This window comes from Xylanibacter rarus, assembly GCF_001275135.1.
GTDB lineage: Bacteria > Bacteroidota > Bacteroidia > Bacteroidales > Bacteroidaceae > Prevotella > Prevotella rara.
Genome location: NZ_LFQU01000010.1, coordinates 1 through 112,282, shown reverse-complemented (window position 1 = coordinate 112,282; position 112,282 = coordinate 1). Strand labels below are relative to the sequence as shown.

Genomic DNA, 112,282 nt, shown 5'->3' with positions numbered 1-112,282 from the left:
CTTTTAACCTCTCCAGAATTGCCATGCTCATCACGAAACCGTGGTTTGGTGCGAAAAATTGCACAAAATTGACATTTCCGGTAAAGTGTTGATATATTGCCTTTTAGTAAGATTACGAAGCAAATAGGCAATAGTTAAAAAACATTACTCGGCCACTTTTCACCCGTAAACGATAGGTTTAGCATCACAAAAGCATACGTTTACGACATTAAAAGCAGGCATTTGTGAACGAAAAAAGGGGGATTCTAAGGCTAAAAACGGGCACAAAAGCAAACGCATGTTAAAGAATTGGACAGCAAGCGCCATTATCTTTAACATACGTTACATATTGATTTTCTAGATTGAGAAAAAATTTTGTCCTGACTTTTTACCTTTCCGACATAATGTTTTAACATTTTGGCTATACCGGAATGGTAAGACAAAAAGTACTATAAAAAGGTGACGGGATGTTGTGTTTGGTTCAGACTTTCTTGGCATACAGGCCGTTATCGCTGATATATCGGGCCACGTTGTCGGGCACAAGGTCGCTTATCGGACGACCGGCGGCAATGAGCTGCCTTACCTGTGTGCTGCTGATGTCTATCAGACGGGTGGCTACGAGGCTGACTCCTTCGGGCAGCGACGCTGCGTCTACGGCAGAACCGCCGCGGGGATATATCACAATGCGATAATGGCTGAGGATGTCGCGCCAGGCATACCACTCGCTGAAGCGCTCCCAGTTGTCGGCACCTATGAGCAGGACGAACCGGCGGTCGGGATAGTCGCGGCTCATCGACTGAAGGGTGTGCCACATATACGACGGACGGGGCATGCGAAACTCATAGTCGGAGGCATGCATGCGCGGCTCGCCTTCGAGCGCAAGTTCTACCATCTTTAGCCGCTGTTCGTCGTCAAGCAAATCGGCAGCACGCTTAAACGGGTTCTGCGGCGACACGACAAACCATATTTCATCGAGCCCTGCGCTCGCCAAAAGTTGGCGCGCCAGCTCTACATGTCCGTTGTGTATGGGGTTGAAAGAGCCCCCGAAGATGCCGGTGGAGATCATTTTTATTCTTTAGGAGTTAAAGGAGTTATGAAGTTAAGGAGAAATTCCTTGAGCATAGCGAAAAAAAGTCAAATGCTTTGTGGCTTATTGTCAAACATCAACCTTTAGGTTTTCAAAACTATGGTATGTAACAGCAAGACTAATGTGCCGGCTGATTTTCAATCTGCCGGAATATAGTATCAGGATTTTCAATCCGCTTGCTTCCTATTTTTTTGATTAATAGGTATGAATTTCGGATCACAGATCCTGATACTTAATGCTGTCGGATAGCATATCCGACAGAACAATAGCATTGTTGCTTCTTGTAGCCTATTGTCAAACATCAACCTTTAGGTTTTCAAAACTATGGTATGTAACAGCAAGACTATTGTGCCGGCTGATTTATAATCTGCCGGAATTGAGTATCAGGATTTTCAATCCGATTACTTCCTATTTTTTGATTAAAAGGTATGAGTATCGGATTAAAAATCCTGATATTCAATGCTGTCGGATAGCATATCCGACAGAACATTAGCTTTGCTGTTTCGAAACAAAGATAGGAGTTTGTATCACCACAAGGCATTTGGATTTTTCACTTTTAACTTTTAGTTTTTTACTTTCGTAAGACGTTATTCACTTAACCGAGCAGAAAGTCTTTAACTATCTTCAGCGCCTCGGCCTTGGCTTTGTCCAGATCGTCGTTGATAACCACCTTGTCGAACTTCGGGGCGAAGGTAAGCTCGAACGACGCACGGGCTATGCGGTCTTCTATCACTTCCGGGGCGTCGGTGCCGCGTCCTGTCAGACGGTTGCGCAGCTCCTCTATCGACGGCGGCTGGATGAACACGCTGAGGGCACGGTCGCCATAATAGTTCTTTATGTTGCATCCGCCCTTCACGTCCACGTCAAAGACAACGTTCTCGCCCTTTTCGAGCTGTGCCTCCACCTGCTGCTTCAGCGTGCCGTAGTAGCGGTCTTTATATACTTCCTCATACTCGAGGAACTCATCGTTGTCTATCCGGCGTCTGAACTCTTCGGGCGTAACGAAGAAATATTCAACGCCGTTGCGCTCTGTGCCTCGCGGGGCGCGGCTTGTACATGATATACTGAAGGCCATGCGCAGCTCTTCGTGCGACATCAGCCAGTTGATTATTGTGCTCTTTCCGCTTCCGCTAGGAGCAGAGAAGATAATGAGTTTTCCGGGCATGGTTTTAAAAAGTAGTTAAAGGAGTTAGAGTAGTTAAAGAAGTTAAAGTCATTTGCGTTTCTCATCGGGAGTTAAAAGAGTCAGAAGTAGTTAAAGGAGTTAGAGCCATATGCTTTTATGCTTGCAGGTTAAAGTCATATATTCTTGACTTTATCTATATTTTTAAGCATCATACCCAAAAGCTTTCTTTATGAAAAGAACGTGCAATGGTAATGACTTTAACTACTATAACTACTTCTAACTACTTTAACTCCTAAAATTTAAAGTACATTAAGCACCTGCTCTTTTATCTGTTCCAGTTCGTCCTTCATCTTCACCACGATGTTCTGCATCTCGGCCTGGTTGCTCTTGCTGCCTGTGGTGTTTATTTCGCGTCCCATCTCCTGAGCTATGAAGCCGAGCTTCTTGCCCTGGCCTATGCCGTCGTTCATGGTCTCGCGGAAATATTTAAGATGGTTTGCAAGGCGCTGTTTCTCTTCGTTGATGTCGAGTTTCTCTATGTAATAGATAAGTTCCTGCTCAAGGCGGTTCTTGTCGTATTCTATTTCGGGTATGCTCTTCAGGCCTTCAACGATGCGGCTGCGTATCTTCTCCACACGCGACTTCTCGTATGGCTCAATAGACGCCAGCAGACTGCCGATGTTGTCGAGCTTCTCGCTGAACTTGTTATAAAGGGCGGCACCCTCCTGCTTGCGGAACTCCACAAGCGCCTGCAGAGCCTGCTCGACACCGCCGCGGGCAACAGCCCACTCCTCGTCGGTCAGCACCTCTGCCTCGGTCTTGCTCATAACGTCGGGCATGCGCACAAGTATGCTGAACCAGTCTTGCGGCTCAGGCATGCCGGTCTTGGCGGCAATGTCCTTTATCTGATGATAATAGTTCTCCACCAACGCGCTGTTGATAGGCGTGGCGTCGAGAGACGCGTCTTTCTCTATCCAGATTGAAAAGTCAACCTTTCCTCTTACGAGCGCCTTCGAAATCATCTGGCGCATCTCCATTTCCTTCTCACGGTATAGCGGCGCAATGCGCGTAGACAGGTCTAAGGCCTTACTGTTTAAAGATTTTATTTCTACATTAATCTTCTTCTCATTGAAGGTTACGACCGACTTGCCATAACCCGTCATAGATTGTATCATAACACTTTTGTAGTTAAATTTATGCAAAAGTACATATTTCTTCGGAAAAAAGCGTATTTTTGCACTTTATTTAAGAAGATATTTTTAATTATGTCGTGTATTTTGAATATTGAGACGAGCACCAACGTGTGTTCGGTAGCAGTAAGCCAGGACGGCGCCTGCATATTCAGCAAAGAAGACCACAGCGGCCCGAACCATGCAGTAAGACTTGGAACATTTATTGACGAAGCCATTTCGTTCGCCGACAGCCACGCCATTCCGCTCGATGCCGTAGCCGTTAGCTGCGGCCCCGGCTCATACACCGGCCTGCGCATAGGCGTTTCGATGGCCAAGGGCATATGCTATGGCCGCGACATCAAGCTGATAGCCGTGCCCACGCTCGAGCTGCTCACAGTGCCCGTACTGCTCACACATGAGCCCGAACCCGGAGCGCTGCTCTGCCCTATGCTCGACGCACGCCGCATGGAAGTCTACTCGGGCATATACGACCGCTCGCTCAAAGAGGTGAGAGGCGTGCAGGCCGACGTGGTGGACGCCGACACGTATAAGGAATTCCTCGACAAAGGCAAGGTGTATTTCTTCGGCAACGGCGCATGCAAGTGCATCGAGGCCATCAACCACCCCAACGCCGTGCTGATAAAAGGCATTGAGCCGCTGGCTAAGAACATGTTCCCGCTGGCAGAGAAGCGCATGGCCGAGGAGAAATTTGAAGACGTGGCCTACTTCGTGCCCTTCTATCTGAAAGACTTCGTGGCAAAGACACCGAAAAAACTGCTGTAAGCCACGGCGCGAAAGCGCACACGGGGCAAGGACAACAGAGACACATATCACACTACATTTAAACGGAATTTAAACAAAGAAGAAATGGAAATCGATGGATTAGACTACAATACACAGCGCAAGAAGCTCACGCTGCCCGAATACGGACGCGAGGTGCAGAAGATGGTAGACTACGCCATGACGCTCAGCGACAGAGAAGAGCGTCAGAAATGCGCAGAGACCATAATATGCATCATGGAGCGCATGTTCCCGCAGAACAGGGAGAACATTGACTACAAGCAGAAGCTGTGGGACCATCTGGCCATAATGAGCGACTTCAAGCTCGACATCGACTATCCGGTAGACATCAACGAGGCAAAGAGCATAACCACAAAGCCTCAGCCCATGGAATATCCAAAGCAGAAGAACCCCATAAAGCACTACGGCGGAATGGTGTTCGAGCTGTTTGAACAACTGATGAACATGGAGCCCGGACCCGAGCGCGACGAGCTTACGAGGCTGACGGCCAACCAGATGAAACGCAACCTGATACAATGGAGCCACGGCTCGAGCGACGACGAGAAAATAGCCTCTGACCTGGCACGCTTCACCAACGGGAAGATACAACTCGACCTCGACACATTCAAGTTTAATGTGGGAAGTCTGAAGGAACCCGGAGAAAGGAGAAGGAAAAGAAGATAACGCTAACAGCAACGTTAACCAAATCAAGACCCGAACATGGAATCTTTCATCATAGAAGGCGGACATTCGCTCAGCGGAACCATAACACCGCAAGGCGCCAAGAACGAGGCGCTCGAGGTGATATGCGCATCACTGCTTACGCCCGAAGAAGTAAGAATAAAGAACATACCTGACATTCTTGACGTAAAGAATCTCATTCTGCTGCTCACAGACATAGGCGTGGATGTAACCCGCATAAGCAGGAACGAATATTCGTTCAAGGCAGAGAACATCAACCTCGATTATCTGGAGAGCGACGAATTTATACGCAAATGCGCTTCGCTCAGGGGCAGCGTACTGATGATAGGACCGCTGCTGGCACGCTTCGGCAAGGCCGTAGTGACCAAGCCGGGCGGAGACAAGATAGGACGGCGACGCCTGGACACCCACTTCCTGGGATTCAAATATCTGGGCGCAAAGTTTCTGCACAACGACGAAAGAAACACATTCGAGATAAACGGCAAAGAACTTAAGGGCTGCTACATGCTGCTCGACGAGGCATCTGTAACCGGTACGGCAAACATCATAATGGCAGCCGTGCTGGCAAAAGGAACAACGACCATATACAACGCGGCATGCGAGCCCTACATACAGCAGCTGTGCCACATGCTCAACCAAATGGGCGCACGCATCAGCGGCATTGCATCAAACCTGCTGACGATAGTTGGCGTCGACTCGCTGCACGGAACCGAGCACAAGATACTGCCCGACATGATTGAGGTGGGCTCGTTCATAGGCATGGCAGCCATGGTGGGCGACGGCATACGCATAAAGAACGTGTCGCTGCGCAACCTCGGCATCATACCCGACGCATTCCGCCGCCTCGGCGTAAAGATAGACACCGAGGACGACGACCTCATCATACCGCATATGGACCACTACGAAATCGACTCGTTCATTGACGGCTCGATAATGACTCTGGCCGACGCCCCATGGCCCGGACTCACGCCCGACCTGCTATCGGTGCTGCTTGTTGTGGCCACTCAGGCAAGAGGCAGCGTGCTGTTCCACCAAAAGATGTTCGAGAGCCGCCTGTTCTTTGTAGACAAACTGATAGACATGGGCGCACAGATAATACTCTGCGACCCGCACAGAGCCGTGGTGGTAGGCCACGACCATAACGTAAGGCTGCGTGCCGGACGCATGACAAGCCCCGACATACGAGCCGGAATAGCGCTGCTCATTGCAGCCATGAGCGCCAACGGCACAAGCCGCATAGACAACATTGCGCAGATTGACCGCGGCTACGAGGACATTGAGGCACGACTGAACAACCTCGGAGCCAAGATTGAGCGCATAAGCTAAGCATAAAAGCGAAACAACAACAGCAATGATAAGACAAGAGGAAGTTTTCAAAATCGGCAAGATAGGCAAGCCCCATGGTGTGAAGGGCGAGGTGTCGCTAATGTTTGAGGACGATGTGTTCGACAGAGTTGACGCCGACTATCTCGTGCTGCTCATCGACGGCATACTCGTACCATTCTTTTTCGAGGAATACAGGTTCAAGAGCGGCGAGACAGCCCTTGTGAAGTTTTGCGACATCGACACCAAGGAGCAGGCGCAGGAGCTCACCGGATGCGACGTCTACTTCAGCCGCAAGCTGGCAGAAGAAAGCCAGGACACCATGTCGCTCAACGAGGCCGAAAACTTCAGCCTGCTCGACGCCAACAACGACAACCGCCTGATAGGCACGGTCAAGTCGGTTGACTATTCAACTGTAAACACTCTCTTTAACGTAGAGACACCTGACGGCAAGGAAATAATGATACCGGCATCGGAAGACTTCATCATTGACGTCGACACCGAGAGGCACATCATTGTGGTAGACCTGCCCGAAGGACTTCTCGACCTTGAATAAGCAGACGCCACGGCCCCACGGTCGCAAAGTGCGCCAAAGACGATACGGAACGACGAAAGACAAGAGAAACAAATTTAGAAGTTGGGAGAATTTAAGATTTTATGAAGAAACAGATAGCCATTCTCGGTTCAACAGGCTCGATAGGCACACAGGCACTGCAGGTGATTGACGAGCATCCAGACCTGTTTGAGGCTTACTGCCTCACGGCCAACAACAGAGTGAAAGAACTGGCCGAACAGGCACGCCGCTACAATCCGGCAGCAGTGGTGATTGCCAACGAAGACAAGTATGAAGAACTGAAAAGCCTGCTCGCCGACCTGCCCGACATAAAGGTGTATGCAGGCAAACAGGCCATAGACGAAATAGTGGAGGCCGGCCCGATAGACATGGTGCTCACGGCAATGGTGGGCTTTGCCGGACTTAATCCGACAATTCACGCCATCAAGGCACACAAGGGGATATGCCTTGCCAACAAGGAGACTCTGGTTGTTGCCGGAGAACTGATATGCGAGCTGGCGCAGAAATACCACGCACCGATAATACCCGTTGACAGCGAGCACTCTGCCATATTCCAAAGTCTGGCCGGAGAAGGCGACAACGAGATTGAAAAGATATTGCTCACGGCATCAGGCGGCCCGTTCCGCAACTTCACCAAGGAACAGCTTGCCACCGTAACCAAGGCCGACGCGCTGAAGCATCCCACATGGAGCATGGGCGCAAAGATAACCATAGACAGCGCCACGATGATGAACAAGGGCTTCGAGGTTATCGAGGCTAAATGGCTCTTCGGCGTTCCGGCCGACAAGATTCAGGTGCTTATCCATCCGCAGAGCATCGTGCACAGCGCCGTACAGTTTGCCGACGGAGCCGTGAAGGCACAGCTCGGAGTGCCCGACATGCGCCTGCCCATACAGTATGCACTGACTTACCCTGACCGCATTCACCTCAACGAAGACCGTCTCGACCTGTTCAAGCAGCCGCTGGAGTTCTTCGAGCCCGACTTAGACAAGTTCCGCTGCCTGGCGCTTGCCTTCGAGGCGATAAAGAAGGGCGGCAACATGCCGTGCATTGTCAACGCAGCCAACGAGATTGTCAACCGCGGATTCCTTGAGGACAAGTGCGGATTCACACAGATGAGCGACATCATAGAGAAGACCATGAGCCGCGTAAGCTTCAGCAGCGCGCCCGACTATGACACCTACGTAAGCACCGACGCCGAGGCAAGGCGCGTGGCTACCGAACTGCTCGGGGCACACTGATAAAGAAAGAATAAATAAAACAAGTAACATATTTTTATCCAAAAGCAAAACAATCCGACGGCGGCAACCGGCCGCAGAAAGAAAAATTAAGAAAACAGAGACATGGAAATATTTTTGATAAGACTGCTCCAGTTTATGCTGGCAATCTCTATTCTCGTGCTGCTGCATGAAGGCGGCCACTTCTTCTTTGCAAAACTTTTCGGCGTAAGGGTTGAAAAGTTTTACTTGTTCTTCGACCCATGGTTCCACCTCTTTGAATTTAAGCCCAAGAAAAGCGACACGACATACGGCGTGGGATGGCTTCCGCTCGGCGGCTACTGCAAGATTTCGGGCATGATAGACGAGTCGTTCGACACCGAACAGATGAAGCAGCCGGCGCAGCCGTGGGAGTTCCGCTCCAAGCCGGCATGGCAGCGACTGCTGATAATGGTGGGCGGAGTGCTCGTAAACTTCCTGCTTGCGCTGTTTATCTATTCGATGGTGCTCTACACATGGGGCGACTCTTACTACCGTCTGGACAAGATGACGATGGGTATGAAGTTTAACGATGCTGCCAAGAAGATAGGCTTCAAGGACGGCGACGTGCTGCTGCGAACCAACGAGAACACGCTGACAAAGTTTGACGTCGACATGTACCGCGACATAGCCAACGCGCAGACCGTGACCGTGATGCGCCAGGGCAAGGAGATACAGCTCACCATGCCCGAAGACATGAGCCTGCTGACCATGCTCAAGGAGCAGCCCGTGTTTGTAAAGCCGTTCATCCCGGCCGACATAGACAGCGTGATGCCAAACTCTCCGGCAGCAAAGGCAGGCATGATGAAGGGCGACAAGCTGCTGGCGATAGGCGGCAAGAGCATTGACTCATGGAACGAGTTTGACGACCAGATGGCCGTAATGGGCGACATGCTCAGCGTGGCCAAGACCACAAAAGACAGCATAAAGGTGCGCACAACCACGGTGGTGTTCTGCCATAAGGCCTCGCCCGAGAAGCGCGACACGGTGAAAATGGTGCTCAACCCTGACCTTACGTTAGGCGTAGGCCGCACATATCTGGCTACATACTACAAGCCCGAAACCGTAGAATACGGCTTCTTTGAGAGCTTCCCTGCCGGAATAAAATACGGTATCGGCGTGCTCCGCGGATATGTAGACGACATGAAATATGTATTTACAGCCGACGGTGCCAAGTCGCTGGGCGGCTTCGGATCTATCGGCAGTCTGTTCCCGCCGACATGGGACTGGATGATGTTCTGGCGCATGACTGCATTCCTCAGCATCATCCTTGCGTTTATGAACATCCTGCCTATCCCTGCCCTCGACGGCGGCCACGTGCTCTTCCTGCTTTACGAGATGATTACGCGCCGCAAGCCGAGCGAGAACTTCCTTATAAGGGCTGAATATGTAGGCTTCGGCATACTGATTCTGCTGATGGTTGTGGCCAACCTGAACGACATTCTCAGATGGCTGGGATATATGTAATTATAAATTAGGAGATAAAGGAGTCAGAGGAGTTAAAGGAGTTAAAGCCATATGCCTTGTGGATTATTATAAACCACTTTGCACATATCTTTCCACTCCTGAATATTAATCAGCTGACGCAGAACTTCGCCTGCGCTCTGCACATGATCTTAACTTTATTCTGACGCGAATTAAAATAAAACTCCTTGAATATAACGAAACAAGAAAAAATGCCAAGTGGTTGATAATAAACCGCTTGGCATTTTTCTTTTTTATTTGCATACACACAGACATGCTTAATGAATCTGCCACAGCCGAATGCTTCGGCCCATAACTATATACCATAAATAACGGCAGAATAAAACCAAATCCTTGTTTTTTTATATATTACGCCCATACGGCACGGACACATAAAATGCCGGAAAGGCACAGCCGACAAACGGCATCGGCTTCTGACAGCATGTAAGCTGCCTGCTGCTTTCATGCGGCAATGTGTCATCACAAAAATGTCAGAATTTTCTGCTGAAATAGAAAAAGCAGAAGCGGAAAACCGGTAGCAATGGTAAAGTATATTTACATTTACATGCAAAAGGTATGCTTTTGAAAAATTAACCGACAACTTTTTACTCAAAACCGGGCCACTTTTGCACCTCAAACAATCCTGTTTTTTCATTGAAATAATAGCTTTTTTGTCCCAATCAGGACAAAAATCTTTGCACACATCTACGCATAACGATGTAACACGCTATGCATCTGACACTTGCGCTTGCACACAAAAACGGCACGTTTTTACGGCCAAATGATTTTAATTTTCAAATATCTCCGTATGAGAGCGTCAGGCAAAATCAATGTGAAAGCAAAACCGCCGAAACTGTTACATATAAAAATGGCCGAGAAAAAGAATGTACCCGACCGGGATTAACAAAAAAGACACGATAAACCATCCCGTCAGGCACATTCATATACAAGCATCTTAATAATCAGAAGTCAAGGCCGCCACGGCATAATGCCTCAGCATGGCGGCTGTAAGGCATGCGTGCTTAGCGCTTTCTGCCGGCCTTCCGGCTGTTCATCTCGCTGAAAGTCTTTTTCTGGCTGTCGTCAAGCAGATTGCTTATCTTCGTGTTAAGCTCCTCCATCTTGCTCCTGCGCTCCTCGCGGCTTATGTCCTGACTGAAGAAGTCGGTGTAGAGCGACTTTATGTTCTGCTTCTGCTCGTCGCTTAGCTTCAGCTTGCTGTCGAGCTGTTCCATGCGTTTCTCCACTCTCTGTTCAGGCGTAAGCTTCTGCCCGCCCTTTTTCTGTGCGTCGGCGCTGATGCCGAACATGGCCGTCAGGGCCATCAGTAATAATAGTTTCTTCATGAGTTCTCGTTATTTTTAGATGTTTAATTTAATCTCAAACAGCCCTTTGGCCGTAAGAGTTTTGCCATATTGCGTTATAGGTTTTGCTTCTTATGTCTGCATTTCTCTGCCGCCGTATGTCAGTCTGCCCCGCCCTGCCGCATCATGCTGCGCCTTAGGAAAGGCAGGCCGACAGCCGCCCGGCATTGATTTACAAACAACTAAAACCTAATTTAATGTCTTCTTACGACGGCATACGCTGATGTCATAGCGGACTCAGACGGCCTATCTTATCGTATAGACAAAGCTCACCATGGCATAGGGCTGCAGCACGTTGGCCGTAAGATAGTCGTAGTAGTTGCTGCCTACCGACTGTCTGAACGACTGGCTCTGCCCCAGTATGTCATACACGTCGAGCCTTATCTCGGCTGCATTGTTCTTCAGGAACTTCTTGCCGAGCGACGCGTTCCATAGGAAATAGTCTTCCGTATCGGCGCTCAGGCCGCTGTAGCCCGTATAGGTCAGCGTGCTGCGCAGAGTCAGTCCGGCCCAGAAGGTCCAGCCCACGCGTGCCTGTGCTATGTGCGTAACATAGTTGCTCGTGTTCAGGTCGGCAACAGAACTGAGGGCCTTGTTTATCGAGGCTGAATACGACAGCGTGAAGTCGAGCTTGTCGCTGATGTTGCTGCCTATCACCACCTTGGGCACAAACGTCAGTTCGCGCGTATTGCTCTTCACGCCGTTGAATATCGTCGGCACGCTGGCATAGTTGCCGGCAAGGCTCAGGTTGACGTTGCTACGTATCAGGTCGAGCGGAAATCCGTATGTCAGCATTGCCTGCAGACTGTAGTATCCGTCGAGGTTCACAGGGCGTGTAAGCTGTGCGCCCTTGTCCATCTCTATTCCGCCGGGCAGTGTGATGTCTTCTGTTGCCACGAAGGTGCTGTCTGCCACATATCCGTTGCGCAGCGTGGCGCCGAGCATGGCTATGAAGGTCTGTCCCGACATTGTTGTGAGCGTATATCTCAGGTTGAGCGTATGGTTAATCTGCTGGTCGAGCAGCGGGTTTCCGGTAGAGAGGAACAGCGGATTGGTGTTGTCGACAACCGACTGCAGCTGCTGCAGCGTGGGCGATGTAGAACTGCTGCGGTAGCGCAGCATGAACGAGTTGTTGCGGTTGAGCGAGTAGCGTATCATGGCCGACGGCAGCACAGAGAAATAGTTGTGCGATATGTTGTCGGCAACTGGATACGACTGTTCGCCGTCGAGCGAAGCCCACTGGAAGTCGGCACCGAGCGTGAAGCGCCATCTGTCGAGATTCCATCTCAGGCCCAGTCCGGCAGCATGCGTAAGATAGTCGGTCTGATACACGCTCGACATCTGGTCAATGAGCTGTTCACCCAGGTCGGTCATGCCGTCGCTCTCAAACGTCTTCTTGTCGGCGTCGCTGTTGCTGTAAGAGAACTTATAGTTGGCGCTCAGCTGCACGTTGTCCACTATCGGCTCCGTATACATCAGGTTGGTGCGCAGCGATGTCTGTTTCTCGTCGTTGTCCTTGCGCTGCGAATATTCCGTGGCCGTTGTCGTGCCGTCCTCGGTCTTGCTTTCCTTATAGTCGGTGTAGGTGTCGCTGCGCTTGTCGGTTATCTGTCCGTTCACCGACAGCGACAGCGTGCGTCCCTGCTTGTTGAAGCGGTGGCGGTAGGTGGCGTTAAGTCCGGCGCTGTACGATTTCACGTCGCTCTCCGAGCTGCTGCCTATGCTGCTCTGCTGCTCGCCATACAGGAGGTTTTCGCCCAGATAGCTGCTCAGCGTGTTGCTGCTCTGATAGCTGAACTTAGGGCGCAGCTGCAGGGTGTTGTCGGCGTCTATCTTATATTCGAGGTTCATGTTCACGCGGTGGTTCCAGTTGGTCATGTCCGACTCGCTGTCCTGCATGTACGACATGCCCGGCAGTGCCGACTCGAAATACTCGCGCTGCAGTTTCTCCTGATAGTCGTTAGACGACTGGTTGAAGAAGTAGCTCGACGTAAGCTTCAGCTTGTCGTTCCATTCGTTCACATAGTTCAGGCCTATGCCGTTGGTCTTGGTCACACCGCCGAGCGAGCCCACCATGAAGTTGTCCGTGCTGCCGCGTCGGCCTCCGCCGCGCCTGCCCCCGCGCTTTGAGCTTTGCGCCGACATAACTCCCGACAGGTCTTCCTGCGAGAAGTTCTGCTGGTTGACGTTGTTGCTCATTCCGAGTATTGACAGCCTCTGCGACTCGTCAAATATGTTGATGTTTCCGCCGGCGTTATAGCGGTTGTCCGTGCCGTATCCGCCGTACACCTTGCCGAACACTCCTTCCTTGTAGCCGCTCTTTGTAACGATGTTTATCGTCTTTATCTCCTCTCCGTCGTCAAATCCGGTAAACTCGGCCTGGTCGCTCTTCTTGTCGAACACCTCTATGCTGGCTATTATGTCGGCCGGAAGATTCTTCAGCGCAAGGTTTACGTCGCCGTCGAAAAACTCCTTGCCGTCCACCATCACCTTGCTTACGCTCTCGCCCTGGGCCTGCACCTCGCCGCCTTCAACCACAATGCCGGGCATCTTTGCCAGCAGCTCTTCGGCGGTGCTTCCGTCTAACACTTTAAATGCCGACGCGTTATACGACAGCGTGTCGCCTGCCTGCTGCGCACGTGTTGCCCTTCCCTCTACCGAAAGGTTTTCGAGCATGGTGGCGTCCTCGGTCAGACTTATGTTCATCACCTTGTTGTCATTGCTGCCCAAGCTGACGCTCTTCTCATATGTCTTGTAGCCCATGTAGCTCACCTTTATGCGGTATTGTCCTGCCGCAAGATTGTCTATTCTGTATTTTCCGTCCATGTCCGACACGCCAAGACGGGTTTTGCCGTCGTTGGGCGTTATCGACACCGTTGCTCCAGGCAGCGGGTCGGACGTCGACTTGTCAGTAATCTTTCCGCTGACAACGGTCTGTGCCATTGCACCGGCCGCCGCCGAGCAGCATATCATCAGAAGCATCAGCAGTCTGACTATAAATCCAGGGTTTCTTTTCTCGTTCATTTTCATATCATTTTAGCGGTTTATGTTGCAAAGATATTGTTAAAAACGGGGTTTTCTGCAACACAAATTCGCCGTGTAAGGGTAAACGACATATAAGTGAGGGTAAACGGCATGGCTCATTTTTCACGTTACAGAATATTTACACTATCTTTGCAACGGGAAAGATTTAGTAACGCAATAACGATAATTTATGCTAAGAAAGATACCTCTGATAACCGACCTTCTCTTTGCCTGCGTGCTGTTGCCGGCATTGTGCTTCCTGCTTCCCATAGAGCGATGGATAGCCAACAACCTGACGTTTGTCTGCATACTGGCGTGCTGGCTCTATGCCGTTTATTTCTTCAACCGCTATATCACGGTGCCCATGTTCTTCCAGACGCGCCGCAAGGTGATTATAGCCCTTATCCTGATTCTTGCCACAATATTGATTACATGGCTCATATCGCAGTATCAGATGGACTTTCCGCACAGGCCGGTGCGTCCACGCCGCGTAAGGACTGTGGCCAGGGCAAGGCTTCATCAGCAGGCAGTGTGGTTCCTGTATGTCGCAACCATCACCTTCAGCACGGCCGTGGGCCTGCTCACCGAACTTATCAGGCAGATTGTGCGCAGCCACGACCTCGAGACGGAGAAGAAGAAAGCGGAACTTGCCTTATACAAGGCACAGATCAATCCTCACTTTCTTTTCAACACGCTCAACACTCTCTACGGCATGATTGTGATGAAGTCGCAGCAGGTGGAGACAGCCTTCATGCAGTTTATCTGCCTGATGAAATACATGTACACCAACCCTACGAAGGAGGCCATACCCGTTGAAGAGGAGATCGACTACATACGACAGTATATCGAGATACAGAAATACCGCACCGAAAACAAGGACAGCATACAGCTGTCTTACTATAACGACAACAAGCGGCAGGGACTGCAGATTGTGCCCATGCTGCTTATAACCTTCGTAGAGAACGCCATAAAATACGGTCTGTCGTCTACCGACGACCGCCAGGTGTATATCGTCATAAGGATTGAAGACGGCACGCTGTTCTTCTCTACGCAGAACCAGAAGCCGACAGACCGGCGCGGCCACTCTGCCGGCATAGGCATAAGCAACTGCCGCAAGCGGCTCGAACTGGCCTATCCCAAGCGCCACAAGCTCGAGATAAACGACGCTGACGGACTCTACACCGTGCTGCTGAGCATAACCTTAATAAACTAACCACATACAACGACGACAGGAACAATGAGATGTATTGCCATTGACGACGAGCCGATAGCTCTCAACATAATCAGCGAGTTTGCCCGGAGAATGGGCAACATAAGCGTTGAAACATTCACCAATCCCCTCAAGGCGCTCGAAGAGATAAGGCGCAGCAAGCCCGACATAGTGTTCATTGACATAGAGATGAAGGGCATGAACGGACTCGAACTTGCACGTATCATTTCGTCGGACGTGATGTTCATATTCACCACGGCATACGCCCAGTTTGCCCTCGACGGCTTTGAACTCAACGCCATCGACTTTCTTCACAAGCCGTTCTCGTTCAACAGATTCGAGGTTGCGGTGTCAAAGGCCATAAGGCAAAAGGACCTGCAGGAAAGGGCGCGCCATGCAGAGGAAGACTTCTTCATAGTGAAGTCTGAATATAAGAACATCAAGATAAGCTATGCCGACATCTCGTTCATCGAGGCGCTGAACAACTACATCAAGATTCATCTTAACCACGAGCGCCCCGTAATGACGCAGATGAGCATGAAAAACATTGAGGAGATTCTGCCTGAAAGCACCTTCATAAGAGTTCATAAGTCGTTTATAGTAAACAAGACGGCAATAATAAGCTTCACCAAAAACGACATAACGCTGGCCGGCAACCACACCATTCCTATCGGGAGGGCATACTCTGCCAACTTCGCCTGCTGCATGAACAACACAGGCAACGCAGATAAACAACAGCCGAATGAAAACAATTAGGTTCCGACTTGCCAAAAGCCGGAACCCAAACTAAAAACAGATTGATTTTCAGATACATGCGTCTGCGGCTGTAACAGCCGCCTTATATTTCAGTGTCTTTTATATTTAATTCTGCCTAATCGCCGTTTTCATTCTGCAGCACCTATTTCAAGCCTTACCGACTGCGGCTCGCTTTCGGTTACAAAGACTTTCTTAACCGGCGTAACGGCATCATAAGAGCCGACTCCACCCTTCATGCAGCCGATGTAAATCATGTTTGAGTCGTTGAGCGCACACGGCACCCTGAACGTCTGTTCCCTGTCTGACGTCATCGTTATGGGATAGTCCATCAGCACACGGCCGTCGCGATAATAGGAGTTGAAGGGCAGCTCGTCGCCGCCGTAGTTTATCAGATTAGACACGACAAACTTGTCATTGGCGTTTATCTTGCCGTCGCTGACAACGGTTACATCTATCCAGCGCTTTAGCGGAACGTAAAGGTTATGGCTGTAGAACTTGCCTCTCTCGAAGTGGAGATTATCATAATAGAAGCGCAACTTCTGATCTTTGTTGTCGGCCTTTATGTCTTTCGGCATGATGTATTTTTCTTCTGAGAGCGAAGAAAGGTCGAAAATTAGGTAGAAGTTGCGCGACGCCGACGCATCGTTGCCGTTGTCCTGCAACTCGTCGTCACGCAACTCAAAATACAGCCGATAGTTGCCGTCCTTGTCGGTAATGCCTTCTGCCTTGTGGCGTGTCGTCTGCTGACCGAGCCACACCGACTCATTATAATCCACACTCACCTTAACTCCGGCAAGTGGCGTCCCGTCGGCAGTGCGTGCCACACCGCTTATCATAGTGCTGCTCGCGGTAGGTCCTGAGATAAAGTCGTTCTCCTCATCGCACGACACGAGGCAAAGCACACATGCCATCAGCCAAAAGAAATTAATAAAGCTGCAAGTTTTCATATCCGCAACATTTAAGATTTTGTCTACATATTAAACGTTTTTATTTACAAAACCTTGCATCAGCGAATAAAAAAACTTGCAGCTTTGACTATACTTTCACATTATGCCGCATACTGAACGGCGTCGACGGCACGCAGGCCCACTACTGTCCAGACACACGGGCAAAGGCTTTCAGCATGTCGCAGCGCGTGGTATAACCGTCGACATACTGCGGATGCTGCCTTGCAAAGCTATACAGCGCGCTCATGGCCTTATACTGACTTGAGGCAGGACGCGGGATGTAAACAGGGTTATAGTCGCGGTCGTACTTGACATCAAACCACGGATCCTTGTCGACAAAGGCCAGCGCATAGAGCGCCTTGTAGCGCATGTTGAGGTCGGAAGACACAACACACTTGTTGAGATACTCAACGGTCTTGCGCGCAAAGTCGAATTCGCCGTTGCGGGTGCTGTCGTAAATGCTGTGCCCGTAATGCGTAAGGAACCAGCAGTCGCCGTAGCACGAAGCCTGATAATGCATCACGGCAAGCTCATAGGCACGCATATCCTTCTGCTTTCCCTCGCGTGCAAGGTCGTAATTGGCCTGCAGCTGCAGCATGTCCTTGCAATATCTTAACTTCATATTCTCTTTAGGCTCACCCTTTCCGGGGCCGTCGGTGTCGGGCATGTTAGGCAACTGACGGTTGAACCAGCGCGGAAGACTGTATTTTCGGTTGGCCATATACCAGCTGATGTTCTGCTGCGACAGGAAGCCGAGCGACACTTTCTCGAGATAAGGCAGGGCGTCGGCAAAGCGGCCTTCGGCCATATACCTTGTGCCGATGAGGTCGTTGTAATAGTTTTTGTTGGGATATACTTGCGAAACGACATACTGCTCAAACGGGTCTGACTGCTCCATGCTGATATACTTGAGGTAACCGGCCAGGACGTCGGCACTGATTGTGTCCATGACAGCAAAATACTCGTTCCACGGCGAATAGTCAGAGTTCCACGCATAATCGCCCTCAATCACATAATCAGGCTGCGAGTGGCGTCCCTTCGTATAGAAATCCTGCTCATTCTCTTCCATCATTCCGAGCAGAGCCAGAGCCATGTTCACGCGGCCTGTGGCCATACATTTGGGCACAAGTGCATTGTAGACCACGCGCTCCTTTACGTCGGTGTAATGGTTCGGATATATGTCCGACGTGCCGCGCTCATCCCTGATAAGCTCGTCGAGCCGCTGCATCTCCTTCAGCAGATATGCCGAATAAGACGGACTGAACATGTTGCAGCCCGTTGAAGCCAGCAGGCGTATGCAGCGTGCGTTGTCCTTCATGCGGGGCGTGCCGTCCATAGCCATGGCCTCGTCGAGCTCGGCAACGGCCTCTTCCGACATTCCGAAGAGATAATATATCATGCCTATGGCCGACTTCCACAGGCAGGGATACTCGTTCTTGCCGCTTCTCACCACGTTGTTGGCAAAGTCTACGAAGCGCATTGCGTCTGCCTTATACACCACGCGGGCGTCGATTGTCTTAATCCAGTCTTCGTCCGTGCCGGTGCCTGTGGCCTGGTCGAGCGTCTCCTGCACGTTGTTTACAAAGTCCTGAACAAGATATATCAGCGTGGGCGAGTTTGGGTCGTCGAGATATATCTTCTGTATTCCTGCCAGGTTGCGGTAGTTGCGCATGCTCCACTTGATGCTCTGCATGTCGCCCTGCTCGGCGTATATGTTGCATGCCTCGATGCGCTTGCCCGTGTTGAGCAGCGCGCGGGCATATATGTTGCGTGCAACCTCGCGCCATACTCCCTTCGGCAGGTTCTGTGCCGTTGAGTTCCAGAAGGATATGTTGGCCTGGTCGTAGCCCAGCATCATGTTTGCTCGCATCACCATCAGCGCGTTAAGCTCACGCAGTCCGGTCTTCATGGCCATCGTGGCGCTGTTGCGTATCGAGTTCAAGGTAGACTTTCGCTTTGTCAGCTGCTCCTTGGTGGGATAGTCCCACGAGTCGTAGCTAACCTCGTCGCACACCTGCAGATAGCTGTCGAGCAGCTTCATGTAGCGCTGCATCAGCACATCGCCGCGGCTGCGTGCCGCCGCATCAATCTTGTCGCGGTTCCACCTGTAATAGTCCGTACTTGTATCAGACATGTCGCCGGCATATCTTTTCCAGTAGGCATTGATGTCTTCGCGGAACGGCGAGTCCATACTCTCGCGCCTGAACACGCTGAACATGTAATTGTTGTGCGTGGGAGCCTCACTTATGCAGGCCCATGCGTCGGCACACAACGCGAGGGCAAAGAGGCTAACGAAGATAAATTTTTTCATAATCTTCCGGTTTAAATCGGGTTATATTCTGGTTACTCATGTCGAAAAGCAGTATCTCGCCGTTGGCGTCGGCGCGCTTGCGGCTCACGGCGTCCTTGGCTCTCATTATGTCGCCAAGCTCAACGCGGCGCTCTACTATGCTGTCGCCGGCCAGCACGGGCAGGTCGTCGTCGGCATGCATTATGCCAACGTAGCGGCTGCCGCGGAACAGTATGCGCCAGCTGAACAGCGGATAAGCCGACGCGAGCGGCAGATTGTATGAGGCAAGACTCGACATATAGGGCGCAGCATCGTCCATGTCGAGTATGGGCTTGCTACACTCAAGGTCGGTAAAGTCGCCCGTGTTATACATCATCAGCACGCCGCGGTCAACGGGCGGAGCCGGCTGCGAGAGCTGGTGAAGGCGTATTGTGGCCGACAGCCGTATGCCGTCCTTGCCGGCCATGTCGCGCAGCTGCTTCAGAAATCTGTAATAAGCCGTGCGCGTGCGCATGGTCCAGTCGCAGTCTATCTGTATCTCCTTCACGCCGGCCACGTCGTTGGTCTCGTTCATCTGGCGCACGCGCCTGTATATCTTCTCTGCCAGACCGCTTATGTCGCGGCGCATGCAGCTGTTCACGATATATACCACGGGCACCACTTCGATGCCTTTAGGCACAGCCGTAACAAAGCGCAGCGTGGCGTTGGGTACGGGGCGGCCGCTCTCGTCCTCAACGACATCGAAGTATCTGATGTACATGCGACTGACGTTATGCTCGCGCATAAACTGCTCCTTAACGCTGTCCATGCGCAGAGTGGTGCTCCAGTAGTAGACCGAGCGCACCGCATCGCCGCCACGCCTGCCGCCGCACGACAGCAGGGCCACGGCCACAAGGGCCATTGCCATTATTTTGATTATTGTTCCTTTCATTGCGGCAAATATACAGAAAAATAAATAATACGTATATATTAAGCGCAAATTTATATAAAAAAAGGCCGGAAATTATTATCCTGCCGGCACCGGGCGCACCGCCTTACGGCATATTTCGGCAGCAAGGAGAACGGCGGGCAGCCCAAGGGCGGAGCAGCACTGAAAAGACGCACGGAATGCATGCGGAAAGCAGGGCAAGACAGGCGGCCGTGCAAAAGGCCACGTTTCGCATTGCAAAAGGTGCCCTTTTACAGCCTAAAAGACGGCCTTTTGCAAGCTAAAAGGGCATCTTTTGGAGGAGTGTTGTTAAACAATTGATTATCAAGACGTTACAAAATACGCAAAAGTCGGCACAAACATGGCGCCCGACAGCATAAAAAAGCGAGGGCCGGAGCAACATCTGCCCCGACCCTTCACAGAAAAAAGGAATGTAAAAAATGTTAGTGGAAAAATTTATCTACTTTCTCGGCAGCGTCGCGTCCGCTTGCCATCGCCCTTACAACGAGCGACGGACCGCTGACGACGTCACCCGCAACAAACACATTTGGAGCAAGCTCGGGCAGCTCGGGCTTCAGGAATCCCATCGCCAGCAGCACCATGTCGGCCTTAATAACCTCCGGACTGCCCACGGCCTCCATTATCGGGCGGCCGCCTTCGGGATTGGGTTTCCATGTTATTTCCTGCACCTCAACGCCCGTCAGTTTGCCGTCCTTACCGATAAACTTCAGCGAATTGATGTTCCATCGCCTTGTGCAGCCTTCCTCGTGCGAGGTGGTTGTCTTCAGCGTGCGCGGCCAGTTGGGCCATGGGTTGGCAGGGTCGTCGGGACCTTCCGCGGGCTTCGGCATAATCTCTATCTGCGTTACGCTCTTGCATCCCTGGCGGTGGGCCGTGCCTATGCAGTCGCTTCCCGTGTCGCCGCCGCCTATCACGAGCACGTCTTTGCCCTTGGCGCTTACCAGTTGGTCTTTAGTATATTCGCATCCGGCGAGCACACGGTTCTGCTGTGCAAGCATGTCGAGCGCAAAATACACGCCTTTAAGCTCTCGGCCCGGTATGGCAAGGTCGCGTGCCGTGGGCGTTCCCGTGGCTATCACGTAGGCGTCGAAGCCTTCGGGCAGCTTGCTAACGTCGATGTTCTGATTATATTTAAAGGTTATTCCCTCCTGCATCAGCACGTCTATGCGGCGGTCTATCACGGCCTTGTTGAGCTTAAAGTTAGGTATGCCGTAGCGCAACAGTCCGCCGGCATCCTCGTTCTTGTCGAACACCGTAACCATATAGCCCTTCAGGTTAAGGCGGTTGGCAGCCACGAGTCCGGCAGGTCCGGCTCCTATCACAGCCACCTTCTTGCCGTTGCGCTCAGGATGATGTATGCGCACATAGTTCTCCTCAAAGGCGTGTTCGGTTATGGCAGCCTCATTCTCGCGGTTGGTTGTAGGCTCATGCTCCACAAGATTGAGCACGCAAGCCTTCTCGCAGAGAGCCGGACAGATGCGCCCCGTGAATTCAGGAAAGTCGTTGGTAGAGTTGAGCAGCCTGTAAGCCAGCTCCCAGTCGCCTTTATACAGAGCGTCGTTCCACTCCGGCGGCTTGTTGCCTAGCGGACAAGCCCAGTGGCAGAAGGGCACTCCGCAGTCCATGCATCGCGACGCCTGCATGCGGCGGTCGTTAGAGTTGAGCGTCTGCTCCACCTCGCCAAAGTCATGTATACGGTCGTGCACCGGCCTGTGTCCCGCTTCCTTGCGGTGTATAGTCAAAAATGCTTTTGGATTTCCCATGTCTGTTATGTTATAAATTCTTTTGAAATTATTTTGTAGGAGGCAAGAAGTTAAGGAGAAATATCCTTGGGCGCAGCGAAAAAGACAAATGCATTATTCTTTAGTAGTTAAAGGAGTTAGAGTAGTTAAAGGAGTTAAAGTCAATACCCTTGCTGCTTCTTATCACCACTCTGCATTTGGATTTTTCACTCTCGTTCTTCACTCTTCACTTAATCAACATTTGGATTTTTCACTTTTCATTTTTAATTTTTCATTGCGCCCTGCGCCTGTTCTTCACTTAGAATTAATAGTCCCTCTGCATGTCGGCAATCTTCTGCTGGAGCTTTCTTACCTGCTCTTCCTGCAGCACGCGCTTGTATTCTATTGGCACCACCTGCACGAAGTCTTCAACATAGCGGTTCCAGTCGTCGAGCATGGTGCGTGCCAGCTTAGAGCCGGTGTAGAGATAATGCTGTCGTATCAGTTCGTGCAGTTCCTTGCGGTAGTTGCTTTCGTCAACAAGGTTGATTTCCACCATGTCCATATTACAGAAGTAGTCGAAGTTGTGGTGCTTGTCCCACACATATGCCACTCCACCGCTCATACCGGCAGCAAAGTTGCGTCCGGTCTCGCCCAACACTACCACGCGACCGCCCGTCATATACTCACAGCAGTGGTCGCCGGCGCCTTCGATAACGGCTATTGCACCCGAGTTTCTCACTGCGAAGCGCTCTCCTACCTTTCCGTTTATATATAATTCGCCGCTTGTTGCACCGTATAAGCCCGTATTGCCGGCAATGATGTTGTCCTCAGCCTCAAAGTTGCTGCGCACAGGCGGCAGTATGGCTATGCGCCCGCCGCTGAGTCCCTTGGCAAAATAGTCATTGGTCTCGCCCTCGAGCTTGAAGCTTACGCCGCTTACGAGGAATGCTCCGAAACTTTGTCCGGCACTGCCCTTAAACTTTATGTTGATGGTTGAGTCGGGCAGTCCGTCGTATCCGTACTTCCCGGCAATCATTCCGCTGAGCATCGTTCCAACGGCGCGGTCGGTGTTCTTTATTGCGTAATCGAGGTTTACCTCCTCTTTTTCCTCTATGGCTTTCTGCGCCGAGCGTATTATCTGACGGTCGAGTATGTTGCCGAGGTCGTGAATCTGTGCCGTGGTGTGATACAGCGAGCAGTTGCCGCTCTCACGGTTGAGCAGACGTGTGAAGTCGAGCATAGACGGCTTGCTGCCCTTCTCGGTTTCTTTCCTGACAATCAGTTCGGTGTGTCCGACGATGTCGTCGAGCCTTGTGTATCCCATTTCGGCCAGATACTCGCGCACCTCGCGGGCGAGGAAGGTGAAATAGTTTACAAGATATTCATATTTTCCGATGAAGTTCTTGCGCAGTTCGGGGTTCTGTGTGGTTACGCCGAGCGGACACGTGTTGAGGTTGCACTTGCGCATCATGACGCATCCGAGCACGATGAGTGCCAGCGTTCCGAAGCCGAACTCCTCGGCACCGAGCAGCGCCATGAGCACAACGTCGCGTCCGGTCTTAAGCTGTCCGTCCACCTGCAGGCGCACCTGACCGCGCAGTCCGTTTTTTACGAGCGTCTGCTGTGTCTCGCTTATGCCTATCTCGGGCGATATTCCGGCAAAGCGCATGCTCGATGCAGGCGATGCTCCTGTGCCTCCCTCGGCACCGGAGATGACTATCAGGTCGGCCTTTGCCTTGGCTACGCCGGCTGCAATGGTGCCAACGCCGCTCTCGGCAACGAGCTTCACGCTTATGGCTGCCTTGGGGTTGACGTTCTTCAGGTCGAATATCAGTTGGGCAAGGTCCTCAATAGAATAGATGTCGTGGTGAGGCGGAGGCGAGATAAGCGATATGCCGGGTATGGAGTGGCGTGTTTTGGCTATTATCTCGTTCACCTTAAATCCGGGCAACTGTCCGCCTTCGCCGGGCTTTGCGCCTTGTGCCACCTTAATCTGAAGTTCTTCTGCGTTGACAAGATATTCGGTTGTTACGCCGAAACGGCCTGAGGCTATCTGCTTGGTCTTGCTCGACAGCGAAATCCCGTCGTATTTTGAGTGGAAGCGCTCGTTGTCCTCGCCGCCCTCGCCCGTATTAGAACGTGCGCCGAGCTTGTTCATTGCAAGAGCTATTGCCTCGTGTGCCTCGCGGCTCAACGCACCGAAGCTCATTGCGCCTACGACAAAATGCTTGACGATGCTCTCTACAGGCTCCACCTTGTCTATGTCTATCGGATTGCGTTTGAAGTCGAGGAAGTCGCGTATGAATATAGGTGCATCTTTCTCATCTACAAGACGCGTAAACTCTTTATATTTCTTATAGCTGCCCATGCGCGTGGCAAGCTGAAGGGTTGATATGGTCTCAGGGTTCCACGCATGCTTTATTCCGTCCTTGCGGTAGTGGAAGAGTCCGTGGTTGGGCAGGAAGTCGGTGCATACCGTCTTTGCGAATCCGGCGTCGTGCATGGCTATGGCGTCGCGCGCGATAGTCTCAAGTCCGATGCCGCCTATGGTTGATGTCTCCGTGCCGAAATATGTCTTCAGCAGACTCTCCGACAGTCCGATGCTCTCAAATATCTTTGCTCCGCGGTATGAACGGATGGTTGATATGCCCATCTTAGCCATTATCTTTAGCAGTGCTTTCTTCACGGCCTTGATATAGTTTGCCTCAGCCGTCTCATAGTTTTCCTGCACCTTGCCGCGCTTAACGAGATCGTCGAGTATGGCGAATGTCATGTACGGGCACAGAGCAGAGGCTCCGTAACCGAGCAGCAGGGCTGCGTGCATGGTCTCGCGTATCTCTCCGCTCTCAACAATAAGTGCCGTCTGAACGCGCTTGCCCACTGATATCAGATAGTGGTGAACGGCACTCACGGCCAGCAGCGACGGTATGGCAGCATGAGTCTCGTCGATGTCGCGGTCGGTAAGTATGATGTAGTTGTAGCCGTCGTCAACACTGCGCTCTGCCTGCTTGCACAGGCTGTCGAGAGCCTCGCGCAGTCCGTCTTCTCCCTTTGCGCACTCGAAGAGTATCGGCAGCTTCACGGTGTTGAAGCCTTTGTAGCGTATGTTGCACAGAATGTCGAGCTGGGTGTTGTTAAGTATCGGGTGAGGCAGGCGCACCATCTTGCAGTTTGTCTCGTCAGGAATAAGTATTCCGGTGCCCACACGGCCGATATACTCTGTCAGCGACATCACGAGATTCTCGCGTATGGAGTCGATGGCGGGGTTGGTAACCTGTGCAAACTGCTGGCGGAAGTAGTCGAAGAACACCTGCGGACGGTCGCTCAGCACCGCAAGAGGCGTGTCGTTGCCCATTGACGCGGTGGGCTCCTGACCGTTGACACACATTGGTATTATGGTGTTTTCGATGTCTTCCTCGCCGAAACCGAACATAAGTTCGCGGCGCACAAGATTGTCAACGGCGTTGCTCACCTTACGTCCGCTCTTCAGCTTTTCGAGCTGTATGCGGTTGGTCGACAGCCACTGGCGGTACGGATGTTCTGCTGCCAGACGCTCCTTTATTTCTCCGTCATAATATATTTTGCCTTCCTGTGTGTCAATGAGCAGTATCTTGCCCGGCTGCAGGCGGCCTTTCTCGGCTATCTCAGACGGTTCGAAGTCCATGACGCCTACCTCTGACGCCACAACCATCATGTCGTTGCGGGTTATGGTGTAGCGTGCCGGACGCAGGCCGTTGCGGTCGAGCATTCCGCCGGCATAGCGGCCGTCGCTGAAGAGCAGCGCCGCCGGACCGTCCCACGGCTCCATCAGTATTGAGTGATACTCGTAGAAGGCTTTCAGGTCTTCTGATATCGGGTTCTTGTCGTTAAAACTCTCGGGCACCATAAGCGCCATGGCATGAGGCAACGACAGACCGCTCATGACAAAAAACTCGAACACGTTGTCGAGACTTGCCGAGTCGCTCATGCCCGGCTGTATTATCGGTGATATGTCTTTTATGCTTCCCAGTGCCTCAGAGCTAAGCACACTCTCGCGCGCCTGCATCCATCCGCGGTTTCCGCGTATGGTGTTTATCTCGCCGTTGTGGCACAACAGGCGGAACGGCTGCGCCAGGCCCCATGTTGGAAATGTGTTAGTAGAAAAGCGGGAGTGGACAAGTGCCAGTCCGCTGGTAAAGTAGTTGTTTGTCAGGTCGGGAAAATACTGGCGCAGCTGGAGGCTCGACAGCATACCCTTATATATAATGTTCTTGCTCGACAGCGAGCAGATGTAGAAGTCTTTGTTCTTAACACGACGCTCTATGCGCTTGCGGATAAGATACAGCGTGCGCTCGAAATAAGGCACACGGTTGTCCGTAACGCCGGTAACAAACAGCTGCTTAATGTCAGGCTCGCTAGCCAGTGCCGTCTCGCCGAGGCAGTCGGGATTTGTCGGAACGTTGCGCAGGTGCATAAGCGACAGCCCCTCGCGCTCTATCTCCTCAATCATTATGCTCAGTATGTCCTGCTGCTGAGCCTCATCCTTAGGCAGGAAGACGAGTCCCGTTCCGTATTTTCCCTTTTCCGGAACCGGTATTCCCTGCAAAAGAATAAACTCATGAGGTATCTGCAACATTATTCCGGCTCCGTCGCCTGTCTTGTTGTCGGCACCCTCGGCACCGCGGTGTCGCATGTTCTCGAGCACTTTCAGGGCGTTGTCAACAAGTTCATGGCTCTTGTTTCCATGTATGTTGACAACCATGCCCACGCCGCATGCGTCATGCTCGTATTCCGCATTATACAATCCTTTTCCCATAATTAATTGCCTTTAAGTTAATCTAAAAAAACTAAATACTTAGCAAAGTGTTTGCAAAAATACAAAAATACTTTCTTTCTGAGAACATTTATCCAAAATAAATTCGACATTTTTTCATCAATAAATTTACAACACTTACAATTAGACGAAATAATATCTGCAAATCAAACATTCGTTAAGCAAAATTCAGAATATTCATTACAAGTTGGAATAAAACCTCAAAAAGTACATTTATGCAAAATGCTTTCAATAAAGAAAGCACGGCAACCTGATGATAAATGAAAAATAAAATTGATGCTGCTATAAGCAATTTGTAATAAAAATAAGGAAACAAAATTGGTTCATTTTGGTTCAAATCATTCTTTGCATCAATTTTTTTATAAAAAAATTAATATTTTTGCAGACACTAAACGTCAATAAGACAAACTAAATGGATACAAAATATACCGAAATAGAGTGCCTTAAACTTGAAATTGAAAAGAGGATGGGTAAGCCGTTGAAATCGCCGACCGACTTCAATCAACTTTCGCTGAGACTACAAAAGGAACTGAAAGAAGAGATTAGCATCTCTACAATAAAGCGAATATGGGGATACGTAGAGGCAAAGCACAACACACGATACACCACCTTATCAATACTCAGCCGCTTTATAGGATACATCGACTGGTATGACTTCTGTTTGTCGCTAAGACGTAGAAACATCATGGAACGCGATGCCATGCCGGAAAAACAGATCCGCACAGCAAGCCTTAAGACGGGCGACAAGATAGAACTGGGATGGGCTCCCGACTGCACTTGCGAGATAGAATACATAGGCGACAGCTGCTTCCGCGTGGAGGAATCGTCAAACAACAAACTCTGCAAAGGCGACACTTTCAAGACACTTATATTCAATCTGAACAAACCGCTGTACGTGTCTGAACTAGAACACGGCGACAGCAAGCAGTGTACTTACATAACAGGAAAGGACAACGGACTGACAACTCTGCAACTTACAATCGGACAGTCAGACGCCAAGGCAAAATAACAACCTGTAAGTCAAAACCGCGCAAAAGCAGCGACTGCATAACACGGACATACAAACGATTAATACGTTCTGAACCGTTATGAACCAAACTGCATGCGCATTATCTTTATATTTATTTATATTTTTGCAGAACAAGAGACGAATAAATGTCAAATACAGAACAAAAAACAACACATGAACGTAAAAAAGATATAGAGGTTAATAAATTTAGGAAATGTTTTTTAATAGTTTAGTAAGACTTGTTTTAACCGATGTTCTTTAGACCGTGAGGCCTGAGGAACATCTTTTTTTATGAACCTACGCAACGGCCAGACAACAACGGCGCACATAATAACCAGAATTTTGCCTATCGTCTTTTAACATTATTATATAATAATAGGTGCAGCTGCAGCGCACAAAGGCAAGCCTGAGTAAACATAAAGCAGGAAAAAGCCCTCTTGAAGCCAACCAAATTGGTTCTTCCGCAATTTAGTTGAAGCCTAGTTCACTAAACACCATCTTATAACATTTACAACATAACGCAAAGAGACTACTTCAACGAAATTACGGAAGAACCACCAAATTCAGGAAAGGTCAACGACAAAACAACGCAAAAAGATTTTCGAAAGAAACTCGTCACTCGTCACACAGGCGCATAACATTCTGACGGACAAGCCGTTACGGTGTGACGAGTTGAAACTGCAACTCGTCACACCAACGGCAGAGAAACCCGAATGTGACGAGTCCGGCAGGCAACTCATCACACCATAACGCATTGATAATCAGCGCAATAGACAGGAATGTGACGAGTGATGAGTTTTTGCCGAAACATTTTCGGCATTCTTCACCTGCTTATCCGTGTGCATTTCGACCTGACACAAACTACAGACGACAATAGCTGTACAGATGACCGGAAAGCATAATACGGATGAGAGCAGCTATGCTTATACGGAATCAAGACAGCATATACGGCACAACGGGCAATTTTACGTCAAGCGGTTAATTTATAAAAGCTGTCCTTTCGCACGACAAAAGGACACGTTGCGGCATGCAAAAGCTGGCATATTGAAACATGAAAGGACACATACCGCAATGCGGCATACATAGCTCACTGCAAATAAAAACTGATAAACGGGGACTAAAAAGGCACGGAACAAAACGCATCAGCAGACGTAAGGGCATAAAAAAAGGACTCCGCTGAGTCCCTGTCTTTTGTTAACCTTAAATCTAATACTATGAAAAACACAGTGCAAAGATATGAAAGTTTTAACCAAATTGATATCTAAATATGATAAAATATTTACAAATAGGCAGTTTTATTGACATAAATCAACGAAACTGCCTATTAAAATCAATTATTTCTTATAGTTTTTCAAACCAGTGTTGAGGAAGTCGGTGTAATGGCCGATATTCTCGTCATAGCTGTAAGAACCTGCAACAGGCATACCCTTGTTGTCGAGAATAACATAGAACGGCTGTGCATTTGCACCGAACTTGCTGCGCTGCAGATAGCTCCACTTGTCGCCTACGGTGCGGAGCTTGCGCTTACGTCCGTTCTCAACCACCTCGATAGGCTTGTCAAGCGGCTGCTTGTCGTCTACATAAAGTGAGATGAGGATGAAGTCGTTGTTGAGCTTGTCGGCTACCTGAGGATCGGTCCATACGGCAGCCTCCATCTTACGGCAGTTGACACATCCGAATCCTGTGAAGTCAACAACAACAGGCTTGCCCTCAGCTGCAGCTGCTGCCATGCCCTGCTCGTAGTCCTTATACTTAGGCTCAACTTCGTTGTGATAGAGGTTGAAGTCCTGAGTGTTGATAGGAGGAGCAAATGCGCTGACTGCCTTACAGGGAGCACCCCAGAGGCCCGGGATAAGATATACTGTGAACGCAAGCGAAATCATACCGAGCACGATGCACGGAACAGGCATTGCGTCTGTGTTGCCCTGGTCGCTCGGGAACTTGAGCTTGCCGATAAGGTAGAGGCCGAGCATGCCGAAGATGATGATCCAGAGAGCGAGGAACACTTCGCGGTCGAGCAGTCCCCAACCGTAAGCGAGGTCGGCTACAGAGAAGAACTTGAGGGCGAAAGCCAGCTCGATGAATCCGAGCACGATCTTGATGGTGTTCATCCAGCTGCCTGACTTAGGAGCCTGCTTGAGCCATGTGGGGAACAGGGCGAAGAGTGTGAACGGCAGAGCCAGTGCGATGGCGAAGCCGAGCATACCGATGGCAGGACCTGCGATGCTACCAGATGTGCTGACCTCAACGAGCAGGAAGCCGATGATAGGACCTGTACATGAGAACGAAACGAGTGTAAGCGTGAACGCCATGAGGAAGATGCTCAGCATACCGCTCGTTGACGATGCCTTGTTGTCAACCTTGTTTGTCCATGATGAAGGCAGAGTGAGCTCGAACCAGCCGAAGAACGACAGGGCAAACACTACCAGCAACAGGCAGAAGAATATGTTGAACACGGCGTTGGTGGCCAGCGCGTTGAGCGAGCTTGCACCGAAGATGGCCGTGATGGCAAGTCCGAGGGCAAGGTAGATAACGATGATAGAGATACCATAGGTTATGGCGTCGCGTATACCCTTCTTCTTATCCTTTGTACGCTTCAGGAAGAAGCTTACGGTCATAGGTATGATAGGCCATACGCAAGGAGTGAACAGAGCCACGAAACCTCCGACAAGTCCCATCAGGAAGATATATATCCAAGAGCGGCTTGAACCTGTGTCGCCGCCGTTGAAGTTCTGCAGTTCGTCGATAACAGGCTTCCAGAGGTCGCCCTGTGCGTTTACAGCGGCTGTGTCAGTCTGCAGCGAGTCGGCTCCTGCCATTGCTGCTGCGGCTGTTGTGTCTGTAGCCTCAGCCTCGGTAGTTTCCTCTGCTTCAGGAGCGTCGGCAGGTCCTTCGCCGTTGAATGCGAACTCAACCTGTGTGGGCGGGATACAGTTTTCGTCGTTGCATGCACCATACTCAAGATATCCGCTTACTTTGTATGTCTTGCCGACAATCTTGAATTTCTGCACGAAAGTAACGCTGTTTTCGAAGTAGCGCAGGTTCATGCCGAACATTTTGTCAAACTGGCTTATCTCCTTTCCTCTGTGTGAGAGTTTGCCGGCAGCCTTAACGCCTTCGGCCTTCTCTGTGTGCAGAGTGGCAGAAATAGGACCGTCAGCAGGCAGTCCGGTTGAATACACGTGCCATCCTTTGTCTATCCGCCCTGTAAAAATAACTTCAAGCTCTGTGGGCGACACTTTTTTCTGGCTCACCTTAAAGTGAACCGGGTCTTGCATCTGTGCTGCAACGGCCAGTGTGAACATGGCGAGCAGCGCTGTCAGGAATGTTGTTTTTAAAAGTTTCATTATTTTTTCTGGGTTTTATGTGTCATTATATCAAGCACGAAGCGGTCTGTCTCGTCCATGCCTCTCTTGCCTATTTCTGTAAGGTTGCGTATGCTCTGGTCTACGTCGTCGTCGATGATGCCCTCTACCGAGGTTACATGCTTGTTCTGTATGGCGAGCATGGCGCTCATCACTGCCGTGCTCACGCCTGTAGTAAGCTTTAGCGCGCAGCTTGGCTTAGCGCCGTCGCATATCATGCCCGTGAGGTTGGCTATCATGTTCTTCACGGCATACGACAGCTGCTCATAGCTGCCTCCCATAAGGTAAGTTATACCGCAGCTGCTGCCCGTGCTGGCAACCACGCATCCGCAGAGGGCTGAAAGTGAGCCCAGATGCTGCTTGATGTATATGGCAGTAAGGTTGCTTATGATGAGGGCGCGTATTGTTTCTTCTTCAGTGTTATGGTTTTCGGCTGCAAACACTACCACCGGCATGGTGGTGCAGATGCCCTGGTTGCCGCTGCCGCTGTTGCTCATCACGGGCACCATGGCGCCGGCCATACGTGCGTCGCAGGCGCAGCTTGTGGCCGAAAGTATCTTTGAGAATATGCTGTCGCCCATTATGCCCTTGCCCAGCGGGCTGCACATGGTCTTGCCCAGCGTGTGGCCGTAGTTCTCGCGCAGGCCTGCTGCTGCGGCAGTCTCGTCCATGCGCTTGGCGTCGAGGATAAACTTCAGCTCCTCGATGTCGGTCTCGGTGGCAAACTCGTAGACCTTGCGCAGAGTGAGCTCCACTTCAACCTGCTTTGCCTCTTCTTCTCTCGGGGCCATATTGTCGAGCATCACGTCGGCATCCTTGCGCAGATAAACGAAGTTGGTGTGCATGTGCATGATTCTTGCCTCGGCCTCATGACCGCCGGCGCTGCACTTCACGGCTATATAAAGCTTGTCGGGCGCATCCTCCTTCAGGCTTATGTGTATTCTGTCTTCGGCGATATACGCCTTGCCGCGCTCAACGGCCTCCTTGTTGCTGTCCTGCAGCACTTCGAGCTCAAGCTCCGGACGGCCTACTATGGCACCAAGAGCCACGGCTATGGGCAGGCCGATCATGCCTGTTCCCGGTATGCCCACTCCCATTGCGTTTTTCAAGATGTTGGCACTAAGCTCTATGTCTATGCTCTCAGGAAGAGTCCCGAGCAGCTCTCTGGCCTTTGCCACACAAAGAGCTACGGCTATAGGCTCTGTACAGCCTATTGCCGGCAAAACCTGACTGTGAATCAGGGCTATAATAGATTTTCTTTCTTCTGTTGACAACATTGCTAAGATTTTTAGGTTATACTTACAAGCTGCGAAGTTACAAATTTAAGTGGAAAAAATTTATTTTTAACAAGGAAAATTACGCAAATGTTACAAAAAAGTTGGGCTGCAACACGTCTGCGCCACTAAAACTGCTTACATTTTGTAAACTTTAAGCATAAAAATACATTTTCAGACGGAATGCTCACGCCAACTGTAAGCCGGCAACACCCGGCACAGACACCGGCAAGGCGTTTTGCAAAAGGCCACGTTTCGTACTCTGAAACATGGTCTTTCATCATGCAAAAGGCCATGTTTTGCAAGGCAAAAGGGCACGTTTTGCAACACGCCTGCTAACACGCTGACAATCAGAAGGATAACAACATGTAAGCCATCCGCCCGTACCACAGCATCTGACGGCCTTTGCAGCACGACAAGATACAGACCAGCATGATAAAAACATGACAGAAGCGGCGCGCCCTGAGCCACGCCCGAAACACGCCGACGAAACGGCACAGAGAACAAAATTTAGCACGGCTGGAGGCAAGAACTAACTATTTTTAGCACTAAAAAGTTGTTGATTTGAAAAATAAAGCCTACCTTTGCCAACAAGAATAAAATGAATTAACATAAGGAAAGGCAAGATCAAGGATTCCGACATTGAGAAACATGCCGGAATCTTTCGTTTTGTCTGTCCCAAAAATAATAATAATCTTTAAAACCAATAAATTATGGCTTACATGTCACAAGAAGGCTACGACAAGTTAGTGGCCGAACTAAAACATTTGGAAAGTGTCGAACGTCCCAAGGCGTCAGCGGCAATTGCAGAGGCCAGAGACAAAGGCGACCTGAGCGAAAATTCAGAATATGATGCAGCTAAGGAGGCACAGGCACATCTTGAAGACAAGATCAACAGGATTAAGCTTGCTATCTCTGAAGCCAAAATTGTTGACACATCGCGCCTGAGCACAGACTGCGTGCAGATTCTGTCAAAAGTGGAAATGACCAACCTGGCAAACAACGCCAAGATGAGCTACACAATCGTGAGCGAGAGCGAGGCAAACCTGCGCGAAGGCAAAATCTCGATAAAGACACCTATTGCACAGGGACTGCTCAACAAGAAGGTAGGCGACGAGGTTGAAATAAAGATACCACGCGGAACCATAAAGCTGCGCATAGAAAAGATTACCGTAGAATAAAGCTCATGAGATACAGCTGTCATGAGGCTTTAAGGCAGGTAAGCCGAAGACTCCTGACACTGAAGCCTCATCACACACGACATCCATAAGCCCTAAGGACCTTACATACAATAATATAAAAACATAACATCATGGATATTTTCTCAAAAATAGCTGCAGGCGAAATACCCAGCTACAAATGCGCTGAAAACGACAAGTTCTACGCATTTCTCGACATCAACCCGCTTGCAAAGGGACATACGCTGGTGATACCGCGCCGCGAGGTTGACTACTTCTTCGACCTCAACGACGACGAGATAGCCGAAATGATGGTGTTTGCAAAGAAAGTGGCCGTGGCTATAAAGAAGGCATTCCCGTGCCGCAAGGTGGGCATGGCCGTGCTCGGACTCGAAGTGGCACACGCACACATACACCTCGTGCCCATGCAGACAGAGAAAGACATGCTCTTCTCTAACCCCAAGCTGAAACTTACAGAGCAGGAGTTTAAAGAAGCTGCAGACAAGATATATGCCGCTTTCTGCGAGTAATACGGCAGAAACATGAAGCCACGAAGGCGGCACAAGAAAAAAAAGAGTGAGGAGCGTCAGGCACAAACAAAGCCGGGCGCTCCTCACTCTTTTTATACATAATAGGCGGCAGGACTAAATAAACTCATCGCCATACTTTACCTGCACCTCATTGATATACTTGCGTATAAGCGCCGACGAATCCTCCTTCTTGCATATAAGCAGCACGTTGCCCTTCTCGGCCACGATATATCCGTCGAGACCGTTTATTATGCCCATGTGGTCGTCAGGCAGCTTAATGATGTTGTTGCGGCTGTCGTCGGCTATCACGCGCGAGCCGATAACCACGTTGTCGCCCTCGCCCTTGCTCATGCTCTCATATATAGAGTGCCACATGCCAAGGTCGGCCCAGCCGAAGTCGCATATCATCACATACACATTCTCGTTGTGCTCAAGTATGCCATAGTCTATCGACAGATTGGGATACGACGGAAAGTTCTCCCTGACAAACTCAAGCTCGCGCTCCATGCTGTATTCAGCCCCCGAAGCCTCAAGCTTTCTCAGCACAGGAGGGAATATGCGCTTAAGACACTCGCAGAGATAATTAACGTTAGAAAGAAACAGCCCTGTGTTCCAGTAGAACTCGCCGCTCTCCATGAACATTCGCGCAAAGTCGCGGTCGGGCTTCTCCGTAAACGACTTAACCTTAAACACATCGTCACGCTCAGAAGGCTCGCCCGTCTGTATGTAGCCATAGCCGGGCTCAGGTCTCGTAGGCCTTACGCCCATTGTCAGCAGGCAGTCGTGGCTGCCGACAAAGTCGAGACCGTTGATAACGTCAGTCTTGAACACATCCTCCTTGAACACAGCCTGGTCCGACGGCACCACCACGAGACGCGCGTCGCGGTCGGCTCTATGCAGGATGCGGTATGTAGCCCAGGCCACGCTCGGAGCCGTGTTCCTGAAGATAGGCTCACTGAGGATATGCTCCTCGGGCAGCTCGGGCAGCTGCTCCCTCACCAGGTCGTGATAGATGTGGTTTGTACTGATATAAATATTTTCAGAAGGAATAAATCCGGCCATGCGGTCGTAAGTCTGCTGAAGAAGCGTGCGTCCTGTCGAAAAGAAATCCAAGAACTGCTTAGGACGGTCTTCGCGGCTGCAAGGCCACAGGCGGCGTCCTTTGCCGCCGGCCAAAATAAGACAATAATTGTTTTTATTCACACTCATTGTATTTACAGATTGTTTTACGAATACGAAGATAAGCATTATTGTCTGTATAACCAATTATTTTAAGTTTTTTCAATTAAAAATTTGTCAATTCAGAATTTATATTTATCTTTGCAGCCGAAAAGAAGCCCAGATGGCGGAATCGGTAGACGCGCTGGTCTCAAACACCAGTGGGGCAACCCGTGCCGGTTCGACCCCGGCTCTGGGTACAAGAAAACAGCTAAGTATTTGGTTATCAATACTTGGCTGTTTTTATTTTATGTAAATAATGTTCTGCTTATATTTTAAACAAAGTATCTCAAAGCCTACATCCCGACATGAATGTCGGCAAGTATGCTCCGTTCTATTTCTTCCACCGGTTCATCAGTGTATCTCTTCACGATGGTGTGACGGCTCAGATAGTCGATGCTGTCGCACAGTTCGCGCAGGATGGTTATCTGGTGTGAGGACAGCAGCAGTGTTTTGCCTTTGGCTTTCAGCGAGCGTATGATTTTCTTCAGCTGAATACAGCCGTATAAGTCGACACCGTTGAACGGCTCATCAAGTATATACAAGTCGTTGTCCTGCAACAGAAGAGCCATAAGCGCCAGCTTCTTTTTCATGCCGGTAGAATATTCCGATGCATACCTATGCAACGGCAGCTGAAACATCTTATTTGCTTCTTCCACCCTTGCTCTGTTGATCTTCTTGCCTTTTGCTTTTATGCAAAAATCGAGATACTCATATCCGGTAATCAGCGAATAGAAATGAGTCTCGGCCGGCAGATAACCGATTGAGATGCCTGACGCCTTGTCTATGCTGCCGTCATAACCGGTAAGTCCCATGATGCAGTTAAACAGCGTTGTCTTGCCTGCCCCGTTCTCACCGGCAAGTCCATAAATCATCCCCGACTGATAGGCTACCGACAATCCATGTAAAACCACTGTCTTGCCGTAGCTTTTTGACAAATCTGTTATATTTATCAGCTCCATATATTTTTTAAGTTGTCTTTAAGGAATATACAGCATAATACGTTTATCAGAACAAACGGAACGATCAGAAGCGGAATAAAACAAGTAAAGAAAAACAGGGGTATAAGCACTACCAGCTGATATACGGCCAGTGATGCTGATGAAAACGACATATGGCGCACCATGCCCATGTTACACAGATATAATATGCTTCCCGATATTACGAAAACAGCAAACAACATATTATCACCGCTGAAGGAAAACGAAAGTATAATACCGACAAAAGGCACGGCTGTTATTACGGCGTTCCAGACGCTTGACAAGACAAGATGCCGCTGAAAAGCTGAATAATTGAGATAAAAGGTTAGCTCCTGCCGCTGCGGAACGGATGCAAACGACATTGTCTGAACTATTCCCCATACAATCAAGGCTACTTTTCCGATACGGATATTGGCATGCAGCGCCCCTATGACTGTAACTATGAGCAAAAGAAGATAAAACCAGCCGTACATACGGAACATGCGGATATACTCCAGACCGCCTTTGTAGAGAAAAGGCAAGGGGACGGGCACAGACTTCATCTTTATGGTCTTTAGCTTAGGCAAAAGAACGGCAGTTGTCATGACGGCTGCGGCAGCGGCATAATGACTTCTAAGACATTCAATCACAACAAACGGTAAACCTATCAATATATATTCAGCCATGAGGAGTAAAGCAGGACATTTAACTTGCTGCGACAGAAAGTCTTTGTCTTTACGTTCGTTATGATAGCATAGCAGGCATAAAATGACGGCAGCGGGCATAATCCAGCTGTAGCTTGTCTTTATCAGCACATAAATAGCCAAAAACATAAATGCCGCCAAAAGCATACTTACGACAACGCCCAGTCGCCTTAAAATCCGCCAAAGCTGTTTCAGGCGTAATGCGAAATAGAGAACCGCTATCATTGTTTCCTCATCAATTCAAGAGTTTAATTATTTCTTCTTTTATCATTTTGCCGGCAGGACACTGATTTGACCATAAAAAGCCAGCCATTTATGACAAAAAACCGGCCACTTTCACATCAAAAGTGGGCCACTTACGACCCGTAAACAATAGGTTAATGATTTGAAACCCACAAGCACGATTTTGCTTACAGTCCATGCCGCAGCAACCGACATTTCAGCCGTTCGTTAACAATAAGCGCACGTTTTTCTTTCAGTTTTTTGCCTTTAATTTTCTGATGACATGTTTCGGCCTGTCCATAACGCCTCGCATTATGGCACAAATATACAAAAAAAGGAGCGATTCTTGTTATTCAATCGCTCCTTTTCTTAGGTTATGTTTAATAATAGTATAAAATTATGCTGTTGTCATTATTTATTCTCACCAATCTCAAACGGCTTCGTTGCCGTGGCGTTGCCGTACTGGATGTAGAGCTGATATTTGCCCGGTTTCATGTCGGTAACATCTATAAGATATGGTGCAATATACTTCACAGCTTTAACCACTCGCTCCTTGCTGTCGAAGATCACCACCTTTGCCGGATCCTGCGTGGGCAGAGTGAGGCGGATGCCCGAATTGTTAGGATTGAACGTAACGCGGGCCTCTTCAAGAGCGTTGGCATAGTTGACGGGCAGCTCCGTGATGTCCTTCGGAGAGAACCTTACCATCACCCTCAGCGGCGCTCCCTTCACACCGTCCGGTCTTACATATACAGGAATCTCCGTACCGGGTTCCACCTGCATCATGTTAAGTTCTACGTTGAGCGAGCCGTTGTTTGAAGCATCCATGCCCAGCGTGGTATTCTCGAACACGAAGGTTACTTCCACGGGTTTGTTGTCAGGATTGTCAGCCGAACGGGCCACACCCATAATATAGCCTTTGTTCTTAACGACGTTGTCTGTCTGCATCTTCACCCACGCTGTCTTGCCGGGCTGCTCTGCACGCGAGCGTGTGCTGTATTCGCATATATAGAAAGCTTTCTTAGAGTCATTCAGGCTATAGCCCAATGAGTTGAGGTCGCTTATCTTTGAAAGGCTCACGTTGGCCGGGAACGAGATAAAGTTCCACTCACCCGGCTTGAATGTATATTTCAGTATAAGCTTCTTAACCGTTACAAAGCCTTTGTCGACCACCACCTGTCCGCGTGACTCCGGATCGGCATACACTGTCAGCTGGTCTATCTCGTCGCCATCGTTCAGGACAAGTTTTCCGTCTTTTGCCACAGTCTTATTATTGCGCACATAGAAGCGGCACTTAGTTATAGGCGAGGTAAGATATTCGTCTGTACCTGGCTGCACGGCCGTAACCTCTATATATGCCGACTTATCCACCGGTATGGTATGAACGTTCAGAACATTTCCTTCTATGGTTGCATATTCGCTTCCGGCTGTTATATAGTAGAGCCCGGTGCCGCCAGAAGTGAACCCTGCGTCAAGCGTATGTGTAAACGGCTTGTTATAGGCCAATATGTCAGTTTCAGGCCATGTGGCTTCCTGGGGTTTATAGTCGCCATGCTTAAGATAAAGGCGTCCCATGGGATAATTCATATGTGCGCCCGAATTGTCGCCGGAGACAATCTCACCTTTCAGAAGTATGGTTGTCTCTCCTTCTATTGGCACATCATATTTGCGCAGATATGGACCGCTGTAGTCGGCCGGCTTATTACTTGTATTATTTTTTGCATACATAATATTGGACTCTTTGTCCGCACCGTTAACATTCAGCACGAAATTCACCCTACCCGCAGTTCTATCCTGCTGTACTCCGTAATATGTGAAAAGTCGCGAATATGGACTGTCAGCGGCAAAGTTGAACGTGAAACTTCCCCTTGCATGTGCGCTAAAACTTTTATTAAATCCTATATCGTCCACCTTGAGTGGCATCTGCCCCTCAACTCCTTTGTCGAATACAACATTTCCAAAACCAGTCGTAGCCGCATTCCACTTCACGTCCTGTCCTATCCACTGGAAACGCTCAACGCCATTGTCCTCTATAATTTCAGAGATAATTTTATTTCCGTCTGGGAGAATGAGCCTTACGCGATATGCATAGCTGTCTGCCGTGTCGAGCAGAGGCACATCGAAGTTGCGATTGAGCGAAGGTATGGGCAACAGATAATAATCGTCAACAAGATGCTTATAGCCTTCCTGCGACGTAGTATAACTTGCGTCACGAAGACTGAAACAAACAAGTTCCAGATTATTGAAGCCAGCGCTCCCACCATCGGCCTTCACCAATATCATACGCCCGGAAAGTCCGCCGTCGGGGCTTGCCACGATGCCTTTAAGCTCAAGGCTCTGAGCCTGTACTGACAGGCCGAGCCATGATAGGATTGAAACAATTATATATCTTGCTTTCATTATCTTACGTTTATTTTGTTTGTATAATCCTTGTTAGATGTGCGCACACGCACGATGTATGTGCCTGAAGGCAACTGATGAGAGTAGCTGTCTGAAGACGTTGTCGTGTAGACGCATCGGCGTCCGGCTGTGTCGAACATTTCTATTACCGACTTGCCTGAGAGACCTTCTATGCGGCATGTGTTTCCATCGATGCTTACCGAAGGCTTGCCGCCGGCAACCTGACCTACGCCAGTGGTCTCCTCATGTACACTAAGCACGAGTGCAAAGCGCGACTTGGCTTCATCAACATTATTGACGTCGAATTCATATCCGTTGCCGTCGAGCAGACTCCATCTCTGACCTGTTGACTTGTCAAGCAGTTCTGCCTTGTCGTTAAGGCCATAGCCATAAGATTTTATTGCAGCTATACGGAACTTTCCTGTAGACGAGAGTCGCAAGTAAAGCGGTATCTCAACCTTCTTGCCCGGAAGCACGTTTACCGACAGGTTGCGGTTTCCGCATACAGTGGCAATCTCGTTGGTCTTAGAGTTGAGTCCTCCCCACATCTTCACGGCATCCTCACCGAGAACAAATCCGGCAGAAGTTTCATCCTGCAGCTTCACCTCCGTGCGGTCGGCCAGCTTGTCTGAGCCGCCTTCATAGAGACCGATACGCAGCATCTTGCTTTCATGCAGCATGTAATGGTCGAACACGCGGCGGCTTATGCTTGTATTCTTAGCCTCTGGCGTTATCACAAGACTCGCACCCGCCTGACGTGTCTGCACGAAGAACGGCTGGAACGGCATCAGCTTCTGAGTCTCGTCATAGTTCTCAACCATATCCCAGGCTGTATATGTGTCGCTTTCAGGATTATACTGGTAGAGATATTTCACAACCTCATCCTCATTCAGCACGACATTATGCTCCTTCGTAAGGTTTATGTTAGACAGATACGGATTACCAATGAGGTTCCATCCTGCGTCAAACTCGCTCTCGCTCGGATAATATTCAAGCATATCTGCATAAGCTGCGTTGCCGTTGCTGAGCAAGCTGCCGAGAGATGTGTTCACGATACCCTCCGCACCTCCGTCAGAGTCAATCTTTATCTTAACGCCGTCGTTGAGCACACCCTGCAACAGCTTAGCCTTTACGCCAAACGACACGTATGGCGATGTAGCCTCTATCACATTCGCTCCGTCTTCATTGTCAGCTAGCGACAGCTCTACAATAGGCTCGAGCGCAACGTTGAGCTTAAGTTCGCTATTGTCGGTAACTCCCGAAAGCTTTATTGTAACAGGATTAACAGCCAGACTGTTAAGGTTGTCACGATTAATCGTCACAATGATATCCTGTTCTGCCGGACCGTTAAGGTCGAGTTCTGATATGTTTGCAGAAGCATATTCTGACTCAACTACAGACACCTGCACCTTGCTTGTCGGATTCTTGCTTATCACGCGGCTCTTTACAGTTATCTTGTTGTTTACGTCGCTTATAATTATAGTGTCGCCGTCAGCATGACCGTCAACCGACAGGTTTACCTTTACAGGATATTCACCCGCAGCACCGTCGTACATCAGCATCATCTCACATCCGTCATTAAGGGTAGTGCCGTCAACCTCAAACTTCATTCTGCCGTTATCCTGACTCGACATCGGAACAAACGTTGAGAATGGTTCTGTAGATCCTATCGGACGCAGAGCCAACGTAACCGCCGGTGCCGATTCAGCCTGCTGCATTGCAAAGCTTACTGTTGCTTTCTGGCCAGATGAGAACACCGACGCCTTGCTCATGGTCAACGTATAGAACGAGTTGCTCAGCGGCGTAAGCTCTGCATGGTCAGCATTTGCATAGTTATAAGGTGTTCCATTCATCACGCCAATGCCGAAGCTTGCGCTTACTCCCTGCGGAGCTGCCACATGGACGGCCTGACCTGCCTCTGTATCCTGACTGTTCTGGCTGAACGTAGCAGTGGGGTGATATGGCATGTGAGAGAAGTCTTCGTTAGACGTTGTTCCATACAGAGTGAGCTGAGTGCCCGTAACAACATCATAAACTTTTCCGTCCTCGTTCGTATGATCCATATCGATGAACGACACCAGACCTGGCTCGTCAAGACGCGGATTGTTCAGCATATACTTGCGTATCTCGTCAGACGAGAGCGCACGGCTCCACAGCATCACCTGGTCTATTGCACCCTTAAACCACTTGTCGCCCTGATAGTTCTGTCCAAGAAGCAATGCCGAATTTATCTTGGCAGTAGGCACGCTTGTCGAGCGGAAATACTCTGCTCCATTAAGATATACATGGAATCCGTCTGAAGCTGCCACAAGTGCCACATGCATCCAGCGGCCTACATCCGTAGACTTGAAATAATGTGTGGTAGACCATCCGTAATATCCGTCATTCCAGTGGAAGCGCAGGTTCTTGTCTGCAATATGTATTCCGCAGACTCCACCGTTGCTGCCGCGGAAGAATATCAGAGGCTTAACGCTCTTAAGCATATCCTCGTTGTCTACACGCACCCATCCCATCATGGTGACATTGTTGAGTCCGTTAAGACTTCCGCTTATCGGAGACGACTGCACAGCTGCTCCGCCACTTGTAAATGTCATGGCCTTACCCGGATCCTGTGGCAGCATCTTGTTGTTCACAGTGATCACCAGCGGCACCATTGTACCGTTCTTGCTTTCGATGGTATCCTTAAGAGTCTTGCTACCTTTCAGCATTTCTACGTCAAGCTGCAACTTTGCCACAGCCTTGCCGTTGACGAACTTCATGTTATCAGCAACCTTGAACAGTCCTGTTCTCGAGCTGATTTCATAAATTCCTTCAGGCTCATTCATTCCGCCTACAAGGCGCGCATTTACATCATAGGCAACATCGCTTTGATCATAAACGTCGATTTCGTTTCCTTCCCAGTTTCCGGCGAGCGAAGGCTCTACCGCAGCCTTATTCTCAAGCACGGCGAGCATCTTATCTGCCAGTCCGGCAGCTTTCACGCCTTTGGCAACAAGCGTCTTTCCGCTTTCGCCAGCCTCCATGTCGGCCACTTTCATCCACACCTTCTGGTCTTCATACAAGCCGCAGGCATAGAGCTGATACTGCTTTCCGCTATGCCATGACAGAGGCAGCTCTATATCAAGAGTCAGCTGACCGGCATCAGAGAACGGACGTATCTGGAACACCTCGGAAGCAGCAACATAATACTGAGTGTTGACACCCATGCTGTCCGGATGCAGGTTTGCATAACGATAGACGCCGAATTCAGGCGACTGATCGCCCGAAGGCGTAAGATATATCGCAGTACCGTTGCCTGTTTCATAGGCTGTACGTCCCTGAGGAGTCTTCACCTCTGACTTGACTGCACCTACAGCCACCGGCATCTTCACATAAGAAGTAACGGCCTGAGTACGCGGAGCCATTCCTGCACGCGAGAAGAGCTCATGCTCCTTGTCAAGCGCTCCGGCATTGAAGTCGTTGTAGTAAACCAAGGCGTCAGCCTCCGATGTGTCATGAGAGAACATGGCGCGCTTAACATCGTTCGCGTTGAGCGCACGGTTCCATATCTTCAGTTCGTCTACACTTCCCTTCATCGCCATGCTCTCAAATCCGTCGGCAAAGAGCGACAGGTTGACAGCACTGTTGAGCGGAGCCCACTGCACTATGCGCGGAGCCGAAGCCACCTCGCTGCCATTTATATATAATGTAACATTTCCGTCACGGTCTTCGCTCAAGGCTACATGCGACCAGCGTCCCTTAGTCAGCGCTCCGCCTACGAGGTCGGTCTGCTGAGTCTCGTTTGTGTCGTATGTTGCACGGTCGAACAGCTGTGCTGGCGCATAGCGGAACTTCAGCTTGCCCTGATCCAGGAGCAACGCCCATCCGCGCGTATCGCGCTGCTGCTCTACAGGACGGTTACACAGAATGACACCGTCGTTCTCCGGGTTAATCCAGAAGTCTATGGTAAAGTCATTAAAGAAGTAGTCAACATTTCCCAAGTCAATACGGCCGCTACCGTTGCTGTAAAGAGCCTGGCCAGGCTTCGGAGTGTAATCAACAGCCGTTGCCTTTGCCGAAGACGACTTGACTGTATATTCAGCCGACTCTGTTGTTACGTCCGGCGACTCGCGCAGGGTCAGCTTCAGCTTAACTCTGTCTCCGTCCTTCAGGTTAGACGTGAAATACTGATACGGATTGTTCACGTCTGTCCCGTTTACATACCATGTATAGTCATAGTAAAGCGGAATAGTCCACTTTGTATCAATTCCGAATGTACGGCGTCCGTTGACATTAGAAAGTTCTTTCAGCGCAAAGCCGTTCTTGAAATAGCGGTCAGCCGGATGCTCAAGGTCAGCCACCCACACGCCACGTCCGTAATCGCCTATCACCATTTCCTGGGTGGTATAGTTCAAGGCAAGACGCTTTGCCGAAAGCGGATTATATCCCTTAAGCCACAACGACCATTGGCCAGTATTGTGGTCGCGCAGATATATACCTGACGAAGAGCTGAAGAAATACAGGTCTCCTGTTCCCTCATGGAAGAATATATCGTCACACGAAATTGACGGCAGACCCTGCGAGAGGTTTTCGCTGTCTCCTGTTGTAAGATCATATTTAAGCACCTTTCCGGTCTGTGCAACATATATAACGTTGCTGTTATTCGGATCAGCAGCAATCCAGGCATTAGTAAACTTAGCCGGAACTTTAGAGCCGTTAGAACCGATCACCTTGACAGTCTCAAACGTATTGCCATTGTCTGTCGACTTGACAATTGTGTGGTTGGTGTTCAGCACAAACAGTGTAGGCTTGTCGCCGTCACGTGTTATCGCAAAATCACGCGCACCTGTTCCCGCACCGGTCTCATCCACTGTATTTGCAGACAGGTTTATCGTCTTGCGGCCGAAGTCCTCTATACGGAAGAACGACTGGGCATTGTTTCCCGGATTGTGAATCAGATACCAGTAGCCTGTACATACATCAGCCATCGAATAGCCTTCATACCAAGAGCTGAGCGATACGCCTTCAAGGCCTCCGCCTCCGCTTCCAGAGAAATAGCATGTGCCGGCATAAGGATTAAGGAAGGCTTCCGTACCCTCATATCCGCGCCAGTTGCCCCAGCGTCCGTAGCGGTATGTCTGAGCGTCCACATCCTGCGTGTTGCCAAGCATTGTCTGGTCGCCAAACTCGTTTACCTTAATAGAATAGTGCAGCTGATTGCCCATCGAGCTGTTTATGTTTGTCCACTCATGATTGTTTATGTCCTTATCCTTTACCAGAAGTCCCGCATCAGAGCCGCGGAACACGCGTCCGCTGCGGTGAGACACGATGCAGTGGTTGTCTGCATTATGACGTGCACTCGTAGTTGTATAGTACTGTCCGTTGTCGGCCAGAGCCTTAAGGCGGTTACCCCATCCGAACTCTCTGAACGTATGTCCGCCGTCACTGCTTATTGCAGAACTCATTGAGCATCCGTAGAGCCACTGGGGATCCTTAAAGTTTACGCCAAATCCGCCGAGCCAGCCCCATGGCGACTCGTTTCCGAAGGCCAGTCCGCTGCCGATACCATTTATAGGCTCCTGCAGCGTACGCCATGTCTTTCCGCCGTCGTCTGAACGGTAAACAGCAGAATATACGCCATAGCTGACGTTACGCGACGCTGTTGCAAACCACATCTGCAACGGGTTGTCGGGATTCACTTCAAGGAAACTCTGAGTTGTAGCCTTAAACGGGAACTCGTTCACCTGACTGTAACGCAGTTCTGTTCCGTCCTGATTATACACGTCGAACGTCATGCGCTTTATGTCAAAACTTCCGTCGCTCTTCGGGGTAAGTCCGTCTTCAGAGTAATATATACTGCGTGATGTCGGTATATATATAATGTTGCGGTTTGTGGGATGGAAGGCAAAGTTCTGGAAGAACGAGCCCTTCATTCCTGTCTCAGGGTGTGTCTCCTTCAGGTTATCCGGCAGCACAATCTGCTTCCAGTTGACGCCCTTGTCCTCGCTGTACCACAACTGACTGCCGAGATAATTCGCGCCAGACTGTATTGCGCCGATAAACTTCAGTTTTCCCGACGCATCTTTAAAGGCATAGCCGCGCTTAAACGACTTATGCGTAGCGCCCTGCACCCTAGTCCAGCTCTGTCCGCCGTCCGTAGTTTCATAGACAGCACTACTGCTGCCGTTCTTCATGAAGGCAAAGAAATGGTTCCAGTCATCCGGATCTACGGGTATAGCCGAATGTGAGCAGATCTTGCGGAACTCACGGTCGGGTATTCTGTCCGTAACGCAGTCCCATGTCTTGCCAAGATTATCCGTACGGAATATTCCGCCTCCGTCAGGGATAACCATCAAGGCATCAGGGTCAGTAGGATGCACTACTATCCAGTGCACACGGCCCGTATAGGGCTTCTGCTGCACGGGGCGGAAGTAGCCGGGATTACGTATACCCCTCATCCTGTCTTCAGGCGTATAAGGTATTTCGGGATAATATGTCTCAAGCTGTTTTGAATAAAGGCGACGAACCGACTTCATTGTCTCGCCGTAATAAGCCGTATCCACAAACTGATAGATAGAGTCGCTGCCCGGCGTGTGGCCAAAAGTAGGAAGCCACTGCTTGGCATACATACCATACTCGCGCGAACCGCGCACCTTTCCACGATTCGTTTTTATGTATCGGTCCATAATCCTTGTTATCTCCTGCGGGAACCATCCGTCGCGCGCAAGCTTGATGTAGACCTCATCATTCAACAAATCCTCCTTTTTCACCTGTTCATAAGCAGAATCGGGTAATGTGGAAACAGCACGTTCCATCTTCGAACGCTTCTTGTCGTCAACGTTCTTCTCGCGGCCCAGATGTGCCTGCATGAACACGAACGGCAGCAGAAGCGCCACTAATCCTGTCAATCTTTTTCTAACCATAATACCTTTATTTCTGTTTATATAAGTTTTTGCATCAAATAATCTATTATCTGTTTCTCTGATGTGTGTGCAAAATTATACATTTGTAGCCAATTTAAAAAATAATTCGGATTATATTTGGCATAAATTAATAAATTTCCCGTTTTTTGTTCTATTTTAAAAACTTTTAAACAATCATGTCAACAAATACAAAATAATTGACTAACATCAATTCTTACAATTTGTAAGCTATATCAACCAATATTTTGCCCTATCTGAAAAATAGAACTATTATTTTGATAAATAAAACAACTCATTCGTAACATATAGAAAGAATTGACTTATATCAAGAAGGCAGCATGCAGGAAAGACGGATTCTTGATTTTATAACATTATTTCATTATGCTTAATAGGCATTTCACCCATATTTTTACTATAAAAATCATAAAATATTGACGATTACCGGCCAAATTAAATAATAAACATTAAAAAATTATGTTCCATTTGTATTATTGCATACATATTGTGTATCTTTGCACCCGAATCAAAAATACATTTAAATTATGAAGATGAAAAAAGAATACGTTTCACCCTCAATTCAAGTGTTACAGATAGAGTCGGAGAACATCCTTAGCGGAAGCGTAAGTGATGGAATACCGGGAATGGACGGACTGCCGTCTGACCCAGGCTATTATGATTACGAGGAAGAATATTAACAATACAAATGAGCATTATTATTTAATCAGATAGGACCGTTACATCAGATAACGGTTTTATTTTGTCTGAAACATTGCTCCATAAAGATAAAATCCATTAGTAGCGAAAACAGCAACAGCGTTTACAATTATAATATTACAGGATAACAGCAATTTAAGAAATTAATCACCGACATGAAGAAGACTATTATTGCGGTTGCGTGCATCATTGCAGGCTGCACGACAAAGGCTAAGGCAAACACGGCCGACAGCGTCAACACATTCCGCTCTGTCAACCTGCAGGAGGTTGTTGTGTCTGTAAACAGAGAGCAGACACGCAAAATCAACACTCCGCAGCACGTTGTGAGCGTGCCGAAGAGCTTTATCGACTATGCCAACAGGCAGTCGACAGCCGACCTGCTCAGCGAAACGGGACAGGTACTCGTGCAGAAGAGCCAGCAGGGCGGCGGAAGCCCTATCCTGAGAGGATTTGAGGCATCGAGAATACTGCTCGTTGTCGACGGCATAAGGATGAACAACCTTATATATAGAAGCGGACACCTGCAGAACTGCCTCACCGTTGACCAGTTTGCGCTTAAGAACATGGAGGTGCTTTTCGGTCCGTCGTCGCTCAACTACGGCTCTGACGCCCTTGGCGGAACAATCACTTTCAACACGCTCTCGCCTACCCTTGCCGCCGACGGACAGACACACACAAGCGAGGGGCATGCCGTGCTGAGATACGGCAGCGCAAATCAGGAAGGCACGGCGCACGTTGACTTCAACTACGGAACGGAGAAGTTTGCGTCGCTCACGTCGTTCACGTTCAGCAACTTCGGCGACCTGCGCGCCGGAACAACGCGCAATCCCTTCCTGCCAGACGACGACAGCTACATTGAGAGCAACATATACGTGCAGCCGCAGGACGGCAAGAACGACATAATGCTGTATAACGACAAGCCGCAGCTGCAGAAGCGCTCGGGCTACCTTCAGTATGACTTCATGCAGAAGCTGCTCTACAAGCCCAACGCCAACAGCCAGCACATGATTAATTTTCAGCTGTCTAACACCAACAACTTCAACCGCTACGACCGTCTGAGCGTAACGGAGGTGAAAGACGGCGAGCTGCGCCCCAAGTTTGCAGAGTGGTACTACGGACCGCAGTTCCGACTCCTCGCTGCTTACCATTACGACGGACGCAACCAGCTCGGAGCCGACAGAGTGCACATGGCCGTGGCATATCAGAACGTGAAGGAGAGCCGCCACGACCGAAAGTTCCAGAAGGAGGAGCTTTACAACAACTGGGAGAACGTGAACATCGTGTCGCTCAATACCGACTGGATTAAGTTTATGGACAACCACAAGCTGCACCTCGGAATAGACGGAACGCTGAGCTTCCTCAAGTCTACCGCCAACACCGAGAACGTGCTGACAGGCGAAACATCATACAACACCACACGCTATCCCGACGGCAGCAACAGCATGCACACCATCGAGGCATTTGCCACACACGTGTGGAACATCAGTCCGAAGTGGAGTATGCACGACGGAGTGCGCCTCGGCTACGCCACCACTTATTCGAGCGTGCTCAACGTTGACGAGTTCCCCTTCTTCGGCGGCGACAGTCTGCGCAAGAACAACCTTACATACAGCGCGGCGATAGGCATGAACTGGCTGCCCACAAAGACATGGAAAATAGCCCTCTCTGCATCGACAGCTTACCGCGTGCCCAACATCGACAACACGTCAAAGGTGTTCGACTCTAAGGTAAGCACCGTTACAATACCCAACAAGGACATCAGACCGGAGAAGACCGTGTCGGTTGACCTCAACATAACAAAGCATATCGACAATGTGCTGACATGGGAGAACGTTGTATACGGCACCTACTACTTCGACGCCATAACCACGGCGCGCGGCACATTCATGGGCGAAAGCCAGATGGAATATCAGGGCGAGATGTGCGACGTCTACACATACACCAACGCCAAGACGGCCGTATTGTGGGGATTTTCGTCGAGCCTGACCGCCACACCTACAAGACAGACCGAGCTTTATGCTTCGTTCAACTATACCTACGGCCGCATTCTGAGCGGCGAGAAGAAGCAGCCGCTCGACCACATTCCGCCAATCTACGGACGCGTGGGAGCAGCATTTCTGACCGCCGACGGCAAGGGACGCTTCGACATGTACGCCCTCTACAACGGCAAGAAGTCGGTTGACGACTACAACATGGACGGCGAGGACAACATCGACTACGCCACCGTGAAAGGTGCCGACGGCGAAGGCATGCCGGCATGGTTCACCCTCAACGTAAAGGGCAGCTACAACCTTAACAAGAGTCTGACGCTGCAGGCCGGCGTTGAGAACATCCTCGACACCCAGTACCGCGTGTTCTCGTCGGGCATCAACGCTCCGGGACGCAACGTATATGCAGCCCTGAGAATGACATTCTGATGCATGTCGTGCAAGACAACGGCTGCATAAGGCAGACGAAGCCGCATTAAGGCGGCCGCCCCGGCAGGAACATCACAACAAGAACAATGCTGACCGAGGCCACTAAAACTAATTTCCAATCGGCCATTAAGCCGCATAAGGTCTAACTATACGAGCAAACCTATGCTTTCATCCGTTCAGGACGAAACAGCGATACGGCCGAAACAAAATGACCGATTTGGACCAAACAGAAAAATAGGGGTTAAACATAAAAAAGTTTTTTCAAAAAACTCGTCACTCGTCACATCTCGACATATCTACATGATATACAGAGACATACGATGTGACGAGTTGTTTTTTCAACTCATCACACACCGCTTCTACACCATATTTTTGTACTTTCCTGATTTAGGTTGACTTCAAGCAGGCCTTCTCCTGATTAGAGTTGACTTCTGCATGGTGTGCACTTCTCAGTTCGGTTGACCTAAAACAAATTCTGAAAGGTATCCTTTCATCATGCAAAAGGACACCTTTCAGAATACAATATGTGGCCTTTTAGCTTGTAAAAGACCACATATCAGAAACCGGCTCTAAACATGCCTGTATGTAAGAATTATATTCCCGTCGTATTCCTTGCGGTCGCACAGCTCTGCCGAGGCAGGTATCTGCGGTGCGGCAGTGCCTCCGCCGACGGTGCGCGGCGATATTTCTACGCGCAGTTCGTCCCAGCATCCGTTCTCGGCGAGGAAACTCCGGTGGGTTTCGGCTCCGCCTTCAACCAGCAGCGACTGAACGCCCTGACCGTAAAGCCATTTCATCAGCTGCGGCACAATGGGCTTGCTAAAGTCGGCTTCGGGCGCAAACGGCCTGTTGCGGTCGATTACTATGCGCATCGGGTCACGTCCCGCCCACAGTCTTACGTTAAGCTGCGGCTTGTCGCGCTCCGCCGTAACACGGCCCACGAGTATGGCGTCGTTCTCCGCCCTGAGCTTATGCACGAGCATCTGGGTGAACGGCGTTGACAATGCCACAGGCCTGAAGTTGTCGTCGATAAACCCGTTTGCCGTCTGACACCATTTCAGCGTCACATAAGGACGATTGTGAGTGTTGAACGTCATGAAACGGCTGTTCAGCTCAAGACATTCTTTCTCAAGCACGCCCACCGTAACCTCTATGCCTGCGTCGCGCAACCTCTGTATGCCCCGGCCCTTCACCTTGGCAAAGGGGTCTACGCATCCTACCACCACACGCCTTACGCCCTTGCTCACAATGAGGTCGGCGCACGGCGGCGTGCGGCCGTAATGAGAGCATGGCTCGAGGCTAACATACATGGTCGACTTGCTGAGCAGTGCCCCATCCTGCGGCTTTACCGACGCAAAGGCGTTCACTTCGGCGTGGCCTTCGCCGCATCTTATATGATATCCCTCGCCTATTATGCGGCCTTCTTCGCTCACAATAACAGCCCCCACCATAGGGTTGGGCCTTGCCGTAAGCTGTCCGCAGCGTGCCAGTTGAAGGCACCGGCGCATATACATTTTGTCTTTTTCAGTCTGTTCCATGCTGCAAATATACTTCAAGTGAACGAGAAACAGAAATTTACCGGCACAAGATTCTTCCTTTACTTCACTCCTGAGGCACTGCAGGTTTATAAAAAAATCTTAAAAATACAGTTCTTTCTATACGACATAAGACCAAAAACGCTTATCTTTGTAATATCATTTTAATATCATTTTAATATCATAATAAACTCTTATTTATAACAAAAAACACCTTATTATGGAAACAAGGAATTCATTTTCAAAGGTATGACACTCAACGGCATCGGCATGCTCGTTCTCAACCTGTTTCTCTACATTGCGTCGGTAGGTCTGATTGCTCTTTCGCCCACGATATTCAGTGGCGCCACGGCCATAGCTTCAGGCGTGGCAGGCGGCATACTGTTCATTGTCAATATCATCGTCAGCTGCGGTTTCGTGAAGGTTGAGCCGGGCGAGGCGCGCGTGATGATGTTCTTCGGCAAGTACCGCGGTACGTTCAACACGCCCGGCTACCACTGGATTAATCCGTTTATCACCACCAAGAAGCTGTCGATGCGCGCACGCAACCTCGACGCCGAACCTATAAAGGTGAACGACAAGACGGGCAACCCGGTGATGATCGGTATGGTACTGGTGTGGAAACTGAAAGATACATACAAGGCTATGTTCGAGATTGACGCGCAGACCATGGCGGAATCGAAGGCAGCCGGCGACGCCGCTGCTGCAAGTGCAAAGACGGCCAACATAATGAACGCCTTCGAGAAGTTTGTACGAATACAAGCCGACGCCGCCCTGCGACAGGTGGCAGGACAGTATGCCTACGACGACGGAGAGCAGGACAACGGCGAACTTACCCTGCGCGACGGCAGCGACGAGATAAACAAGGAACTTGAAGCCAAGATTGACGAGCGCCTGGCCATGGCCGGAATTGAGGTCATAGAGGCCCGCATCAACTATCTTGCCTACGCTCCCGAGATTGCGGCCGTTATGCTGCGCCGCCAGCAGGCCACGGCAGTCATTGCCGCACGCGAGAAGATTGTGGAGGGTGCCGTGTCGATGGTGAAGATGGCTCTCGACAAGCTTTCGGACGAGGAGATAGTGGAACTCGACGAGGAGAAGAAGGCAGCCATGGTGAGCAACCTGCTCGTTGTGCTCTGCGGCGACGATACGGCACAGCCCGTAATCAACACCGGAACGCTGAACCACTGATATAATTCATAATTCACAATTAAGAATTCATAATTGGGAGCGCGCTGTCATGCCGACGGCATAGCTCCCATAACTCCCATATCTCCCATAACACCCATCACATGCTAAAGAAGAAAAGCAAGAAACAACAAATGGAATTCAGCCGTTCGCCAAAGCTGTCGGGCAAGGTCAATGTATGTCTCGGCCTGCCGCTGACAGCCCTTTGGCTGCTGCGCTGCTGGAAGATTGACTGCTGGTATAACGGCACAACGATACTTTCATACATCGTACTCCTACTGATGGTGGGCACGGGCATCTACCGCTGGGCATTCCGCAAGGGTGCCATAAGCGACACGGTTACGCTTGGAGGCTTCAGCAACCGCATGTACCTGCGCTACAGACAACTGTATATGCCGGTTGGCATTGCGGCAGGCTTTCTGCTGATATTTGTCTTCACGGCGCTACTAACATTCATAGACGACGGCATTGACGGACTTACCATCCAGAGATTATCTGAAGAACTGGCCACTTTCGGTTGGATGTTTATCCTGGTTTTGTATAAAGTTCTGAAGTCATACGTCGACTTCTACGAATATTACCGCTCACCCGAAGCATCGCGGAAGAAGGTCGACTGATATTGATTATACGGCAAACAAAGAGGAATGAAACATGATTAAACAATATCTAAGCAGCATAAGCATAACGAAATACAGCTGCAGCGCAAGGCTTTATGGCAAAATACATATCGGCATAGGGCTGCTCGTTGTGCTGTTCACCCTTGCATGTATAGCCATTGAAGGAATGCCGGAGCCGATGATTTTGATTATTATGAGTCTGATAGCCATAGGCATCTTAGGCTATGGGGCTTATTTCACATGGCTGCGCGGAAAGCCGCTGAAACGCGAGATTACGCTCGGCTCATGGTCCAACAGACTGTATCTGCGCAGCAGATGGCTGTTTATCACGGCAGGCATAATCACCAGCCTGGCAGGATTTGCCGTCACTATAATGATTGTATCGCTGATTTCCAACGGCTATGAAGGCATGATTTCTGTGATGATAAAGAAGATGAACGACTGGTTCTCACTGCTGATTCTGCTCATATACAAAGTGTTTCATTCTTACATGAGCTATTATCTGTACTACCGCTCGCCCGAATACAGGGCTTCGCTGAACAAAGATAAAGACACAATACGGGCATAAACGGCAGCAAGCCGTAAGGCCGCCGGACGCAAACCCGCAAACATAGAAGATGAAGAAAGACAACAACACCAAGAGCTTTGTCCTGCGTGTGGACTCAGAGACGATGGCAGCCATAGAGAAATGGGCTGCCGACGAGTTCCGTTCCACCAACGGACAGCTGCAATGGATAATATCGGAGGCGCTGCGCAAGAGCGGACGACTGCCGAAGAAAAAGCGCGCACGCAAAGATGAAGGAAAGGAGAATGAAGAATGACATACCGTGAACTGTGGCGCACACTCGAACCGCTGTATGGCAACGGAGAGGCGCGTGCCGTTACCGACTATGTGCTGGATGTATGCTTCGGACTGTCGAAGGCCGACATCCTGTGCGGAGCCGTTGAAGAGATGACGGCAGAAAAGACGGCAGAACTGAACAAGATATTCGGGCGTCTGACTGAGGGCGAGCCTGTGCAGTATGTGCTCGGGCGTGCCGAATTCAGCGGCCGGTGGTTCAATGTGCGCCCCGGTGTGCTCATACCCCGCCCCGAGACCGAGGAGCTTTGCGCGTGGATAACAGCCGACAGCAAGGCTTCGGCCAGTCCGAAGGTGCTCGACATCGGCACGGGAAGCGGCTGCATAGCCATAACGCTGCAGCTCGACATGCCGGAAAGTAAGGTTACGGCGTGGGACATTTCAGCCGATGCGCTCGACGTGGCACGCGAGAACGCACAACAACTAGGCGCCAACGTAAACTTCGTAAAGCAGGATGCGCTCAACGCAAAGCCTGAAGGCGAATGGGACGTGATAGTGAGCAATCCGCCATATATCTGCGAAAAAGAGAAAAAGGATATGGCCGTCAACGTGCTGGAACATGAGCCTCACACGGCTCTCTTCGTGCCCGACGCCGACCCGCTGCTGTTCTACCGTGCCATTACGCGCCTTGCAGTGCAGACGCTTAGCAAGGGCGGACGGCTGTATTTTGAGATTAACCCGATATATGCCGACGACACCTGCCGCATGATGCGGGCCGAAGGCATGACGGCAGTAGAGCTGCGAAGCGACATGTACGGCAAGCAACGCATGGCAAAGGGCGTAAAGGCATAACGACAAAACAGAGCAAACAGACAACACGGCAACATACACATAGCCGGCAGTGCCGGCACAACATGACAAAGAGATGAAACAGATAACAGAACAGGAGGCATTCTTCAAGCTGTCGGCCATGTGCGCCGCAGCAGAGCACTGCCGCCACGAGATGAGCGAGAAGATGGCGCGCTGGCAGCTGCCCGACGACATGCAGGAACGCATAATGCAGCGGCTTGTTGACGAAAAGTATATCGACGAGGAGCGCTACTGCCGCTTCTTCGTGCGCGACAAGATACGGTATAACAAATGGGGACGCCGAAAGGTGGAACAGGCGCTGATGATGAAGCGTATACCGCGCGACATAATATCAGGCGCGCTCGGTGAGGTTGACGCCGAAGAATACATCGCCGTGCTGCGCCCCCTGCTGCAGAGCAAGCGCAAGACGATAAAGGCGGCAAGCGAATATGAGCTTAACGCCAAACTGATAAGGTTTGCCATGGGCCGCGGCTTCGACATGGACATAATAAGAGAGTGTCTCGACTGTGAGGAGTTTTAAGCCATACCATCCGCCACGATATGGCTTCACGGTATGCCAATGGCCATGACACGCGTTGGAAATATGACTCACAGAAAGTGTTATATGGGCAATCCTGCATGCCATGAGCGGAGATTAAGGCATACGGGAAACGGTAAAAAGTCAGGACAAAATTATTTTTCAATCCAGAAAAACAAAGTATAATGTATGTTAACAGGCATACGTTATACCATGCAATAAATTAACTTTTCTTTACTTTCCGACAGTTTTTAGCCGCCGAAACTTATGATTTCGGCAGCCAAAAGCATGCCTTTCAGCATGCAAAAGGCATGTTTTCGCACTGTAAAAGGGCACCTTTTGCAGCGCAAACAGCCGTATAACGGCAAGCAGAAAACCGCAAGGCGGCACGCAACCGGCGTAAATCACGGTATATCAACACATTACACAAAACGTTCATTTTTCGCTATTTTTACGGCAAAACCACGCTGCAGCGGAGAGCACCGCTGCTCTGAGAGCGTCAAACGGACGGCGAACGGTAAAATTATTTTACACATCACGTCAAGCCGCAGCATAACAACAGGTGCATAACCGGTCTGCGCCCTGACGCCCGAACGCCATGGCCGGCGGCAACATCAGAGCGTATTTTGTATGCCGTGCGGCAGATTTCGGCTCACGCGGCAAACGGTTTGCCCTTATTTTTTATTGTTCATGCCGCGTATAGTTCTTATTTTCAAACAAATTGCTTACCTTTGCAAAGCAAAAAGATGAAAGAGAAATAACAAACTAAAGAAATGAATATAGCAGGTGAGATTAGCAGCAGCGTGATAAAGGCCGTGAAGGAGCTTTACGGAGCCAACATCACAGAGAACATGGTTCAGCTGCAGAAGACAAAACGCGAGTTTGAGGGTAGCCTTACCCTGGTGGTTTTTCCGTTCTTAAAGATATCAAGACAGAAGCCCGAAGCTACGGCCGAGGCCATTGGCAACTGGCTGGTTGAAAACTGCGAGCACGTTGAGCGCTTCAACGTGGTCAAGGGATTTCTTAACCTCGTGCTGGCACAGCAGTCATGGATCAAGCTGCTCAACGCCATCAGCGCCGACGAGCACTACGGCGAGCGCAAGGCAGGAGCCGACGCTCCGCTGGTGATGATAGAATACTCATCGCCCAACACCAACAAGCCGCTCCACCTGGGACACGTGCGCAACAACCTGCTGGGCTGGAGCCTTGCGCAGATTATGGAGGCCAACGGCAACCGTGTTGTCAAGACCAACATCGTGAACGACCGCGGAATACACATCTGCAAGTCGATGCTGGCATGGCTGAAATGGGGCAACGGCGAAACACCCGAGACAAGCGGAAAGAAGGGCGACCACCTGATTGGCGACTACTATGTGGCCTTCGACAAGCACTACCGCGAGGAGGTTAAGGAGCTTGAGGCTAAGTTTAAGGCTGAGGGCATGACCGACGAGGAGGCCGAGAAGAAGGCCAAGGACGAGGCTCCGCTGATAAAGGAGGCTCACGACATGCTCGTGAAATGGGAAGCCAACGACCCCGAGGTGCGCGCACTGTGGGAGAAGATGAACTCATGGGTTTACGCCGGATTCGACGAGACTTACAAGGCTCTGGGCGTAGGCTTCGACAAGATATACTATGAGTCGCAGACTTATCTGAAGGGAAAGGCAAAGGTGGAGGAAGGACTCGAGAAGGGACTCTTCTTCCGCAAGGACGACAACAGCGTATGGGCTGACCTCTCTGACGAGGGCCTCGACCAGAAACTGCTGCTCCGCTCTGACGGCACGTCGGTGTATATGACTCAGGACATCGGTACGGCAGAGATGCGCTTCAACGACTATCCTATAGACAAGATGATATATGTTGTGGGCAACGAGCAGAACTATCACTTCCAGGTGCTGTCAATATTGCTCGACCGCCTCGGCTTCAAGTGGGGCAAGGAGCTTGTCCACTTCTCTTACGGCATGGTGGAATTGCCTAACGGCAAGATGAAGAGCCGCGAGGGAACGGTGGTTGACGCCGACGACCTGATAGCAGCAATGATAGACGACGCACGCCGCACAAGCGAGGAACTGGGCAAGTTTGCCGACATGAGCGACGAGGAGCGTGCCGAGGTTTCGCGCATGGTTGGTATGGGTGCACTCAAATACTTCATCCTGAAGGTTGACGCCCGCAAGAACATGCTGTTCAATCCTGAAGAGTCAATCGACTTCAACGGCAACACAGGTCCGTTCATTCAGTACACTTATGCCCGCATACGCAGCATTCTGCGCAAGGCCGAGGCTCAGGGCATAGCAGTGCCCGAGGCATTCAGCGGCAACGTAAACCTGAGCGTCAAGGAGACAGAACTGATACAGAAGATGAACGAATATGAGGCTGCCGTGCGCCAGGCCGGCATAGACTACAGCCCGAGCGGCATAGCCAACTATTGCTACGAGCTGACCAAGGAGTTCAACCAGTTCTATCATGACTTCAGCATCCTCGGCGCCGACACTGACGACGAGAAGGCTCTGCGCCTGCTCATCGCCAAGAACGTGGCCAAGACTCTGAAGAACGGCATGCGCCTGCTCGGAATCGAAATGCCGGAACGAATGTAATAATTGTTGAGGAGTTAGAGTAGTTAAAGTAGTTATCGCTCACGGTGTGAGCTTAGTAGTTAAAGTCAAATGCCTTCAAGGCGTGATTTTAGTTTTGTTCAACTGCTCTAACTCCTTTATCTTTCATGATATCAACTTATCTTATTTCATCAGCCAAGGTGCTCAATATAAACTGCTCCACAAAATACCAGTTATTATGAATTATGAATTAAACAACTGCAATCCGCCTGATTACAGAAACGATACTGTGTTGCCATTGCCTATGGAAGTTAAGGCTGACGCATGGGCTGTTGACGCGGCATGCAGCGGCAATCCGGGACAGATGGAGTACAGGGGCATCGACCTCACTACGGGCGCTGTGGTGTTTCATTACGGTCCGGTGTTCGGAACGAACAACATTGGCGAATTCCTTGCCATCGTGCATGCACTGGCGCTTATGGAGCAGAAAGGCATCAAGAAGACTATATACAGCGACAGCTTCACGGCCATAACATGGGTAAGGAAGATGCAGTGCAAGACAAAACTGGAACGCACGGCCAAGACCGCACAGCTGTATAACGTCATAGCAAGAGCCGAAAACTGGCTGCGCACGCACACGTTCCGCACGGAACTCATCCAGTGGGACACGCGCAAATGGGGAGACATTCCGGCCGACTTCGGACGAAAATAGCCCCGCGTCTGCAATGCAGGCATACAAATAAGCCGGCATGACGGCATAAAAAGTTATAAAAACATCAACCTGAAACATCATGAACCCTTACACACAATGCGCCCTGCTCTCGGCCTCAACGTTGAGAATGTTGCCGCACATACTGCTATATCTGCGCTTCAGGAAGACCATTGACGCCGACCTTGAGCCTTACGGAGAAGGCAAGGGCGGCATACTTACCTTTATTAAGGTGTGCACACGGCAGAAGGTGTTCCGCAACTTGTTTTATTATCGCCTTGGCGAATACCGCTCCGTGTTCATCAAGTGGCTCATGCCCGAGGACAAGTCGCTCCACATAACGTGCCCGTCGATAGGCGAAGGATGCCATCTAGAGCATTCATATTCAACCTATCTCAACGCCGACAGCATAGGCCGCAACTTCTATTGCCTGCACCTCGTTACGCTCGGCAACGGCAAGGACGGACGCCCCACCATAGGCGACAACGTAAGCATATACACAGGTTCGATGGTGTTCGGCAAGGTAAAGATTGGCAACAACGTCAGGATTGGCGCCGCCACAGTTATATATAAGGATGTGCCCGACAACTGCACCGTGGTGGGCAATCCGGCCGTTATAGTAAAGAAGGACGGCAAGAAAGTGAATATTCCATTATAACAAAATATCAACAAGACACATGACCGAATTTGAGAAAATGCGCAGCAGCCAGCTCTACAACTTCTCCGACCCGGAGATATTCAAGAGTCTTGACCACGCAAAGAAGCTGTGTGCCAGGCTGCAGACAGTCACCATAACAGACGACTGCTACCGTGAGATGATAGAAGACCTCATACCCGGCATACCGGAGGACAGCGTGGTGTGCCCGCCGTTCCACTGCGACCACGGCAACGGTATAACCATGGGGCGCAACGTGTTCGTAAACTACAACTGCGTGATGCTCGACGGAGGACGCATTACCATAGGCGACAACGTGCTTATAGGCCCCAACTGCCAGATATACACGCCGCAGCATCCGATGGACTACGTGCCGCGCCGCGGTACGATAGAGACGGCTTATCCTGTAACCATAGGCGAGGACACATGGCTCTGCGGCAGTGTTATCGTGTGTCCGGGCGTAACTATAGGCAAGCGATGCATCATTGCTGCCGGCAGCGTGGTTACTAAAGACATACCCGACGACTCGCTCGCGGCAGGCAATCCGGCAGTGGTAAAGCGCCGCCCGGTGGTTGACAAATAATCCACGCGCGGCCCATCTTCATCACTATACAACAACAAAGATTATTTTCTGATTATGAAACCAGTTGACAAGAAGTCTCTTCTCTTTGTGTGTCTCGGCAATATATGCCGCTCTCCGGCTGCCGAGGCAATACTGAAATATAAGCTCGAAGACAACAAGTGCCTGGCAGGACGCATTGAGGTAGACTCTGCCGGCATCGGTTCATGGCACGAAGGGCAGCTGCCCGACCGCCGCATGAGAAGCCACGGAGCAAGCCGTGGATACGACCTGAGCAGCAGGGCAAGACAGATTAAGCCTGCCGACTTCAGCCGCTTCGACTATGTTTTCGCGATGGATCATCAGAACGTGGCCGACCTTAACCGCGTGGCACGCAACGACGACGACCGCAAGAAGATAATGTGTACGGCAGACTTCATGAGCCGTCATCCGCAATACGACACCGTGCCCGACCCCTATTACGGAGGCGATGCCGACTTCGAGCTGGCTCTCGACCTTATCGAAGATGCCTGCGACGGCATCATTGCATGGCTCGAAAAACAGCTGTAATGCTCTGACAAGCAATGCCTAAGCCATAGCAAGGCTGACAGCATACCCATTTATTATTAGCGCCGCATATACCTGCAAATAGGTATATGCGGCGCTCTGTTTTCACACCCCAGCACACTTAACGCTGCCAAACATGGCTCATCGTGCCGTGCAAGGCATGAAAACAGGCCGGCCATCACCCTTTTTGGTGATTAGAGACGCACATTCATTTAATCTTATTTTACCGATTTTTAAGTATTGTAAACATTTTTACGAGCCATTACCTTTGCATCGAAAAATCAAAAAATAAGACATAAATGAACTTAACGGGAAAAACTTTTCTGACATGTGCCGCAGCCATTCTGTTCACTTCCGCACAGATGCAGGCACAACATTCGGCTGCCGACAGCGTGTATCAGCACGCCAAGGGAAACCGCCTGAGCATCGGCGGATATGGCGAGGTGGCACTGACGCGCAACTTCTACAGCGACAACGTTTATCGTTATTCTAACGCAAGCCAGTATAAGAACGATCCGAGCCACGGACGCTTCGACATTCCGCATGCCGTGATATACATAAGCTACGACTTCGGAAAAGGCTGGAGCATGTCGAGCGAGATTGAGTTTGAGCACGGCGGAGCAGGCGGTGCCGTTGAGAAAGAGTTTGAAGAGGCCGGCGAATGGGAACAGGAAACCGAGAAAGGCGGCGAGGTGGAGTTGGAGCAGTTCTGGATTCAGAAGTCGTTCGCACGCTGGGCAAATATCCGTATCGGACACATAGTAGTGCCCGTAGGCCTCACCAACGCCCATCATGAGCCGCTCAACTTCTTTACAGTCTACCGCCCCGAAGGCGAATCTACCATTCTTCCATGCACATGGCACGACACAGGCATCAGCTTTTGGGGCCGCTCGGGAGACTTCCGTTATGAGCTGCAGTTCATCGCCGGACTCGACGCCTTCATGTTCGACCGCGACAACTGGGTGCAGAACGGTGCCGGTTCGCCATTCGAATTTAAGGTGGCCAACAAGTATGGCTTTGCCGCGCGCATCGACAACTACACCATTCCGGGCCTGCGCATCGGTCTTAGCGGATACTACGGACAGTCGATGCACAACACCTATCCGCACGACATGGAAGGCGAAGGCAAGGCCAACGACAAGGTTAAGGGCAACGTATATATCGGAGCTTTCGATTTCACCTACTCGGGCCACAACTGGATTGTAAGAGGTAACGCCGACTACGGATATGTGAGCGATGCATCGAAGATAAGCGCAATAAAGCGCAACCTCGTGTCGAGCGGCGCGCCTTATAAGAAGTCGCCCGTGGGCAAGAATGCCGTAGCGGCAGGCATCGAGGCCGGATACGACATTTTCTCACAGATACCCAAGCTCAGAAACAAAAACCAAAAGCTGTATGCCTTTGGCAGATATGAGTACTACGACTCATACATTCCTGCCGCCGACCAGGCCGACTACGAATATACCGACCGCAACCGCATGGCCGTAGGCCTCAACTACTACCCTGTTCCGCAGATTGTCGTGAAGGGCGAATACTCAAAGAGATTCCTCAAATCAAAATACAACGACGAGCCTTCGGTGTCGATAGGCGTGGCATATCAGGGATTCTTCCTGTAAGACGACTAAGCCGGACACCCTGAATGTATAGAAGAAACGATACAAGTATTATATAAAAACAAAGTAAGCTATGGAAAAAATCTTTAAATTGCCCCTTGCACTCATGCTCGGAGCAGCAGTAATGTTTGGTTTTTCGTCATGCAGCGACGATGACGACATCAACGACGGCAGTGCGTTGACAGAGAAAGAAGCCTTCCTGAAAGAGGCGGCAGGCGTGTATGTAAACGACGTTGTATATTCAACCTACGGAAGTCTGGCTGCCGAGACAAACAGTCTTTACGAACAGCTGTATGCCGTGAAGGAGAAGTTTAAGACAGACCCGAACTCGGTTACGCAAACTGAGATTGACAACATCTGCGCCACATTCCTGAGTGCGCGCGCCTATTGGGAAAAGAGCGAGGCATTCCTGTTCGGCGCAGCAACTGACTTCGGCATCGACCCGCACATCGACACATGGCCGCTCGACCTGGAAGGACTGGCCACAGAGCTGAAGAACACCGACAAAGTGGCCAACATGGACGGCGAAGACGGCATATCCTATGCAGCCAACAAGCTGGGACAGGAGCTGCTGGGATTCCACGGCATTGAGTTTATCATCTTCCGCGACGGCGCCAACCGCAAGATAGAGAAGCTGCGCGGCGTTGAAGACGACCCGGATTTTGTTAAGGTGGCAACAAACGTTACAGGTCTTGAAGAACTGATTTATGCCACAGCCGTTGCCGGCGACCTGCGCGACCGCTGCTATCAGCTCAACGTATCATGGAACGCCGACGCACCCGAAGAGCAGCGCACACGTGTCGTAGACGAGTGTGAACTGCCTTGCACCGTGGGCAGCGGCAACAACTCTTATGGCACAAACATGCTCAACGCCGGTCAGGCCGGAAGCACTTATGCCATGTGGCGCGAGGTGGCAAGCACCATCCTGCTGAGCGGATGCGAGAATATTGCAAAGGAAGTGTACTCACAGAAGATGGGACTTGCCTACAGCGGCGAAGACCCCAACTACATTGAGTCGCCCTACAGCAAGCGCTCCTTCTATGACTTCTACGACAACATCATAAGCATAGAGAACAGCATATACGGCGGCGTTGAAGGCAACCGCAACGAAAGCAAGTCGATCATGGCGTACTTGAAAAAGTATAACCCGGAACTTGCCGCCACAGTTGAGACAAACATAAAGAACTCTCTCGATAAACTTACGGCATGCCAGAACAGCGGCACTGCCTTTGTTGACAATCCCAAAGCTCAGTGTGTGGCCGACGCCATAGCTGCCATAGAAGCGCTCGATGCAAGCCTGACGGCAGCATCAACATGGATTGCAGCCAACTGACAATACTTTTTAAAGGTTATTAGAAGTTATGCCACGGCAAGCCGTCACACGGTCTGCGTGGCGTAACTTTACGCCTGAAAGGCAAGAGCAATCGCTGAACCGATAAAGAAAGCAAAGACAAAGTAATCTTAAAACAGCATATTATGAAATTTATAAGTATCAGAAACTGTCATGTTGCCGCCCTCGCGGCGTGTGCCTGCCTGTCGTTTCAGGCCTGCACTGACGATGAGCGTCTGCCGGAGAACACGGGCGACATTGAGTATGTTGGACAGGATGTGGGCAACTTCTCGGCCGACGAATGGTATCCGGGCGGCAAGCTCGGCACTACCGAAAACGTAGGCGCAGGCTGCTATGAAGACGACGCCCCTATAGTAGACGAAATGGGACTGCTAAGTGAGTTTCATCTCGGCGAGGTGCTCTTTGAGCGCAACTTCAACACGAGCACTCCGCCGTTCAACGGCCTAGGGCCGGCATCGGTCAGAAAGTCGTGCATCGACTGCCATCCGGGCTACGGGCACGGCAAGCGGCAGGAGTCGTACAAAGCAGGCTTCGGCAACGGCTACCTGCTCGTGATATATCATCCCGAAGACGGAGCCAACAGCAACGACGGTCCCTACATCAGCGAGGTTACGGGCATGCCGCAGACACAGGCCGTGTCGCCGTTTCTTCCACCCGTTGACGAGGACAAAATCAGCATGACATGGAAAACCGTAGAGGGCACAATGCCGAGCGGACTGTCGGCAACGGAGTTTCCCGACGGCGAGAAATATCAGCTCATATATCCCGAAGTGACCATTTCGCAGGATGCGTTCAACACCGACCCGAAGCCAACCAACATTGCCGTGCGACTGGAGTCGACAATAGGCATAATGGGCACGGGACTCATTGACGCCATACCCGAGGACTCGCTCAAGAAGCAGTATCAGGAGGAGGCTAAATACATAGAGCTCAACCCTGCCATGTGGGACAAGGCCGCCAACGACTGGGCATCTACGGCCTACTATACCAACTGGACTTCGCCGGGCGCGCTGGCCGACGGCACTCCCGTCACGGGGATGATAAAGCGCTACACCTATGCGCTGACACGTGCCAGTCTGCAGGACGGCGCCGGAGCCAACGCCATGTGGAACATTCCGAACGTGAGCCGCCCTGACCGCCCGAAGCTCTACACCACCGACGCATGGGCCCTGGCAATGTCGAAGAACCAGGACGTGATAGCTGCGATAAAGAGCGACCCTACGTCGCCGTATTATGCCGACGGAACTGACAGCGGTATTGCCGACGCGGTGAGAAATCTGCTGTCGCCAAGCACCAACCAGTTTGACAACCAGTGGCACAACTTTGAGCCGGAGATGAGCAACGACAACTTCTACGCCTTCATGGTGTGGCACCGCGGACTGGCCATACCTCGCGCCCGCAACCTTAACGACCCTGATGTGCAGCGCGGCAAGAAGTTGTTTATGGAGATGGGCTGCGCCACATGCCACCGTCCGTCGTGGACAACGGGCGACGACAACTACTGGACGCCCGACGTGATAAAGGGCAAGCCGCTGCCTAAGTATCCGCGCCAGAAGATTTATCCTTACTCAGACTTCGTGCAGCACCGTCTGCACATGATCAACGACATTCACGGCTCATGGTGCCGCACCACACCGCTATGGGGCCGCGGTCTGTCGCTGATTAACACCGGTGCACAAGACCGTCTGCACGACTGCCGCGCACGCAACGAGATAGAGGCCATAATGTGGCATGCCTACAGCAAGGAGAGCGACGCATACGCCTCGGCAGCAAAGTTCTATAACCTCAGCAAGGCCGACCGCGACGCCGTGGTGAAGTTCCTGCAGGCGATATGATTTTTTGTAGTTAAAGGAGTTAGAGTAGTTAAAGGAGTTAAAGTCATATGTCTTGTGGCTTTACTCCTTTTGAATATTGTGAATAAGTAATTCAATAAATATTTTTGCTTAACTTCTAAAGAGCAAGGCTATTGACTTTAACTACTTTAACTACTCTAACTCCCGTCTTGCGAAAGAGAAAAACTAAAAGTGAAAAATCCAAATACGTAGTGGTTGATAAGAAGCAACAAGGCTATTGACTTTAACTCCTAGCCAACTTGTTGGCGATAACTACTCTAACTCCTTTAACTCCTAAAAACACATGACCCTTTCCCGTTCCCTCCTTGCTCTTTACGTGAGCATCATAACGATAATGGCTGCGGCCACGATAACAGAGAAATACATGGGCAGCTACTATGTTGCCGACACCATATACGGCTCATGGTGGTTTGCCGCCATGTGGGCACTGCTGGCGGCAGCGGGCGTGGCGTATATCGTGAAGAGGCGCGTAAGGCGCACGTCTGTGCTGCTGCTCCACGGCTCGTTCTTCGTGATACTGCTCGGCGCCCTGCTCACCCATATATCGGCATCGCAAGGCACGGTCAGACTACGGCTCGGCGAGACAACCGACACGTATGTGGTCAGCACGAAAGACGGCGACATACGGCACACGCTGCCGTTCAAGTTAAGGCTGAAGTCGTTCGACATACACTATCACGACGGCACAAAAGCCGCGGCCGACTATGTAACAAGGCTCACCGTTACCGACGGCGACAAGACCACAGAGGCACTTGTTTCGATGAACAACATATTCAGCTACAAGTCTGTAAGGCTCTATCAGATGTCTTACGACCCCGACATGCGCGGCAGCGTGCTCTCGGTCAACCGCGACCCGTGGGGCATACCCGTAACCTACTGCGGCTACGCCCTGCTCTTTATTGCCATGGCGTGGATGCTCATCGACCCCAAGGGGCCTTACCGCCGCCTGCTGCGCAGCGACATCGTGAGAAAGGGAATGATGACCTTTGCGCTGCTTGTCGCCACTACGTTTATGGCTCACGGCGCAACGACGCTGCCTAAGGAGACGGCCGACAAGTTCGGACGGCTGTATGTTCTCTACAACAACCGCGTATGCCCGCTGCAGACTCTCGCCATAGACTTCACGAAGAAACTGTGCGGCAGCGCAAGCTACGGCGGCTACACGGCAGAACAGGTGCTGATGGGCTTCGTGATGTGGCCCGACGAGTGGAGCCGCGAGCCGCTGCTCAGACTGAAGGGCGGCGCCCTGCGCGACAGGCTGCAGCTGCCCCGCCACTGCGCCATAAACACCTTCTTCAACGACATGATGGGCGGATACATCATTGGCCCCTACCTGAACGAATACTACAACGGGCACGATGACGAGTTTCACCGCCAGGTGGCCGACGTAGACGCGCGCATACAGCTCGTGATGGACCTGCGGCGCGGCAAGCTGCTGAAGGTGTTTCCGTATACCGTCAACGGCAACACCACATGGTATGCCCCAACAGACATCATGCCCGACTCTGCCGTAGCCCCGGCCGACAGACAGTATATGCAGAACGTATTTTCGCTGATATATCAGGAGGCGCTGGCAGGCAACATGGCTTCTGTGGGCAACATTGCCGACAAGATGCTGCGCTATCAGCACAAGAACGGCGGCAGCTCGCTGCCTTCGGGCATGCAGACGCGGGCCGAACGGCTGTATAACGCCGTGCCCTTTGCCACCATCCTCTTCATGCTCAACCTCGGCATGGGCTTCGCCACGCTGTTTGCCGTTCTCTGGCTTATGACACGCCCCACAAGGCGCACCTTGCGCGGCAGCATGCTAATGAAGATTGCAGTAGCTGTCATGCTGCTTTCTTTCGCGGCGCTCACTCTCTGCGTGGCTCTGCGCTGGCTGATAAGGGGCACCGCACCCATGGCAAACGGCTACGAGACGATGCTGCTCATGGCATGGATAATCATGGCGGCGTCGCTGCTGCTGTGCCGCCGCTTCGCCATAGTGCTCACCTTCGGCTTCATCATGTCTGGCTTCTTCCTGCTCGTGTCGCACATAAGCCAGATGGATCCACAGATAACCCACATCATGCCGGTGCTGCAGTCGCCCCTGCTCAGCATCCACGTATCGGTGATAATGACGGCCTTCGCCCTGCTCTCGCTCACCTTCATCTGCGGCATCACGGCCCTGCTGCTGCGCGCCATGAGGGGCAGCTGTGCAGAGGTGCTCGCCGCTCAGCTTGCAGCCCTGCGCGCCCTGTCGCAGCTGTTCTACTATCCTGCCATGGCAGCCCTGGCCGTAGGCATATTCGTAGGCGCGGTGTGGGCCAACGTGTCGTGGGGCGCCTACTGGAGCTGGGACGCCAAGGAGGTGTGGGCGATGATAACCTTCATGGTGTATGCCGCGGCTGCACACGGGACGTCGCTCCCGATGATGCGCAGGCCCATGCCGTGGCACGTGTTTATGGTGGCAGCCTTTGCCACAATACTGATGACATACTTCGGCGTGAACTATTTTCTTGGCGGAATGCACTCGTATGCATGACGCCGGGACAGAGCCGATGCACTCAAGGGCAGCAAAAGGCAATGCTGCCCGGAATGCCGTTTTGTAAAATAATCGGATAAATTCCGTCCGTTTGACGCTCTCAGAACAGCGATGCCCGTGGCAAAGCCATAGTTTGGCGCAAAAAACACGAAAAACATTGCAGTTTTGTCATCTTCCTTATTATCAGCACTTTATGCCCAAGAAGAGACAAAACTGCAATGGTTAAAAAATATTACTCTGCCGTTTACGGTGCAAAAGTGGGCCACTTACGCTGCAAAACATGCCCGATTTTCGTCCGTAAAGCATGCTTTCAGACTCAAAAAACCATGCTTTTATTCCTTTAATAGTATGATAAAAGTAAACGTATGTTAACCATACAACATTTTTATCCAATAAAATTAACATCCGTTATATTTTCATTTTCCAGAACGGAAAATATTTTTGTCATAAGTTTTTACCACGTAGCAAAGCCCATGAGCAGGGCGGAAAACATGATAAGACACAAAATAAAACGGGAGGCCTCTTCACAGAGACTTCCCGTCAGTTAACTTAAAACAATCAATAAAAGAAATAGATTGTCACGTTAAAATTATATGTTCGGCGGCACACACGGGGCACATCAGCCCCACTGCCGTCAGTCTTTATATTGATAATGTCTGGCTATTATCTTATGAAGAGCAGCTCACGATACTTAGGCAGAGTCCAGAGCTCGTCGGCAACGATAAGCTCGAGCTTGTCTATGTGGTAGCGTATCTCCTCCATCTTTGGAGCCACCGTGTCGTGATATGCTATGGCTTTCTCACGCTCGCTCTCAATCTTGTTGGCCACCTTGCGCGCGTTGATAAGCTCGTCAACGCCGTTCTCTATGATCTGCGTGCGCTCGGCAATCTCCTCAATAATCTTGATGTTGCGCGAGCAGAGCTTCTCAACCTTCTCCTTAGAGAATATCTGCAGCATGTTCTGAACGTTCTTGGCCAGCTGGCTCTGATAATGGGTTGCCACAGGTATGATGTGGTTCATCGACAGGTCGCCCATTACACGTGCCTCAATCTGTATGCGCTTGGTGTAGGTGTCCCATTTAACCTCGTTGCGGGCAGCAAGCTCTTTCTCGCTCATCACGTTCATGTCTTCAAACATCTTTATCGACTCCTTGCTCAGGTAGTTGTCGAAGATAAGCGGACAGCTTGTCTCGCAGTCGAGTCCGCGGCGCTTTGCCTCCTCAACCCACTCGTCAGAATATCCGTTTCCGTCGAAGCGTATGGGCTTGCAGGTCTTGATGTCCTCGCGCAGCACGTCGATGATGGCGCTGGTCTGGTCTTGTCCCTTCTCGATGAGGGCGTCAACGCGTTTCTTGAAGTCGGTCAGAGCCTCAGCCACGGCAGTGTTGAGGGCTATCATGGCCGAAGCACAGTTGGCCTCGCTGCCCACGGCACGGAACTCGAAGCGGTTACCTGTAAAGGCAAACGGACTTGTACGGTTGCGGTCGGTGTTATCTATGAGCAGTTCGGGTATCTCAGGTATGTCGAGCGTCATGCCCTGCTTGCCTGCCACGTTGAACAGGTCCTTGCTGTTGCTGTTCTCTATATGGTCGAGCAGTTCTGACAGCTGCTTGCCGAGGAACGAAGATATGATTGCCGGAGGTGCCTCATTGGCTCCCAGACGATGGGCGTTGGTAGCGCTCATGATAGAAGCCTTGATCAGTCCGTTGTGTCTGTATACGCCCATGAGAGTCTCAACGATGAAGGTAACGAAGCGCAGGTTGTCTTCAGGAGTCTTGCCAGGTGCATGCAGCAGCACGCCGGTGTCGGTAGACAAGCTCCAGTTGTTGTGCTTGCCCGAACCGTTGATGCCTGCGAAGGGCTTCTCATGCAGCAGTACGCGGAAGCCGTGCTTGCGTGCCACTTTCTTCATGAGCGACATGAGCAGCATGTTGTGGTCGATGGCCAGGTTGGTCTCCTCGAATATAGGAGCTATCTCAAACTGGTTGGGGGCAACCTCGTTATGGCGTGTCTTACAGGGGATCGACAGCTCGAGAGCCTGCACCTCAAGGTCTTTCATGAAGGCCTGTACGCGGTCGGGGATGGTGCCAAAGTAGTGGTCGTCCATCTGCTGGTTCTTGGCAGAGTCGTGGCCCATCAGGGTGCGTCCTGTAAGCATCAGGTCGGGACGTGCGCTGTAGAGTCCCTCGTCAACGAGGAAATACTCCTGCTCCCATCCAAGGTTGCATGTAACCTTTTTTACTCTCTGATCGAAATAATGACAAACCTCAGTTGCGGCAGTGTTCACAGCGTGAAGGGCACGCAGCAGCGGAGCCTTGTAGTCGAGAGCCTCGCCGGTGTAAGAGATGAAGATAGTAGGAATACACAGCGTGTCGTCCATGATGAACACGGGTGATGTGGGATCCCAGGCTGAATATCCGCGTGCCTCGAAGGTGTTTCTGATACCGCCGTTGGGGAACGAGCTTGCGTCAGGCTCCTGCTGTACGAGCAGCTTGCCCGAGAACTCCTCTATCATGCCGCCCTTGCCGTCGTGCTCTATGAAGGCGTCGTGCTTCTCGGCAGTGCCTTCTGTAAGCGGCTGAAACCAGTGAGTGTAGTGTGTAACGCCGTTCTCCTCGGCCCACTGCTTCATGCCGGCAGCCACTGCATCGGCTATAGAGCGGTCGAGTCGCGAACCGTTATCAATGACATCAATGAGCTTGTCATATACATCTGCAGGCAGGTACTTATACATCTTTGCCCTATTGAAGACATACTTGCCGAAGTATTCAGACGGGCGTTCCAGCGGAACCATTACTTCCAGCGGCTTTTTCTTGAAAGCCTCTTCAACAACCTGAAATCTTAAGTTTGTCATTGTTAAAAAGTTTTATTTATTATACTTATGCCTATTCTTTATCTGAAAACATATGCAAAGATAATGCTAAATTTCATTATGACACCTTTTTATGAGATAAATGTTGCTTTTTTTTACATTCATAGCGCAATTTATAATACAAAGTAAGTCTTTCGCAGACTTAAATTGGCATAGCATGCGCCACACGCCACCACTCACCCACATGTCATTGACGCCACGTCGCCCGGTGTGTACTTACGCCCGTCAAGCAGAAACCTTACGGCCCGGCGTCCTGCCGCATTCTACTTCTGCATCCACAGACTTATGCGGCGCATGGCCTCCTTGCAGTCTTCACGCTCACCGAAGGCTGTAAGCCTTACGAAGCCTTCGCCGCTCGGACCGAAGCCTACGCCCGGCGTGCATACCACCTGCGCTCCATAGAGCATCTGCTCAAAGAACTTCCAGCTGTCAATGTTGCCCGGAGTCTTCACCCAGAGATACGGAGCGTTTACGCCGCCATACACCTTCAGTCCTAAAGATGTCAGCGTCTCGCGCATTATCTTGGCGTTGTCCATATAGTATTTTATAGTCTCCCTTACCTGCTCCTTGCCTTCGGGGGTATATATAGCCTCGGCTGCGCGCTGGCTTATATAGCTTGTGCCGTTAAACTTGGTGCACTGCCTGCGATACCACATCGGATTCAGCGGATAGCGCTCCTTGCCGTCTATGCTGGCAGCCGTAAGTTCCTTGGGCACAACCGTATAGCCGCATCTCACGCCGGTGAATCCTGCCGTCTTCGAGAAACTTCTGAACTCTATAGCAACCTTGCGCGCCCCTTTTATCTCATAGATTGAATGGGGAATGTCGTCGTCCTGAATATAAGCCTCGTATGCAGCGTCATAGAATATCAGAGTGTCGTTTTTCAGCGCATAGTTCACCCACTTGCGCAGTTCTTCCTTCGTTATAACGGTTCCCGTAGGGTTGTTCGGATAACACAGGTATATTATGTCGACACGCTGGTCGGGTATCTGTGGCACAAAGTTGTTCTCTTCCGTGCATGGTATGTAGGTAACGTTGCTCCACTTGCCGTCAACAAGCGCACCAGCCCTGCCGCACATCACGTTTGAGTCGACATATACGGGATATACCGGATCGGTAACGCCGAAGTTGTTGTCCCAGCGCACCAGCTCGCCAATGTTGCCCGTGTCGCTCTTTGCACCGTCGTTGACGAACACCTCACTCGGGTCGATATGTATGCCGCGCGAAAGATAGTCGTTCTTCACGATAGCCTCACGCAGGAACATGTATCCCTGTTCAGGACCGTATCCGTGAAAGCCTTCCCTGGTGCTCATCTCGTCAACGGCCTTGTGCATGGCCTTGATAACAGCAGGACACAGCGGACGCGTAACGTCGCCGATGCCAAGGCTTATCACGTTGGCCTTCTGATGCGACACCTTAAAGGCATTCACCTTTTTCGCAATGTCGGCAAACAGATAGTTTTTTGTCAGTTTTAGATAATGTTCGTTTATTAATGCCATATTTATTTTTATTGATGTTTAAGTTATTTTCTTTTCTATGTTGTGACTGTTCCTAATTCCGGCCTCTGCCTGTTTCTAAAAATTCCTGATACAATCTTTTGTCTTTAAAAAACTCACCTAATCTGATTTATGCTTATATCCGCAACCTTATCAGGGAAGCGGTATCTCACCGTCAAACACAAATTCGGCACCGCCAGTAAGATAAACATGATTGTCAGTTTCTCTCCATTCAATTTCGAGCGTGCCTCCGTCCATCACGACCTTACTGCTGCAGCCTGCCACTCCGAGCTTTGCCGCCGCAACAGCCGTGGCACATGCCCCGGTGCCGCATGCCATCGTTATGCCGCTTCCACGCTCCCACACCCTTGTACGCAGCGTGTCTTTCTCAACGAGATGGGCAAACTCTATATTACAGCGTGCAGGAAAAGCCTCGTGATGCTCCAGCAAGCGCCCGTAGGTCTCTACGTCGGCAAGGCCTTCAGCGTCCGTGAATATCACGAAATGCGGATTACCCATCGACACGAACGTGCCTTTAAAGAGTTTTCCGCCGGCTTCAAGCATGCCTCCCGCCTCGGCGTCTGTCCTAGGCACAAACTGTCCGGCCACATCAAAGCGCGGCTCAAGCATATCTACGGTTACGCTGTCAACCTTCTGTCCGCAGACATGCAGGTTCAGAGTCTTTATTCCTGAAAGAGTTTCGAGGCGTATAGTACGACTCGACGTCATGCCTTTTTCATAAAGATACTTTCCAATGCACCTTGAGGCATTGCCGCACATCATTGCTTCAGAACCGTCGGCATTGAATATGCGCATGGAAAAATCGGCATCGGCAGACACAGGACGCCCTATCAGCACCAGTCCGTCGCTGCCTATGCCCTTATGGCGCGAACTCCACTTTATGGCAGCCTCAACAGGAGAAGGAATATTATACAGCAACGTATTAACATAAATATAATCATTCCCGGCTCCGTGCATCTTCGTAAATCTAATCATTGTTGGTGTCATTATGATTATCTTTTCACGTTAATGTTTTCTTTTTGCATGATTTTCAATGCAAATTTACAACATCTTGTGAAACATTTTCCTATTTTTGTCGAATTATTACACAACTTTAAACTAAAAATTACATTTAACTCTCAAACACATCAATTTAATAATAGATTAAAACATATATAGACATATAAATTAATAATTATCACTCAAACCGATATCCATATATAATAATTCAACAATTTTCATCACGGCGTCACTCTTACTACATTTTGTTCTATATAAAACTATTATACTTACAATTTATAACAATAAAACTTTATTTTGATTACATTTTAAAAGAAAATTACATTCCAACAAACATAACGACATAATACATTTGTATTTACGCACATATTGACATAATTTTGCAGACATAAATTACAAAACGAAAAGATAAAACCGTTATTAATTATCAAAAAGCAACTAATCATGAAGAAAATTGAAGCAATTATCCGCAAGACAAAATTTGAGGAAGTGAAGGAGGCTTTGCTTGCGGCAGACATTGAATGGTTTTCTTACTATGACGTAAGGGGCGAAGGAAAAACGCGCCAGGCACGTATCTATCGCGGCGTAATGTATGACACGAGCTGCATAGAACGCACTCTAATCAGCATAGTGGTAAGAGAAAAGAATGTCGAAAAGACGATTGCAGCAATACAGAAGGCTGCATACACAGGAGAGATTGGCGACGGAAGGATATTCGTGATACCAATTGAAAATGCCATACGCATACGCACAGGCGAGCAGGGAGACATCGCCCTATATAATGCGGAGCAGGAAAAATAGCTGCTGCTTCTTCGGCAAAAGCCGTCTATGCCGTTAAGGACAACAATATCTTCATCTAGACCAAAAGTGGTATTTTGTTACATATAATAAGACATTCCTGCCAACGACGGCATGACAGGAATGTTTATCAAGGTAAAGTTATTTGCATTTAAAGTTTTTAGGATTATGACAGATTTGACAATAGGATTAAATACGGTATGGATGCTCCTTGCCGCAATGCTCGTATTCTTCATGCAGCCTGGATTTGCCTTCTGCGAGGCAGGATTCACCAGGAGCAAGAACACAGTGAACATATTGTTCAAGAACTTTGTCGACTTCATGGTCGGCTCATTGCTGTTCTGGTTCGTCGGCTTTGGCTTCATGTTCGGCAGCGGTGGCGAAGGCTTCATCGGAGCGCCAAACTTCTGCGACCTTTCGTTCTACACTCACCCGGCCGGACTGCCCACCGAGGGCTTTCTTATGTTTCAGACGGTGTTCTGCGCAACATCAGCAACGATAGTGTCAGGAGCAATGGCAGAGCGCACGAAGTTCAGCATGTACGTTATTTATTCAATTTTAATCTCACTAATAATTTATCCGGTAGAAGGCCACTGGACATGGGGAGGAGGATGGCTCATGGACGGCAGCGGAGACTCCTTCATGATGCGTACTTTCGGACATAGTTTCCACGACTTTGCCGGGTCTGCCGTAGTGCATTCCGTAGGAGGTGTATTGGCTTTCACAGGGGCATTCATCCTCGGACCGCGCATAGGAAAATACGACAAGAACAACAAAAGCAAGGCCATACCGGGACACAACCTTACGCTAGCAGCCCTCGGGGTGTTCATCCTGTGGTTCGGATGGTTCGGATTCAACCCCGGCTCGCAGCTTGCCGTAGCCACAGCGGCCGACCGCACGGCGGTATCTCACGTTTTTCTCACGACAAACCTTGCAGCCGTAGCCGGAGGCATAGCCACTATGTGCGTAAGCTGGATTAAATACGGCAAGCCCTCGTTCTCGCTCACTCTTAACGGCATACTGGCAGGACTTGTGGGCATAACAGCCGGATGCGACATTGTGTCGCCTGCAGGTGCAGTAGTCATAGGCCTTGTATGCGGAACCGTACTTGTATTTGCCATTGAATTTATAGACACCAGGCTCCACATAGACGACCCCGTGGGCGCAAGCTCCGTGCATGGCGTATGCGGCATATTGGGCACGCTGATGACAGGACTGCTAGCCGTTGACAGAGGACTGATGTACAGCGGAGACTTGAGTTTGCTTGGGGCCCAGTGCATGGGCATTATATGCATAGACACCTGGGCTGCCGCCTCAGGTTGCCTGATGTTCTATGCAATAAAGAAGATTGCCGGACTGCGTGTAGACAAACGTGTAGAGGAAGAGGGCCTCGACATCTACGAGCACGGCGAATCGGCATATAACTGATAAAAAGATGAATGTTTTTCAGGATAAATGATGCGCAGGAATTATGATCTGTCCCGTTCAGAGGAATGGGATAATCATATATTCCTTACTAAAAGACCTGCAAACAGCCAGCCAACCTTGTTGACCACGAACAATAGAGTATTAGTGTATCATTATTATTTAACGATGCGACATCGGTTGCATAATATCTTTTGTTGACGAGAGGAGCCGCTGCGCACAGATGCGCACGGCTCTTTTTTTATAATTATAACCAAGAAGTAAGCATTATCCATCGGTTTAACCCTACATATAGCCTCGACTGCCAGCTTCCGCCACAGGCATGGCTGTCCACATGAAAAGAGCAGATGGCTGACGGCATAAAAGAAGCGACAAATGCCAACAGAATGCACAAATGCCACTGCCGGACAAAACTATATGCAGAGCAACGGCAGCTCAAGATTATGCGATATTTGAGACTACTAAAGCAGACTGTCATGGACAATTTGAAGGCAGTAAAAACTTATGACAAAAATATTTTCCGTTCTAGAATCACAAAGTACAACAGATGTTAAATTTTACAGATAAAAGACCGGCACCCATTAACATCTGTTTACTATCAAACTCATATTATGATGGCAGAAGAAGGATTTTACGGGCAAAAAAGTGCATTTCTGAAGCAAAAGTGACCGCTTTACGATGTGTAAAGCGGCCACTTTTGCACCATAAACGGCATAGTAATATATTTTAACCATTGCGCCCGCATCCTAGAAACGGCGTAAAGCACTGATAATAAAGCACATAACAAAACATGCAATTTTTCGCGCTTTTTGCGCCGACTTACGGCTTTGCCGCCGGCATCGCCATTCTGAGAGCGTTAAACGTACGGAAATTATCAGTTTTCTTTACTTTTTCATCCGCATGTTGAGCTGATAGATGGCGGGCAGGAATATGAACATAGAGAATATCAGCGACAGCACCACACTCTTCTGATTGCCGCCGAAAAGTCCGTCGAGACTGCTCATCGAGGCTATATGCGGGAACAGCGTGCACAAGACGTACACCACGGTGTTGTTGACCCAATGGACGGCCACACCGGGCAGGATGCTCCCCGTGCGGTAATACATCCAGCCGAGCAACAGACCAATGAGGAAGGCATGGGGCATCTGGGCAGGATTTAGATGGATGACAGCAAACACGGCGGCTGATATCAATATGGCCACCCACGGACGCGAGAAGCTGCCGAGGAGCGACTTGAGGATGGCGCCGCGGAACACGGTCTCCTCAACAAACGGAACCAGCAGGCAGAGCACAAAATAGCCATACTGGCTGCTCATGAGCTGGCGGAATGTTTCTTCTGACGTGTTGGCCAGGTCAGGCATAAGGCTCTGAAGCCACACCGAAGGCAGCAGAGTGCCGAGCGAGGCTATGCCGCTCCAGAAGAATATGCCCCACTTGCCTGAACGCAGATAGGCAGGCGAGAGCACGGCCCACTTGCGCCAGACAAACAGCGCAAGCGTGAGGGCACTGTAAACGGCGCACGAAAGTATCTGCATGGGGGCGGTTATCAGCTCAAGCTTCTGACCATTAAGCACGGCGAGCACGTCTGACGAGGAATGGCCGGCGGCGAGAAGCCACACGGCAAACACCGCCCACGACACGAAATACTGTATGCAGATGAATGCAAACAGATATAATAATGCTTTCTTCATTTCTTGAATTTATGTGATAAAACTATGTTTTAACAGGAAAAATATGTGCGAATGGACGCATCGCACTTAGCAATCACGCCCTTTCGAGTATCTTTTCGGCAGCTTCGCGGTCGAGCCACAGCTGGTCTACGAGCTTTTTGATTGAGCAGAACTTCTGCTCGTCGCGCAGGCGGTGATAGAACAGCACGTCTACCTGCCGGCCGTAGATATCTTCCTCAAAGTCGAAGATGTTAACCTCGAGCGTGGTTTCATGACCGTCAAAGGTTGGCCTTGTGCCGATGTTCATCATGCCGTTGAGCAGACCGCCACATCCCTCCACCCTTACTTTCACGGCATAAACGCCATGCTCGGGTATCAGTTTCTGCGCATCGTCCACCTCAATGTTGGCCGTGGGAAAGCCCAGTTTGCGTCCCTCACGGTAGCCGCCCTTCACCTTACCTGAAAAGAAGTAAGGATAGCCAAGGCACATGGCAGCCATGTCGGCCTCGCCTCCGGAAAGGAATGTGCGTATAACCGAGGAGCTTACGTTGACGCCGTTGAGCACGAAAGCATTGCCGCGCACCACCTCGATGCCTATCTCGCGGCCATAGCCCACATAGTCGTCAAAGCCTTCTGTGCGGCTGTGGCCGAAGCGGTTGTCGTAGCCCATGATGAGTTTTCTTACGTTCAGGCGGTCGCGCAGCACGTCGCGCATAAAGTCGTAGGCCGTCATGGCAGCCATGTCGCGGTCGAAGTGGAGCACTACGCAGTTGTCGGCACCGGTCTTTGACAGCAGTGCCAGCTTCTCGTCGAGCGTAGACAGCAGCTTGGGCTGAAAGTCCATGTTGAGCACCTGGCGCGGATGGCGGTCGAAGGTTATCACCGTCGACTGCAGTTCAGGGCTGGCCGCCGCGCAGTCGGTTACAGACTTTATGAGATACCGGTGTCCGCGGTGAACGCCGTCGAAGAATCCGATGGTGGCCACGCAGGGCGCCATCTCAGCGCTGTCGGTATCTGTAAATATAGTTCTCATAAGCTACTTTACGGTTATTATTTCACACACGGTCGAGCCATTCGTCGCCCGTAAGGTTAAGGCTCATCATGCCCAGCTGGCTGGCAGCAGCACAGTTTACGGGCGAGTCATCGATAAACAACGTCTCGTAGGCCGCCATGCCCGAGTCCATGAGCACCTTGCCGAATATCTGCGGGTCGGGCTTCAGCATGTGCATGCGGTACGACAGATATGTTTTCTCAAAATAGTCGTCAACATCCATGCCGTCATTCCTGAACATGCCGTCCAGGGCCTTCTGCCAGTGTATGGGGTTGGTGTTGCTCAGCAGCACCATGCGGTAGCGCCCCCTGAGGCTTGCCAGTTTTTCGAGCCGCTGGCGGGGTATGTCTGTCAGCAGTGCGTTCCATGCCTCGCAGATGTCTGCATCGTCAGCATTACAGCCGGTGCAGATGCATCTCACCTCGTTGCAGAACTCCTCAACGCCGGTGTTGCCCACCTCAAGGTCGTGAAACAGGTCTTCCTGACGGCACTCGTCAACGTACCTTACTATCTCGTGTGCTCCAATCTTGTCGAAAGCCTCGATGCAGCGATGCTTGTCAAGATTGACAAGCACGCCGCCGAAGTCGAATATTATGTTCTTTATTTCTTGCATCTCAGCCTCTTTATTCCGCGCCATATCTCACCTACCCACATTACTATGGATGTTGCGCCGATTATGGTTATCCATTCCATGGCCGACAGCGGTTCCGTACGGAACATCTTGCCGCCGAAGGTTACGATGAGCCACTGGCCCGCAAGGATGAACAGCAGGACGAGCAGCAGACCGTTGTCGTGCTTGAAGTCGTGGAATGCCGAATGGTTAGAGCCGAACGACTTGGCGTTGAACAGATTCCAGAACTGCAGCATGACGAACGTGGTGAAGAATATCGAGAGTTCATGTATATGAAGGTCGGCACCGCTCGACAGACTGTGCAAGAGCAATGCGAACAGCACGGCAAAGAATGCCAGGCCGCAGAACACGATGCCCTTGGCCATGCCGCGTGTGATGATAAAGTCGGTGCGCTTGCGCGGTTTCTCCTTCATCACCTCCTCCGACGGCGGCAGAGATGCCAGAGCCAGTGCGGCAAAGGTGTCCATTATGATGTTCACCCACAATATCTGTGTAACGGTGAGCGGCATTTCTGTTCCTATCACTGAGCCGCAAAGCACGAGCAGCAGAGCCGTAACGTTTACTACGAGCTGGAAGAACAGGAAGCGCTGTATGTTGCGGTAGAGCGAGCGGCCCCACATAACGGCGTTGACAATGCTGCGGAACGAGTCGTCTATCAGCGTCATGTCGCTGGCCTCCTTGGCAACCGACGTTCCCGAACCGAGCGACAGACCCACATGGGCGTGATTGAGCGCAGGAGCATCGTTGGTTCCGTCGCCTGTAACGGCCACCACGGCGTCGTGCTTCTGCAACAGGTTCACAAGGCGCTGCTTGTCGGTCGGCCTTGCACGGCTCATCACTTTCAGCTTCATAACGCGGTTGAAAGCCTCATCGTCGCTCAAAGCGGCAAAGTCGGGACCTGTTATCTGAGCCTCGGCAGGCGTATCGGCATCCCAGATGCCTATCTGGCGGGCTATCTCGATAGCAGTGGCAGATGTGTCGCCGGTTACTATCTTAACGGTTATACCTGCGTCGATACATTCCTTCACGGCTGCGGGCACGTCGGGACGTATCGGGTCGCTTATGGCAGCCACGGCCTGGAACGTAAGGTGGGCGTCGGGCGTCAGCTTGGCAGTGTCGATGTCGTCGCCGTTGCCGAGCACCTTATATGCAAACGCCAGTGTACGCATGGCCTGGTTCTGATATCCCGTAAGGCGCTCGCGTATCTCGTTGCGGCGCGCGTCGTCTATGTCGCAGAACTTGGCAACAATCTCGGGCGCACCCTTCACGAAGAGCACTCGCTCAGAGCCGCGTTTAACTATGGTTGCCATATACTTGCGTTCGGTAGAGAACGGCAGCTGATGCTCTATGTTGTCTGCCTGGCGCAGCGCCTTATAGTCAGTCTTGTTCTTCTCGAGCCACAGCAGCAGGGCAACCTCCGTCGGGTTACCAATGCCCTTGCCTCCTTCTTCGTCGAGATGTGCGGTTGTGTTGTATGCTATGGCTTCGTTAAACAGAGCTGCGTCGTCGGCATACATTGCCATGTCGGCCACCTGCATCTTGTTTTGCGTCAGCGTACCCGTCTTGTCGGTGCATATCACCGTAACAGCACCCATTGTCTCGCAGGCATGCAGCTTGCGCACAAGGTTGTTGTTCTTGAGCATGCGGCGCATGTTGAGAGCCAAGCTGAGCGTAACGGCCATAGGCATACCCTCGGGCACAGACATCACGATGAGCGTAACGGCCATCATGAAGTATTCGAGCACCACCTTCACCATGCCGAGATAGTTGTCCGAATGCCACAGGTTGTGCGGATCGGTCAGTATGTCGCGGCCGAGGAATATCACAAATGCTGCCACTGATATGCCCACACCAAACTTGCTTATCATCTTGGCAAGCTTGTCGAGCTGCATGTTCAGCGGAGTCTTAACCGAAGTCATCTCCGTACTTGAGCGTGCCACCTTGCCTATTTCAGTAGCATCGCCAACCTCAGTAACCTGATACACGCCGCGGCCGTTCATCACCATAGTGCTGCGCAGCACCTTCGACGAGGGATAAGTGGCCTCCTTGTCGTTCTTGTCGGGGTCGGCATGCTTTGTTATTATAGGTTCACCGGTGAGCGACGACTCATCAATCTGCAGGTCGGTCGACTCGATAAGCGTTCCGTCGGCAGGTATCTCGTCGCCGACTTCTATTATAACAATGTCGCCCACGACAATGTCCTTGCGTGCCACCTGCACCACCTTGCCGTTACGGCGCACCTTTACGGGCGACTCCTCGCCTAGAGCCGTAAGCACATTAAACTTCTTGGCTGCGTCCATCTCGAAGTAAAAGCCGATGGTGGTGGCAAGGATTATGGCAAGGATAATGCCGATAGACTCAATGTAGTTGTTCTCGATTACGGCAAGACCGAGCGAGATAACAGCTGCAAAAAGTAAGATTTTGATTATCGGATCCTTGTATTTTTCAAGATAAAGTTTCCACAAGGGTGTCCTCTCCGGGGGTGTAAGCACATTCTCGCCATGCGCCGAACGGCTCTTTTCCACTTCATTATCCGTCAGCCCGGGCTGATTGGTGAATAATGGGTTAAATTCGTTACTCATTTAAGACGTATAAATAATGAATTGATATTATAATCCGACTTGAACATCACAGACCCGTCAAGACCCGTAAGCCTCATTATGAGTCCGTTAATTTTACATTCTGCAAAGTTAACATAATTCGCTGAATTGTATCAACGAGACGCCCACAATCATGGTTTTTTAACGAATATTTTACCGCAAAACAACTTTTCTTCGTCATTTAAAGCATATTTTGCAAAAAATATTTGGTTATTTAAATAAATAGCTATACCTTTGCACACGAAAACTTAACACCGCAAGGTTTAAGAGGGCTTTTAGCTCAGTTGGTTAGAGCAACAGACTCATAATCTGGAGGTCCCAGGTTCAAGCCCTGGATGGCCCACCGAAAACAGGAAAGCAAAATGCTTTCCTGTTTTTTGTTGTATATATCAGAATTTATACTATGCCTTTTTATAGCAACCTTCATCAATCGCAAATCCACGTTTAATTGCACAATCCTCAAATATTACTAACGTTTCCTCTATGTTTTTTATTTTTCCCATAATTTATTTTTCAGCTAAAATCATTATAAACATTGTCAAAGTTCTCTATCTTATATTTTCATAGTACACAGGGTTCTGGCCATAACTTCTTTATGATTTTCATCCATTTTTCTTTTCTCCACTCATCTAATGTTATTTCTGCATTCAGTCCGATTATGCTTTTATCCTTTTTCCTTATCCATTTCAGAGTCTTTTTACTTTCTTTTGTGTATAATGGAAGTAAAGCAGATGCGGCTATATATCTGACAGAGACATTTTTGTGTTCTAAATAGGGCAACAGCAAATCCATTTTATTTTTTTCTTGAGAAAGTTTATACATTTCGTTATAATGTCATGAGTTTTATTACAAATTTTGTAATTGCCAGAAATAATAGCTTCTCCTTGTATGATAGCATTTTTCTCAAAAAGATTCAATGCTCCTTCTATAGTTCTTATATTTCTCATATTTATATGAGTTTATTGCATTTATATTTTCATTTATTTTATATTTTTGTGTTTCGACAAGACCATGTGTTTTTTATGCCAGATGAACTTTCATTATTTTATTTTTACATATATAACAGAATCAAGTTCTTTAGCGGTGTATGTCATTTTTCTGTCATACATTTGGTATTTAACGATTGTGTCCCAAGGATTATTATAGAATACGGAAGTTGATATTATGTAAAAACGCATTTTGCCGTCATAGCTCTGACTGAAGAAACGTTCTGTTATATTGCCTTGACGGTACGTCCGGTGAGAATGTGCATGGAGATAGAAGTCTTTTTGTTGCTTTATTTTTTCTTTTTCTTTGTCAAATGATTTTATGATTCTTATATTTGTGCTGTCACCATGCACACCCATTGTGTCAGAGGATGTATAAAAACATATTATGTCACTGTCAGTGAAGTTTATTATTGTTATGTCATTGCCACTGAAATACGTTACGGCAGAATCATAATTTGGGTCATGGCTTATTGGTAAAAAGACAAACAAAACAAGAATCAATACTAATAACGGTCCGAATAATAAACCTAAAATGAGCTTTGCTATCCTATCCATATTTTATTCATGTTTTTATCTGACTTCAATAATTCCATCTGACAATTTAAGTTCCTTTGCTGTATATGTCAGTTTCTTGTCATACATCTGATATTTAACGATTGTGTCCCAAGGATTGTTAAAGAATACGGAATCTGTGATAAAATAAAAGCGTATCTTTCCGTCCGGGCTGTAACTGAAAACGCCTTCAATACTTTTTGCAGGATATGAAAATCGTCCGTTATCTTTTCTATTTATATAATGACCATTCAGTCCGATGATATTGCTCTTGTTTTCGTCATATCCTTTGTAAAATTTAGAATTCAAACTGTCACAATAAGCCCCTAAAGAATCATAATACGAGTCGTATGTCACGTAATTTTTATCCGTGTAATTTATAACTCGTATGCTTATATACGTAATCCATATAGCAACTGTTTAATAAAAATAATGCAACAAGAGTATAAAGTGCTTTTTTTGTGATTTTAATCATGTCAACATAAATTTAATTATATTCTATACAATTTCAGGTCTCCATTTATCAAGTATATTTGTGTTTTAATGAATAAATATTATTTATGTACACACTTATAATCTGTTTTTTGTTACTATTCGTTTTGCCATAATCCTGTCTTTGTTGTTAATCTAATTCCCGTATTGCAAATTTGTCTGTTTTAATTTTGCATATAATACTATGGTATGGAAACACCCATCCGAGATTGTAGTGTCTGTATTTACCAGTCAGTTCACCGATACGTATATGTTCTTTATTAATCTGCCATACATACCAGTTATATGATTTCGTCATTTTGCTAAAATCTCCTTCACTGAACAGCCTGAACATTATCTTATCCGGCTCGCCGAGATTTTTGCTTTTACCGACTTTGTACCATACATTATCCAGAATACCTAATTTAAGTATTGTATGGGCACAAAAATATATATCGTCTTTCACGATTTCCTCAATATCCGGCTCGTAATCCATAGGATAATGTTTTTTGAATACTCGTATCACCGAGCTGTTCAGTTGTGTCATGTCATTTGCCACATATTGAAAAAAACATTTATACTTGTTGTCTATCTCCACACAAAAGACATATCCGATTTTTGTTACTATTCGTTTTGCCATAATTCTTTATTTGCTGGTGTTCGATAAGATTTTTGAGAATAAATAATAATGTAAACTTAACGGGCAAAAAAGTTGTAAACCATTTCTGGTATGTTCATATAAATCTAATCTTTTCGCCCGGAATTTTGGCATTTACTCGTATACATTGTGGAAATATATACCTTTAATTCCATAGTCTTGCATTTTTCTCATGGTTTTGAGTCCAATGATTACTAATTGTGTTTTCATTTGAAATGAACCGAATCTATGATTAGTGCGAAGGATGAAATCATCTGTTTGTAGAATGAAGTCGGGGCTTTTATAAAAAGGTCTTGAACAAATAATCTCATCATAAGAATCGCAGCACTCTCTCTTGTTCATAAATTTAACTTTGCTGCGTACGTCATCCACTTTAAATATTCCCTCAGGCATAAAATAATAAAATCCCGGTGATGTCGTTATTTGTATGAAAGTCAAATCAGGATAATTGTTTTCTTCGCAAAATCTTTTGAAGGTTTCTGTCACTATACAAAAAAGATCATAGGTATAAAATAAATCCCCTTTTTTCTTTCTTATTTTATAAGACATATTTATCACGTCTTCTAACCTGTTGTTGCATACTGGACATGTGCCCGGTGTTTCTTCACATGTTTCATACATATATTCAGCATCCTTTCCTGACAGATATTTCGCAATTACTTTTTCATTTTTCTTGTCCATAGATCTATTTCCTTTTTATGTTAAACAGTCTCCATTTATCAAGCATATTCGTGTTTTTGCTAGCAACAAAATTACAAATAAATGCTGGAATAACCTCGGGAAATGGGAGAAATGACGCTAAATGACTTAACATCAAAGTCGTTACGGTGTCAGATGAGAACAAATCGAAAAAGCGGAAAATGCAAAGAAAAGCAGAATATAGCAGGAGAACGGTTTGCAAATCATTACCCAAGAAGATGTAAGATTTAACACATGTAGGACGCTATTGCACCGTTTGTCACCGTTTTGCGTATCAAGGTTTAACTCGTTGATATTTAACTTTGCAAACAAAAAACGAGTATGGCAAGAAGTACATTCAAAGTGCTGTTCTACGTGAACGGCAGCAAGGAGAGAAACGGTATTGTCCCCATCATGGGACGAGTGACAATCAACGGTTCTGTGGCGCAGTTCAGTTGCAAGCAGACCATCCCGAAAACGCTTTGGGATGCGAAAGGCAACCGAGCCAAAGGCAAGAGCATTGAAGCAAGGGACATCAACCACGCCTTAGATAACATCAAGGCACAAATCATCAAGCATTACCAGCGCATTTCAGACCGTGAAGCGTATGTTACGGCGGAAATGGTGCGCAATGCCTATCAAGGAATCGGCTGCGAGTATGAGACATTGCTCGGAGCGTTTGACAAGGACAATGCCACATTTCAAAAGCGTGTGGGTACTGACCGTGTAAAAGGAACTTACATGGCAAGGGTTCGTGCAAGAAACCATGTGGCGGCATTCATCAAGGCGAACTACAAGCGAAGCGACCTGTCTATGCTTGAACTGACACCCGACTTCATCAAGGAGTTTGCCGTTTTCCTTTCCACCGACAGAGGATTGCAGAACGGCAGCATCTGGACTAACTGCATGTGGCTGAAAGGTGTGGTCATGCGTGCGCACTTCAACGGACTTATACCGAGAAATCCGTTTGCGCAATTCCATATCAGTCCGAACATCAAGGAACGTGAGTATCTGACGGAAGAAGAACTGAAAACATTGATGACACACGAATTTGCGGATGCCAAACTTTCCTACATCCGTGACATCTTTGTTTTCGCCAGCTTCACCGCACTTTCATTCGTGGACGTTAAGGAACTGACTACTGATGATATAGTGGAGGTGAACGGTGAGAAGTGGATATTATCCAAACGGCACAAGACCAAAGTTCCGTTCCAAGTGAAACTGCTTGACATCCCTTTGCAGATTATTAGGCGTTACGAGGAATTTCAAACGGACAAGTCTATTTTCCCGAATCTGAACTATTGGTCTATATGCAAGCCATTGAAAAAGATGATAAAAGAGTGCGGAATCACAAAGGACATCTCATTCCATTGTGCAAGGCATGGGTTCGCCACCCTCGCACTAAGTAAAGGTATGCCGATTGAAAGTGTCAGCCGTGTGTTGGGGCATACGAACATCGTTACAACCCAACTCTATGCGAAGATAACAACGCAGAAGATAGACCACGACCTTACGATGTTCGGTGACAAACTGAACCAGTCTTTTGGAAATACAACAATGGCATAGGACTATGGAAAGAAACATTATAAGAATAGACGAGTTTGGCAATGTAATTTTACCGAATGACATAACCAATGTTTGGATGAACGAAGCCGAGTTGTTGGATTTGTTCGGTGTCACCGCCCCGACCATTCGGGCAGGGATAAGGGCTCTTTGCAAGAGTGACGTGTTAAGGGAGTACGAGATAAAGCGTACCATACGCCTATCCGACAAGTGCGGTATGGAGTTTTACAACCTTGAAGCGATAATCGCCCTCGCTTTCCACATCGGTACATTCGGAGCGATGCAAATGCGCAATGCCGTTCTGAAAAGGTTATACTTGCGAAAAGAGAAACAAGCCATCTTCTTTTCGCTGGGCAGTGCCGATGCAGGAAAGACCAAATACCTCTCGTAGATTGGGATGAGGGACTGACGTAATGCAGTCATTAAATCCGCAAGTCAGTACAACAATACGACAGATACTCTGATTTTTTCTCCCGAAAAGCGTTATCCAACCATTCGCTTTTCGGGAGTTTTTTCGTCTTTTCAATCCGATTCCATTGCCCAGCCATTGAAAGTTTTTGTTCCGAGGGGCTTTTTTCTATATTCTGCTATATTTTGCGTAACAACTTATCCATTAAACACTTATACTTTTGTAGCTGGTATTTTCCGATCTTAAAACCATTTGATTATGTCAGCTAAAAAACAACAAAACAGCCACAAACCGCCATCAGATGGCAGTGTGGCAAAAGAAGAGTTCATCCGAGTGGGAACAACGCTCTACAAGATTGTGGAGCAGCCAAGACTGAACGGAGGGTATGTAAAGAAACGCATCCCTTGGAACAACGAGACCCTGCGCCAAGACTATGGCAAGGACTACATCGGCAGCGTTCCCAAGTATGACGGTTTCTGCACCATACCCGAACACATCGGCTACCGCCCCGTAGTCGGCAAGTTTCTTAACCTCTATGAACCGATAGACCACCAACCAAAGGAAGGGGATTTCTCTCACATCCAATCATTGGTACGGCACATCTTCGGGGAGCAATACGAGTTGGGGATGGACTATCTGCAACTGCTCTACCTGCAACCCGTACAGAAACTGCCCATCCTGCTGCTGGTATCTGAAGAACGCAACACAGGCAAGAGTACATTCCTGAACTTTCTGAAAGCCCTCTTTCAGAACAATGTCACGTTCAATACCAACGAAGATTTCCGCAGCCAGTTCAATTCCGATTGGGCAGGAAAGCTCCTTATCGTGGTGGATGAGGTGCTGCTCAACCGCAGGGAGGACAGCGAGAGGTTGAAGAACCTCAGTACAACCCTATCCTATAAGGTGGAAGCCAAAGGCAAAGACCGTGACGAGATTGCGTTCTTTGCCAAGTTCGTGCTATGCTCCAACAACGAGTACCTGCCTGTAATCATAGATGCAGGAGAAACACGCTATTGGGTGCGCAAGATAGACCGCTTGCAGTCCGATGACACTGACTTCCTACAAAAGTTGAAAGCGGAGATACCCGCCTTTCTCCATTTTCTGCAACACAGACAGCTATCCACCGAAAAAGAAAGCCGTATGTGGTTTGCACCCTCGTTGTTGCAAACCGAAGCCTTGCGGAAGATTATCCGCAGTAATCGCAACCGGTTGGAGATAGAGATGCAAGAACTTATCCTTGACATCATGGACAGTGTCGGCACGGACACTTTCTCGTTCTGTTACAACGACCTTCTTCTTTTGCTGGTACACTCACAGGTAAAGGTGGAGAAACACCAAGTCCGTAAGGTATTGCAGGAGTGTTGGAAACTTACCCCTGCACCGAATACACTTACTTACACCACCTATCAAGTGGACTATACCCGAGAGTGTCGCTATTCTCCCATACGAAGAATCGGACGGTTCTATACCGTAACAAGAGAACAATTGGCTGCACTCTGATTATTTTGATGAAATGATGAATAAGTATATAACTACACTGATAGATAAAGGTTTGTACTCTCATCAAACACTCATCAAAAACAACTTACTGATGAAAAGAGAAAAAGGGTCAGGCAGACCATGCACTATAAGGCAAATGATGATTTTCTCTTTTGGTAAGTGCTTTGATGAAACAATGATGAGAACGTATAAGATTGCTATCCAATAGTTTGGCATACACATTCATCAATTCATCGGTTTTACAATCATCATCAAACCATAGGAAAATCATGAACATACAGGAAGTAAAGAACATACGCATTGCAGACTATCTGCAAAGTCTGGGTTACACGCCCGTCAAACAACAAGGCAACAGCCTTTGGTACAAATCACCGTTGAGAGAGGAAAAGGATGCCTCGTTCTAGGTAAACACCGAGCTTAACAGGTGGTACGATTTCGGACTTGGCAAAGGCGGCAACATTATCGCATTGGCAGAGGAACTATACGCAACCGACTATGTGCCTTATCTGCTCAACAAGATAGCGGAGCGGGTACCGCACATCCGTCCCGTATCTTTCTCTTTTCGCCAGCAAGCATCCGAACCGAGTTTCCAACATTTGGAGGTGGGAGAACTTGCCCATCCTGCATTACTCCGTTATTTGCAGGAAAGGGGCATAAACTCCGACTTGGCAAGGCTGGAATGTAAGGAACTGCATTTCATCCATAACGGCAAGCCCTATTTCGCCATCGGCTTCCCGAATGTGGCAGGAGGATTTGAAGTACGCAACCGTTTCTTCAAGGGGTGCATCGCGCCGAAAGACATCAGCCATATACGCCAGCAGGGAGAGCCGAGAGAGAAGTGTCTCGTGTTCGAGGGCATGATGGACTATTTGTCATTCCTCACGTTGCGGATGAGGAACTGTCCGACCATGCCTGACCTTGACGGGCAGGATTACGTTATCCTCAATTCGGTTGCCAATGTTCCCAAAGCCATAGATGTGCTGCATAGGTACAATCGCATCCACTGCCTGCTTGACAATGACGAGGCAGGAAGAAATGCCTACTTGGAATTGGCAAGAGAGTTCAGCGGTCGTATCCGGGACTTCTCCGACAACTACAACGGGCATAAAGACCTGAACGATTACCTGTGCGGCAAGCCCATGTCCCAATCGGCTGAGCCGATAAAAGAGAAGAAGCAAGTCCAATCCGCAAGGCGGATGATACAGCCACCGAAAAAGAAAGGGCTGAAAATGTAAGGGGATGCTTGCAGCGGCACGGATATTTACCGATGGAAAATACCATAGCTTATTAGGGAATTTTCCGAGCCGCATTGCAAGCAACGCTGAAAATTCCCCAATAAGCCAAAGAGGTTGCACCTCTCTGGACTCTCCAAGACCAACGGCAACAGCCGTACATAAGCAATAATCAAACGATGTTTCACAAGCAGAATAAGAAAAGAATTATATATGGGATTCGTAGTATTACACATGGAAAAGGCGCACGGTTCCGACAGCGGAACGACTGCCCACATCGAGCGTTTCATCATACCGAAGAACGCAGACCCCACACGCACGCACCTTAACCGAAAACTCATCACATACCCCGATGGAATAAAAGACCGCACGGCTGCCATTCAGAAAAGATTGAAGGAAGCAGGACTGACACGCAAAATCGGGAACAACCAAGTTCGGGCTATCCGTATCAACGTGTCGGGAACGCACGAGGATATGGAGCGTATCGAAAGAGAGGGCAGACTTGACGAATGGTGTGCCGACAATATAAAATACTTTGCCGACCTGTTCGGTAAGGAAAATATCGTGGCTGCACATCTGCACAGGGATGAGGAAACTTCACACATTCACATTACACTCGTTCCGATTGTCAAGGGAGAACGCAAGCGCAAGAAAAAAGAGGAACAGGTAAAGAAACGCTACCGCAAGAAGCCAGCCGACACCGTAAGGCTGTGTGCCGATGACATCATGACACGGCTGAAACTGAAATCCTACCAAGACAGTTATGCCATAGCAATGGCAAAATACGGTCTGCAACGTGGTATAGACGGCTCACAGGCTCGCCACAAGTCCACGCAGCAGTATTATCGGGACATACAGAAACTTGCCGACGGCTTGAAATCGGAAGTGGTGGAATTGCAGGAGCAGAAAACCGAAGCAGAGCAGGAACTCAGACGAGCTAAGAAAGAAGTACAGACCGAGAAACTGAAAGGCGCAGCCACCGCAGCTGCGACCAACATTGCTGAAAGTGTCGGTTCTCTTTTCGGCAGTAACAAGGTCAAGACATTGGAACGCAGGAATGAGGATTTGCAAGACCGCATCCTTGAACTTGAAGAAGAAGCACGGCAAAGGGAACAGCAACAGGCGAAGCACATACAGGAGATAACGGATGCTTACGAACAACGACACCGCAAACTGTCCGAGTTCGTGGATTTTGTCAAATGCTACTTTCCGTATGTAGAGAAGCTGATGCCGACCATCAAGTTCCTACGTGATACGCTGAACTTTGGTGATGCAGTCATTCGGAAATTATGCACATTCAAGGATGTTTCAATCAAAGGGGAACTCTATTCTTGCGAGTTTAACCAGCATTTTAAGGCTGAAAAAGCGGTATGTTCACTAAAAGAGGACAAGGAGGGGAAATATAATCTTCACATAGACGGAGTTTCACATGTCAGTTGGTTCAGACGAAAGAAAGAGGAGTTTATGGAGAAGCTGAGACCACAAACGAGAAGACAAAATCGGGGTATTAACTTGTAGATCATAATAAAATCCGTGATAGTAGAATGTTACATCACGGATTTTTTGTACTTTTGCAGTGGATTGGGGCAACCCTTTCCAAAGACATACGAGAAAAAGAAGAAGCGTTATGCTTATCTTGTACTTGAAAACGTAGGAAATTTTCAAATTGGATACAAGGATAGCATAGTGGTTCTCACGCTATAGCGTGGGCTGCTATTGTTGCATCTGTATCCAAGGTTTCCTACGACCTTCAAGTAAGAGTGTGGCATACGGTTCACGCTTCGTGCATAATTATATGATTGTTAAACTAATAATATATAATCAAGATGAAAAAAACAAGTTTAAGTCTTATTGTTCTGCTTGTATTGTGTAGTTGTGTGGAAACTGCGAATCGGGCAAATCAAAAATTCTCTAATTTACAGCAGGAAAATTTCGACAATATGCTTGCAAATAATAAGGAAAAGTCCTATCGTTTAGGGAATAAGATATTAGAGAAAGAATTTAATGATAGTGTTAAGTATGCAATTGGCGAATATATGGATTCTGTAAAGTTATTTGTTAATTGGAAAGCACGCATTCAAGATATAAATAGCCGAGAAACAGGAAATTCCATTGCTTTATCATTTGAATTAGAATATGCTCCAGAAAAATATAGAGAAGTTACTTTTGATGTTGATTACATATTACCTAAAGATAGCTTAAATTCGGATAAAATATATACAACAATAAAGAATCTAAGCAACTACTCTACCGTTTATTTTGATGGATTTATTAGAAGAAAAGCGAATGGAGAAGCTCATTATAGCTCTTTGCATTCTGATGATTTGATGCATAGTTACCCTGTATTCAAATTCTTTATCATTGATATTAATACTGAGCCCAAGGGAGATACTCTATCTGATAATATGAAGAAAGCTGTAGAATTGAGCTATAAAGCGATAGAGCCTCTTAAACTAAATTATAAAAAAGAAATTTCAAAAAAAGAATCAAATAAAAGGGTTGATATGATTGCGCCTGAATTTAAAGCTGCAAAAGATAAACTAACAAAAGAAGAACAAGCGTACATTGACAGATTAACTCAAGCACTTACGCTTGATTTTTTATACGCACAATAAGCAACAAAGATGAGTGATTCTAAATTACAATCATTATCAGAAATATTCAACAATAAAATATTTCGTATTCCCGATTTTCAACGTGGGTATTCTTGGGAAGAACGCCAGTTAGAGGACTTTTGGGAGGATATTCAAAACCTTAGCCCCAATAAGATACATTATATTGGATTATTGACGGTAGAACCTGTAAATGCAAATGAGGTATCTAATATCGAAAAATGGAAAGATGATTTATGGCTTCTCAAAAAGGGTCTGTCCGCATATTATGTAATAGATGGACAGCAGAGATTGACGACTTTAATTATCTTATTACATGAGATTTTATGTACGTTTAGTGATAATGAAGGTATTAATTACGGGCAAAAGAGTGAATGGATTGACCGTTTTTTGTATCGTTCCTACAACCAACTATATAAATCTTTTGTATTTGGATATGAAAAGGATAATCCAAGCGATGAGTATTTCAAAACAAAGATTTTAGAACAGGAATCCTCTGCAGCAGACAAGTATCCCGAAACCTTGTACACAGCAAATCTTATGTTTGCAAAAGAGTATTTCAAAAACAAGCTTAAGCCATTGAGCAAAGAGGATAGAGAGACAATCTTTGATAAGGCTACAAACAGGTTGAAATTCAATTATTATGAAATAGATGATTCATTAGATGTATATGTGACATTTGAGACAATGAACAACAGGGGCAAAGATTTGTCCCATTTGGAACTCCTAAAAAATCGTCTAATATATTTATCCACTTTATTAGATGAAGATGATGAAACAAAAGGACGATTAAGGACAGATATTAATGAAACATGGAAAACCATATATGAATATTTAGGCAAAAACAAGGATAATCCATTAGATGATGATGACTTTTTGTTTAATCATTGGATAATGTATTTCACATACGATAGAAGTCAGTCTGATGTGTATGCCGAATTCTTGCTCAAGAAAAAATTCACCGCAAAAAATGTAATAAGTGGAAATATCTCAATTAAAGAGATAAAAAATTATATAGACAGCCTATCTAAATGTGTAAAGCAATGGTTCTACATATTTAACATTCAATATTCTAATCATTCAGATAGAATAAAAGAGCACATTCAGAAGCTGGAACGAGTTGGATGGGGAGCTTTCCCTCCAATGATAATGGCTGTATTTACCAAAGAAACCAATGAGGATTTAATTTGGAATTTTTTAGATGCTTGTGAAAGATTCAATTTCTTGGTTTTTGCTGTATCACACCGTTCTTCAAATACGCAAAATAGCAATCTTTACAGAAAGACAAGAGAGTATTATATGGGACAGTTTGATATAGAAACAATTACGGCAGATATTGACTCTTTGACGGATGGGGAAGACGATGAAAACTATTATGGATGGTTTGATTTGGAAAGATTCAAAAATCATATAAAAGAACTATTCTCAAAAAATGATAGAGAAGGCTTTTATTCATGGAGCGGACTTAGGTATTTTCTCTATGAATATGAATTGTACCTACAAGACAATGCTAATATGAAAGTCTCTTGGGAGGACTTTAACAAGAGAAAGAAAGAGGATACAATTGAACACATATACCCACAATCACCTAATGATATTTATTGGAAAAATCGTTTTGGGCATCTTAAACCTTCAGAAAAACGTCAGTATTTGAATTCCTTGGGGAATCTATTACTATTAAGCCGTTCTAAAAATTCAAAGTTGCAGAATTACGATTTTGACAAAAAGAAATGTCTGCTAAACAAAGACGGAAAAGAAATAGGATACTATAATGGCTCGTATAGTGAAATTGAAGTTTCTAAACACAAAGAATGGACTCCGGATGAAATAAAGAAGCGTGGTTTGTTGATGCTGAAATTTATGGAGGAACGGTGGAAAATTAGTTTCGATAATTGGAATATATCAAAAGAGGATATACTATTTCCTTAACTGATAATTATTGGGGTGGATATTTGCAGTTTCCACCCCAATATCATATATTTGCACCACGAGTTATTGCATTGAAGCAAAATGTGGAAAAATGCAGTAAATAGCACAGTTGCCAAGTCATTACCTCAAAATTGGGTAATTCTCCCAAAGTCCTTTGTATAAGGCACTAAGAAAAGTATTCCAAAATTACATATAAATAATGACAAACAAGAATTCAACAGCGTTTATATTTAAAACATATCGTCAACCCATAACAGTTATAAATTTAACCGAAGCCAACTTTAATCACGGAAAGGACTGTTTAAGGTCAACCGAGATCAGGAAAGGACACAATCTTACAAACCATTAAAAAGTTTTTAAAGAAACTCATCACTCGTCACGTCGGCATGTAACGACTTGACATTCAATGCATTACGATGCGACGAGTTGACTTTCCAACTCGTCACACTATCGGCTGTCTCCATGTTATGTGATGAGTTGGGCCGGCAACTCATCACGCTATAACACGCTGAGCGACAATAGGTTAAGCTGCAATGTGACGAGTGACGAGTTTCTTTTAAAAATATATTCGCCCGTATCATCAACACAAGAACATAAACATTGCAACAAGAATATGCAGCATACGTTATAAATGCCATTATATTTAAATCTGTATAAAACAAAACGCTGACATATAAAATCATACCTTTTACACCGCAAAACATGACCTTTCAGCATGCAAAAGGGCACGTTTTAATAAGCCATTTGATGCCTTTTGCTAAAACGATATTATTTCAAGACATTATATGTCTACATTGCAAAATCACATCTTCATGCTAAAAAATAAAATTGTGTATTGGACTTAAGATTAAGGCACAATTCCATAAACAAAGCAGAACATTACAACTTCTGAATTCTCTGTCTAAAGTCTTCAATAAGTTTCTTTATCGTCTCATTCTTGTATGAAACATCTTCATAGAGGTATTCACCGGGAGAAGACATAATGAAATAATCTCCGGGGCGTCCGCATTCAGACAATGTAGCCAAACCTAAAGACTTAAAGTCATTATCGACCAACTCCATTCCCAAATCTTCTTTCAGCACCTTTTGCACAGCTTCGTCAGGGATGTTATAAATGCCTTTGTCTGCCATCAGATAAACAATATATTTACTCGGGCCTGAATTGGCACGACAAATAGGTGATTCCAGCATATCCAGGAAATTTATTTCAGGTTTCTTTATTTTCATTGCCAAGACAATGTCCGGACTCTTATATCCCCTCTCCACTTTATTCTTCAGCGCATAATAATAATGAAGTCTGTCGCGTGAAAAATTTCTGTAGAAATAAGGATCATACTGCACGCAGGTTTCATCACGGCCTTCAAGCCCGAGAATCTGCTCCAGTTTACGAATCTCGGCATTAAGTCTCTCGCGCTTTCTTGCAACGGCAGGTATGCGGTTATAAATCTTCTTTACACCATCTGCCAACATTACAAATGGAATGCTTAATACCAATCCAGCCAAAACGCCTCCAACAACGACATTGCCCACCAGCTCATCCTTATCAATTTTCTTAAATTTCATAGTCTATTTTGTTATAAAATTTGTTTTCACCTTTATCACCTTCTGCATCTTCACCCATAAAGGCACATTCTGCAGAATCGAAGTTAATCAATTTATATCAACCGCATTTATCATCATCACACGCAAACCCGCAAATAGCACATATATCGCCTTACAAAGTTAATACATTCAACCGATGTTCAGTTGACGCACATATCCTGACCGTCATCATCAGCATTCAGCTCTGTATATATCATCTTGCTCTCAACCTTACGTTCATAGACCACCTTCATCAGGTCGTTATAATTATCGTTGAGCAGATTGCAGGTAGCAAGCAGGAAATTAGCAAAGACATCCAGACTAAGTCCGTCTTCTGGCACGTTAATCATGGCCTGTGCCATAAGCCTGCAGTCGTCTACAGACAGATACATGTGTGCCTGATTAAACGCCATATAGTGTATCTCGTTAAAATATTCTATCACAATAATTTATTATTTTTTGATTAACGATACAATAGTAATCATATTTTTTATATATTTGCAATATTTATTACTGTTTTAAATTACTATTAATGTTATGAATAACTTAACTAAATTTCTATTAATCGTATTGATATTTTTTTGCTTTTATTCATGTAAAGACAAAGAGACTCCAATTGGAGAATTAGAAGAAATAAGTATTGACCTAAAAAACAATAGTAATACATATAATGAAGAAGATTGGTTAACTGTAACAGAAAGATTAAACAATGTAGAAAATGAATTAGAAAAATATAAACCAGAATATACTGATAAAGAATTAGAAAAAATCGGCTATTTAAAAGGGGTCTGTGCCGCTTATCTATTTAAACAAAATTTAAAAACTACATCTAGACAGATTCATGATGCAATTATAATGCTAAAAGGCAGTCTTAATGGCGTTTTTGAAACAGTCAAAGAAGATTCAACATACTGGAACTTATAAAACAGGTAAAAAATCAGACTAAAGTTTCTATTAATAACAAAAACTTCAGTCTGATTTTTATAATTATCTTCTAACAATAAAGTGCCATAGTTCCCTTATCCAAAGTACAAAAGAAGATAACACTACAATTATTATCCAATCCAAAAATTTCATTGGAGTACAATTAAAGAAATCAAACAGAACTTCCACAATAATAATTTGTCCCATAAAAATAATTGCGACAATTGTGAAAAATTCCTTGCTCATCTTCAGTTGGAAGAAACTCTTACCTGTTTCAAACGAGCGTGTATTAAACATATACCAAAGATGTGTCCATACGAATATAGAGAACAGTAAGGTTTGTTCATACGGCGACAGGCCATTAGCCTCGCCGAGTTGACAATGCAGAAGATCTGTCATTTGTGTTATTTCCGTATGCTGGAAGATATAAAGGAATATTACGAGCAACAAGAAAAAGAAACCGCCCACACCAAGAATATCCTTCATCATTGGCTTTGTAAGGATGAAAGCCTTACGATTACGAGGTTTATCACACATTACAGAACGAGACGGCGGAAGCGAGGCAAGAGCCATTGCTCCAAATGTATCCATGATTAGATTGACCCAAAGCATTTGTGTTACTGTAAGTGGAGATTCTGTACCCATGAATGCTCCAACAAGCACAATAAAACATGCCGCCACATTTACCGTAAGCTGGAACAATAAGAAACGTTGGATATTCTGATAAAGTGAACGTCCCCACATTACTGCACGGCCAATACTGCTGAACGAGTTATCGATAATGGTTATGTCAGATGCTTCCTTAGCCACAGAAGTTCCGTCACCCATTGACAATCCTACATGTGCAGCTTTCAGAGCAGGAGCATCGTTAGTTCCATCACCCGTTACTGCAACGACTTGGCTGTTGCGCTGCAACGATTCAACAAGACGTTTTTTATCCATAGGCCGTGCTCGGGCAATAATCTTCAAGCCAAGAACTTTCTTGTCAAGCTCACTATCTGATAAAGCTGCAAATTCTGGACCAGTAATTATCGCTTCATCTCCATCTTTTACTGTCCAAAGTCCAATTTGCCGTCCAATCTCTTTTGCGGTTCCAGGAGTATCTCCTGTTACTATTTTTATATCTATTCCAGCGTTTATACATTCTTTGACTGCGGCCGGAACATCCTTACGCACAGGATCTGCTATCGCGACAATACCGAGGAAGGTCATGTTTTCTGCCACTACCTTACCGTTTTCTATTGTCTTATCGCCATTCTCAAGCACCTGGTACGCAAAGCCAAGCGTGCGCATTGCCTTATTTTGATATTCTGTCAATTGTCGGGTTATAGTGTCGTCACTTACATCTCCGTCAACGTGCTTACAAAGAGAACGTACAATCTCTGGAGCACCTTTTACGTAGAGAATATTCTTGCCTTGTATAAAGGCTGACTTGACGACGGTAGCCATATATTTACGCTCTGTCGAAAAAGGCAGTTCCTCAACAACTTCTGCCGCGTCCTTCAGCTTCATATAATTTATACCCATATTGTGAAGCCAAAGTAACAATGCACCTTCTGTAGGATTTCCGAGGACTGACGGACGTGAGGGATTTTTCAGGTCTAGTGTCGCAGTGGAGTTCAAAACAATACCCTCTTTTATTATTCCGCTTTTTTTGTCAGCTCCTAGCATCTGGCTGTTGAGACCATAGAACTTTATGTCATTAACGCTCATCTGGTTTTGTGTAAGCGTACCCGTCTTGTCTGTACAGATAACGGTTGTTGCACCCATAGTCTCGCAAGCATGCATCTTGCGCACAAGATTGTTTGTCTTAAGCATGCGCCGCATACTGTAAGCAAGACTTAAGGTTACAGCCATTGGCAAACCTTCTGGCACGGCCACAACAATAAGCGTCACGGCAATCATCAGCGTCTGTAATACATAAGCCGTAATATGCGCCCATTCTAGAGAATTATCTCCTATAAAGAAATAGGCTATAAGGCGACCTATTATGACAAAAGCTGCAAAACCATAACTGAGTTTCGTGATAAGGTCACTCAGACCGTCAAGCTGTTCGTTGAGAGGTGTCTTCACACTGCTTGAAATCTCATTCTTTTCAGCCAATTTCTGTGCAGCCTCAATTTTCCTTTCATCCAAATTAGTATCATTGCTATCGACTTTCTTGCCAAGAACAGAGAGTAATATTTTACCGTTTTCAGTATTATCACCTACCTCAGTCACACAAAATATGCCGTGTCCCTCCATTACTTTCGTGCCTTTTTTCACACTGTTGGTAGGATATGTGGCATCATTGTCAAAATCGCCTTCGCAGACACTCTTATGACACAAAGGTTCACCCGTAAGAGTAGACTCGTCAACATTAAGACTTACACTCTCGAGAAGCACACCATCAGCAGGTATTTCAGCTCCTGTCGACAATATTACAATATCACCTACAACAATATCCCTCTTGGGTACTTTCGTAGCATTGCCGTTGCGGATAACCTCCACAGGCTCATCATCGTTAACCTGATTCAAGATAGTAAACTCTTTATCAGCTTTCAATTCAAAATAGAATGCTAATCCTGTAGCCAAAAGAATCGCTACAAATATACCGATAGGCTCAAAAAAGACAGCTCCACCTTCATGTAAACCGAAATATTCATAAAATGAAATTCCGATAGACAAGATACCGGCAATCATCAATATAATGATTAATGGGTCTTTGAACTTCTCAAGAAATTGTTTCCATAACGGCTCTTTTTCCGGCGGTGTGAGTATGTTCACGCCATGCTTGGCCCGGCTTTCAAGCACCTCCTTGTCAGTCAGGCCTGTGTAATGTTGTTTCTGTTGCATATTTTTAATTTATGAGTTAAATTCACTTTCGCTTATCGGCTCTGTCGAGAAGTTGTTTTCGGCCGAGGCGTTCCTGACGTTGATTTTCAATTCGTAATTCACTTCCCGCAACGAGTTCTTCCGGCCGAAATCAAACACGTTGCGGCTCTTTTCATAAAAAACGTGCGTAGTGAACTTGCCTACGGTCACAGAGTCGGTGTCATGCTGCATCCAGTCTCTGCCGTAAGCAAGTTTCAGGTAATATTTTCCTTGTGGTATTTGTGACACTGTGGCCGTGGAGTTCTCATTGACGAAAACAAACCTTATGCAACGGTCGGTCTCCACATCCATTATCTTAACGGCCACACTGCTGCCTTCACCCATAGTTATGTCGAAATAATTGTCTTGCAGGCCGAACTTGGGCTCATACCCGTATTTCTCTGACAAATCGCCATTCTCAACAGGCCCGGCTGTCCATCCCTGCTGCAACAACGCTTCTTGCTGCCCTGTGTATTCCTGGCGTTCACGGGATACGCCGGCAGGCTTGCCCGAGCACGACAACAACACCGCCGCCATGCAAATAAGCAGATAAAGCTTTTCCATACTCAGAAAACAATGTGATTAATTATACCGAATGCAATGATAACTATCCCGACAATCTTACAAAACATGGCAAATGCTTTCTTGTTCTTCTTTTTTCTGAAACGGCCGCCGAACATGATTGGCAAGACAAGCCATACGCATAAGCCAACAATGATTGATATTGCCATCATCCTTTATTTTTATTTAATATGGACAGGCTGCCGCCCGCATAACGTGGTGCAGTGCAACCTGTCCATATTTAAAGTCATTTTACAAGTCCTTTACGGTAAATCTCGTTGACACGGGCCTGGATTTCGGCATAGCGGTCGCCGAGTTGCTGCTTGCGCACCTCACCGTTACCGTACTTTCCGCGGATTACTTCACGTGCCAGCTCTTCCACGTCTCCGCCCACCGTTGATGCCTGGGCGGCATCAACTCCGGCCGGCCCGGCATTCGCCGTACCTGACTTGGCGGGCTGACCTGCCGCATCGGCTGCACCGTCAGGAGCCGGAGCCTCAACGTTCTCTTCCGAGGCGTCCCCTGCGGTTGCTTCATCGCTTTGCGTGCTGTCGGCCGCTTCAGTCGTCGAGTCAGCTTGTGCGTTTTGTGTGCTGTCGGCCACAAGCGTCGTTCCGGGCTTTGCCGGAGTGCTTTCACCGTCGCCTTTATGCGTGAAATAATACGCCAGCCCGGCCACTATAAGGATTACCACGATAATGGCAATCCACTTGCCGGCGCCACCTCCTTGGCTGCCGCCTGATGTCAAGTCCGTGCCGCCTTGGTTACCGCCACCAGCAGGTTTCGTACCGCCGGGCGTAGACTCCGCCGGGCTAACCGGCTCTGTGCCGGGCGTCTTTTTCTTCAGCGTAACCTTCTCGCCGGCAGGGCTTTCAGAATTGGCGATGCCTGGAGTTTTGGCTTTCAACGTTACTTTCTTTTTCAGTTCTACCATACTATTCGTCTACTATAAGAGAAAAACCAGGTATCTGCTTGTATGCTTCATCCAAACTCATCACACGGCTTTCGTTTTTCAATGCAAATTCGCCGTTATTGTTGTTGATTGAGCATACGCAATAAACATGGCCTTCGTCTTTCGAGTCAGCAGGCACCTCAAGGTAATCGCCTGAGTCGCTTTGGATTTCAACACGTCCGCCTTCGTCGGCGTATGTCACGTCATCGCCTTCTATTGCCGCACCGTAATTTACAATGCAGATGTAAGCAGTGTCAATGTCGTCGAACTTGGCGATGTTGATTTGCTCACTTTCTTCGCCGCCCGGCGTCGGTTCTTTTGCGTCGCCAAGATGCAGCATATATGGGAATTTGTCAAGCGCGCCAAGGTCGCTCTTTTTATTTCGGTATTCATTTGAGAACACCCCGCCTATGTTTCCGTCCTTTTTCTTGAAAAAGAGACACAGGTCAAGGTCTGTGTCTGATGTCCACAAGAGTTTCACCTTCAGCTTTCCCGAGAATGTGAAAGCCACTGACTCATTCTTCTTACGAAGAGTGATTTTCTTTTTTAATTCAACCATAAAGCAAATTTTTTTAAAGTTAATAAATAAGTTATTCACAAATAAGCGAAAAGCCAGGTATGCGCTCGAAAGCCGTTCCGAGGTCCATCACAACACCCTCGTTCACCACGCCGTTCTTGCCGTCGCGGTTCTTTATTGAGCATACATGGTAGACGTGGCCAGGCTGGTCGGCGTCGATGGCCACCTCGAAATAATCGCCCTCGCTGCTTTGTATCTCCACGCGGCCGGAGTCTTGGGCGAAGTTCACCTCCTCGCCGTCGATGGCCTTGCCGTAGTTGAGCACCACCACGTTGGCCGTGTCAATGTCGTCGAGCTTGGCGATGTTGATTTGCTCCACGCTTTCGCCTCCCTCAGACGGCTCTGCCTTGTCGCCCGTATGCTCCATGTAAGGGAACTCTTCGAGCGAACCCATGTCGCTCTTCTTCTGGCGGAACATCGACGAGAACACACCGCCAGCCTGTCCGTCTTTCGTCGTGAAGAAAATACACAGGTCGAGGTCTGTCTTAGTCTTCCAAAGCAACTTTATCTTAAGGTATTTTGTAAAGACAAACTCCGCCGGTTTTTCCTTGCGCTTAAGGCAAATTTTCTTTTTTAATTTCACTTCAGCCATAATCGTATCTTTTTATTGGTTAATAATGCCCTCATCCTTAAGCCTTTAAGGCTTTGCCTGCGCTTTGTGTCCTTCCGTCGTGGTTCATGAGCCCTTCCGCAGACCGTCAGGTATCTTTTTGCAAGGCTTCAGGCCACAGTCAGAAATCGAAGCCGCCGCTCTTGCCGCCGGGCTTGCCGCTCCATGTGTCGCTGTCGAAGAAGTCGTCGCCCGTGCGTCCGGCTTTTTTCACTGTGCTCGCGGGCTTCTTCTGCACAGTCCCGCTGCCTTTATTCCCAGACTTCAGCGGCTCGCTGAAGAAGTCGGGAGCAGCTGTTACTTTCGCGGTTTCAGTCGGTTTCCCCACAGGCTTTTTCCTTGTGGGGTTGCCGGTCTTCTTTTCAACTTTTTGCGTATTGCCGAAAAAGTCGTCGTCCAAAGGCTTTTTCGTCTTCTGAGCACCGTCCTTGGTGAAACCTTTTACCACTACGGGCTTTTTCACAGCGTCATCTTCCGGCGTTTCCTGCGTATCGAAGAAACTTTCAGAACTTTCCGCCTTGAATATCTGCCTGAACAGTTCTTTTAGTTCTGCTTTGCGTTCAGGATATTGCTTTTCCAACGACGACAGAAGATGTTTAGCCTCGTCAAACCTCTTGTCTACAATGAAGCCTTTAACCTTGTTTATTTCGCCCGTATATGCTTGCTCGGCCTCTTGTTTTCTAAGTTTCTCCTTAGCTTTGTCCAAACAGGTTTTCAACTTTCCATCTTCCTTTATTTTCAATGCTGCCGTGGCGTATTTCACAGTGTCGGCCCACTGTTCGTTGAAGTTGGCGTCCCAAGCCTTGTCAGACAGTTCCTTCCACAGCCGCTCCGCAGCCTCGGCTTTTTCTTTCTCCGCCTTTAGGCTTTCGACCTCGGCCAGCCATTGCTGCTGGTTGCCGGTGTCGGCGTCGGCAAGCATACGGCAGGCGTTTATAGCCTCTTCCATGTTGCCGGCGGCCTTGGTCTTGTCGTAAGCCGCACGCAACGTCTTTACCGTTGCCAGGCTTTCATCAAGCAGGCGTTGGACCTCGGCTGTTTTCTCCTTTACCAAGGCGTTGTCTTTGTCCAAAACTGCGACGGCCTTCAGTTCTTCGAGAGCCTTGGCATACTGCCGCTGCGACATCAGAAGGTCAGCGCGCGACAGTCCTGTATCTATCTTTCCAGTCAAGGTTATTTGTTTCTTGGCCTCCGTCTGTATGCGTTTAGCTTCTGCCGAATCTTTCATGCAAGCAAGAGCCTGTTCGCTTTGCGAGAGTGCGTCTTGCCACCGGCCTTCTTTCAGGCTTGCCTGTGCTTTTTTTATTGCGTCGGCATATTGTTTCTGGCGCATTTCCTGCTCGGCAATCAGCCTCAGGGCTTCTTCCTTTTTCTCTGTCGCGTCCGCATCGCCCGGATTGTTTTTCAGGGCTTCGTCGGCCCAGTCTCGCATAGCGACGTAATCTTCTTTCTTATAAGCGTCGTCAGCCTCGTTCATCGCGTTCTCATAGCGCATTTTCCTTTCACGTTCGGCCAGTACTTTCTCTTCACGCTCTTTAGCCTGGCGCTCGGCCTCTTCCTTACGGCGGGCTTCTTCCTTGGCCATTTGCGTACTCTTGAGCTCGGCATCGCCTTTGGCGCTCATATCTTTAGCAGCAACAGAGAATTGGGTGCAGTCCATCACGGTATATACCGAAACGATATTGGGCAAATCCTCCGTGTTATAGAACACATAGCCACTCTCAGGCAAGATGTATCTCCTTTTCAGCGCTTCGGTGAACTGGGTATTTGTAAATGTGTCGCCTATGAACACTATGCCTTTTATGTCTTCTCCCGAAATGTCGTTTTCCTTAACAGAGTTGGCAATTTCCCTGATAATGTTATCCACGCTTACAGAAGTCCGGGCGTCGATGTCTTTTTTCAGTATTACAGGACTGTATTTTTTGTCTATGTTGGCCGACAGGCTGACATCGGGTATTTTCACAGGCCGCCCTGGCTTTGCGTTGTTAAGACGCACAACCCAGTCGTCAACGTATTGTGCCAGACGGATGTACTCCCGCTCAAAATCCTCCATGCTTTGGAGGAAATGTTCGCTCCTGTTGATGCTGTGCACCACACTTTCAAGGATGGCCCTGCCGCGGAGGTCGGTGCCGAAGCCATCAAGGCTCTTTTCGCTCCGTCTGTTGAACAGCCCTTCCTTGTACTCATAGATTGAGTGGACAAGGTTCTCGTTGCAAGCGTTCAAAGTGATGTAACAACCCTCGTCACCCAGCCGTTTATGCCTCACGGCATATTCCAACGCTAAGTGCTCTATGTGGGCGGCCGACTCTTTCACTGTGAAATTCTCTTGTTCGAGCACTTTATTTATGAACACTCGCCTTGCCGCATACGACACATCTTTCGAGAACGAGAGGTACACATCGACTGTCTGATTGTCACCAGCTCCGACGGCATCTCTCAATTCGCCGATTATGCCCGAAAACTTGAAGATGTCAGCCATAGTCTTTTTCATGTTATATATAGTGAACGTGTTTTCATCGTACACTATAAGGGAAAAGACATCTCCGTAATAATGATTCTCACGGTTATGAAAATGAGGCTTGTTGTTCTTGCCGTATATTACTTTGTCATTAACCGTGTCTTCATAAAAGTACAGCCAAAAACGGTCGTCCCGGCTGCGAGGTTTCACGATGCGTGGCACACCATCGGAGCACACGGCCCCGGTGATGTACCATTTATCTACATATAGTGTCAGAACCTTCATCCGTCACATTATTGGTTGAATGCTTTTTGTATCAATGTTTTGTTGAGGAAACAGATGCCCTCTGCTATTATTAGCGGCTGGTGGTACTTGAAGCCGTTGTCCTGGTTCTTGCGCACTTTCATGTACTCCGTGTCGTATTTCTTTATGTAAGCGGCAATGCTAGCCGGCAAGTCGGCTATGTCGTCGCGAAGGTCTTTGTCGGCCTGCGGATATAGATGCGTCCTGCGGCTTACAAAGTCGATGAAGATGTTCATGAACTTCTCGAAATTCGGCACGCCAGAAAAGTCGAAGTTGCTCATGTCGTTGGCAAAATAATCACCGGTCAACTCCGTTTCGGTGCGTATCTCCTTCGGCGTACCTTCAGAGTCAATATATCTCACATTCTCTTCACCACAGATGTCAGAGTCTGTATGTGCACCTTTTTTCTCAACTTTGGACTCTTCCACCAAACCCTTGGCCACCTCGGCCTTGTTGTCTACCTCGATTTCGCTACGGTATTTAACTTTCATTTCCTTGTCGATGACAAGACCTACACCGGCGTTCAAACATTCTGCATAATATTCCGAAGCAGCACGTCCGCCGGCTGAGTTGCGCAACCAATGGAACAGGCGCCCGCCCTTGCCGAACGACAATATGTCAACACTGTCGATGTCCAAGTTTTCGGCCTTAACGGTGTTTCCTATGAGCATTCCAGAATAAAAGAGAAGCAAGCCTGTGACGTATGCCGGGATGGTGAATACGAACTTGGCATCTTGGTCTATCGAAGTGTAAAACTCCTCATAGTCGTCCGTACTCTTGAGCTGGTCGAAAATGCTGTTCAGGTAATACGGGGCTTTTTTAGGTTCATCGAGCATCTCCTTGATATTGGCGACGTACACGTCGGTCTTCTTGCTCTCATGGAAGTTATAGAGAGCCTCGCGGAACTGTCTCGACTTTATCACGGCGTTGAAGAACACCCCGGCCGCCAGGCGGACAGAGCTTTCCCTGTATAGCGTCGGCTTGTTGCCGTTGTTCACATCGTTGGCAAGAAGCAGTATGTCACTTGTGCTGCCTCCAACGTCGATGCCGAGGAACATTTTGTTGCGCGTCAGGCCGAAGTCTTGTGACAACGCAAAGCTGCACACAGCCTCCGCCTCAGTTGGAATTTCATAGTCATCGGGCATGAATTTACTTGTTCCAACTATAGGTGTTATCTTCCAAGCTTCTTCAAATATTTTCGTCATCTCGGATATGTCGGCTTCCATCATCGAACCGGGATAGCTCCATACAATGCGTACAGGACAGATGTTTTTCTTATAAAGGTATGCGCAGACATTAAGCCACACTGACTTGATGAAAGCCCTTTTCCGCCTTCGGCCACGGTCGTCGTCAAGCCATTTCATGTTGTAATGCAACTTGCCGGCCTGAGTGGTTATCTCATAATCATCCATGTCGCATACACGCACGTTAGGCCTGTTCACCGGCACCCCTCCTACTATTTCGTCGCCTTCCTGACCTGCATCATAATACCTCGGGTCATGCTCATGCAGCCATGACTTCAACTGGCCGTTGGCTGAAGGATAGTTACTGAAGAACAACAGTTCATTGATTTCGGCCACTGAACGAGGATTGGTGTTTTCCTTGCCAACGAGCACCATGCGGTTGTTCTCGAAAGCCACAGGTTCGGCATTCCTGTCCCCATCTTTGAAATACACGCAAGTGTTGTTGCTGCCGAAATCTATGCCAACAACAGCTTTACCGCGAAGGTCTTTATCTGAAAGGTCTTTCACCACCTGCGGACGGAACATCAAGAAGCCTGCATGCACATCCTTGCCCGTATCTTTCACCGTAGCCGACAGCCCGGCCATCGGCACATCGGCCGATATTATGTTATACTTCGGCAGCTCGTCACCTTGTCCAGGCGGATATGTCAGGAGTCTTGTCACTTTCACCTTCTTTTCCTCGTCAGGCTTAAGCTCATAATCCCCAGTAAAGAAATCGCCGTCGATAGTGTGGACAAAATCCCCGTCTTTGCCGGCTGTCTTGAATATCGGGGTAAACCGTTCCTTAGCTTCTGAAGTGAACTCGGAATAGAGGTAATACTTGTTCCATTTATTTGACACGAAGTCAGGCCACATTATTACGTGACCAAGGTCTGTCATCCAGTCGATTTCATACTCGCGCGTGTTCAGTGTCACTGACTGTCCGTCTATTTCCACTACGAGAGTCACGGCCAGCTGTCCCGAGTCAGTAAGCTGGGCGGTAAGTTTTGTGTTGCCTCCATCGATGTATCCGAGAAGGCTTGATAAACTGTTCTTAAATATTTCAACGCCGCGCTCTGACAACGGCAGCGAGAAATAATTTGTGTCACCGTTTTGTATGTCTTTCACCCTGAGCAGAAACACCGACCCGTCGGCGAGCTTCGGGCGTTCGTTGGCTTCCTCTGTCCAACCAATCACATATTTGTCGTCGCTCAAGAGGCTTTGTATGTCGCCTATTTTCTGGTAATCGCCGTCGTTAGAATAAGTGAAAGTGAAGTCAGGCTTCATATAAACGGGCACGTCGCTCTTAAACAACAGCGAGAAGGGATTGGCCAAGTTTGGATACTTGGCTATCGGACCTTTGTCCCTCAACCTGCCTCCGCCGCGCTGCATCAGTATGTTCTCCCAGTCGCGGCTCATTTTCTTGAAACCGCCGATACTGACCGGTCTCTTGTTACCACGCTGTGAGTTTATTTTTTTCTCAAAGGCGTCGATGTTGCAGTTCATGTTCTTCACGAAGAGATAAACCTTTTGCAACTGGTCTGGAGTGAGGAATTTCGTTGGGTCATCGAACTTGCCTTCTCTGTACCATGATATGTCGCTGGCGTCCTGGCCTATATTTGTGTAATCAACGCCGGTGAAAACGCCGGTGAACGGCGAGGTGCCGCCTACGAGGTGGTCGCGGTAATATATAAGATGGATGTATGGCTGGCGGTCAGGGTCGGGGTCGTCCTGGTCGTTCCACAGGTCTTTTTCGTCAAAGAGCATACGCCCGAATGCCGAGGCGATGTCGTAATCGTCTCCCTTGACGTTCATCTTCAACGGATTGGAGAAGCGCACGCGATCGGGGAAGAGGGCTATTACGGCCAAGAGTCCTTTCCACTCGTTGTACAACAGGCCATAAAACTGCCATAATCCGGCTTGGTTGATGTTAGGGTCGGGCGCAGCCAAGGTCTGCATGGCGAATTTGAACAGCTTGGCCCTCGCCCATGGCGTAGGCACTCCTGAAATCAAGGTGCCCAACTTCTCTGCCGTCAGGCCTTCAAGGATTTTCCCCGTCTCTATGCCTTGTATGTATGACACAGCCATGTTAAGGTCGTTCCATACGCCTTTACCACCCGTGGTTATGTCTGTGTAACTTTTTATCAATAATGCTTTTGACATGGCTCTTTCTTTTTGGAAATTAAAGAAGTTAAAGAAGGTTGAACAAATGTTTTTTTACACATACAATTACTCTTACCCCTCTTGCTCCTTCCTTTCTTTTTATTTAAACTTATATAATTTTGCCAGCGTGTCAAACACCAACTTATAAAGCTGTTCGCCTTTGTTTGTGATGTTTTGCCACGACTTGTTGCTGTCTCTCTCGCTGATGAATTCCTTCTTGAACGAGTTGAACTTCGAGCCGAACAGACCGGTCTTGAACTTGTTATCCTTGCCCGTGCCTTCGTTACGGTATAAAGAGTCGTTCCAATCCATCTTCATCAGTTCCTTGTAAGATGTTGGGTTGAACAGTGAGGTGTTGAACAGGAACTTGTCGTCACTGCCAGCCGAGCGGTACACCTGCTTCAGCCAGCCTTCCTCGAGGCTGCCACCACCTGTCTTCCTTACGAAGAACAGGCGGAAATAGTTTTTCAGGGCTTCCACCTGGTTGACGTCAATGTCCTTAAACTCTTGTATTTCTTTCTGGTTGCCTGAACGTACACTCTCCACGAAATCGTCTTCACCGTTGCAATACAGTGCGAAGACTATCAGCATACCGAACTTCTGGCAGAATTCCTTTTCCCTTTCAGTGCCTACAAAGTCGGCAAAGTCGAGGCGGCCGTCGTCGGCAACGGCGCGGTAGAGATATTCGGTGTTGGTCAGCCGCTTGTTCTCTGCGAGCTTGCTTTCGTCAGCGTTATAGAAGTCAAGGGCGGCCGAGGCGGCAAGAAGTTCTATATAGTGTGAGTCGTTCTTCTGTTCCGAGCCTCCGGTGATAGTCTGTTGCGCGTTGCCTTCTTTACGCGCCATCGGGTTCCATGCCATATTGTCGGTGCCTATCATGTAAAACCTCTGGTAGGTCTGTTTCACGGTTGTGTCGTCGTCGTAAAACATCATGGCCACCTGTGAGTTGAGGGCGAACTTGTCGCTCGTGGCTATCACTTTCTGGTTTTCCAGTTCGGTGGAATTTGGTGTGTTGAAACTGAAGTAAGCCGTTAGCAGCGTTGAGCCGAAATACACGCTTTGCAGCACATTGGCCGCACCGTTGCTCATTATCTCGGCGGCCTTGGCTATGGCTTGCGGTATGATTGGGATTGACGACGCCCCCGTGCCGCCGAACACCGAACCGAGGATGAACACGCGCGGGTTGCCGTTTTGCGAGGCCTTCGTCAGTTCACTGAGAAAGTTTTTCATGTCGTTACCGGCCTGTGACTGCGCCGCCTCAATGATTGAGTGGTACATCATCATCGAGCCGAGATGGGTCTGGGCGCGGTAGCCGTGACGCAGGTTAAAGTCCTCAACCTGTTTTGTCAGCACCAAGTCGGCCAAATCGGCTTCCTCGCGATTGTTGTATTGGGTCGTGTCATAGTCGAACACAGCCTTAAAGCTGCTTTTGTTCTCGTAATCGGGACTGAACTCATAATACTTTATATTGGCTGAGAAGAACGTGTCTTTCAGCGCCGTGCGTGCTGCCTTGTCACGGCCTTTGGCCTCGAGGTAAGCGTCTTTCAGTTCCTTGAGGCGTGAGAAGTTGCCGTTGTTCTTGTCGGTGTCGAGCGCAAGGAGGTGTATTTCAGTGTCGTCGAACATCCCCATCGCACACAAGTGGATGAGCGCCTCTATGCACCTCATCCCTGTGCCGCCTATTCCTAAAACAAAATATTGTCGTGCCATACGCTTGTCATTTTTTTACCTTGCCCAATATAGAGCCGAACTTTGTACGGCGGAACACAAACATCAACGCCACGCCTACCACGACGTAAATGCCGAGGTTTATGAAAAGACACTTGGTGTTGCAGGCCTTGAACATACTCTGGAAGCCGACGTTGCGTATGGTGTCGGTCACTACGAGGTCGTTATACAGCCAGAAGCCGAGCACGGCCACCACGCCTATAATGATGTATGCTATGCGGCGTTTTATGTATGAACGGTCGTTGCCGCCTTCCCACGGGAAAAGGTTGGCTACGAGGAAGGCCAAGGCGATGGCCACTATTGACACTATGACAGCGTAAATCATCGTGCTGTCCATCAGTTGTTCTACTTGTTGTAAATTAGTTACAGGTATCATGATTATTGTTTTTTAGTTGATTATCGTTTGTTTGCTTTAACGTAAATTGTGTAAATGGGACTGGTGGCCATCATATCCTTGATTGACGGCTCGGCAAGGCATTGCTTTATGCTCTCGGCCAACGAGACGTTTTTTTGTCCAGGCTGGTCGATGCTGTCGAACGTAAACATCGCCTCATACTGTTTAAAGATGTTTTCGGTGCTTGATATGCAAATGTCAAGCTTGAAATAAGTGCATGGGGCGCCTGTGAGTATCGACGGGTCAAAGTTCTGCGTGTCGAAATGCAGGTCTATCACACCGTGCTTCTTAAATTCGCTTTCGTCTATCTTAACAAAGTTCTTGTATTCAGTCGGTGTTATCTTTCCGCCAACCTTCTGCCCTGCGTTCTTTGCGTTGCAGAAATTTGTGAATTCTTGGCTTATGTCATACGAACGCACCGTCACATCGGTAATACGGTAGCCGCCGAAGCTGTTGCGGTCGATTTTCAGCTTGCCGGTGAATGCCGCCCCGTCAGGCAACGGTTGCCCTGTGCTGTTTGACACGGCATTGACGATGTAAGGCTCAATGGCATCTTCCCAGTCAACCTGCCACTCCTGAGCCTCGAACGTGCCGAAGCCTTTCACCTGTGCGCTAAGCATTTCGTTGGGCGTAGTATGCGTGCTTTCTGCTGCCAATGCCGGGTGACTTGCCGAAAGGTGGAACATCTCCACCTGCGGATAGGCCTCAAGCTTCACTGTCTGGGTTATTTTATCATAGATGTTGCCTTCAAGCCTCGAGTCTGTGAATATTATGTAAAAGCGCTTCTTATTATATATTGCTCCTTTATAAGGTTCTTGATACGGCTCTGAAAAGATGTAAATATCGTGCCCTTTCTTCAGCCATTTGGTAAAGGCGTCTTTAAGGTAAGGGTTGTTGACGTTGCCGAGGGCTATTGACTTCTGGAAATACTCACCGTCGGTAAGAAGTACCGACTCGTTGCGGCTCTCGGCCATCTTTTCGGCAGCTGTCTTCAGATCAGCGTAGTCATAGTTGGTTATTGACTTCAACAGGCTAAAAACATTGCCTTCTTCTTTAGTTATCTGAGCACCCTTTATTGAATAGTATTCGTCTGCCGCATCAACCCACGATGGTACCAAAGCTTGATAGAACGGCGAGTTCTGTCCGAGCACATTACACGTAGAATAATCCACATAAAGTACAAGTTCGTCATCTATATCCTCACCACCATGTCTAAAATACGTTTCATCAAAATCTTCAATATCTTTAAAATATTCTTCTGTTGATTCTGGTACATATGTATTATATGTATTACCACTAACACATGAAATAAAGGCCACACAGCCCGAAACAGCCAACAAAAGATTCTGCAGTTTTAATTTTGGTTTCATTTTCATAGCCGCAATAAAATAAGTCACCGCCAGCACCCTCAAACGGATAGTTTTTGGTATTAAATTTTTTACGGCACAAAAAAAGCGTGGGTACTTCTGCCGTCCGTCCCACGTCTAAAGGCTCTCGCATTGCCCGATATTGAAGAACGGACAACGTTATAGCCCACGCCGATATGAATATACACACTACATTTGTCATGCAAATATAATCCAGCTTACTCTCTGCGAAGCATACAAATGAGTGCGAAATGAATTCACATCCCGGGGCGTTCACGTTGCCTTGCGCTCTGACAATATCGTTTGAATTTGCGAGATTCTTAGACGTCAAAGACAAGACGTTTGCAAACGCCTTTTTTACATGTCGTGTCTCAACCCACCCTAATTACTCCACATATGAAGTTATCGGCGTGTGCTAAAACGGGGGTAAAGTTAAATATTTTTTTGTAAAGAACAAATAATCTTTAATAATAATTATTATTGTTTTATTCAAAAGTTTTCATGACACATTTTAACCACGCTAAACAACTGTTTGAACAACTTGAATCAATTTATCTTAAAAAGATTTAGAGGAATGGCGGCTTAATGAGAAATTGGCTAATTTTGCAACATCGGCTAATAGCCGGGAAACGATGTGAGGAGGCGAACGACAGGAAACGGAATGAAAGAAATTTATTTTTGATGTGACATATGAAAAGGATTTTATTTATAATAACCGCGGCAATAATTCTTGTGGCATGCGCCACGACGGACAGGCAACAGAATGACAGGAAGAAACAGGAGAAGGCCAAGATGATAAGCAGGGCGGTGTGCAACCGCGACTTCAAGATAAACGTGCAGACAGCTCACCCTACGAGGAGCATGTCGGTACAGCTGACGGCAGACTTCGACCTGAGGATTAAAGGCGACAGCGTGGTGTCGTATCTGCCCTACTTCGGCAGAGCTTACAACGTGCCTTACGGAGGCGGAAAGGGGCTCAACTTCAGCGGCGTGACAGAGGACTTCAAGATAACGCAGCCTAAACGCGACAGAAAGCACGTGGAGTTCAGCGTGAAGAACGATGAGGATACATATAAATTCCACATTGATATTTTT

Annotated in this window: 80 protein-coding genes, 2 tRNA genes and 1 pseudogene; 41 read left to right on the top strand and 42 right to left on the bottom strand. The window is 48.5% G+C overall.

Features of this window, described 5'->3' with window-relative positions:
- Positions 1-460: 460 nt before the first annotated feature.
- The 3 genes from nadD to ACU52_RS06880 form a co-directional block, all read right to left on the bottom strand.
- Positions 461-1,045 carry a nicotinate (nicotinamide) nucleotide adenylyltransferase gene (nadD, locus tag ACU52_RS06890; protein ID WP_053398250.1) on the bottom strand — a complete coding sequence of 195 codons (585 nt, stop codon included), beginning with the start codon at positions 1,043-1,045 and terminating at the stop codon, positions 461-463.
- A gap of 616 nt (positions 1,046-1,661) precedes the next feature.
- Complete coding sequence (gene gmk, locus ACU52_RS06885) at positions 1,662-2,231, bottom strand: guanylate kinase (protein WP_021854027.1); 570 nt, start codon at positions 2,229-2,231, stop codon at positions 1,662-1,664.
- A gap of 260 nt (positions 2,232-2,491) precedes the next feature.
- Positions 2,492-3,367, bottom strand: a complete 876-nt coding sequence (locus ACU52_RS06880; RefSeq protein ID WP_021854028.1) for a YicC/YloC family endoribonuclease — start codon at positions 3,365-3,367, stop codon at positions 2,492-2,494.
- A gap of 90 nt (positions 3,368-3,457) precedes the next feature.
- Here ACU52_RS06880 and tsaB point away from each other — a divergent pair, with 90 nt between their 5' ends.
- From tsaB to rseP, 6 genes are all read left to right on the top strand, one after another.
- The gene (tsaB, locus tag ACU52_RS06875; RefSeq protein ID WP_053398249.1) at positions 3,458-4,147 is read left to right on the top strand and encodes a tRNA (adenosine(37)-N6)-threonylcarbamoyltransferase complex dimerization subunit type 1 TsaB; all 690 of its coding nucleotides are present in this window, start codon (positions 3,458-3,460) and stop codon (positions 4,145-4,147) included.
- An 84-nt stretch (positions 4,148-4,231) separates the two neighbouring features.
- Positions 4,232-4,828, top strand: coding sequence for a DUF4290 domain-containing protein (locus ACU52_RS06870; RefSeq protein ID WP_021854030.1), 597 nt, complete (start codon positions 4,232-4,234; stop codon positions 4,826-4,828).
- A 36-nt stretch (positions 4,829-4,864) separates the two neighbouring features.
- The gene (murA, locus tag ACU52_RS06865) at positions 4,865-6,172 is read left to right on the top strand and encodes a UDP-N-acetylglucosamine 1-carboxyvinyltransferase (protein WP_021854031.1); all 1,308 of its coding nucleotides are present in this window, start codon (positions 4,865-4,867) and stop codon (positions 6,170-6,172) included.
- Between the two features lie 25 nt (positions 6,173-6,197).
- On the top strand, positions 6,198-6,725 hold the full coding sequence (gene rimM, locus ACU52_RS06860; RefSeq protein ID WP_053398248.1) for a ribosome maturation factor RimM: 528 nt from the start codon (positions 6,198-6,200) through the stop codon (positions 6,723-6,725).
- Positions 6,726-6,826: 101 nt separating this feature from the next.
- The gene (locus ACU52_RS06855; protein ID WP_053398247.1) at positions 6,827-7,984 is read left to right on the top strand and encodes a 1-deoxy-D-xylulose-5-phosphate reductoisomerase; all 1,158 of its coding nucleotides are present in this window, start codon (positions 6,827-6,829) and stop codon (positions 7,982-7,984) included.
- Positions 7,985-8,086: 102 nt separating this feature from the next.
- Positions 8,087-9,466, top strand: a complete 1,380-nt coding sequence (gene rseP, locus ACU52_RS06850; protein ID WP_053398246.1) for an RIP metalloprotease RseP — start codon at positions 8,087-8,089, stop codon at positions 9,464-9,466.
- 1,019 nt (positions 9,467-10,485) lie between these two features.
- Here rseP and ACU52_RS06845 read toward each other — a convergent pair.
- Positions 10,486-10,809, bottom strand: coding sequence for a hypothetical protein (locus ACU52_RS06845; protein ID WP_053398245.1), 324 nt, complete (start codon positions 10,807-10,809; stop codon positions 10,486-10,488).
- Between the two features lie 264 nt (positions 10,810-11,073).
- Positions 11,074-13,851, bottom strand: coding sequence for a TonB-dependent receptor domain-containing protein (locus ACU52_RS06840; RefSeq protein ID WP_239684891.1), 2,778 nt, complete (start codon positions 13,849-13,851; stop codon positions 11,074-11,076).
- Between the two features lie 190 nt (positions 13,852-14,041).
- Between ACU52_RS06840 and ACU52_RS06835 the strand changes: the two genes are divergently transcribed.
- Both ACU52_RS06835 and ACU52_RS06830 read left to right on the top strand, forming a co-directional pair.
- Positions 14,042-15,064, top strand: a complete 1,023-nt coding sequence (locus ACU52_RS06835; RefSeq protein ID WP_021854038.1) for a sensor histidine kinase — start codon at positions 14,042-14,044, stop codon at positions 15,062-15,064.
- A gap of 24 nt (positions 15,065-15,088) precedes the next feature.
- Positions 15,089-15,817 (top strand): LytR/AlgR family response regulator transcription factor, encoded by a 729-nt coding sequence (locus ACU52_RS06830; protein ID WP_053398244.1) that lies wholly within the window; start codon positions 15,089-15,091, stop codon positions 15,815-15,817.
- Positions 15,818-15,945: 128 nt separating this feature from the next.
- Here the strand turns inward: ACU52_RS06830 and ACU52_RS06825 are convergent, their stop codons facing one another.
- The 5 genes from ACU52_RS06825 to gltB form a co-directional block, all read right to left on the bottom strand.
- Positions 15,946-16,764 carry a carboxypeptidase-like regulatory domain-containing protein gene (locus ACU52_RS06825; protein ID WP_147630803.1) on the bottom strand — a complete coding sequence of 273 codons (819 nt, stop codon included), beginning with the start codon at positions 16,762-16,764 and terminating at the stop codon, positions 15,946-15,948.
- A 142-nt stretch (positions 16,765-16,906) separates the two neighbouring features.
- The gene (locus ACU52_RS06820) at positions 16,907-19,075 is read right to left on the bottom strand and encodes a hypothetical protein (RefSeq protein WP_147630802.1); all 2,169 of its coding nucleotides are present in this window, start codon (positions 19,073-19,075) and stop codon (positions 16,907-16,909) included.
- On the bottom strand, positions 19,053-19,985 hold the full coding sequence (locus tag ACU52_RS06815) for a hypothetical protein (protein WP_239684890.1): 933 nt from the start codon (positions 19,983-19,985) through the stop codon (positions 19,053-19,055). Before ACU52_RS06815 ends, ACU52_RS06820 begins: the two co-directional genes overlap by 23 nt.
- Positions 19,986-20,425: 440 nt before the next feature.
- Positions 20,426-21,766 (bottom strand): glutamate synthase subunit beta, encoded by a 1,341-nt coding sequence (locus tag ACU52_RS06805; protein ID WP_053398240.1) that lies wholly within the window; start codon positions 21,764-21,766, stop codon positions 20,426-20,428.
- Positions 21,767-22,049: 283 nt separating this feature from the next.
- A complete protein-coding gene (gene gltB / locus ACU52_RS06800) occupies positions 22,050-26,522 on the bottom strand; it encodes a glutamate synthase large subunit (protein ID WP_053398239.1) in 4,473 nt (1,490 codons plus the stop codon).
- Between the two features lie 430 nt (positions 26,523-26,952).
- Here gltB and ACU52_RS06790 point away from each other — a divergent pair, with 430 nt between their 5' ends.
- The gene (locus tag ACU52_RS06790) at positions 26,953-27,549 is read left to right on the top strand and encodes a hypothetical protein (protein WP_021854045.1); all 597 of its coding nucleotides are present in this window, start codon (positions 26,953-26,955) and stop codon (positions 27,547-27,549) included.
- 1,334 nt (positions 27,550-28,883) lie between these two features.
- Here the strand turns inward: ACU52_RS06790 and ACU52_RS06785 are convergent.
- Both ACU52_RS06785 and ACU52_RS06780 read right to left on the bottom strand, forming a co-directional pair.
- The gene (locus ACU52_RS06785; RefSeq protein ID WP_021854046.1) at positions 28,884-30,896 is read right to left on the bottom strand and encodes a protein-disulfide reductase DsbD family protein; all 2,013 of its coding nucleotides are present in this window, start codon (positions 30,894-30,896) and stop codon (positions 28,884-28,886) included.
- Complete coding sequence (locus ACU52_RS06780; RefSeq protein WP_021854047.1) at positions 30,896-32,191, bottom strand: L-cysteine desulfidase family protein; 1,296 nt, start codon at positions 32,189-32,191, stop codon at positions 30,896-30,898. Before ACU52_RS06780 ends, ACU52_RS06785 begins: the two co-directional genes overlap by 1 nt.
- A 710-nt stretch (positions 32,192-32,901) precedes the next feature.
- On the opposite strand from ACU52_RS06780, the gene greA reads away from it, so the two are divergent.
- On the top strand, positions 32,902-33,369 hold the full coding sequence (gene greA, locus ACU52_RS06775; RefSeq protein ID WP_021854048.1) for a transcription elongation factor GreA: 468 nt from the start codon (positions 32,902-32,904) through the stop codon (positions 33,367-33,369).
- Between the two features lie 128 nt (positions 33,370-33,497).
- Positions 33,498-33,896, top strand: coding sequence for an HIT family protein (locus ACU52_RS06770; protein ID WP_125104994.1), 399 nt, complete (start codon positions 33,498-33,500; stop codon positions 33,894-33,896).
- A gap of 114 nt (positions 33,897-34,010) precedes the next feature.
- On the opposite strand, the gene ACU52_RS06765 is transcribed toward ACU52_RS06770, so the two are convergent.
- Positions 34,011-35,105 carry a mannose-1-phosphate guanylyltransferase gene (locus ACU52_RS06765; protein WP_053398255.1) on the bottom strand — a complete coding sequence of 365 codons (1,095 nt, stop codon included), beginning with the start codon at positions 35,103-35,105 and terminating at the stop codon, positions 34,011-34,013.
- 127 nt (positions 35,106-35,232) lie between these two features.
- Between ACU52_RS06765 and ACU52_RS06760 the strand changes: the two genes are divergently transcribed.
- Positions 35,233-35,314, top strand: a tRNA-Leu gene (locus tag ACU52_RS06760).
- Between the two features lie 96 nt (positions 35,315-35,410).
- On the opposite strand, the gene ACU52_RS06755 is transcribed toward ACU52_RS06760, so the two are convergent.
- The 4 genes from ACU52_RS06755 to ACU52_RS06740 form a co-directional block, all read right to left on the bottom strand.
- Positions 35,411-36,076 (bottom strand): ATP-binding cassette domain-containing protein, encoded by a 666-nt coding sequence (locus tag ACU52_RS06755; RefSeq protein WP_239684889.1) that lies wholly within the window; start codon positions 36,074-36,076, stop codon positions 35,411-35,413.
- Positions 36,067-37,002, bottom strand: coding sequence for a hypothetical protein (locus ACU52_RS06750; protein WP_147630801.1), 936 nt, complete (start codon positions 37,000-37,002; stop codon positions 36,067-36,069). Before ACU52_RS06750 ends, ACU52_RS06755 begins: the two co-directional genes overlap by 10 nt.
- Positions 37,003-37,410: 408 nt before the next feature.
- Complete coding sequence (locus tag ACU52_RS06745) at positions 37,411-39,399, bottom strand: NPCBM/NEW2 domain-containing protein (RefSeq protein ID WP_053398236.1); 1,989 nt, start codon at positions 39,397-39,399, stop codon at positions 37,411-37,413.
- Entirely contained in the window at positions 39,399-46,301 is a 6,903-nt protein-coding gene (locus ACU52_RS06740; RefSeq protein ID WP_082335193.1) for a LamG-like jellyroll fold domain-containing protein, read from the bottom strand. Before ACU52_RS06740 ends, ACU52_RS06745 begins: the two co-directional genes overlap by 1 nt.
- 542 nt (positions 46,302-46,843) lie before the next feature.
- Between ACU52_RS06740 and ACU52_RS15065 the strand changes: the two genes are divergently transcribed.
- A complete protein-coding gene (locus ACU52_RS15065; protein ID WP_021963638.1) occupies positions 46,844-46,996 on the top strand; it encodes a hypothetical protein in 153 nt (50 codons plus the stop codon).
- A gap of 174 nt (positions 46,997-47,170) precedes the next feature.
- A complete protein-coding gene (locus ACU52_RS06735; RefSeq protein WP_053398234.1) occupies positions 47,171-49,432 on the top strand; it encodes a TonB-dependent receptor plug domain-containing protein in 2,262 nt (753 codons plus the stop codon).
- Positions 49,433-50,001: 569 nt separating this feature from the next.
- Here the strand turns inward: ACU52_RS06735 and ribD are convergent.
- A complete protein-coding gene (ribD, locus tag ACU52_RS06730; RefSeq protein ID WP_053398233.1) occupies positions 50,002-50,970 on the bottom strand; it encodes a bifunctional diaminohydroxyphosphoribosylaminopyrimidine deaminase/5-amino-6-(5-phosphoribosylamino)uracil reductase RibD in 969 nt (322 codons plus the stop codon).
- A 246-nt stretch (positions 50,971-51,216) separates the two neighbouring features.
- Between ribD and ACU52_RS06725 the strand changes: the two genes are divergently transcribed.
- The 15 genes from ACU52_RS06725 to ccsA all read left to right on the top strand — a co-directional run bounded on the left by ACU52_RS06725 (position 51,217) and on the right by ccsA (position 67,338).
- Positions 51,217-52,158: an SPFH domain-containing protein gene (locus ACU52_RS06725; RefSeq protein ID WP_053398232.1), complete on the top strand. Its 942-nt coding sequence runs from the start codon at positions 51,217-51,219 to the stop codon at positions 52,156-52,158.
- A 101-nt stretch (positions 52,159-52,259) separates the two neighbouring features.
- Positions 52,260-52,772 carry a hypothetical protein gene (locus ACU52_RS06720; protein ID WP_147630800.1) on the top strand — a complete coding sequence of 171 codons (513 nt, stop codon included), beginning with the start codon at positions 52,260-52,262 and terminating at the stop codon, positions 52,770-52,772.
- Positions 52,773-52,806: 34 nt separating this feature from the next.
- Positions 52,807-53,340 (top strand): hypothetical protein, encoded by a 534-nt coding sequence (locus ACU52_RS06715; protein ID WP_053398230.1) that lies wholly within the window; start codon positions 52,807-52,809, stop codon positions 53,338-53,340.
- Between the two features lie 49 nt (positions 53,341-53,389).
- Positions 53,390-53,593, top strand: a complete 204-nt coding sequence (locus tag ACU52_RS06710; protein WP_021853714.1) for a type II toxin-antitoxin system antitoxin — start codon at positions 53,390-53,392, stop codon at positions 53,591-53,593.
- Entirely contained in the window at positions 53,590-54,423 is an 834-nt protein-coding gene (prmC, locus tag ACU52_RS06705; protein ID WP_053398229.1) for a peptide chain release factor N(5)-glutamine methyltransferase, read from the top strand. Before ACU52_RS06710 ends, prmC begins: the two co-directional genes overlap by 4 nt.
- A 73-nt stretch (positions 54,424-54,496) precedes the next feature.
- Positions 54,497-54,961, top strand: a complete 465-nt coding sequence (locus ACU52_RS06700; RefSeq protein ID WP_021853716.1) for a regulatory protein RecX — start codon at positions 54,497-54,499, stop codon at positions 54,959-54,961.
- A gap of 770 nt (positions 54,962-55,731) precedes the next feature.
- The gene (argS, locus tag ACU52_RS06690; RefSeq protein WP_053398227.1) at positions 55,732-57,549 is read left to right on the top strand and encodes an arginine--tRNA ligase; all 1,818 of its coding nucleotides are present in this window, start codon (positions 55,732-55,734) and stop codon (positions 57,547-57,549) included.
- 196 nt (positions 57,550-57,745) lie between these two features.
- The gene (locus ACU52_RS06685) at positions 57,746-58,219 is read left to right on the top strand and encodes an RNase H family protein (RefSeq protein ID WP_053398226.1); all 474 of its coding nucleotides are present in this window, start codon (positions 57,746-57,748) and stop codon (positions 58,217-58,219) included.
- A 79-nt stretch (positions 58,220-58,298) separates the two neighbouring features.
- Positions 58,299-58,874, top strand: a complete 576-nt coding sequence (locus tag ACU52_RS06680; RefSeq protein WP_053398225.1) for a serine acetyltransferase — start codon at positions 58,299-58,301, stop codon at positions 58,872-58,874.
- A 19-nt stretch (positions 58,875-58,893) separates the two neighbouring features.
- The gene (locus tag ACU52_RS06675; protein WP_021853720.1) at positions 58,894-59,454 is read left to right on the top strand and encodes a sugar O-acetyltransferase; all 561 of its coding nucleotides are present in this window, start codon (positions 58,894-58,896) and stop codon (positions 59,452-59,454) included.
- Between the two features lie 54 nt (positions 59,455-59,508).
- Positions 59,509-60,000 (top strand): low molecular weight protein-tyrosine-phosphatase, encoded by a 492-nt coding sequence (locus ACU52_RS06670; RefSeq protein WP_053398224.1) that lies wholly within the window; start codon positions 59,509-59,511, stop codon positions 59,998-60,000.
- 359 nt (positions 60,001-60,359) lie between these two features.
- Positions 60,360-61,613 (top strand): hypothetical protein, encoded by a 1,254-nt coding sequence (locus tag ACU52_RS06665; RefSeq protein WP_239684892.1) that lies wholly within the window; start codon positions 60,360-60,362, stop codon positions 61,611-61,613.
- 70 nt (positions 61,614-61,683) lie between these two features.
- Complete coding sequence (locus ACU52_RS06660; protein ID WP_082335192.1) at positions 61,684-62,943, top strand: imelysin family protein; 1,260 nt, start codon at positions 61,684-61,686, stop codon at positions 62,941-62,943.
- 143 nt (positions 62,944-63,086) lie between these two features.
- On the top strand, positions 63,087-64,796 hold the full coding sequence (locus ACU52_RS06655; protein WP_053398222.1) for a di-heme oxidoredictase family protein: 1,710 nt from the start codon (positions 63,087-63,089) through the stop codon (positions 64,794-64,796).
- A gap of 301 nt (positions 64,797-65,097) precedes the next feature.
- Positions 65,098-67,338, top strand: coding sequence for a cytochrome c biogenesis protein CcsA (ccsA, locus tag ACU52_RS06650; RefSeq protein ID WP_053398221.1), 2,241 nt, complete (start codon positions 65,098-65,100; stop codon positions 67,336-67,338).
- Between the two features lie 663 nt (positions 67,339-68,001).
- On the opposite strand, the gene ACU52_RS06645 is transcribed toward ccsA, so the two are convergent.
- The 3 genes from ACU52_RS06645 to dapF all read right to left on the bottom strand — a co-directional run bounded on the left by ACU52_RS06645 (position 68,002) and on the right by dapF (position 72,701).
- Positions 68,002-70,191 carry a glutamine synthetase III family protein gene (locus ACU52_RS06645; RefSeq protein ID WP_053398220.1) on the bottom strand — a complete coding sequence of 730 codons (2,190 nt, stop codon included), beginning with the start codon at positions 70,189-70,191 and terminating at the stop codon, positions 68,002-68,004.
- Positions 70,192-70,472: 281 nt separating this feature from the next.
- Positions 70,473-71,708, bottom strand: a complete 1,236-nt coding sequence (locus ACU52_RS06640) for an LL-diaminopimelate aminotransferase (RefSeq protein ID WP_053398219.1) — start codon at positions 71,706-71,708, stop codon at positions 70,473-70,475.
- A gap of 150 nt (positions 71,709-71,858) precedes the next feature.
- Positions 71,859-72,701, bottom strand: coding sequence for a diaminopimelate epimerase (gene dapF, locus ACU52_RS06635; RefSeq protein WP_239684888.1), 843 nt, complete (start codon positions 72,699-72,701; stop codon positions 71,859-71,861).
- A 468-nt stretch (positions 72,702-73,169) separates the two neighbouring features.
- Here dapF and ACU52_RS06630 point away from each other — a divergent pair, with 468 nt between their 5' ends.
- Both ACU52_RS06630 and ACU52_RS06625 read left to right on the top strand, forming a co-directional pair.
- Positions 73,170-73,526 carry a P-II family nitrogen regulator gene (locus tag ACU52_RS06630; protein ID WP_053398217.1) on the top strand — a complete coding sequence of 119 codons (357 nt, stop codon included), beginning with the start codon at positions 73,170-73,172 and terminating at the stop codon, positions 73,524-73,526.
- A gap of 165 nt (positions 73,527-73,691) precedes the next feature.
- Positions 73,692-74,951 (top strand): ammonium transporter, encoded by a 1,260-nt coding sequence (locus ACU52_RS06625; RefSeq protein WP_082335191.1) that lies wholly within the window; start codon positions 73,692-73,694, stop codon positions 74,949-74,951.
- 881 nt (positions 74,952-75,832) lie between these two features.
- Here the strand turns inward: ACU52_RS06625 and ACU52_RS06615 are convergent.
- The 4 genes from ACU52_RS06615 to ACU52_RS06600 all read right to left on the bottom strand — a co-directional run bounded on the left by ACU52_RS06615 (position 75,833) and on the right by ACU52_RS06600 (position 80,882).
- The gene (locus ACU52_RS06615; protein WP_053398215.1) at positions 75,833-76,639 is read right to left on the bottom strand and encodes a CPBP family intramembrane glutamic endopeptidase; all 807 of its coding nucleotides are present in this window, start codon (positions 76,637-76,639) and stop codon (positions 75,833-75,835) included.
- Positions 76,640-76,712: 73 nt separating this feature from the next.
- Entirely contained in the window at positions 76,713-77,651 is a 939-nt protein-coding gene (gene ribF / locus ACU52_RS06610) for a riboflavin biosynthesis protein RibF (RefSeq protein ID WP_053398214.1), read from the bottom strand.
- A gap of 22 nt (positions 77,652-77,673) precedes the next feature.
- On the bottom strand, positions 77,674-78,282 hold the full coding sequence (locus ACU52_RS06605; protein ID WP_053398213.1) for an HAD family hydrolase: 609 nt from the start codon (positions 78,280-78,282) through the stop codon (positions 77,674-77,676).
- Entirely contained in the window at positions 78,270-80,882 is a 2,613-nt protein-coding gene (locus tag ACU52_RS06600) for a calcium-translocating P-type ATPase, PMCA-type (RefSeq protein ID WP_021853733.1), read from the bottom strand. Before ACU52_RS06600 ends, ACU52_RS06605 begins: the two co-directional genes overlap by 13 nt.
- Before the next feature lie 287 nt (positions 80,883-81,169).
- On the opposite strand from ACU52_RS06600, the gene ACU52_RS06595 reads away from it, so the two are divergent.
- Positions 81,170-81,243: transfer RNA gene (locus ACU52_RS06595), tRNA-Ile, on the top strand.
- A gap of 218 nt (positions 81,244-81,461) precedes the next feature.
- On the opposite strand, the gene ACU52_RS06590 is transcribed toward ACU52_RS06595, so the two are convergent.
- The 5 genes from ACU52_RS06590 to ACU52_RS06570 all read right to left on the bottom strand — a co-directional run bounded on the left by ACU52_RS06590 (position 81,462) and on the right by ACU52_RS06570 (position 84,251).
- Positions 81,462-81,722 carry a DUF2019 domain-containing protein gene (locus ACU52_RS06590; protein ID WP_053398212.1) on the bottom strand — a complete coding sequence of 87 codons (261 nt, stop codon included), beginning with the start codon at positions 81,720-81,722 and terminating at the stop codon, positions 81,462-81,464.
- Between the two features lie 218 nt (positions 81,723-81,940).
- Positions 81,941-82,444, bottom strand: a complete 504-nt coding sequence (locus ACU52_RS15060) for a hypothetical protein (protein WP_147630799.1) — start codon at positions 82,442-82,444, stop codon at positions 81,941-81,943.
- 15 nt (positions 82,445-82,459) lie between these two features.
- Positions 82,460-82,750, bottom strand: coding sequence for a hypothetical protein (locus ACU52_RS06580; RefSeq protein ID WP_053398210.1), 291 nt, complete (start codon positions 82,748-82,750; stop codon positions 82,460-82,462).
- A gap of 313 nt (positions 82,751-83,063) precedes the next feature.
- On the bottom strand, positions 83,064-83,552 hold the full coding sequence (locus ACU52_RS06575; protein WP_053398209.1) for an Imm26 family immunity protein: 489 nt from the start codon (positions 83,550-83,552) through the stop codon (positions 83,064-83,066).
- 132 nt (positions 83,553-83,684) lie between these two features.
- The gene (locus tag ACU52_RS06570) at positions 83,685-84,251 is read right to left on the bottom strand and encodes a hypothetical protein (protein WP_053398208.1); all 567 of its coding nucleotides are present in this window, start codon (positions 84,249-84,251) and stop codon (positions 83,685-83,687) included.
- 339 nt (positions 84,252-84,590) lie between these two features.
- Here ACU52_RS06570 and ACU52_RS06565 point away from each other — a divergent pair, with 339 nt between their 5' ends.
- The 7 genes and pseudogenes from ACU52_RS06565 (at position 84,591) to ACU52_RS06525 (ending at position 93,493) form a co-directional block, all read left to right on the top strand.
- Positions 84,591-85,814, top strand: a complete 1,224-nt coding sequence (locus tag ACU52_RS06565; RefSeq protein ID WP_053398207.1) for a site-specific integrase — start codon at positions 84,591-84,593, stop codon at positions 85,812-85,814.
- Positions 85,815-85,818: 4 nt separating this feature from the next.
- The gene (locus tag ACU52_RS06560; RefSeq protein ID WP_053398206.1) at positions 85,819-86,202 is read left to right on the top strand and encodes a virulence RhuM family protein; all 384 of its coding nucleotides are present in this window, start codon (positions 85,819-85,821) and stop codon (positions 86,200-86,202) included.
- Between the two features lie 276 nt (positions 86,203-86,478).
- Positions 86,479-87,720 carry a primase-helicase family protein gene (locus ACU52_RS06555; RefSeq protein ID WP_053398205.1) on the top strand — a complete coding sequence of 414 codons (1,242 nt, stop codon included), beginning with the start codon at positions 86,479-86,481 and terminating at the stop codon, positions 87,718-87,720.
- Positions 87,721-87,989: 269 nt separating this feature from the next.
- A pseudogene (locus ACU52_RS06545) lies at positions 87,990-88,955 on the top strand (toprim domain-containing protein).
- Positions 88,956-89,165: 210 nt separating this feature from the next.
- Positions 89,166-90,470 carry a MobV family relaxase gene (gene mobV / locus ACU52_RS06540; RefSeq protein WP_053398203.1) on the top strand — a complete coding sequence of 435 codons (1,305 nt, stop codon included), beginning with the start codon at positions 89,166-89,168 and terminating at the stop codon, positions 90,468-90,470.
- 308 nt (positions 90,471-90,778) lie between these two features.
- Entirely contained in the window at positions 90,779-91,567 is a 789-nt protein-coding gene (locus ACU52_RS06530; protein WP_147630798.1) for a hypothetical protein, read from the top strand.
- 9 nt (positions 91,568-91,576) lie between these two features.
- A complete protein-coding gene (locus ACU52_RS06525; protein WP_053398201.1) occupies positions 91,577-93,493 on the top strand; it encodes a GmrSD restriction endonuclease domain-containing protein in 1,917 nt (638 codons plus the stop codon).
- Positions 93,494-94,372: 879 nt separating this feature from the next.
- Here the strand turns inward: ACU52_RS06525 and ACU52_RS06520 are convergent.
- Together ACU52_RS06520 and ACU52_RS06515 are read right to left on the bottom strand one after the other, a co-directional pair.
- Positions 94,373-95,056 (bottom strand): hypothetical protein, encoded by a 684-nt coding sequence (locus tag ACU52_RS06520; RefSeq protein WP_053398200.1) that lies wholly within the window; start codon positions 95,054-95,056, stop codon positions 94,373-94,375.
- 179 nt (positions 95,057-95,235) lie between these two features.
- Complete coding sequence (locus ACU52_RS06515; protein WP_053398199.1) at positions 95,236-95,517, bottom strand: hypothetical protein; 282 nt, start codon at positions 95,515-95,517, stop codon at positions 95,236-95,238.
- A gap of 94 nt (positions 95,518-95,611) precedes the next feature.
- On the opposite strand from ACU52_RS06515, the gene ACU52_RS06510 reads away from it, so the two are divergent.
- Entirely contained in the window at positions 95,612-95,998 is a 387-nt protein-coding gene (locus tag ACU52_RS06510) for a hypothetical protein (RefSeq protein ID WP_053398198.1), read from the top strand.
- 63 nt (positions 95,999-96,061) lie between these two features.
- Here ACU52_RS06510 and ACU52_RS06505 read toward each other — a convergent pair whose 3' ends face one another.
- The 10 genes from ACU52_RS06505 to ACU52_RS06460 all read right to left on the bottom strand — a co-directional run bounded on the left by ACU52_RS06505 (position 96,062) and on the right by ACU52_RS06460 (position 111,190).
- Positions 96,062-98,833, bottom strand: a complete 2,772-nt coding sequence (locus ACU52_RS06505) for a calcium-translocating P-type ATPase, PMCA-type (protein WP_053398197.1) — start codon at positions 98,831-98,833, stop codon at positions 96,062-96,064.
- A gap of 9 nt (positions 98,834-98,842) precedes the next feature.
- Complete coding sequence (locus ACU52_RS06500; protein ID WP_239684887.1) at positions 98,843-99,415, bottom strand: hypothetical protein; 573 nt, start codon at positions 99,413-99,415, stop codon at positions 98,843-98,845.
- 244 nt (positions 99,416-99,659) lie between these two features.
- Complete coding sequence (locus ACU52_RS06495) at positions 99,660-100,346, bottom strand: hypothetical protein (RefSeq protein ID WP_053398196.1); 687 nt, start codon at positions 100,344-100,346, stop codon at positions 99,660-99,662.
- 1 nt (position 100,347) lies between these two features.
- Positions 100,348-100,923: a hypothetical protein gene (locus ACU52_RS06490; RefSeq protein WP_053398195.1), complete on the bottom strand. Its 576-nt coding sequence runs from the start codon at positions 100,921-100,923 to the stop codon at positions 100,348-100,350.
- A gap of 31 nt (positions 100,924-100,954) precedes the next feature.
- Entirely contained in the window at positions 100,955-101,533 is a 579-nt protein-coding gene (locus ACU52_RS06485) for a hypothetical protein (protein ID WP_053398194.1), read from the bottom strand.
- 139 nt (positions 101,534-101,672) lie between these two features.
- Entirely contained in the window at positions 101,673-104,294 is a 2,622-nt protein-coding gene (locus ACU52_RS06480) for a hypothetical protein (RefSeq protein WP_053398193.1), read from the bottom strand.
- Positions 104,295-104,302: 8 nt separating this feature from the next.
- Complete coding sequence (locus ACU52_RS06475; protein ID WP_053398192.1) at positions 104,303-107,698, bottom strand: hypothetical protein; 3,396 nt, start codon at positions 107,696-107,698, stop codon at positions 104,303-104,305.
- Positions 107,699-107,797: 99 nt separating this feature from the next.
- Positions 107,798-109,408 carry a hypothetical protein gene (locus tag ACU52_RS06470; RefSeq protein WP_053398191.1) on the bottom strand — a complete coding sequence of 537 codons (1,611 nt, stop codon included), beginning with the start codon at positions 109,406-109,408 and terminating at the stop codon, positions 107,798-107,800.
- Positions 109,409-109,415: 7 nt separating this feature from the next.
- Positions 109,416-109,802, bottom strand: coding sequence for a hypothetical protein (locus ACU52_RS06465; RefSeq protein ID WP_193391574.1), 387 nt, complete (start codon positions 109,800-109,802; stop codon positions 109,416-109,418).
- Positions 109,803-109,822: 20 nt separating this feature from the next.
- Positions 109,823-111,190 carry a hypothetical protein gene (locus ACU52_RS06460; protein ID WP_239684886.1) on the bottom strand — a complete coding sequence of 456 codons (1,368 nt, stop codon included), beginning with the start codon at positions 111,188-111,190 and terminating at the stop codon, positions 109,823-109,825.
- 687 nt (positions 111,191-111,877) lie between these two features.
- Between ACU52_RS06460 and ACU52_RS06450 the strand changes: the two genes are divergently transcribed.
- The coding region (locus tag ACU52_RS06450) for a DUF4251 domain-containing protein (protein WP_053398188.1) at positions 111,878-112,282 on the top strand (405 nt) is incomplete at its 3' end.

Coding starts and splice junctions, on each gene's coding strand:
- ACU52_RS06480 (WP_053398193.1), bottom strand. CDS start 104,294: ATGAAGGTTCTGACACTATATGTAGATAAATGGTACATCACCGGGGCC.
- ACU52_RS06665 (WP_239684892.1), top strand. CDS start 60,360: ATGCAGGCACAACATTCGGCTGCCGACAGCGTGTATCAGCACGCCAAG.
- prmC (WP_053398229.1), top strand. CDS start 53,590: ATGACATACCGTGAACTGTGGCGCACACTCGAACCGCTGTATGGCAAC.
- ACU52_RS06660 (WP_082335192.1), top strand. CDS start 61,684: ATGGAAAAAATCTTTAAATTGCCCCTTGCACTCATGCTCGGAGCAGCA.
- ACU52_RS06725 (WP_053398232.1), top strand. CDS start 51,217: ATGACACTCAACGGCATCGGCATGCTCGTTCTCAACCTGTTTCTCTAC.
- ACU52_RS06815 (WP_239684890.1), bottom strand. CDS start 19,985: ATGAAAGGAACAATAATCAAAATAATGGCAATGGCCCTTGTGGCCGTG.
- ACU52_RS06645 (WP_053398220.1), bottom strand. CDS start 70,191: ATGACAAACTTAAGATTTCAGGTTGTTGAAGAGGCTTTCAAGAAAAAG.
- rimM (WP_053398248.1), top strand. CDS start 6,198: ATGATAAGACAAGAGGAAGTTTTCAAAATCGGCAAGATAGGCAAGCCC.
- ACU52_RS06605 (WP_053398213.1), bottom strand. CDS start 78,282: ATGCAAGAAATAAAGAACATAATATTCGACTTCGGCGGCGTGCTTGTC.
- ACU52_RS06640 (WP_053398219.1), bottom strand. CDS start 71,708: ATGGCATTAATAAACGAACATTATCTAAAACTGACAAAAAACTATCTG.
- ccsA (WP_053398221.1), top strand. CDS start 65,098: ATGACCCTTTCCCGTTCCCTCCTTGCTCTTTACGTGAGCATCATAACG.
- nadD (WP_053398250.1), bottom strand. CDS start 1,045: ATGATCTCCACCGGCATCTTCGGGGGCTCTTTCAACCCCATACACAAC.
- ACU52_RS06565 (WP_053398207.1), top strand. CDS start 84,591: ATGGCAAGAAGTACATTCAAAGTGCTGTTCTACGTGAACGGCAGCAAG.
- ACU52_RS06575 (WP_053398209.1), bottom strand. CDS start 83,552: ATGGCAAAACGAATAGTAACAAAAATCGGATATGTCTTTTGTGTGGAG.
- ACU52_RS06710 (WP_021853714.1), top strand. CDS start 53,390: ATGAAGAAAGACAACAACACCAAGAGCTTTGTCCTGCGTGTGGACTCA.
- ACU52_RS06750 (WP_147630801.1), bottom strand. CDS start 37,002: ATGATAGCGGTTCTCTATTTCGCATTACGCCTGAAACAGCTTTGGCGG.
- ACU52_RS06520 (WP_053398200.1), bottom strand. CDS start 95,056: ATGAAATTTAAGAAAATTGATAAGGATGAGCTGGTGGGCAATGTCGTT.
- rseP (WP_053398246.1), top strand. CDS start 8,087: ATGGAAATATTTTTGATAAGACTGCTCCAGTTTATGCTGGCAATCTCT.
- ACU52_RS06530 (WP_147630798.1), top strand. CDS start 90,779: ATGAAAAAAACAAGTTTAAGTCTTATTGTTCTGCTTGTATTGTGTAGT.
- ribF (WP_053398214.1), bottom strand. CDS start 77,651: ATGAGAACTATATTTACAGATACCGACAGCGCTGAGATGGCGCCCTGC.
- ACU52_RS06720 (WP_147630800.1), top strand. CDS start 52,260: ATGCTAAAGAAGAAAAGCAAGAAACAACAAATGGAATTCAGCCGTTCG.
- ACU52_RS06740 (WP_082335193.1), bottom strand. CDS start 46,301: ATGGTTAGAAAAAGATTGACAGGATTAGTGGCGCTTCTGCTGCCGTTC.
- ACU52_RS06780 (WP_021854047.1), bottom strand. CDS start 32,191: ATGTTGTCAACAGAAGAAAGAAAATCTATTATAGCCCTGATTCACAGT.
- ACU52_RS06525 (WP_053398201.1), top strand. CDS start 91,577: ATGAGTGATTCTAAATTACAATCATTATCAGAAATATTCAACAATAAA.
- ACU52_RS06835 (WP_021854038.1), top strand. CDS start 14,042: ATGCTAAGAAAGATACCTCTGATAACCGACCTTCTCTTTGCCTGCGTG.
- argS (WP_053398227.1), top strand. CDS start 55,732: ATGAATATAGCAGGTGAGATTAGCAGCAGCGTGATAAAGGCCGTGAAG.
- ACU52_RS06675 (WP_021853720.1), top strand. CDS start 58,894: ATGACCGAATTTGAGAAAATGCGCAGCAGCCAGCTCTACAACTTCTCC.
- ACU52_RS06560 (WP_053398206.1), top strand. CDS start 85,819: ATGGAAAGAAACATTATAAGAATAGACGAGTTTGGCAATGTAATTTTA.
- ACU52_RS06880 (WP_021854028.1), bottom strand. CDS start 3,367: ATGATACAATCTATGACGGGTTATGGCAAGTCGGTCGTAACCTTCAAT.
- ACU52_RS06745 (WP_053398236.1), bottom strand. CDS start 39,399: ATGAAAGCAAGATATATAATTGTTTCAATCCTATCATGGCTCGGCCTG.
- ACU52_RS06765 (WP_053398255.1), bottom strand. CDS start 35,105: ATGAGTGTGAATAAAAACAATTATTGTCTTATTTTGGCCGGCGGCAAA.
- ACU52_RS06670 (WP_053398224.1), top strand. CDS start 59,509: ATGAAACCAGTTGACAAGAAGTCTCTTCTCTTTGTGTGTCTCGGCAAT.
- ACU52_RS06570 (WP_053398208.1), bottom strand. CDS start 84,251: ATGGACAAGAAAAATGAAAAAGTAATTGCGAAATATCTGTCAGGAAAG.
- ACU52_RS06625 (WP_082335191.1), top strand. CDS start 73,692: ATGACAGATTTGACAATAGGATTAAATACGGTATGGATGCTCCTTGCC.
- ACU52_RS06500 (WP_239684887.1), bottom strand. CDS start 99,415: ATGGAAAAGCTTTATCTGCTTATTTGCATGGCGGCGGTGTTGTTGTCG.
- ACU52_RS06465 (WP_193391574.1), bottom strand. CDS start 109,802: ATGATACCTGTAACTAATTTACAACAAGTAGAACAACTGATGGACAGC.
- ACU52_RS06505 (WP_053398197.1), bottom strand. CDS start 98,833: ATGCAACAGAAACAACATTACACAGGCCTGACTGACAAGGAGGTGCTT.
- ACU52_RS06600 (WP_021853733.1), bottom strand. CDS start 80,882: ATGAGTAACGAATTTAACCCATTATTCACCAATCAGCCCGGGCTGACG.
- ACU52_RS06555 (WP_053398205.1), top strand. CDS start 86,479: ATGTCAGCTAAAAAACAACAAAACAGCCACAAACCGCCATCAGATGGC.
- dapF (WP_239684888.1), bottom strand. CDS start 72,701: ATGATTAGATTTACGAAGATGCACGGAGCCGGGAATGATTATATTTAT.
- ACU52_RS06825 (WP_147630803.1), bottom strand. CDS start 16,764: ATGAAAACTTGCAGCTTTATTAATTTCTTTTGGCTGATGGCATGTGTG.
- ACU52_RS06490 (WP_053398195.1), bottom strand. CDS start 100,923: ATGGTTGAATTAAAAAAGAAAATCACTCTTCGTAAGAAGAATGAGTCA.
- ACU52_RS06855 (WP_053398247.1), top strand. CDS start 6,827: ATGAAGAAACAGATAGCCATTCTCGGTTCAACAGGCTCGATAGGCACA.
- ACU52_RS06485 (WP_053398194.1), bottom strand. CDS start 101,533: ATGGCTGAAGTGAAATTAAAAAAGAAAATTTGCCTTAAGCGCAAGGAA.
- ACU52_RS06700 (WP_021853716.1), top strand. CDS start 54,497: ATGAAACAGATAACAGAACAGGAGGCATTCTTCAAGCTGTCGGCCATG.
- ribD (WP_053398233.1), bottom strand. CDS start 50,970: ATGGAACAGACTGAAAAAGACAAAATGTATATGCGCCGGTGCCTTCAA.
- ACU52_RS06495 (WP_053398196.1), bottom strand. CDS start 100,346: ATGGTAGAACTGAAAAAGAAAGTAACGTTGAAAGCCAAAACTCCAGGC.
- gltB (WP_053398239.1), bottom strand. CDS start 26,522: ATGGGAAAAGGATTGTATAATGCGGAATACGAGCATGACGCATGCGGC.
- ACU52_RS06470 (WP_053398191.1), bottom strand. CDS start 109,408: ATGGCACGACAATATTTTGTTTTAGGAATAGGCGGCACAGGGATGAGG.
- ACU52_RS06680 (WP_053398225.1), top strand. CDS start 58,299: ATGAACCCTTACACACAATGCGCCCTGCTCTCGGCCTCAACGTTGAGA.
- gmk (WP_021854027.1), bottom strand. CDS start 2,231: ATGCCCGGAAAACTCATTATCTTCTCTGCTCCTAGCGGAAGCGGAAAG.
- mobV (WP_053398203.1), top strand. CDS start 89,166: ATGGGATTCGTAGTATTACACATGGAAAAGGCGCACGGTTCCGACAGC.
- ACU52_RS15065 (WP_021963638.1), top strand. CDS start 46,844: ATGAAGATGAAAAAAGAATACGTTTCACCCTCAATTCAAGTGTTACAG.
- ACU52_RS06790 (WP_021854045.1), top strand. CDS start 26,953: ATGGATACAAAATATACCGAAATAGAGTGCCTTAAACTTGAAATTGAA.
- ACU52_RS06630 (WP_053398217.1), top strand. CDS start 73,170: ATGAAGAAAATTGAAGCAATTATCCGCAAGACAAAATTTGAGGAAGTG.
- ACU52_RS06735 (WP_053398234.1), top strand. CDS start 47,171: ATGAAGAAGACTATTATTGCGGTTGCGTGCATCATTGCAGGCTGCACG.
- ACU52_RS06510 (WP_053398198.1), top strand. CDS start 95,612: ATGAATAACTTAACTAAATTTCTATTAATCGTATTGATATTTTTTTGC.
- ACU52_RS06685 (WP_053398226.1), top strand. CDS start 57,746: ATGAATTATGAATTAAACAACTGCAATCCGCCTGATTACAGAAACGAT.
- ACU52_RS06845 (WP_053398245.1), bottom strand. CDS start 10,809: ATGAAGAAACTATTATTACTGATGGCCCTGACGGCCATGTTCGGCATC.
- ACU52_RS06785 (WP_021854046.1), bottom strand. CDS start 30,896: ATGAAACTTTTAAAAACAACATTCCTGACAGCGCTGCTCGCCATGTTC.
- ACU52_RS06805 (WP_053398240.1), bottom strand. CDS start 21,766: ATGGGAAATCCAAAAGCATTTTTGACTATACACCGCAAGGAAGCGGGA.
- greA (WP_021854048.1), top strand. CDS start 32,902: ATGGCTTACATGTCACAAGAAGGCTACGACAAGTTAGTGGCCGAACTA.
- ACU52_RS06615 (WP_053398215.1), bottom strand. CDS start 76,639: ATGAAGAAAGCATTATTATATCTGTTTGCATTCATCTGCATACAGTAT.
- ACU52_RS06475 (WP_053398192.1), bottom strand. CDS start 107,698: ATGTCAAAAGCATTATTGATAAAAAGTTACACAGACATAACCACGGGT.
- ACU52_RS06715 (WP_053398230.1), top strand. CDS start 52,807: ATGATTAAACAATATCTAAGCAGCATAAGCATAACGAAATACAGCTGC.
- ACU52_RS06820 (WP_147630802.1), bottom strand. CDS start 19,075: ATGAAAAAATTTATCTTCGTTAGCCTCTTTGCCCTCGCGTTGTGTGCC.
- ACU52_RS06655 (WP_053398222.1), top strand. CDS start 63,087: ATGAAATTTATAAGTATCAGAAACTGTCATGTTGCCGCCCTCGCGGCG.
- ACU52_RS15060 (WP_147630799.1), bottom strand. CDS start 82,444: ATGGATAGGATAGCAAAGCTCATTTTAGGTTTATTATTCGGACCGTTA.
- ACU52_RS06870 (WP_021854030.1), top strand. CDS start 4,232: ATGGAAATCGATGGATTAGACTACAATACACAGCGCAAGAAGCTCACG.
- ACU52_RS06755 (WP_239684889.1), bottom strand. CDS start 36,076: ATGGAGCTGATAAATATAACAGATTTGTCAAAAAGCTACGGCAAGACA.
- ACU52_RS06590 (WP_053398212.1), bottom strand. CDS start 81,722: ATGTATAAACTTTCTCAAGAAAAAAATAAAATGGATTTGCTGTTGCCC.
- tsaB (WP_053398249.1), top strand. CDS start 3,458: ATGTCGTGTATTTTGAATATTGAGACGAGCACCAACGTGTGTTCGGTA.
- ACU52_RS06460 (WP_239684886.1), bottom strand. CDS start 111,190: ATGAAACCAAAATTAAAACTGCAGAATCTTTTGTTGGCTGTTTCGGGC.
- ACU52_RS06830 (WP_053398244.1), top strand. CDS start 15,089: ATGAGATGTATTGCCATTGACGACGAGCCGATAGCTCTCAACATAATC.
- murA (WP_021854031.1), top strand. CDS start 4,865: ATGGAATCTTTCATCATAGAAGGCGGACATTCGCTCAGCGGAACCATA.
- ACU52_RS06840 (WP_239684891.1), bottom strand. CDS start 13,851: ATGAACGAGAAAAGAAACCCTGGATTTATAGTCAGACTGCTGATGCTT.